Origin of the sequence: Paenibacillus sp. FSL M7-0420, assembly GCF_038002345.1 — a bacterium.
Taxonomy (GTDB): Bacteria; Bacillota; Bacilli; order Paenibacillales; family Paenibacillaceae; genus Paenibacillus_AQ.
Genome location: NZ_JBBOCJ010000001.1, coordinates 3,459,680 through 3,575,022 on the forward strand (window position 1 = coordinate 3,459,680; position 115,343 = coordinate 3,575,022).

Annotated in this window: 82 protein-coding genes (2 of these 82 running past the window's edge); 69 read left to right on the top strand and 13 right to left on the bottom strand. The window is 53.5% G+C overall.

Features of this window, described 5'->3' with window-relative positions; translation table 11 throughout:
- The 8 genes from aldA to MKX51_RS14715 all read left to right on the top strand — a co-directional run.
- Positions 1-317, top strand: the 3' end of a protein-coding gene (gene aldA / locus MKX51_RS14680) for an aldehyde dehydrogenase (protein WP_340992890.1). 1,129 nt of this gene lie to the left of the window's left edge; 317 of the gene's 1,446 nt are visible here — the last part of the coding sequence; its start codon lies off the left edge, out of view; it ends in the stop codon at positions 315-317.
- A 277-nt stretch (positions 318-594) separates the two neighbouring features.
- Positions 595-3,240: a glycoside hydrolase family 2 protein gene (locus tag MKX51_RS14685; protein ID WP_340992891.1), complete on the top strand. Its 2,646-nt coding sequence runs from the start codon at positions 595-597 to the stop codon at positions 3,238-3,240.
- A complete protein-coding gene (locus tag MKX51_RS14690) occupies positions 3,233-5,338 on the top strand; it encodes an alpha/beta hydrolase family protein (protein ID WP_340992892.1) in 2,106 nt (701 codons plus the stop codon). Before MKX51_RS14685 ends, MKX51_RS14690 begins: the two co-directional genes overlap by 8 nt.
- A 141-nt stretch (positions 5,339-5,479) precedes the next feature.
- Positions 5,480-6,412, top strand: a complete 933-nt coding sequence (locus MKX51_RS14695; protein WP_340940803.1) for a carbohydrate ABC transporter permease — start codon at positions 5,480-5,482, stop codon at positions 6,410-6,412.
- Positions 6,413-6,417: 5 nt separating this feature from the next.
- Complete coding sequence (locus tag MKX51_RS14700) at positions 6,418-7,302, top strand: carbohydrate ABC transporter permease (RefSeq protein WP_340992893.1); 885 nt, start codon at positions 6,418-6,420, stop codon at positions 7,300-7,302.
- Positions 7,303-7,441: 139 nt separating this feature from the next.
- Positions 7,442-8,869, top strand: coding sequence for an ABC transporter substrate-binding protein (locus MKX51_RS14705; RefSeq protein ID WP_340992894.1), 1,428 nt, complete (start codon positions 7,442-7,444; stop codon positions 8,867-8,869).
- A 79-nt stretch (positions 8,870-8,948) separates the two neighbouring features.
- Positions 8,949-11,411 carry a family 78 glycoside hydrolase catalytic domain gene (locus MKX51_RS14710; protein ID WP_340992895.1) on the top strand — a complete coding sequence of 821 codons (2,463 nt, stop codon included), beginning with the start codon at positions 8,949-8,951 and terminating at the stop codon, positions 11,409-11,411.
- A 50-nt stretch (positions 11,412-11,461) separates the two neighbouring features.
- Positions 11,462-12,457 carry a cache domain-containing protein gene (locus MKX51_RS14715; RefSeq protein ID WP_340992896.1) on the top strand — a complete coding sequence of 332 codons (996 nt, stop codon included), beginning with the start codon at positions 11,462-11,464 and terminating at the stop codon, positions 12,455-12,457.
- Between the two features lie 78 nt (positions 12,458-12,535).
- On the opposite strand, the gene MKX51_RS14720 is transcribed toward MKX51_RS14715, so the two are convergent.
- Both MKX51_RS14720 and MKX51_RS14725 read right to left on the bottom strand, forming a co-directional pair.
- On the bottom strand, positions 12,536-14,275 hold the full coding sequence (locus MKX51_RS14720) for a cache domain-containing sensor histidine kinase (RefSeq protein WP_340992897.1): 1,740 nt from the start codon (positions 14,273-14,275) through the stop codon (positions 12,536-12,538).
- A 19-nt stretch (positions 14,276-14,294) separates the two neighbouring features.
- The gene (locus tag MKX51_RS14725; protein ID WP_340992898.1) at positions 14,295-15,539 is read right to left on the bottom strand and encodes a response regulator; all 1,245 of its coding nucleotides are present in this window, start codon (positions 15,537-15,539) and stop codon (positions 14,295-14,297) included.
- A gap of 310 nt (positions 15,540-15,849) precedes the next feature.
- Between MKX51_RS14725 and MKX51_RS14730 the strand changes: the two genes are divergently transcribed.
- From MKX51_RS14730 to MKX51_RS14755, 6 genes are all read left to right on the top strand, one after another.
- Entirely contained in the window at positions 15,850-18,030 is a 2,181-nt protein-coding gene (locus MKX51_RS14730) for a beta-galactosidase (protein WP_340992899.1), read from the top strand.
- A 69-nt stretch (positions 18,031-18,099) separates the two neighbouring features.
- Positions 18,100-20,265, top strand: a complete 2,166-nt coding sequence (locus tag MKX51_RS14735) for a GH92 family glycosyl hydrolase (RefSeq protein WP_340992900.1) — start codon at positions 18,100-18,102, stop codon at positions 20,263-20,265.
- A gap of 63 nt (positions 20,266-20,328) precedes the next feature.
- Entirely contained in the window at positions 20,329-21,435 is a 1,107-nt protein-coding gene (locus MKX51_RS14740; RefSeq protein ID WP_340992901.1) for a peptidylprolyl isomerase, read from the top strand.
- A 25-nt stretch (positions 21,436-21,460) separates the two neighbouring features.
- Positions 21,461-26,416 (top strand): S-layer homology domain-containing protein, encoded by a 4,956-nt coding sequence (locus MKX51_RS14745; protein ID WP_340992902.1) that lies wholly within the window; start codon positions 21,461-21,463, stop codon positions 26,414-26,416.
- A 184-nt stretch (positions 26,417-26,600) separates the two neighbouring features.
- Positions 26,601-26,975, top strand: a complete 375-nt coding sequence (locus tag MKX51_RS14750; RefSeq protein WP_340992903.1) for a BlaI/MecI/CopY family transcriptional regulator — start codon at positions 26,601-26,603, stop codon at positions 26,973-26,975.
- A gap of 9 nt (positions 26,976-26,984) precedes the next feature.
- Positions 26,985-28,415, top strand: a complete 1,431-nt coding sequence (locus tag MKX51_RS14755) for a M56 family metallopeptidase (protein ID WP_340992904.1) — start codon at positions 26,985-26,987, stop codon at positions 28,413-28,415.
- 89 nt (positions 28,416-28,504) lie between these two features.
- Here MKX51_RS14755 and MKX51_RS14760 read toward each other — a convergent pair whose 3' ends face one another.
- Complete coding sequence (locus tag MKX51_RS14760; RefSeq protein WP_340992905.1) at positions 28,505-29,653, bottom strand: epoxide hydrolase family protein; 1,149 nt, start codon at positions 29,651-29,653, stop codon at positions 28,505-28,507.
- A gap of 511 nt (positions 29,654-30,164) precedes the next feature.
- Here MKX51_RS14760 and MKX51_RS14765 point away from each other — a divergent pair.
- The 7 genes from MKX51_RS14765 to MKX51_RS14795 all read left to right on the top strand — a co-directional run bounded on the left by MKX51_RS14765 (position 30,165) and on the right by MKX51_RS14795 (position 36,812).
- The gene (locus MKX51_RS14765; RefSeq protein WP_340992906.1) at positions 30,165-31,403 is read left to right on the top strand and encodes an FprA family A-type flavoprotein; all 1,239 of its coding nucleotides are present in this window, start codon (positions 30,165-30,167) and stop codon (positions 31,401-31,403) included.
- Between the two features lie 16 nt (positions 31,404-31,419).
- Positions 31,420-32,631, top strand: coding sequence for an NAD(P)/FAD-dependent oxidoreductase (locus MKX51_RS14770; protein ID WP_340992907.1), 1,212 nt, complete (start codon positions 31,420-31,422; stop codon positions 32,629-32,631).
- Positions 32,632-32,662: 31 nt separating this feature from the next.
- Positions 32,663-32,845 carry a rubredoxin gene (gene rd, locus MKX51_RS14775; protein ID WP_076075525.1) on the top strand — a complete coding sequence of 61 codons (183 nt, stop codon included), beginning with the start codon at positions 32,663-32,665 and terminating at the stop codon, positions 32,843-32,845.
- A 40-nt stretch (positions 32,846-32,885) separates the two neighbouring features.
- Positions 32,886-33,596, top strand: coding sequence for a Crp/Fnr family transcriptional regulator (locus MKX51_RS14780; RefSeq protein ID WP_340940782.1), 711 nt, complete (start codon positions 32,886-32,888; stop codon positions 33,594-33,596).
- Positions 33,597-33,759: 163 nt separating this feature from the next.
- Complete coding sequence (locus MKX51_RS14785) at positions 33,760-34,851, top strand: PRK06851 family protein (RefSeq protein ID WP_340992908.1); 1,092 nt, start codon at positions 33,760-33,762, stop codon at positions 34,849-34,851.
- 234 nt (positions 34,852-35,085) lie between these two features.
- On the top strand, positions 35,086-35,856 hold the full coding sequence (locus tag MKX51_RS14790; RefSeq protein ID WP_340992909.1) for an endonuclease/exonuclease/phosphatase family protein: 771 nt from the start codon (positions 35,086-35,088) through the stop codon (positions 35,854-35,856).
- 44 nt (positions 35,857-35,900) lie between these two features.
- Positions 35,901-36,812, top strand: a complete 912-nt coding sequence (locus MKX51_RS14795) for a glycerophosphodiester phosphodiesterase (RefSeq protein ID WP_340992910.1) — start codon at positions 35,901-35,903, stop codon at positions 36,810-36,812.
- A 204-nt stretch (positions 36,813-37,016) separates the two neighbouring features.
- Here the strand turns inward: MKX51_RS14795 and MKX51_RS14800 are convergent, their stop codons facing one another.
- Positions 37,017-38,192, bottom strand: coding sequence for a serine hydrolase domain-containing protein (locus MKX51_RS14800; protein WP_340992911.1), 1,176 nt, complete (start codon positions 38,190-38,192; stop codon positions 37,017-37,019).
- Between the two features lie 209 nt (positions 38,193-38,401).
- Here MKX51_RS14800 and MKX51_RS14805 point away from each other — a divergent pair, with 209 nt between their 5' ends.
- Positions 38,402-41,950 (top strand): glycosyl hydrolase 53 family protein, encoded by a 3,549-nt coding sequence (locus MKX51_RS14805; RefSeq protein WP_340992912.1) that lies wholly within the window; start codon positions 38,402-38,404, stop codon positions 41,948-41,950.
- Positions 41,951-42,211: 261 nt separating this feature from the next.
- Here MKX51_RS14805 and MKX51_RS14810 read toward each other — a convergent pair whose 3' ends face one another.
- On the bottom strand, positions 42,212-43,174 hold the full coding sequence (locus MKX51_RS14810) for a helix-turn-helix transcriptional regulator (protein WP_340992913.1): 963 nt from the start codon (positions 43,172-43,174) through the stop codon (positions 42,212-42,214).
- Between the two features lie 97 nt (positions 43,175-43,271).
- On the opposite strand from MKX51_RS14810, the gene MKX51_RS14815 reads away from it, so the two are divergent.
- Positions 43,272-43,757, top strand: a complete 486-nt coding sequence (locus MKX51_RS14815; protein WP_340940774.1) for a GyrI-like domain-containing protein — start codon at positions 43,272-43,274, stop codon at positions 43,755-43,757.
- A gap of 26 nt (positions 43,758-43,783) precedes the next feature.
- Positions 43,784-44,248, top strand: coding sequence for a phage tail protein (locus tag MKX51_RS14820; RefSeq protein ID WP_340940773.1), 465 nt, complete (start codon positions 43,784-43,786; stop codon positions 44,246-44,248).
- Between the two features lie 116 nt (positions 44,249-44,364).
- On the opposite strand, the gene MKX51_RS14825 is transcribed toward MKX51_RS14820, so the two are convergent.
- Both MKX51_RS14825 and MKX51_RS14830 read right to left on the bottom strand, forming a co-directional pair.
- A complete protein-coding gene (locus tag MKX51_RS14825; RefSeq protein ID WP_340992914.1) occupies positions 44,365-45,615 on the bottom strand; it encodes an MFS transporter in 1,251 nt (416 codons plus the stop codon).
- Positions 45,612-46,448 carry a TrmB family transcriptional regulator gene (locus tag MKX51_RS14830; RefSeq protein ID WP_340992915.1) on the bottom strand — a complete coding sequence of 279 codons (837 nt, stop codon included), beginning with the start codon at positions 46,446-46,448 and terminating at the stop codon, positions 45,612-45,614. Before MKX51_RS14830 ends, MKX51_RS14825 begins: the two co-directional genes overlap by 4 nt.
- A 234-nt stretch (positions 46,449-46,682) precedes the next feature.
- Here MKX51_RS14830 and MKX51_RS14835 point away from each other — a divergent pair, with 234 nt between their 5' ends.
- Positions 46,683-47,306: a lysozyme inhibitor LprI family protein gene (locus tag MKX51_RS14835; protein WP_340992916.1), complete on the top strand. Its 624-nt coding sequence runs from the start codon at positions 46,683-46,685 to the stop codon at positions 47,304-47,306.
- A 285-nt stretch (positions 47,307-47,591) separates the two neighbouring features.
- Here the strand turns inward: MKX51_RS14835 and MKX51_RS14840 are convergent, their stop codons facing one another.
- Positions 47,592-48,491 (bottom strand): DUF1835 domain-containing protein, encoded by a 900-nt coding sequence (locus tag MKX51_RS14840; protein ID WP_340992917.1) that lies wholly within the window; start codon positions 48,489-48,491, stop codon positions 47,592-47,594.
- Between the two features lie 260 nt (positions 48,492-48,751).
- Between MKX51_RS14840 and MKX51_RS14845 the strand changes: the two genes are divergently transcribed.
- The 4 genes from MKX51_RS14845 to MKX51_RS14860 all read left to right on the top strand — a co-directional run bounded on the left by MKX51_RS14845 (position 48,752) and on the right by MKX51_RS14860 (position 58,617).
- Positions 48,752-54,391, top strand: a complete 5,640-nt coding sequence (locus tag MKX51_RS14845) for a rhamnogalacturonan lyase family protein (protein WP_340992918.1) — start codon at positions 48,752-48,754, stop codon at positions 54,389-54,391.
- A 628-nt stretch (positions 54,392-55,019) separates the two neighbouring features.
- Entirely contained in the window at positions 55,020-56,291 is a 1,272-nt protein-coding gene (locus MKX51_RS14850) for a BNR-4 repeat-containing protein (protein WP_340992919.1), read from the top strand.
- Positions 56,292-56,497: 206 nt separating this feature from the next.
- Positions 56,498-57,271 carry an ABC transporter ATP-binding protein gene (locus tag MKX51_RS14855; RefSeq protein ID WP_076075457.1) on the top strand — a complete coding sequence of 258 codons (774 nt, stop codon included), beginning with the start codon at positions 56,498-56,500 and terminating at the stop codon, positions 57,269-57,271.
- Positions 57,272-57,402: 131 nt separating this feature from the next.
- On the top strand, positions 57,403-58,617 hold the full coding sequence (locus MKX51_RS14860) for a peptidase G2 autoproteolytic cleavage domain-containing protein (protein WP_340992920.1): 1,215 nt from the start codon (positions 57,403-57,405) through the stop codon (positions 58,615-58,617).
- Between the two features lie 107 nt (positions 58,618-58,724).
- Here MKX51_RS14860 and MKX51_RS14865 read toward each other — a convergent pair whose 3' ends face one another.
- Positions 58,725-60,023 carry an alpha-glucosidase/alpha-galactosidase gene (locus MKX51_RS14865; protein WP_340753643.1) on the bottom strand — a complete coding sequence of 433 codons (1,299 nt, stop codon included), beginning with the start codon at positions 60,021-60,023 and terminating at the stop codon, positions 58,725-58,727.
- Positions 60,024-60,203: 180 nt separating this feature from the next.
- Between MKX51_RS14865 and MKX51_RS14870 the strand changes: the two genes are divergently transcribed.
- The 14 genes from MKX51_RS14870 to MKX51_RS14935 all read left to right on the top strand — a co-directional run bounded on the left by MKX51_RS14870 (position 60,204) and on the right by MKX51_RS14935 (position 80,458).
- Positions 60,204-61,100 (top strand): helix-turn-helix domain-containing protein, encoded by an 897-nt coding sequence (locus MKX51_RS14870; protein ID WP_340992921.1) that lies wholly within the window; start codon positions 60,204-60,206, stop codon positions 61,098-61,100.
- Entirely contained in the window at positions 61,097-61,846 is a 750-nt protein-coding gene (locus MKX51_RS14875; RefSeq protein WP_340992922.1) for an AIR synthase related protein, read from the top strand. The genes MKX51_RS14870 and MKX51_RS14875 overlap by 4 nt, the downstream gene beginning before the upstream one ends.
- Positions 61,847-63,192: 1,346 nt before the next feature.
- On the top strand, positions 63,193-64,155 hold the full coding sequence (locus MKX51_RS14880) for an NAD(P)/FAD-dependent oxidoreductase (RefSeq protein WP_340992923.1): 963 nt from the start codon (positions 63,193-63,195) through the stop codon (positions 64,153-64,155).
- A 74-nt stretch (positions 64,156-64,229) separates the two neighbouring features.
- Positions 64,230-65,654, top strand: a complete 1,425-nt coding sequence (locus tag MKX51_RS14885) for a spore germination protein (RefSeq protein ID WP_340992924.1) — start codon at positions 64,230-64,232, stop codon at positions 65,652-65,654.
- 34 nt (positions 65,655-65,688) lie between these two features.
- On the top strand, positions 65,689-66,792 hold the full coding sequence (locus MKX51_RS14890) for a GerAB/ArcD/ProY family transporter (RefSeq protein ID WP_340992925.1): 1,104 nt from the start codon (positions 65,689-65,691) through the stop codon (positions 66,790-66,792).
- An 18-nt stretch (positions 66,793-66,810) separates the two neighbouring features.
- Positions 66,811-67,989, top strand: coding sequence for a Ger(x)C family spore germination protein (locus MKX51_RS14895; protein WP_340992926.1), 1,179 nt, complete (start codon positions 66,811-66,813; stop codon positions 67,987-67,989).
- A 46-nt stretch (positions 67,990-68,035) separates the two neighbouring features.
- A complete protein-coding gene (locus tag MKX51_RS14900) occupies positions 68,036-68,254 on the top strand; it encodes a hypothetical protein (protein ID WP_340940752.1) in 219 nt (72 codons plus the stop codon).
- A gap of 137 nt (positions 68,255-68,391) precedes the next feature.
- Entirely contained in the window at positions 68,392-69,342 is a 951-nt protein-coding gene (locus MKX51_RS14905) for an ABC transporter permease (RefSeq protein ID WP_340940751.1), read from the top strand.
- Positions 69,336-70,241, top strand: a complete 906-nt coding sequence (locus tag MKX51_RS14910) for a carbohydrate ABC transporter permease (RefSeq protein WP_340992927.1) — start codon at positions 69,336-69,338, stop codon at positions 70,239-70,241. Before MKX51_RS14905 ends, MKX51_RS14910 begins: the two co-directional genes overlap by 7 nt.
- 115 nt (positions 70,242-70,356) lie before the next feature.
- On the top strand, positions 70,357-71,961 hold the full coding sequence (locus MKX51_RS14915; RefSeq protein ID WP_340992928.1) for an extracellular solute-binding protein: 1,605 nt from the start codon (positions 70,357-70,359) through the stop codon (positions 71,959-71,961).
- Between the two features lie 102 nt (positions 71,962-72,063).
- A complete protein-coding gene (locus MKX51_RS14920; protein ID WP_340992929.1) occupies positions 72,064-73,530 on the top strand; it encodes a response regulator transcription factor in 1,467 nt (488 codons plus the stop codon).
- On the top strand, positions 73,527-75,338 hold the full coding sequence (locus tag MKX51_RS14925) for a sensor histidine kinase (protein WP_340992930.1): 1,812 nt from the start codon (positions 73,527-73,529) through the stop codon (positions 75,336-75,338). The genes MKX51_RS14920 and MKX51_RS14925 overlap by 4 nt, the downstream gene beginning before the upstream one ends.
- Positions 75,339-75,602: 264 nt before the next feature.
- Positions 75,603-78,725, top strand: a complete 3,123-nt coding sequence (locus MKX51_RS14930) for a family 43 glycosylhydrolase (protein WP_340992931.1) — start codon at positions 75,603-75,605, stop codon at positions 78,723-78,725.
- Between the two features lie 20 nt (positions 78,726-78,745).
- Complete coding sequence (locus MKX51_RS14935) at positions 78,746-80,458, top strand: hypothetical protein (protein WP_340992932.1); 1,713 nt, start codon at positions 78,746-78,748, stop codon at positions 80,456-80,458.
- A 93-nt stretch (positions 80,459-80,551) separates the two neighbouring features.
- On the opposite strand, the gene MKX51_RS14940 is transcribed toward MKX51_RS14935, so the two are convergent.
- The 3 genes from MKX51_RS14940 to MKX51_RS14950 all read right to left on the bottom strand — a co-directional run bounded on the left by MKX51_RS14940 (position 80,552) and on the right by MKX51_RS14950 (position 83,492).
- On the bottom strand, positions 80,552-81,694 hold the full coding sequence (locus tag MKX51_RS14940) for an alpha/beta hydrolase (RefSeq protein WP_340995612.1): 1,143 nt from the start codon (positions 81,692-81,694) through the stop codon (positions 80,552-80,554).
- An 18-nt stretch (positions 81,695-81,712) separates the two neighbouring features.
- Positions 81,713-82,372: a TetR/AcrR family transcriptional regulator gene (locus tag MKX51_RS14945; RefSeq protein ID WP_340940741.1), complete on the bottom strand. Its 660-nt coding sequence runs from the start codon at positions 82,370-82,372 to the stop codon at positions 81,713-81,715.
- A gap of 142 nt (positions 82,373-82,514) precedes the next feature.
- Positions 82,515-83,492: a biotin--[acetyl-CoA-carboxylase] ligase gene (locus MKX51_RS14950; protein WP_340992933.1), complete on the bottom strand. Its 978-nt coding sequence runs from the start codon at positions 83,490-83,492 to the stop codon at positions 82,515-82,517.
- 226 nt (positions 83,493-83,718) lie between these two features.
- On the opposite strand from MKX51_RS14950, the gene MKX51_RS14955 reads away from it, so the two are divergent.
- The 24 genes from MKX51_RS14955 to MKX51_RS15070 all read left to right on the top strand — a co-directional run bounded on the left by MKX51_RS14955 (position 83,719) and on the right by MKX51_RS15070 (position 111,187).
- Positions 83,719-84,270, top strand: coding sequence for a biotin transporter BioY (locus MKX51_RS14955; protein ID WP_340992934.1), 552 nt, complete (start codon positions 83,719-83,721; stop codon positions 84,268-84,270).
- Positions 84,271-84,277: 7 nt separating this feature from the next.
- Positions 84,278-85,768: a class I adenylate-forming enzyme family protein gene (locus tag MKX51_RS14960; protein WP_340992935.1), complete on the top strand. Its 1,491-nt coding sequence runs from the start codon at positions 84,278-84,280 to the stop codon at positions 85,766-85,768.
- Entirely contained in the window at positions 85,765-86,607 is an 843-nt protein-coding gene (locus MKX51_RS14965; RefSeq protein ID WP_340992936.1) for an ATP-binding cassette domain-containing protein, read from the top strand. Before MKX51_RS14960 ends, MKX51_RS14965 begins: the two co-directional genes overlap by 4 nt.
- Positions 86,583-87,437 carry an ATP-binding cassette domain-containing protein gene (locus tag MKX51_RS14970; protein ID WP_340992937.1) on the top strand — a complete coding sequence of 285 codons (855 nt, stop codon included), beginning with the start codon at positions 86,583-86,585 and terminating at the stop codon, positions 87,435-87,437. The genes MKX51_RS14965 and MKX51_RS14970 overlap by 25 nt, the downstream gene beginning before the upstream one ends.
- Entirely contained in the window at positions 87,434-88,186 is a 753-nt protein-coding gene (locus MKX51_RS14975) for an energy-coupling factor transporter transmembrane component T family protein (RefSeq protein WP_340992938.1), read from the top strand. The genes MKX51_RS14970 and MKX51_RS14975 overlap by 4 nt, the downstream gene beginning before the upstream one ends.
- A gap of 11 nt (positions 88,187-88,197) precedes the next feature.
- The gene (locus MKX51_RS14980; protein WP_340992939.1) at positions 88,198-89,397 is read left to right on the top strand and encodes a phosphoenolpyruvate hydrolase family protein; all 1,200 of its coding nucleotides are present in this window, start codon (positions 88,198-88,200) and stop codon (positions 89,395-89,397) included.
- A gap of 74 nt (positions 89,398-89,471) precedes the next feature.
- Positions 89,472-90,689, top strand: a complete 1,218-nt coding sequence (locus MKX51_RS14985) for a Tm-1-like ATP-binding domain-containing protein (RefSeq protein WP_340992940.1) — start codon at positions 89,472-89,474, stop codon at positions 90,687-90,689.
- A 25-nt stretch (positions 90,690-90,714) separates the two neighbouring features.
- The gene (locus tag MKX51_RS14990) at positions 90,715-91,545 is read left to right on the top strand and encodes a phosphoenolpyruvate hydrolase family protein (RefSeq protein ID WP_209990660.1); all 831 of its coding nucleotides are present in this window, start codon (positions 90,715-90,717) and stop codon (positions 91,543-91,545) included.
- 219 nt (positions 91,546-91,764) lie between these two features.
- Positions 91,765-93,132, top strand: a complete 1,368-nt coding sequence (locus tag MKX51_RS14995) for a NosD domain-containing protein (protein WP_340992941.1) — start codon at positions 91,765-91,767, stop codon at positions 93,130-93,132.
- Positions 93,129-93,677 carry a nitrous oxide reductase accessory protein NosL gene (locus tag MKX51_RS15000; protein WP_340992942.1) on the top strand — a complete coding sequence of 183 codons (549 nt, stop codon included), beginning with the start codon at positions 93,129-93,131 and terminating at the stop codon, positions 93,675-93,677. The genes MKX51_RS14995 and MKX51_RS15000 overlap by 4 nt, the downstream gene beginning before the upstream one ends.
- A gap of 2 nt (positions 93,678-93,679) precedes the next feature.
- Positions 93,680-94,501: an ABC transporter permease gene (locus MKX51_RS15005; protein ID WP_340995613.1), complete on the top strand. Its 822-nt coding sequence runs from the start codon at positions 93,680-93,682 to the stop codon at positions 94,499-94,501.
- Complete coding sequence (locus MKX51_RS15010) at positions 94,494-95,213, top strand: ABC transporter ATP-binding protein (RefSeq protein WP_340992943.1); 720 nt, start codon at positions 94,494-94,496, stop codon at positions 95,211-95,213. Before MKX51_RS15005 ends, MKX51_RS15010 begins: the two co-directional genes overlap by 8 nt.
- Positions 95,210-95,734, top strand: a complete 525-nt coding sequence (locus tag MKX51_RS15015; protein WP_340992944.1) for a TlpA family protein disulfide reductase — start codon at positions 95,210-95,212, stop codon at positions 95,732-95,734. The genes MKX51_RS15010 and MKX51_RS15015 overlap by 4 nt, the downstream gene beginning before the upstream one ends.
- 248 nt (positions 95,735-95,982) lie before the next feature.
- A complete protein-coding gene (locus MKX51_RS15020) occupies positions 95,983-97,305 on the top strand; it encodes an ABC transporter substrate-binding protein (RefSeq protein WP_340992945.1) in 1,323 nt (440 codons plus the stop codon).
- Between the two features lie 85 nt (positions 97,306-97,390).
- Positions 97,391-98,272 carry a carbohydrate ABC transporter permease gene (locus MKX51_RS15025; protein WP_076075377.1) on the top strand — a complete coding sequence of 294 codons (882 nt, stop codon included), beginning with the start codon at positions 97,391-97,393 and terminating at the stop codon, positions 98,270-98,272.
- On the top strand, positions 98,272-99,090 hold the full coding sequence (locus tag MKX51_RS15030) for a carbohydrate ABC transporter permease (protein WP_081751222.1): 819 nt from the start codon (positions 98,272-98,274) through the stop codon (positions 99,088-99,090). Before MKX51_RS15025 ends, MKX51_RS15030 begins: the two co-directional genes overlap by 1 nt.
- 18 nt (positions 99,091-99,108) lie before the next feature.
- Positions 99,109-100,821, top strand: a complete 1,713-nt coding sequence (locus tag MKX51_RS15035; protein ID WP_340992946.1) for a beta-N-acetylhexosaminidase family protein — start codon at positions 99,109-99,111, stop codon at positions 100,819-100,821.
- On the top strand, positions 100,814-102,343 hold the full coding sequence (locus MKX51_RS15040) for a DUF4127 family protein (RefSeq protein WP_340992947.1): 1,530 nt from the start codon (positions 100,814-100,816) through the stop codon (positions 102,341-102,343). The genes MKX51_RS15035 and MKX51_RS15040 overlap by 8 nt, the downstream gene beginning before the upstream one ends.
- A 379-nt stretch (positions 102,344-102,722) precedes the next feature.
- Positions 102,723-103,430, top strand: a complete 708-nt coding sequence (locus MKX51_RS15045; protein WP_340944543.1) for an N-acetylmannosamine-6-phosphate 2-epimerase — start codon at positions 102,723-102,725, stop codon at positions 103,428-103,430.
- Positions 103,417-104,250 carry a MurR/RpiR family transcriptional regulator gene (locus MKX51_RS15050; protein ID WP_340992948.1) on the top strand — a complete coding sequence of 278 codons (834 nt, stop codon included), beginning with the start codon at positions 103,417-103,419 and terminating at the stop codon, positions 104,248-104,250. Before MKX51_RS15045 ends, MKX51_RS15050 begins: the two co-directional genes overlap by 14 nt.
- A 906-nt stretch (positions 104,251-105,156) precedes the next feature.
- Complete coding sequence (locus tag MKX51_RS15055) at positions 105,157-106,074, top strand: ROK family protein (protein WP_340992949.1); 918 nt, start codon at positions 105,157-105,159, stop codon at positions 106,072-106,074.
- 27 nt (positions 106,075-106,101) lie between these two features.
- Entirely contained in the window at positions 106,102-107,688 is a 1,587-nt protein-coding gene (locus MKX51_RS15060) for an FAD-dependent oxidoreductase (RefSeq protein ID WP_340992950.1), read from the top strand.
- A gap of 227 nt (positions 107,689-107,915) precedes the next feature.
- Positions 107,916-109,463 (top strand): stalk domain-containing protein, encoded by a 1,548-nt coding sequence (locus MKX51_RS15065; protein ID WP_340995614.1) that lies wholly within the window; start codon positions 107,916-107,918, stop codon positions 109,461-109,463.
- 191 nt (positions 109,464-109,654) lie between these two features.
- Positions 109,655-111,187, top strand: coding sequence for a methyl-accepting chemotaxis protein (locus tag MKX51_RS15070; RefSeq protein WP_340992951.1), 1,533 nt, complete (start codon positions 109,655-109,657; stop codon positions 111,185-111,187).
- A gap of 54 nt (positions 111,188-111,241) precedes the next feature.
- On the opposite strand, the gene MKX51_RS15075 is transcribed toward MKX51_RS15070, so the two are convergent.
- Entirely contained in the window at positions 111,242-112,105 is an 864-nt protein-coding gene (locus tag MKX51_RS15075; protein ID WP_340992952.1) for an AraC family transcriptional regulator, read from the bottom strand.
- Positions 112,106-112,270: 165 nt separating this feature from the next.
- On the opposite strand from MKX51_RS15075, the gene MKX51_RS15080 reads away from it, so the two are divergent.
- Complete coding sequence (locus MKX51_RS15080) at positions 112,271-114,523, top strand: GH92 family glycosyl hydrolase (RefSeq protein ID WP_340992953.1); 2,253 nt, start codon at positions 112,271-112,273, stop codon at positions 114,521-114,523.
- A gap of 157 nt (positions 114,524-114,680) precedes the next feature.
- Positions 114,681-115,343: the beginning of a polysaccharide lyase family 8 super-sandwich domain-containing protein gene (locus tag MKX51_RS15085; protein WP_340992954.1), read on the top strand. The gene runs 3,990 nt beyond the window's last position; 663 of the gene's 4,653 nt are visible here — the first part of the coding sequence; it begins with the start codon at positions 114,681-114,683; its stop codon lies off the right edge, out of view.

A 115,343-nucleotide genomic window follows, 5' to 3' on the forward strand; every position in this document is an offset into this window, starting at 1 on the left:
TGCAGGATGAGATTTTCGGTCCGGTCATCCCCGTCATTTCATTCTCTACCCTGGATGAGGCGATTGCCCTCGCGAATGACAGTGAGTTCGGCTTAACCTCATCGCTATATACGCAGAATCTGAATGTTGCCATGAAAGTCATCAAGCGGCTGAAATACGGGGAGACGTACATCAACCGCGAGAATTTCGAAGCGATGCAGGGCTTCCATGCAGGCTGGAGAAAATCGGGCATCGGCGGCGCTGACGGCAAGCACGGCTTGAACGAGTACCTCCAGACGCATGTCGTCTACCTGCAGTATGATAAGTCGGTTAACTGAGTGACTTCATAATTAACGCATATAAGAGAAATGCTCCCATGCAGTTTGGGAGCATTTTTTTGTGTGAAGGTAAGAAGTTATAGGTTTGTCCGCAATTGAGCAGATTCACAAACGATTTCACAGATTTGGGGGCCTTCGGATTCGGGAACCCGGTGCTATCATTGGTAATGAAACGGTGAGCATTGTGGATTGTAAGCGCATTAACGGGCTGGTGCCAGAGCCGTTCTTGGTTATACACAGCGCCACATTATCAGGGTTTGGGGGGACGGGAGAAGCTATGAAGGAAATTCTGCTGAATGAAATGAACTGGGAAGTCAAAGGATACTGGCCTTGGGTGCCGCTGAAGGGTACAAGTATGGAGCTTGGCCAGGAATTAATGGGGGTCACCGGCTGGATGCCGGCAACGGTGCCGGGGGGAGTTCATTACGATCTCTACAGACAGGGCTTGATTGCCAATCCCTATGAAGACTTGAACAGCTTGAGCTGCGAATGGGTAGAGAATCGCTGGTGGGTGTACCGTACGACCTTGCAGCAACCAGAGTTGAAGGGGGCCAGAGTGGAGCTGGTCTTCCAGGGACTCGATTATGAAGCAGCGGTATACGCTGATCATATCCTTCTTGGGGAGCATACGGGAATGTTTGAGCCGGCTGTGTTTGATGTCACAGAGCTGCTCTCCGTTCGGGAGAACCTTGAAATTTCCGTGCTTCTGAAGCAGGCGCCCGATGAAATGGGACAAATCGGCAAAACCTCGGCCACCTTCACGCAGAAGAGCCGGTTCAATTATAAGTGGGATTTCTCTACCCGGCTGGTTAACGTTGGAATCTGGGATGATGTGTTGCTAAGGATACATGAGGATTACTCGTGGGGCGAAATGTCCATCACAACCGATGCTGAGTTTGAAGAGGACGGCAGCACTCAGGTGACTGGCAGGATTGAAATACAGGCAGCCGTCCCATCCTTGGCTGGAGTTGAATCTGCCCGGAAACTGACGGCGAATATCTCCTGCTCTGATCCCGGAGGTAATCTGCTGCTGATGCAGACGCATCCCGTCTGTGCTGGAGCGATGCTCAAGACCGCGCTGGGTATCCCTGAACCGGAGCTATGGTATCCGAACGGTTACGGAGCGCAGCCGCTCTACAGCCTTGAACTGAAGCTGCTGGATGAAGCCGGGGAGGAGCTGGATACGCGGGTTATAAGAACCGGAATCCGCAAGCTTGATTATATCCGCAATGTTGACAGTCCTGACAATGCTCTGCCCTACACGGTGGTCATCAACGGCCGCAGGATCTACATGAAAGGGGTGAATATGACCCCTCTGGACCATCTCTACGGAAATGTATCCGTTGAACAGTATCAGCTGATGGTCCGTCTAATGAAAGCGGCTCATGTTAATCTTGTCCGGGTATGGGGCGGCGGGATCATTGAGAAGAAGGTCTTCTATGACCTATGCGATGCGAACGGCATTATGGTCTGGCAGGAATTCATCCAGTCGAGCTCGGGAATTGACAATATTCCTTCCAAGCAGCCGGAATTCCTTGAACTGCTGCGCGGGTCTGCCCGCTCAGCACTCTGCGCGAAGCGCAATCATGTCGCCATGACGATATGGAGCGGCGGCAATGAGTTAATGAGCGAGCCGAATAAGCCTTCGGACTTAAGCGATTCCAATCTGGCGATGCTGAAGGAACTGGTCGAGCAGTATGATCCGCAGCGGCTGTTCCTTCCAACCTCGGCTTCGGGTCCGGTGGAGTATATTACCGAGACCAAGGGCCAGGGACATGATGTTCATGGTCACTGGAAGTACATGGGTAACCCGTATCACTACGAGTTATACGGCAGCAACGACAATCTGCTGCACAGTGAATTCGGGGCAGACGGGCTGAGCTCACTCAAGAGTCTGGAGAAATTCCTGGGAGCAGACAGCAGACAGCCGGTCTCCATGGAGAATAGTGCAGTCTGGAGACATCACGGGGAGTGGTGGGATACGCTGAGCCGGGATGAAAAAATATTCGGCAGCCTGACGGATCTGGCACAATTCTCCGCCTGCAGCCAGTGGATTCAGGCGGAGGGCATCCGCTTCGTGCTGGAGGCCAACCGGCGGCGCAAGTTCCGGAACAGCGGAAGTATTGTCTGGCAGCTCAACGAACCCTGGCCGAACGTGTCCTGTACCAATCTGGTCGATTATTATGGTGAACCGAAGATGGCCTACCACTGGATGAAGATAGCCTTCCGTCCACTGCATGTATCGCTGGACTACCGGAGTCTGCTGCTTACACCCGGTACCGGTTTCCATGGAGATGTATATGTACATGGCTGGGAAGGGGACAGGTTTGAAGCGGATGCGGAGGTCTTGGATGCTGCGGGCCGGAGCTTGCACCGGCAACGATTCGTAATCCGAGGAGACAGAGACCGGGCAGTCTGCGCCGGGAGCCTGAATTTCACAGTACCTGAGCAGGAGGACCGGTTATATTTCGTCAGATTGTCCTTCGTGAACTGTGAAGAAGAACCGCAGCAGAATGTATATGTATTCTCTACCGCCAGGCAGCATCTGTACGCATCAGCGTTAACGCTTACAGGCGGCAATCTTCAGGTACGCCAGGAGAATAGATGGCTGCCCGCTGTTACTGGAGAGCCGAATCTGCAAGCCAGCTTCACGGTAGCTAATACAGGCAGTGAAGCGTTGCTGCATGTACATGCTGAAGAGGAGGGGAACCGCTACTGGCTGGAAGCAGACAAGCAGTTCCTGACCTTGTTCCCGGGTGAGGCAAGAACGGTGACGGTGACCTGTACGCCGAAGCAGGCGGGAGGATTCCTGGCAGGGGAGAATCACAGCATCTCCGATGACCTGCCGGATATTCAATTCAAATCGTTCCTGAGTGCCCAGGGCACAAGCAAACCGGATGGAGGACAGGAGAATCATGAGTAAACCATTGTGTTTTGTACCAGGGCCATTCGTACCGCTAAGCCGGTACGTTCAAGCCGGCGGGCATGAGCCCGTCACCATTCCGGTAAGCCGGGCAGTGGCGGAGTATTTAAGACGGCATCACTCCATTCTGAAGCTGGCCTGTCAGCGCAGTGGCGAGGTGACCTACCTTAACGCAAAGTGGTCCACACTGTATGAAGATACCGTTGAAGTTGAAGCTGAATCAGCAGGGAACAGCAATACAGCAGAAGGCGTGTTCGTACTTGTCAGCCCGCTGCTTACTAATATGTTTCCAGTCGTATCGCACTGGGATAACCATTCAGCAGAGGGAGGAGGCAGGTTCCGCTATGGAGGAACAGACGGCATTGGAACGCTGCGCATGGACGAAGCGGGGGAGCAGGTTATTTCCGAGCATCTAAGGCTCTATAACAGTGACGCGGACAGCCCTTATGTATATAACACTGAAGATTATGAGCTGTTTGGGGAAGGTGAAGCGGAGAAAACACTGAAAACTCCCCAATTCGAGCATTACATCGGGGACCGCTACAGTCTCTATGCAGTCGATGATTTGGTTGCCGTATCCTTGAGTGACCGTATGCTCAAGACTTACGGATATCCTGTGGTCTTCATTAATGAATCCAGAGAAGAAGGGGCACTGGTAGATGATGCACCTGTATTCCAGCTGATCAGCAACAGTCTGCTGGTTTCGGAGAACCGCCATAGCCTGGCTTCCTATCTTCTCCCGCCTTATTGGAATCGGGCGAACGCCAAGAGGTATCCGCTGCTGTTCAATGGTTATTACGACGCCAATGAGAACACCTTCAGTACCGTGGGACCTTCCTTTCTGGAGATCATAGGTAAGACGCTGGCCAGCACGGGCCAGGGAGTGGTTGGCATTCTCTGGAACGGGGGAGGCTACATCGGAAGCCGTTCCCTGCAAGGCTCAATCTATGGAGGGATCGGGGCGGCAATTGCCAGAGCCCGGGACCACTATGGCGGTGATGCAGACCAGGTAGTGGCAGTAGGAGGTTCGCGCGGCGGATTGACAGCACTGCTGGCCGGAGGCAACCCGCACCGGCTGCCTTACCGGGTACGTTACACACTATGCTATGCACCGCCGCTGATTCTTAACGGACTTACCCGTGAGTATGCGGAAGGCGCCTGCCCGCTGATCTGGCATGTAGCAGAGGTGGACACCGGTTACCGCGATATCTGGAAGGATAACTGGAGGCATCCGGAGACCGGCAGTACCGCAATTGAGACTCTTCTGTGGACACTTACAGGCGAAAGTGACCCCGGCCGTCTGAAGGAAACTGCCGGACTGGAATCCGAGTTCTTCCTGTCGGGGCTGAAGGCGGGCGGTACGAAGCTGCTGATCAACCACGGGACACATGATGCCTTCACTCTGAGCCGGTTCAGCTTTGCTTTTGCCGCACAGGTCCGAAGCTATGGCATTCCGCTGCGTCATGAGATTGGCTACCGTTTCGGCCATAACAACTGTACGGATCTTTACGAACAGGCAGCCCAATGCCTGAAGGCTCTGCTGCAGGATCAGGAGCTTGACTTCACCGGGACGGTGCATTACCGCAGACGCAGTCCGGCTGCAGGGGAATGGGAACAGGCTGAACGGTTCAGTCCGGCCCATCAGCCGGTTTTTCTGGAGGCACCGAAGTTAGTACCCGCAGGCAGTCCGGTAGCTTGGACACTGTATGGAGAGCAAGGCATGGAATATCGGCTGGAGCTGGAGAGCCTGGATCAGCAGGCATGGGAACAGAACAAGCAAGTGATCATAAACAAGCGCATCACCCTTGCGTCCGGGGTATTGCCGGACAAGCGGCATCCCCTTGAAGTCTGCTCATGGCAGGAGGGGATAAGCCCATCCGCTGACGGATTAAGTGCAGGTTATTATCTGTACGGGCTAACCTACAGGCTGAGGGGCGAACTGGACTGGACCGAAGTCTCACCTTCTCGGGTGCCGCAGCCGGGTGTAGAGCCGCAGTCGCTTCTCCGCATTCTGGAGGAACAGCCTAATCCGGCTAGCGAGGCCTTCCGCGCGGAAGCGGCTGTGCTGTGCATCAGCTCCGGGCTGTCTGAAGCCTGAGTAATACGTAGCTTTACAAACGCTTTCGCAGGGTTACCGGATTTCAGGTTTCAGGAGGAAGCGCTATCATTTAGGTATAACACCGATACAACGCCTGACCCGAGTGAATCAATAGCTTCGGGAGGAAGGAAGGACAGGAGCATGATTGGAAGAATCACTGAACCACAGCCTTTTATGGCTAAGAAGAAGAACGGGAATCCTGTGCGGCGTCTGCTCAGAGATTGGTCATCCTGGATACTGATAGTGCCAACAGTGTTTGTCTTTTTCTTTTTTTCCTGGCAACCGCTCGTCAAAGGGATTGTGCTCTCTTTTTTCAACACCGAGGGTTATAATGCCGTTAGTTTTGCCGGACTGCAGAACTACAAGGATGTGATTCAGAATTCGGCATTTCAGCAGACGCTGACCAATTCATTTATGTATGTGATCTGGTCGCTGCTGATCGGCTTTGCCGTCCCGATTGTAGTCGCTGTTGTGATTAATGAACTCAGACACGGGAAGTCATTTTTCCGTTTTTCCGTCTTTTTTCCAAGTATGGTTCCCGGTATTGCCGCTTCAATGTTATGGATGTTCCTGTTTGAGCCCGGAGAAGGCGGTCTGCTGAATAGTATGCTCAGTGCCTTGGGCTTCCCGGTACAGCAGTGGCTCCAGGACCCGAAGATGACCATTATGCTGATTATATTCACAATCACCTGGCGGAATTTCGGAGGGACGGTGCTGCTCTATCTGGCAAGCCTTCAGAGCATCAATCATGATCTGTATGAAGCAGCTTCGATCGACGGGGCCAATGTATGGCGGCGCTTCAGAAGCATTACCCTTCCGCAAATCTCCAGCATGATCGGACTGATGATGATTCTGCAGATCAGCGGGGTATTTCAGATCTTCAATGAACCGCTGGTCATGACTGAGGGCGGACCGAATAATGCCTCAATGACGTTGATGCTCCAAAGCTATTATTATGCGTTCCGGAGTTTTGAAGCAGGCCATTCTATGGCGCTGGGGGTTATTACTTTTCTTATCCTGATGGTGCTTACCGTTATTTATTTCAGGCTGGATAAGAAATTGAACAGGGAGTAGAAGCCATGAAAACAAATGAAGCTTACGGCATTATCGGCAATATTGAATACAGATCACCCTGGGTGCGCCTGCTCTACTGGGGCTTGTTCCTTCTGATGCTTGCGCTCGCCGCCGTCTGTATCCTGCCTCCCGTCTGGATTATGGTCTCAAGCCTGAAGGACATTAAGGAGTTCTACGCGATTCCGCCTACCTTGATTCCCCGCACCTTTGATATCAGCAAGCTGTGGGAGACCTGGCAGGAGTTCAATTTTCTCAGTTACTATTTGAATACCGCTTACCTGGCTGCCGGTTCTGTACTGTTCTGTCTTACCTTTAACGGGCTGGCCGGGTATTTCTTCTCCAAGCTGAAGCCGCGCGGGAGCGCGCTCTTGTTCGTGCTGATTGTATGGACGATGATGGTTCCGAATACGGTGGGAATGGTGCCGCTGTTCAAGAACCTGATTGATTTTCCGCTGCTGCATGTGAATCTGACCAATACCTTCTGGCCGATGTGGTTCATGGCTGCTGTGAATCCGGTGGTGATTCTGATCTTCAAGAACTTCTTCGACTCTATTCCCCAGGCACTGCTGGAAGCGGCCAAGATAGACGGGGCGAGCACCATCGGCATCTTTATCCGGGTGATCCTTCCGCTCAGCGGCCCGGTCATGGCTACGATTACGATACTTACGATGAATAGTGTATGGCAGGATTTCTTTTGGCCCTTCATGGTACTGAAGGATAAATCGACCTGGTCGGTCATTGTGGCCATCTATAATTTGAAAGCGACATTACCGCAGGACATTCAGTTTATTGCCCTGACGTTTGCCATCCTGCCGCCGATTCTGCTGTTTATTTTTTTCCAAAGGTACATTATGAACGGGCAAGCCTTCGGCGGCAGCATCAAAGGTTAATGTCACCCGATCACAAACCATTTCACAGTTTTGCCCCGTAGGGCGCTCTAAAGGGCGCATGGTAAGATGATTTCAGAATTAAAGAAAGCGCTTTACAAAATGCAGAATTGCTATAAGAATAATTCTAGGGGGAATTACATTGAGAATGGCACACACCAAGAAACTAACCGCAACACTGGCGCTCACACTGCTGCTTACTGCCGGACTGGCCGGCTGCGGCGGCTCCAATGAAGGGAAAACAGGCGGGAGCGGAAATGCAGCAGCCAGCAAACAGGTTACGATTAAGGTCAGTAACTGGCCGAAGCCGAATGAGGAAGCCAAGATCGCCCAGTATGAACAGCTCATGGCGAAGATGAAAACTAATTATCCGAACATTACAGTGGATAAGGATGAATGGGGCTACGACGTCAGCTCGTTCCTGCCCAAAGCTGCGAGCGGGCAGCTTCCAACGGTATATGAGACCTTTTTCACCGAAACAAGCAAAATCATCAAAGCTAATTACGCAGCGGATATCACGGACATGATGAAGAAGTATGGATATGACAAGGCCATTAACCCGGATCTTCTAAAAATGGTGACCAAGGACGGCAAGTATTACGGGATTCCGAAGGACGGCTATGTCATCGGCATGCTCTACAATGTGAATCTCTTCAAGGAAGCGGGCCTTCTGGATGATAAGGGGATTCCGAAGTTCCCCAAAACATATGAGGAGCTGGCGGAAACTGCGCAGATCATCAAGCAAAAGACCGGCAAAGCCGGAATGTTCCTGCCAACGAAGAGCGGCCAGGGCGGCTGGATGTTCATGAATATTGCCTGGGCTTACGGTGCGGAATTCGAGAAGCAGGTTGACGGTAAATGGAAGGCTGTATTCAATTCTCCCGAGGCGGCTGCAGCTCTGCAATATGTGAAGGATTTGAAATGGAAATACAATGTGCTGCCGGATAACAATCTGGTGGATGTGACCAATGACATGTTCCGTATGCTCGGCACCGATCAGGTTGCCATGAGCTTCGGCACCAACGACTGGCCTCCGGTCATCCAGCAGCAGACCAAGATGTCCAAGGACAATATTGCCATGTCAGCACTGCCTGTAGGACCGATTGGACAACCTGTTACCCTGCTGGGGGGCGGCCTGTATATGTTCTCGCCGAATGTAACACCAGAGCAGATTGATGCCGGATTCAAATGGCTGAAGACCTACGGGTTCACACCAGAATCATCAGAGGAGGCTCTGACCGGCTGGGATATCGAGAAGAAGACACTCAGCGATCAGGGGCTGATCGTCGGCCCTTACGGGCTGCGGATCTGGACCGATGAGAAGCGTATAGGTGAGGAACAGAAAATTCTCGACAAATACAACAACGTGAATCTGGACATGTTCCGTGATTATATGGACAACGGCAGCAAGGGGATGCGGGCGGAGGAACCCGTCAATGCCCAGGAATTGTATCAGAAGCTGGATGTCGTGCTGCAATCCGTGCTAACAGACAAGAATGCAGATCCGCAGAAGATCCTGGACAAGGCGGCTGAAGAATTCCAGCGGGATTATCTCGATAAGGTAAAATAAAACGCAGTCAAACACCGGCGCCGTCCTTCTGAAGGGCGGCGATGCCGTTTATATGAAGGTGAAGGGAGATAGGGATAACATGGCAGCAAAAGAATGGGGAGACTGGAGCGCCCGCTGGATCTGGCTGCAGGAAGAGCAAGAAACTACGGATAGGGAAGCGCGGCATGAGCGGGTATATTTCCGCAGAGTGTTTGAGCTGCCAGCCGGTACCGGAAAGGCTTACAGTATGAATGTGGCCATTACCGCAGACAGCCGCTACAGGCTGTTCGTCAATGGGCAGCGTCAATGGGCCGGTCCTTGCAAGGGGCATGAACATGTACACTATTATGAGGAATACAGCGTGGAGGGCGTCCTGCAGCCGGGAATCAATGTGATTGCTGTTACTGTGGTTCATTATGCCGGGACCGCTCCCTTTGAAATGGGGGAAGACGGTCCTTTATCGGTATGGCGTTCAGAGCAAGGCGGTCTGCTTGTAGAAGCGGAGATTACAGCGGACGGGCAGCTTGTGCAGGAACTGCCTACAGATACCTCCTGGAAATGTATCCGGGATCACGGCTACCGGCTCCGCCCGTTTCCGATGATGCGCTGGATGGGCGGATTGGAGGAGACCGCAGGGGACACAGCACTCCGGGACTGGATGCTGCCGGAATATGATGACAGTGCCTGGAGTGCTGCCCGGGTGGTGCAGCCGGTAAGGGATGAATACGGTCAATTAACCCCCTGGCAGCTGGCCCGGCGTCCGGTTCCGCTGCTCTATGAGCAGGAACAATGCTTCCTGAAGCTGATGCGCAGCAGCTGCGGGGAGGGGGATGCCCTCTTCACGGCCGGGCATAGCCTGGAGCTGAAGAATGGAGCCGGATGCACTTCCTCTTCTATTGTAGTGCCTGCTCAAGGTGTACTTGTCCAGGCGGGAGAGCAGCTCTGGCTGGAGCTGGATGCAGGCGAGCTGACGACAGGTTATCCGCAGCTTAAGCTCCAGGGTGGCGGAGGCAGCCTCATTACACTCCAGTACGCCGAATGCTACGAAGAAGAGACAGGGAATGAGGAAATCCGCCGCAAAGCCGTCCGCGATGAGATGAGGGAACAGGTATTGCGGGGCGGTCACGACAGCTACCAGCCGGCCGGTTACGGTACAGAAGTCCAGCCCGAAGTATATGAGCCTTTCTGGTTCCGTACCTTCCGTTATGTGAGGCTGGAGGTTCATGCCGGACACGAACCGCTGAGGATAACCGGACTCAGCTACAGGGAGACCGGATATCCGCTCCAGCTGCAAGGAAGCTTTCACTGCTCGGATGAACGGTATAACCGCCTCTGGGAGCTGTGTGTGCGGACGCTCAGGCGCTGTATGCACGAGACCTATGAGGACACTCCCTATTATGAACAGCTGCAATACACTATGGATACCAAGCTGATGATGGAATTTACGTACCTGCTGTCAGGAGACGACAGGCTGGCCCGCAGGGCTATGGAGGATTACAGAGCATCACAGCTGCCAAGCGGAATGCTGCAAAGCCGCTACCCCTCAGTGCTGCCGCAAGTCATTCCTTCCTTCTCCCTGTACTGGATCGGAATGATACATGATCACTACAGGTCCTTCAGGGATGTGGCTCTGGTGAAGCATTACCGGCCAGCCATACTCTCAGTGCTGGACTGGTTCGATCAGCGGCTGACTCCGCAAGGACTGGTCGACCGGACTCCGCGCCAATACTGGAATTATTACGACTGGGTAGAAGAATGGCCGCTCGGCGCACCGGATTGCACGAATCAGGCACCTGCCACTCTTATGAGTCTAATGTATGCCTATACGCTGGGGCAAGCGGCTGAGCTGCTGGAAGCCAGCGGCTGGACACAGATTGCCGCTGAACTGGGCCAGCGCAAGGCCGCAGTCAACGCTGCGGTATTGGATAACTGCCGCCAAGCGGACGGTCCGTTCTTCCGCGACAGCCCGGAGGCAGGACCAGAGATACAGCTTAGCCAGCACACGCAGCTCTGGGCGGTGCTTGCCGGTACTGTGTCTGCTGCGGAAGGAGAGACTCTGCTGCAAACGGTACTGACCCATACGCCGATGGCTAAGCTCTCGCTGCCGATGAGCTATTATCTGTTCCGCGCGCTGGAGCTTTGCGGGATGTATGACCGGTCTTTCGGGCTATGGGCACGCTGGTTGAAGCAGCTGGAGCTGGGTCTGACCACACTTCCCGAGATCGACTCTGCCGACACCAGAAGCGACTGCCATGCCTGGAGCGCACTGCCGATTACTGAATTCACCAGAGGAATATTGGGGGTCCGGCAGGAAAATGATGGCATCGTCTTGCAGCCTCATTGCGGAGAGCTACAATACGCCAGCGGAGCCGTAAGCACAGATCTGGGGCTTATAACCGTGAGCTGGGAGATCACTACCGAAGAAGAGATTGAAGTGTTCCACTTGGAAGCCGTCTGGACAGCCGGCTCAGCCATTACTGTTATTCTGCCGAATGGAGAGGTACAGAAGACGGATACCGGTTTGCTTGAAGTAGAGATCGACATTAGCGGCTTTAACTGCTAGTCTTATTTCAGCTCAGTACACTCTAACACCGGAAGGGGATGGGGAAGCCTATGTTCAGATCGTTCGGCCGCAACATCCGCCTCGTCCTGGTGTTGTTCATTACGGTCTATATCTCTGCTTCAAGCTTCATTCTGTTCCGCAATATGGAGCACCGTAGCCTGGATATGCTCAGGCAGTTGTCTGTCCAGTACACCGGCCAGCAGCATAAGAATACACTGCTGTTCATGAACTGGCTGGAAGAGACCTCCAAGCTGATCTCCAATAATCAGGTGGTACAACAAGCGCTGAAGAAACCAGCGTATGACGGGGCCATCTCACCGATACTGGAAGGGATACGTTCTTCCAGCAGTGATATACTCGGCATTTACATTTGGGGGGAAGCAGGCGCAGCTTATTCTTCCAGCAATGTGTCGGGGCTGCTCCCGTTCACCGAGATCAAGAAGGACCCGGGAATGAAGCAATTCCTGGGAGATCGTGAGCAGACCTTACGCTGGACGGTCCTGAACCGGGAACAGCTGATGAATGCGCCTACGGATCTGCGTGACCGTCTGCTGCTTGAAGTGAAAATTCAGGATGCGGGAGGACGGGTCCTTGGTCTGCTCTCCCTTGAAGTGGAGATTGGCAAGCTGTACAGCTTCTACCTGTCAGACAAGAATTCGATCTACGGGGAGAATGAGGTCTACCTGCTGAAGGGTAACGGGGAGCTGCTGAAGGCAGCGGATATGCCCCTGGTGCGTCTTAAGGAAATCGGAGCAGCGCTGGCCACACCGGGGAAAAGCAGCCTGAATGAAACGGGCTTAAAGGAGCGCGAAACAGCAGACGGCCTAATTCTGCTCTATCCGCTGCCCGACTCAGAGGATCAGATTGTCACCTATATCTCTGCTGACGGCATGAACGCAGAGCTGCGGGCGTTCAAATATATCATGCTGGCATTGAACACCGCAGTATTCCTATTGTTCTGGCTGCTGATTTCTATGCTGAGCGGAAGTATTGTCAATCCGTTGAACCAGCTATACCTGAAGATCAATTCAACAATGAAAGAGTAAGCCCTTTGTTTTTGAGCAGGATTCAACTTAAGCGCGCTTGGGTGGATGTTGATCCTGCTTAAACACACTGCCCTGATCTCATCTGGACAATTCCTTCTTCAAGCTGATGGTCACGGTGGTGCCTTGCCCGGGAGTGCTGGAGATACTAAGCCCATATTGGGGACCATATTCCAGCTTAATGCGTTCGTCCACATTACGCAGTCCGTAGCCGCTCTGGAACAGCACATCCTCTTTGGCCTGGCTGAGTGTTGCCCCATTTGCGAATCCGACTCCATCATCCGTCACGGTGAACCGGATCTCTTCCCCCCGAAGCTCCCCCTTAATCCAGATTCGGCCTGCGCCGCGCTTCTCGCTGATGCCATGTTTGATCGCATTCTCTGCAATAGGCTGGAGAATCAGCTTCAATATGCGGACGCCTTGCAAGGATTCATCTATCTCATATTCCACTCCGAACTTATCCGGGAACCGCATTTGTTCGACCGTCACGAAGCTCTGCACCAGACGGATTTCCTCTTCGACCGTGACGAACTTATCCCCTTTATGCAGGCTGATCCGAAAAAAAGTGGCCAATGAGGAAATCAGCCGCTCAATGTCCGGCTGCTTCTTCAGCCGGGCAATCCAGGCAATCGCATCCAAGGTGTTGTATAGGAAATGGGGGTTAATCTGCGATTGCAGCGCAGTTAGTTCGGCCTTGCGCTGCTTTTCCTTCTCCTCATCCTTTTCCAGCATCAGTTGGCTGATCCGTTCCACCATTTGGTAATAGCTGTTCTCCAGTTGGCTAATCTCATCTACTTGTCCTCGTTGGTCATAGACAGCAGCCAGATCTTTTTTGCCGAAGAGCCCCAGCTTCTTCTTCAATTTCAGCAGCGGACGGGTAATTTGCGCTGCCAGATAGAAGGACAGCAGGAGCAGCACGATGAAGGTTACGCTGGCGAACAGGAGCGCATTGCGGTTGCCCTTGACGATTCCCGCGAACAGCTTGTGGCTGGAGATCACGCTGGTGAATTCCCAGCTAACCCCAAGGGACTCCAGCCGGGGATTCAGCGGATAGGTCGCAATGATATAAGTGTTGCCATTCTCCGACCAAGTACGGTAGCCTTCTTCCTTACCCGGACGAAGCGGTGCGCTCTCCTCCAGGAAATTGCCCAGAAGCCGTTTGTCAGGGTGGGAAATAATCCGGTTGCCGGACGTCAGGAAGGAGTAGCCGATGCCTGTGAAGCTGGAGGAATACAGTGCCGCCAAGGCGGACTCTCTGACATAAATAATCACGACACCGATATTCTGCCCCGTATTGAAGTTGCGGAACTGCTGTCCGAAGGGAATGTAGGCATTGCCTTCGCCATCCCGTTTGATCTCACCAACCACAGGCATACTGCTCTCTTGAATACGCTTGATGAACAGGGCTTCAGGAACCTCCAGCATCTGCTGCTTGGTCTGATAAGAATAGAGTACATTGTCATTGGTCTGGATGATAACATTGCCTGCCAAGAAGTTATCGGCCAGCATATCGTCAATAATGGCTCCGATTCGCGATTCCTTGTCTGCAGCCGGGAGGTGGTCATTATTGATGATCTGATAGATGTCACTGTTCACCAGAAACCGCAGGAACAGCATCTGGATGTCATCGGCCATCAGCTCCACGCTCAGTCCAATCTGGCGCTGCGTCTGAACGACATGACGGTACAAGTCTTTTTGCAGATAGGTATAAGAGTAGAAATTGAAAATAACCAGCATCAGCACCAGATGCAGAGACAAGCCCGCTAACAGGACAATTACAATCCGGCCCTTGATCTTGAACCGCCGCAGCCGGGAATTCATCCATTTCTCCAAATGTAGCTTAACCATAGGTTTTCGCATATTCACTTGGCGGGATACCGGTCATTTTCTTGAAGATCTGACTGAAATACTTGGAATCGGTAAAGCCGACCTGATTACCCACCTCATAGACCCGGTACATCGGATTACGCAGCATACGCTTGGCTTCCTCGATGCGGTATTCCGTCAGACACTCGTAGAAGGTCTTATTCAGATCCTTGCGGAACAGATGCATCAGATGGGTCGGACTCACGAATACCGCCGAAGCGACCCGCTCAACGGTAATATTCCCGGCATAATGCTCCCGGATAAAAGCGAGTGCTTCCCTGATTTCACGCCGGCAGCGCGCTCCGGCTTCTTCCCCGGCATACAGCACACGTTCAACACCTGTCAAAGCCCGCTGTGCGGCAAGAACAGCTTGCCGGTATGAGTCTGCGATCCTGTACCAATCTTCTGTAGGCTTGCCTATACCTATACTGAGCGGCTGCCCGAAGTGCTGCTGGCTCCATTCGGACAGCTGTTTGCCCAAGCTGCGGGCATAGTCAATGGCATGTGTTAATTCTCTGGTCCGAATTACCATAACCCACTCCAGATGGCTGTCCCGGAAGAGGCAGAGCTGCTCCAAAGAATGCGCTTCCATCAAGGCTGCTGCGGCATCCTCCAATGCTCTCGTTCCCTCCGCACTGCTCTCTAGGCCATTGTCGGGAGGGAAGGCGAGAGATAGAGGAAGGATAGCCTCTCCGGGTTCGAGCTGAAGACTCAACAGCTTTAACTTACCGGCTACAAATTCCTCATCATCCAATTGCCCATGCAGCAAATCCTGCCAGAATTGCTTGGAGATCGAAGCGATTTCCCCGTTAAGCTGTGAGTACCGCTTCGAATGCAGCTTCTTCTCCAGAATTTCATCGCCGACACAGCGCACCGTATCTGCAAGTTCTTCTATATTAATGGGCTTCAGTAAATAGGTCGAAGCGCCATAACGCAGAGCTGCCTGCGCATATTGAAATTCATCATAACCGCTAAGAACGACAATGCCCACCAGCATGTCCTGTTCGCGGATTTTCTCTATAAGCTCCAGACCATTCATGAACGGCATGCGGATATCGGTGATAATCACATCCGGACGGTGCTGCAGGGCGAGCGCCAGGCCTTCTTCGCCATTGCTGGCTTCTCCAATGATCTCAACGCCGTATTCTGCCCAATCAATAGTTTGTGTGATGCCCATGCGTACCAGGTATTCGTCATCGACTACAAGCGCTTTCAACATTAGCTTCACCCCGTAGTAGTTTTCTGTGTCTTACAGTCATTATAAACGTGAATTGTCTTTTAGAGGAGCAGTAAATAATCAGGTGGTCAGGATCACAAACGATATCGCAGCATCTTACCCCCACGGGTCTGCCTATCAACGTCCGTATAGCGGCGACTGGTTCCATTTCAACAGGTTCGCAAACCGTTTCATAGGATTCTATCCTAACTTTCGTAAAATACACTGTGATAGACTTTAAGCGTGAATAAGCAGTAAGCGCTTTTATAAGTGGAAGATCATCGAAATTGAACGCTGTAGGAGGAGTTTCTTCATGCAAGATCCATTTATTCCATTCGGTTTTCAATATTACCGTTCCCCAACCCCCTTCCGGGATCAATGGGAGCAAGACCTCGGCAATATTGCCGGGCAGGGGTTCAATTGTGTGAAGTATTGGGTCCAGTGGCGCTCCAGTGTCTCCATGGAAGGGACATTCGTGTTCGATGATATTCAGGAGCTGATGGATATAGCTCACCGGAATGGGCTTAAGGTCATTTTGAATGTAATTTTCGACGTAGCTCCGGCCTGGTTCTATAGAAAATATCCGGATTCCAAAATGGTCACGGCCGACGGTTCCATTCTGGAGCCAAGAGCGATTAACTGCCGCCAGATTGGCGGAGCGCCCGGACCTTGCTATCATCATGCTCCAGCCGCTGCGGAGAAGGCACGCTTTCTGGAGGAGACCGTCAAGGCGTTCAAGGATCATCCGGCGCTCTGGGTCTGGGATTTGTGGAATGAGCCGGAGCTGACTACGGGGATTAAGCGTAAGCTGTCTTTTGACAACCAGGTCTGTTATTGCAGGCATTCGCTGCCCGCATTTCATGACTGGCTGATCCACAAATATGGTTCTCTGGAAGCGCTCAACGAATCGTGGCAGCGGACTTACGGGGACTGGGAGGAAGTGGAGGCACCGCGGGGCCAAGGCATCTTCAACGATCTGGTAGACTGGCGGCTGTTCATGTCGGACACCCTGACAGCGGAGCTGCGGAGCCGGGTACAAATAGTGAAGTCGCTGGATGTGCAGCATCCGGTTATGGCTCATACGGTACCTGCGCCAATCTTCAATATGATTACGGCTGGTTCGGATGATTTCAAGCTGGCAGAGCCCTGTGATCTGACAGGCAACAGCCTGGGGTCTTCGGCGTGGTCGGCTGATCTGCTGATCTCGGCGGCCAAAGGCAAACCGATTATTAACTCGGAAATTCACGCGCTGCCGGGCAATACAGCGATGAAGCCGCGCCAGCCGGACCTTCTGGAAATGAAACGGCATATTCTGACCCCGCTTGCCCGCGGCATCACCGGATATCTGTTCTGGCAATACAGGCCAGAGATATTGGGTCAGGAAGCTCCGGCCTGGGGCAGTGTCTATCTGGACAGCAGCGCTACGCCCTGGTACAAGGACATGGCACAGCTTAACAAGCTGCTACAGAGCAACAAGCGGGAGCTGATGCTGGCCAAACGCCGCGGGGACGGGATTGCCATTCTGTTCAGCCCGGAGAATCAGATTGCCAACTTCGCAGCGCATGATCATCTGGATACCTACAACGACTCCATACAAGGCGCCCATAAGCTGCTGCATGAGCTTAATTATAAAGTAGAGTTCCTGCATGACTCTGAGGTTACAGAGGAGTCACTGAAGCCATACCGCTGCCTGTGGATGCCTTATCCGCTCTACCTGAGCCGCAACTTGTGCGCCATCCTGCGTGTGTGGGTGGAGAAGGGCGGAATTCTGATCTCGGAATGCTCCTTCGGTGCTCTTCAGGCAGAGAATGGCTGTCACAGCTATAACGTTCCGGGATATGGATTCGATGAAGTGTTCGGCGTCCGCGAGACCTGGATTCACTCCGCCGAGAATCTGGATCACAGCTATCATCAGGTGGCCTTCGAATCCCGGACGGCGATCCCGCTGCGGAATGTGATGGGGCATAGCGGGGAAGAGGAGCCTGCCGCAGGCGGTCTGGCTCATGGTTCCTACTACAAATCAGATATTGAGCTGGAAGGACATGTGAAGGTACTGGCCCAATTTACCGAAGACCTCATGCCTGCCTTAACCTGTGCTGATTACGGCAGCGGACGGGCTGTATGGTTAGGCACCTTGCTTGCAGCTGCCTATTGGAAGGATGAACATCCCGGTACGCTTCAACTGGTACGGGAGCTACTGCAGCAGGAGCTGAAGCTGGAGACTTATGTGCAGGCCAGCGGTAAAGTCCGTGCCGATCTGTCTGAATGGGGCGAAGGTGAAGGAACAGACCGGGGTGCGTTTCTATATGTGCATAATGAAGGGAAAGAGGACATCGCGACTGAAATTAAGCTGTGTGCTGTGTATACCTCAGCCGAACCCTGGTTTACCGGCGGACACGCCGATATTCGGCCGGCGGATCAGAAGGAGCCTTCAACAACCCGTCTGAGTGTACGGATACAGGCCGGGGATGTTCAGGTATTCCGCTTAGCTTAAGACGGCAGAGCGTATTGCCGGATATTATAGAGCCGGCCGGTGAGATCCGGCCGAAGGGAGTGTATTGGTGTGAAGTTGGTAGATTATGTTAATCCCATGCAGGGAACAGAATCGGATTTCCGGTATTCCAACGGCAACACGCTGCCGCTTACAGCGATGCCGTTCGGTATGGCAGCCTGGTGTCCGCAAACCCATGAAGCGGGCGGCACCTGGTTCTTCCATCCCCGTCACCGCCACCTGGAGGGCATCCGCCTGACCCATCAGCCCAGTCCCTGGATCGGGGACTATGGACATCTGACGCTGTTGCCGCAGAGCGGGCCGCTGCTGCTCAGCCCCGGCGCACGCTCCTCCTCCTTCAAACCGGGGGAGATGCAGGTCTCCCCCCACTATTTCAGTGTACACTTGCAGCGTTCCCGGACCCGGCTGGAGCTGACGCCCACCGAACGCTGTGCAGCGCTGAGAATAACTTATGATGAGCCGCACCAGAACAGGCTGATTATAGCGCCGCTGAAGGGGGAGTCACATTTTGTCTTCCAGCCGGAGATGCGCAGAATTACCGGCTATACCAGAGGCCATACCGCCGGGGTACCCGATAACTTCGCCATGTATTTCGTCTTCCAGTTCGATACAGACCTGATCATGGAGGAGTCGGGCATCTTCAATGGAGATTATCAGCCGTTAGGGACGTATGAGGGAACCGGAGAACGGCTCGGTGCCTATGCAGGATTAGCCCTGCCGGAATCCGGCGTTGCAGGGGTCAAGTGCGGCACCTCCTTCATCAGCGGGGAGCAGGCTCTGCTGAATCTGGAACGGGAGATTGGTGAATGCAGCTTCGGGGAGATCTTAAGCACAGCAGAGGCAAGCTGGGAAGAGCGGCTCAGCCGGATTACGGCAGAAAGCGCAGATGAAGAGAATCTCCGCACCTTTTACAGCTGCATGTACAGGGTCTGCCTGTTCCCCAGAACATGGCATGAATACAACGTGCAGGACGAACAGATCCACTACAGCCCTTTTAACGGCAGCATTTGCCAAGGTCCAATGTATTCAGATATCGGTCTGTGGGACGTATACCGGACCAGCCTGCCGCTGTACAGCCTTCTGTTCCCAACTCTACTGGGCGAGATTATGCAGGCGTGGACGCTGGCTTATGAAGAGAACGGCTGGCTGCCGAAGTGGCTGTCTCCGGGTGAACGCAGTGCGATGCCCGGGACACTGATTGATGCGGCAGCTGCGGATGCCATCGTCAAGGGAATCGGAGGCTTCAATGCGGAGCTGCTATATGAGGGCCTGCTGAAGCACGCGGACCATCCGGCTGCGGATGAGAGACTGGGCAGACGCGGACTTGAATTATATTTGCAGCATGGCTATCTGCCGCATGACCGGTTCCATGAAAGTGTGAGCAATACACTGGATTATGTATACGGGGATTTCTGTATTGCCCAGATTGCCAGAATACTTGGCAAGATGGATGACTATGAGCGCTTTATGAGCCGTGCGCAGAATTACAAGCGGTTATTTGATCCGGAAGTCGGATTCATGAGAGGCCGTAACGAGGACGGCACCTGGCAAGAGGCCTTTGATCCGCTGCAATGGGGCGATCCCTTCTGTGAAGGCGGTGCCTGGCAGGGGAGCTGGGCGGTCCCCCATGACTTCCCGGGGCTGGCCGGACTGATGGGAGGAGAGCAGGCATTCGTCCGCAAGCTGGACCAGCTAATGGCTGAAGAACCGGTATTCAAAGTAGGCTCCTATGGACAGGAAATTCATGAAATGTCGGAGATGGCTTCGGCCGGACTCGGGCAATTTGCCATCAGCAATCAGCCCAGCTTCCACATCCCTTATCTATTCTCCAGACTCGGGGCGTTGCCCACAACACAGTACTGGGTTCGCAAAACGATGGCCGGACAGTTCAGCAGCAGGATGGACGGGTTGCCCGGCGATGAGGATAACGGCAGCATGGGGGCCTGGTATATTTGGAGTGCCCTCGGCCTGTATCCGTTAAGTCCCGGAATTCCTGAGTACGTACTCGGCAGCCCCCTGTTTGACAAGGTTACCATCCAGCTTGACAACGGGCGGCAATGGGTCATTGAAGCGGAGAATAATAGTCCCGCCAATGTATATAGTGCATCGGTTCACTGGAACGGTAAGCCATGGGAGCATCACTCCTTGCCGCATGACGAGATTATGAGCGGCGGAGTGTTAATCTTCAATATGGTTCCGGGGCCTGCCCCGCTATAAGAACCAGGCGAGGCAGTCGGTGTTGAAAGCGCTTAACAGTAATGCGGAGAGGAGAGATTAACAATGGCTCAAAGGTTTCATTCCAAATGGAAAACGCTTGCCGCTATGCTGGCTGCATTGACCGCCGGAAGTCTGATAATGATTGGAGCAATGAGCATGAATACACCCGGGGAAGCACCTCCGCTTCTTATCGTCAATGGTCAGGAGACTTCAACCGCTGAATTCAACTGGCATCTTCAGTTGAACAGGGCGCTTACTGCCGATTACTTCATGCAGACTTATCATGCCGGTTATTCGGAGGACTTCTGGTTGACCGATTATTCCGGCGAGATTCCGTTGCAACGATGGATCAGGGACGCTCAGACTCAGCTATTGACCAAGCAAGCAGAGCTGCAGCTTGCAGAGGAAGCTGGAGTGATATCAGACATCAGCTTTGAGGCATTCCTGATTGGAATGGAGCGCGAGAATATACGGCGGAGTCAGGCGGAAGTGAACAAGGAGGTGGTGTATGGTCCTAAGCATCTGGATGGACAAGCTTACTACAGCTATTACATGAGCAATCTTGAGGATGCAACGATTGATGCGATGCGCCGCAATGGCTCTATCGTCATCACTGCTGAACAGGAGAGGCTGGAATACGAAGCCAATCTGGCCGCGAAATATTCCAAGCAGGGAACTACCCGTGTGGAATGGGTGACGCTGCCTTACGGACCGGAATCAGAGTACAAAGATCAGAGCGGGGCCATGGACAGAATGAAAGAGCTCCTGGCAGCAGTAACAGCGGGAAGGGAATCTACCGGAACAGAGCTTACTGGAACAACCCTCCGTGAACAGGCAGAAGAGTTGGGAGTATATACCCGCGAGCTAACAGTTACCAGCACCTCACGGCGGACAGCAGCTCTGGAGAATCCGTTGGTATTACTTGCTGCGGAACAGCTTGCACAGGGACAGATGAGCAGCTTGATTGTGGAGAATGGGGCTGTCCACCTCCTGTACTGCCTGTCCGAAGCTGACCCGGAAGCTCTGCCGCTCGATCAAGTCAAGGATCGGATTGCACAGGAGCTGGCACAGCAGAAGTTCCGAGCTCTTGTGGATCACAAGCGGTCCGAAGCCGTTGTGGAATGGAATAACCAGATGGCTGAGGATCTGGCACGGCAGGCGATTCAATAACAATTCGAGGAGGAATTACGCAATAATGTTGAAAAAACTGACAATAACCATACTTGCGCTGGTGATGATCTGCACGGCGATGCTCCCCACAATGGGCGTTTCTGCCCATACCGAAGAGACGGTGACCGATGAGTTCTCGACCCTTCCGGCAGGCGAGTTGCGCTCGGAGAATTGGGTGATTGACAGCAGCAATCCTCAGTTTTTCAGCGGAGATGCTGACAGGATGGTCAGAACCTCCACCGATACCGGATATGCAGTCTATCAGATGACAGGCATCCAGTCGTTCTCGCTTCAAACGTATTATTTCTCCGGCTCAACCGCCGTAGTGAAGTTCTATGGATCAGCGGATGCGGCAGACTGGACGGAGCTTCCGGCCGTCAATGACAGTCCGGCAGCGACCGCCTCGGGCTGGTACGGAACCATGTATACACCATCAGGTGCATTGCCGGATAGTGTAAATTACCTGAAGATTGAAGTCAGCGGCGATCTCGATACCTGGATGACGCAGCTCGGAAGCCTTAAGCTCTCCAATGTATCCATAGCTCCGCTAACGGTGAGCGATGAGCTGGACGATGTCTCACAGCTCTCTGCATACAGCGATAACTGGACCATGGATACAAGCAATCCCGATTATTTTGGCGGAGATGCTTCCCGGGCGGTAAGAACGGCAGAATCCGCTGAATTTATCGTATACCATCTGCATAACCTGCAGTCCTTCAAAGCCCGCCTGCATTCCTTTGCCGGCTCCAGCGGAAGCATCAAGTTCTACGGTTCGGCGGATGCCTCGGCCTGGGCGGAGCTGCCCGCTGTTCAAGATGCTCCCCAGTCCACGGGTGATGGAGCTTGGACAGGGAGCAATTATACGCCTGCAGAGGTTATTCCACCTGGTATTCATTATCTGAAAATCGAACTAAGCGGTGATTCCGCCCCCTGGCAAATGCAGCTAGGCTCGGTCTCCTTATCCAATAGAACACAGGGAGGCGGCGGTAGCAGCGGTGGAGACGGGGATTATTACGTCGATGCCCTTACAGGCAGCGACAGTAATGACGGGCGGACACCGGAGACGGCGTGGAAGACATTTAGCGTGGTCAATCAGACTACCTTTGAGGCCGGTGACCGGATCTTGCTGAAGAAGGGCGGCATCTGGAACGAACAATTATATCCCAAAGGCAGCGGAACGGACGAGAAATTGATCACTATCGGTGCATATGGCACCGGAAGCAAGCCGGTTATTAATGGCGGAGGTATGGCCGGCGGGGCCGTGTATTTACGCAATGCCTCGAATTGGATGATCCGGGATCTGGAGGTTACCAACTATGCCTCCGAGAGGGGGACGGTCTACCGTGAAGGTATTATGGTAGAGAATGCCAATGGAGGGATCTTAAGAAATATACACATTAAGGATAACTATGTGCATGATGTATCCAGCAGCTTCCGCTATCCTACCGTATCCGGGGCTGAAGGTGGCCCACATGCATTCGGTGGCATCTCCGTATATGTAGGAGGAACAACGGGTACAGACAAGTTCGACGGAGTATGGATCGAAGGCAACACGGTGGAACGGATCGGTCGTACCGGGATTGTGGTATGGGATCAGCGGTTCAACGGAACGGACTATGCTACGGTCAATGTCACCATCCGCGGGAATTATGTCAAGCAGGCGGACAGCGACGGCATTCTCACTTTTGGTGTGAATGGAGGGTTGATTGAACATAACATTGCAGAGGAGGGGGGGAACTATTCCGAGGAGGGTGAATTTAACGGCTCCGCCGCGATATGGCCGACCCGGGGCCGGAATAACGTTGTACAGTTCAATGAGTCCTTCAATACGAACAAGCCGGAGGGCGACGGGCAGGGCTTCAATCTGGATATTGATACCATAGACAGTGTGGTTCAATACAATTACAGCCATGGCAACAAAGGCGGATTCATGCTTTTCGTTGATGCGCGCTTGACTCCGGGGGTGCTGACAGGCTCCTCTAATAATGTGGTACGCTACAACATCAGCCAAAATGATCTGACGCATACCTTTAACTTCGCAGGCGGGGTTACGCCGGATACACAAATCTATAATAATACGATCTATATCGGAGCAGGGCAGAACACCAGAATTATCGACCATGAATGGGATGACGGCGGCAATATCAACGCTCCCTATTCCTTCAAGAATAATCTGGTCTACAACCTTGGACAGGGAGGGTATAATCTGCCGGGAGTGAATGGCACCTTCGATCATAATCTGCTGTATGGCAATCACCCTGCAAGCGAGCCGGAGAACGCTAATTCCATCACAGCGAATCCGCTGCTTGTTGCCCAAGGCAGCGGCGGCACCGGCTGGAATACGGTGGACGGCTACAAGCTGAGAGACAACTCGCCTGCACTCGGAGCGGGAGCTGTTATTGCAGACAATGGCGGACTGGATTACTGGGGCAATGCCGTGTCAGCGGAGGCTCCGCCGAATATCGGAGCATATAACGGCCCCGGACTTGATCCGGCAACGCTGCCTGAAGCACCCATAGATGATCTGCGGCTGTATTATGAAGGCCTGAAGATTGTACCGCATATTAAGGATGGAAGCAGCGGTGATCTATCGCTTCAGCTTCAATTCACGAATAGTTCCACCTCAGATCCTCTGGTCATTAAGAAGATTACCTGGACTGTAGGTGAAGGCAAGGATCAGATTAGCGGCAGCGAATCGCAGTTATCCGGGATCGCACCGGGCAACAAATTCCCTTATTCCATTCCACTGCCGGGATTCGCTGAAGGCGTTAAGTATCCGCTGGAGCTGACGGTTGATCTGGAGGGTTACGAGGATGTTCACATTAAGCGGAATATAGATATTAACCGGATGCCGAATCAGTCGGATACAAGCAGTCCGGCGCTGATTGATCTTGCGGACGGAACGCCTCTACTGACGGGTTACATTGGTGTTGATGATCTCAGTGGAACTGCGCAGCTGCGCTGGGATAAAGATCAGTTATATTTGACAGCCGATATCCGTGATGATGTATTCACTCATAAGGCTTCCGGGATTAATATCTGGCAGAATGACAGCATCCAGTTCAGCCTTGCTCCCGGTGTGCCGGGAGACAGCCAGTCCTGGTATGAATATGGGATCTCTCAGACGCCGGAGGGGCCGCAAATTTACCGCTGGTTGTCCATGAAGGGGGCAGCCACCGGAGTGTTGACCACAGGCACGCTCAAGGTGACCAGAGATGAGCAGAATAAGGTAACCTCATATGCCCTGGCACTGCCCTGGAGCGAAGTGAGCCCCGTCCGGCCAGCGGCGGGTGAAGTCTTAAGCTTCTCGATGCTGGTCAATGACAATGACGGAGCAGGCCGCAAGGGTTATATCGAATGGGGCTCAGGCATTGGCGGTGTGAAGGACCCGACTCTCTTCCGCACCTTTCAGCTGATGAATACCGGCAAGGGCGAAGAGCCGGAGCTGAGCAGCAATGCCGCTTTGAGCCGGTTGAGTATTGACGGTACAGATATTTCAGGGTTCGGGCAGGATAAACTGGATTACACCATCAACCTTCCTTTTTCCAAGACTGAGGTGATTGTAACAGGGACACCTGCTCATGCCGGGGCGACAGTGACAGTAACAGGCGGGAGCGGGCTTAAGGTAGGAGACAACAGGATTGATGTCAAAGTTACTGCTGCCGATGGAACTACTTCCAAGACTTACACTGTACATGTGGTTCGGAGCGGTGATAACGCGGGGACGGATACGCCTGAACCTACGCCCGGCAGCAATAACGGCAACAATAACAATAATAATAATAATAACAGTGGCGGCAGTGAAGGTACTCCCGGCACAGTAGGTGGTGAGATCATTACTCATTCACCGGGACTCCTTCAGTTACAAGCTGAACCGGGAGCCGATGGAATCAGTCACGCACAGCTTCGGGACGGAGAGATCCGGCAAGCTATGGATGGTGTGCAGAGCGGAGCACTGGTGCTTAAGCTGGCAGCGGAGAATGCTATGTTCAAAGGAAGTGCTTTTCAACTACCGGTTAAAGAGCTCAAGGATCATGTAACCTCGCTTACAGTACAAGCTGGCGGAGTGACCCTAACGATTCCCGTGGCTTCTCTGATGGATAGTATTCCGGAGGATTCCCGGCAGCTGGAGCTTTCCGTTCATATTGCAGATGCTTCACAGCAGCCTGCGGCCATGAATAAGAAATGGACAACATATTCCATGCACCGGATCTCTCTGGCCGTGGACGGACAGCAAATTGAAAGGTTAAGTCGCTCTGCATCCATGAAGGTATCCATTGCACACAACTTGAAGCCGGGAGAAGCGCAGCATCAAGCTATCGCCTATTCCATCACTGGTGGAGGGCAAACCGAAGTGGTTAAGAATTCTAAATATGTATCAGGAGCAGGCAGCGTTACGTTTACAACACAGAACTTTGGCCTCTATGGCACTGCAAATGCAGGTGTTCACTTCTCCGATACGGATTCAAGTAACTCCATCATTCTGGAGGCATTGGCTGCCCGTGACCTGGTTCGCGGTACAGGAGAGGGCAAATATGAACCTGATCGGCAAATCACCAGGGCAGAATTCATTCAGCTGCTGGTGTCCGCTCTGGAGCTTCAAGGCGGGAATAATCAAGGGATTTTCAAGGATGTCACTCCAGGGGCCTGGTATTACCAAGCAGTTATGACGGCTCAGGCCGCAGGTGTTGTTAATGGGCGCAGTGAGAGCTTCTTCGGTGCAATGGAGCCGGTTACCCGCCAGGAGATCGCTGTTATGCTGTTCCGCGCTATGCGTCTGAACGGACCGCAGCCGGAGACTTCTGGCCCTGCCGCAGCCTTTACGGATCACAAGCAAATCGGAGCGTACGCTCTGGAGGCGGTTAACTATCTGCGGCAGACCGGTATCATCAATGGTTATGATGACGGTACTTACAAACCGCAGGGTTTGACCACGCGTGAAGAGGCTGCAGCGGTAATATACAGAATCATGGGGTTGTGATTTCATTCTAGGGAGGCTGCCGGGATTTCCCGGCGGTCTTTTACTGCTTCAGTTCAATTTGATAAGCTCTAGACGGATTGCAGCTATACATTTGACTAACCACTACATTATGTAGTAGATTATAACTACTACGTAGTGTAGTAATAATGTTATGGACGCATAACGAAATGAAGAGGTGTTCACGGTGAGCAAGATTCACAAGCTATCGGATACAGAATTAGAGCTAATGGAATCCATTTGGGCGAGTACGCCGCCAGTAACTTCAACGGAGCTGCTGAACCAGTTTGCGCACAAGGGACGTGACTGGAAGGCGCAGACGATCTCCACCTTTCTGTCACGGTTAGTGGATAAAGGGTTTCTGACTGCCACCAGGCATGGCCGGTTAAACAAATATACCCCGGTGATTTCGCCTGAAGAGTATAAGCTGGTCGAAACTCAGCATGTCCTGGACGGGCTGTATCAGGGCTCTGTCAAGAATCTGATCTCAGCCATGTACGATGGCGACAAGCTGTCGGACCAGGATATTGATGAGCTGAAGCACTGGTTCTCGGAAAAGTAGGTGATGACGATGAAGACCTTACTCGATATTCTAATCCCGCTAACCGTTGCCGGAAGCGTAGTTACACTCAGCATTCAGGCACTGGGGAGGTTCTCGACCGGACATTTCCCGGCCCGATGGCGTTACGGACTCATTAAGCTGTCCTTAGTCTTTTATTTGATCCCTATAGCTCTGATCCTGCCGTGGTTATCCCAACACCTAAGCGCGCCGCGCGTAGCCACAAGTGTACAGAATCCCCAGAGTGGGAGGCTAACCGGGTATGTAGCGGAATCTCTGCAGCCTGCTCTAGCCCTTTCCGCAAGTACCGCATATATCCTGTTAGGGATCTGGGCAGCGGGAGCCATCATTTTTGCCGCCTGGCAAGGATATGCGTACCGCAGGTTTACCAGAGTACTTAAGCGTAACCGTACCATGGTACCGGAGAATAGTGAGCCAGCCAGCATGCTAAAGAGCATCAAGGAGGAGCTTGGCCTCACATGTAGCGTGAAGCTCGCGTACAGTTCTGTCGCACGCAGTCCTTTTCTGGCCGGTCTATGGAGACCGTCGATCTATTTGCCTATACAGAGTCATCCCAATCTGGATATGGAGATGGTCCTGCGCCATGAATTGGTTCATCTGAAGCGGAAGGATCTGTGGATCAAGGCTGCACTGCTTGCAGTCCGTACATTACATTGGTACAACCCGCTAGTTCACACCGTTCGTCATGAGCTTCATACCTGGAGTGAGCTGACCTGTGACCAGGAAGTGGTGCAAGAGATGTCTCATGCCGACCGCAAACGTTACGGCGGGACAATTCTGAATGTCATGGCAGGGCCCACCAGTCAACCCGGAGCTTTCTACGCCTTATTATCCGGTGACGGCAAACAATTACAAAGGAGATTAACCCATATGCTTAACGTAAAAAAACTAAACAGACAGACCCTCTTCCTATCGGTCACCGCAGCCCTATTAATTGCAGGGATCGGCACCTCTACGGCGGCATTGGCCTCCAAGATGACACCGCAAGTAGTCGCCGACTCGGAGTATACTTCTTCTGATAATGCCGCTTCCGAAATTGCGGCTTCTACAGTGCCTGAAGGTAAAATAACCGAGCCAGCCAAAGGTTCTGGAACCCAGCCTGCCGAGAGCAGCACCATCCCCGCCCAGGAGTATAAAGCAGGACAACTTGTTGCTGGGCCATCTGAATCTGCTGGTTCTGTAACGGTTCCCGCTAAGCAGTCTCCAGGATCTGCTCAAGCAGAAATAATTGCCCAGCCGCTGCCTGAGCTTGTAGCAGCCCCTGAGGAGAGTGCTCCTGTAACAGTACCGAAAGCAAGCGCAGCCCAATCGGATTCCGGGCTTGCCCCTGCGCCGGTCCCTGCCCAGGAAGAGGCCATCGCAGAGGCGCTTCCGGAGCTAGTGCCGGCTCCGGCAGAGAGCGTTCCAGCACCAGCAAAGTAAACATCCTGCATTCAATCTGCCGGTATATAATCACAGTCAGGGGCAGCTTCCCAAGCGGAGGCTGCCCCTGTTTTTTTCACAAACACGTTCTAATCCCTGAAAGGTCTGAAGAATTCACGGATGTCATCCGCCAGCGGTCCCGGATCTTCCATAGCTGTGAAATGTCCACCGCGGGGCATCGTGGTCCACCGTGTAATATTCAGATTGCGTTCAGCCCAGGCTCTGGGCGGCAGACAGACATCCCCAGGGTATAGCGCTACCGCTGTAGGCACCTTAATCGCCCCCAAAGGCGGCAAAGTATGTGTATTCTCATAATACAAATTCGCGGACGAGCCTGCCGTATTTGTAATCCAATAAATCATAATATTCGTAAGTAACTCATCCTCGCTGAAGCTTTGCCGCAGATCGCCCTTACAATCACTCCATGCCCGGAATTTCTCAATGATCCAAGCCGCCAGACCCACAGGGGAATCGGTCAGCCCGTAAGCAATCGTCTGCGGCTTCGTCGACTGAATCTGCATATATCCGCCTTCCTCGGCGATCCATTGTGAGGTGTTTCGGATATACAATTGCTCCTCTTCCGTCAGGTCAGACTTATCCTGCACCGCCAGCAGATTTTTGATCAGGCCGATGTCGGTTAGATGAATTCCGCTTAGCAGCTCAGGATGGTTGAAGGCCAGATACCGGGTCACACCGGAGCCGATATCTCCGCCTGCCGCAGCGAATTTGCTGTAACCCAGGTGTTCGGTCATTAATGTGGCCCATAGCCCGGCGATATGGGAATTGCTGATGCCCGTGCGCTTCAGTCCGTTCGAGAAGCCGAATCCGGGTACGGAAGGCACGATCACATCGAAGGCATCTTCAGGATTTCCGCCGTAGCTCGCCGGATCTGTAAGCATGGGAATAATCTTTTCGTAACGCAAGAAGCTGTCCGGCCATCCGTGAGTGAGGATCAGCGGGTGGGGATTAGGGCCTTGGCCGCGTTCATGCACGAAATGTATATCCAGCCCGTCCACCTTGCAGCGGTAATGTGCCAGCTTGTTCAGCTCCGATTCACGGGTCCGCCAATCGAATTGATCCCGCCAATAGGCAATAAGGGATTTCAGATACGCCTGATCTGTCCCCCGGTCCCATCCAGATTCTTCGAACATACCAGGCCAGCGGACATGCTCCAGTCTGTATTTCAGATCCTCCAGGACTTCATCGGCAACATGGATTTGATAACGTTCAACCGTCATTACGATCGCTCCTTATGTGTGATAAGTTCAGCACCATCGATAATACAACTATACTTGATAAGTATGAGAGTAAGGTATTTAATGTATAAGACGTTTTAGAGAAATTAACAAAAAGCAAAAAGAAGCGGAGGGGAAATTTGGAACTGGAGGAGCGTTGGCGACCGCCTTTGTATTTGGATTTCTACCGCGATTAGCGGTTTAATCAAGAAATCTGGGGACAACAGCGGCCGGAGGGCCAAACATTCTCTGGAGTCACGGCTGTACCCATAAACGAAAACCTACAAGTACGAACTAGATAGCAGTTGCTTAAATCCACTTAAATTAGATTTCCACCCCCGTCTGTGACCACACGCACCACAACTTCCGTGAAGTAGGCTACATTTAGAGTATACCTAACGAAAGGTTTCACAAACTTCCGAAATTTGATTTGAATCCTCCTTTTGCAGCGGCTGGCGTAATAGAATGAGGTTGCTGATAAGGATTATCAATCAAATATTGGAGGCTAACACTAATGAGTACACAAACCAGACAAATCGCCGAGGGCATCCACTGGGTAGGCAAAATAGACGACCGTCAAGTTCCGTTCCACCGCCTGATTCTCGCCAAGGGAACAACCTATAACTCCTATCTCCTCAAGACCGGCAAGCCAACCGTAATTGATACGGTAGATATGGAATTCGGCCGCGAATATGCCGAGTGTCTTGGCGGAATGATCGACCTGATGGATATTCATTACATCGTCATTAACCATACCGAGCCTGACCACTCCGGCGGACTGGCGGCACTGGCGGCACAGGCTCTGAATGCTACGATTGTCTGCACCGAGATCGCTGTGCCGGAGCTGCAGGAGATGTATAAGCTGCACAGCCGCAACTTCCTGGTGGTGAAGGACGGAGACACTCTGGATATCGGCGGCAAAACCCTGCTGTTCAAAGAAACGCCGTACCTCCACACCGCAGAGACGATGATTACGTACTGTGTGGAAGACAAGATCCTGTTCCCTTGCGATATTTTCAGTACACATGTAGCTGCTGAGCATCTGTTCAGCGATGAAGCAGGCTTCGATATCACTGAAGATTACAAAGGCTATTATGCAGCCATTATCCATCCGCACAGAAGATATGTAAGAACGCTGCTGGAAGCGGTGAAGGATCTGGAGATCCGCATGATTGCACCCTCCCACGGATTCCTGATCCGCGAGGACATTCCTAAGTTCATCGGGCTGTATGCCACCATGAGCCGGGAGACTACCCAGGGCAAGAAGGCTGTCATTGTCTACACCACCATCAAGAACAGCACGAAGAAGATGGCCGCGATCATTGAGAATTGCCTGAAGGAGAACAATATTGAGACCGAAGTCTGGAACGCAGATAAAAGCAGCACCGCAGACATCCTCCACAGCATCGAATCGGCAGACGCCGTCTTCATCGGCAGCTCCACGAAGTATGCAGATATGATCGGGAACCTGGAGGAAGTGCTGAAGGGCATGCAGGAGATGAACCTGGAAGGTAAGCTTGCCACGGCGTTTGGCTCCTACGGCTGGAGCGGAGAAGCGATCGAGGTGATTCAGGATTACCTGAACGGAACGAACATGATTGTACAGAGCACCTCTGAGGTGATCAAAACCACCGGCATGACCCATGTGGAGTTCCCCGTCCGGGTGAGATTCTCTCCAAGAGAGCCTGAGAAGGTCCAGAAGATTAAGCATGCAACCGAATTTGTCTCGGATCTGCTGCTCAGTTCAATCTAGGGAGGAGGAAGCGAACATGACGAAGCATTACGTAATTGTTGGCGGCGGTGTAACCGCCGTCCATGCCGCCAAAGCGATCCGCGATCAGGACACGGACTCGGAAATCTCCATTCTCGGGGAAGAGAGCGGCCTGCCGTACAACCGGATCAAGCTGACCAAGGGCCTGTTCACCGATCTGCATAGCGAGAAGGTTCTGATCAAGAAGGAGAAATGGTACCGCGATAACCGCATTACTGTGCAGTCGTCCACCCGCATCGTATCCATCCACCCGGAGCGCCAGACGGTAGAGACAGAGAGCGGCCAATGTGTGGAATACCATAAGCTGCTGCTCTGCATGGGGGCGAAGAACCGCGCATTAACCATCCAGGGTGCCGGACTTGCCAACGTACACAGCATCCGGGAGCTGGCTGACGCAGACCGGCTGAAGGACAGTCTTAAGGAAGGCAGCCGCGTAACCGTCATCGGCGGAGGGGTGCAGGGGATTGAGACCGCTTGGGCGCTTCACGAAGCTGGGTATACGGTAACTGTGGTTGAATACGCACCTGCCCTGATGGGCAGACAGCTCGACAGCTACTCTTCCAAGCATCTGCAAGAAACCCTTGAACAATCCGGGGTGAAGGTGATTCTTCAAGCGGGTGTGGCTTCCATAGAGGGGACAGAGGTTGTCACTGGGGTTACGCTGAATGACGGCACGAGCTTCCCGTGTGACCATGTGGTCTACTCCATTGGGATTGTTCCGAATACTGCTCTGGTTGACGGCTCGAAGATTGAGGTCCGCAGCGGCATTATTGTGGATGAATATCTGCAGACGAGTGCTCCGGATATCTATGCAGCGGGTGACGTTGCCGAGTTCGGCGGGCTGGTGGAAGGCCTGTGGGGCGGAGCGATGGAACAGGGCAGAATTGCAGGGAGCAATATGGCCGAAGCCCGGAGTGTATACCGCAGAGCGGTTCCGGTGACCTTGTTCAATGCGTTCGGGGTGTCGTTGTTCTCCATCGGCAACACCGATGAGCGGAATTGCGATGAGTCGGTATGCGGTGAAGAGAACGGGGCGTATACACGGATTTTTGTGAAGGATCATGTCATTGTCGGGGCGTTGTCCTGGCAGGGCGCTGCGGCTTCGCTGGCTTACAAGGCGGCTGTTGAGCAGGGCATCCGGCTGAGCGGGAGTGCTGACGGCAAGAGCATCGAAGACATTATAGCGGAAGCACAGTCTGTTCTGAACTGATTAACTACTAAGAATATAGGAGATGAGTATGATGAAAAAGTATATCTGTACCCCTTGCGGCTACATCTACAACCCGGCGGTAGGCGATCCCGATGAGGATGTAGCTGCCGGAACAGCGTTCGAGGATCTGCCGGAAGATTGGGTCTGTCCGGTCTGCGGTGAGGACACCAGCCATTTCGTACCCGTTGAGGAAAAGAACACAATTGCGCATTAGTGGATTAAGGCTTCACATTTCACATTACAGGGGGAACGGTATGAAAGAGCATTCCTGCCAGCACGCCGCAGAACCTTGTACACGCAAGGTACCGATTTTTGCCGCGCTGACCGATGAGGATCTTACCCGGATCAGCGCGATGATTAAGCACCGCAAATTCACCAAGGGACAGCCGCTAATTCTCGAAGGCGCGCCGTCCGATACGCTGTACATTATTCAGCAGGGACATGTGAAGTTATCCAAGATTACGCCCGAAGGAAAGGAACAGATTCTGCATATCCTGACAAACGGGGATTTCTTCGGGGAACTCAGTATCTTCAACAGCGACGAGCTTAGCAACTTCAGTGCGTATGCGCTGAAAGACACCAATATCTGCCTGCTGACCCGCAGCGATATGGAGCAGTTAATGACCGAGAATCCTGACATCTCCCTGCGCTTGCTCAAAAGCTTAACCAAACGGCTCGCCCACACCGAGAATCTGGCGCAGAGTCTGGCGACCAAAGACCCGGAAATCCGGATCGCGTATATGATCATGGAGCTGAGCGAGAAATACGGCAAGCCGCGCGGCGGACGCGTACATATCGACCTCCCGCTGTCCCGGGAAGAGCTGGCCAGTTATGTCGGAGTGACCCGCGAGACCATCAGCCGGAAGTTCTCCCGCTTCGAGGACTCCGGTCTGATCAAGCTGATCGGCAACAAGCAGATGGTGGTCATGGACCCGGCGGGTGTGGAGCGGTTCATGGGAATTTAAGGGGATTGAAATATAGAATAAGCGGCATTTCTGTCATTTGATGATGGGGATGCCGCTTTCACGTGGACTGGACGTAATTCCCGCGCCAGGCACCTTACAAATACCTGACGCATATTGTATGGTTATAAGCCTACCAGGCGACAACGGGAAAGGAAGTGGGTGTATGGCTGCGGGGATTTTAAGATATTTTGCAGACGGCAATACGGCTCTCGGCTACTACAGTTTGTTCGAATCGAATCTTCAAGGGCTCCGGCGGATATTCATACTGAAAGGCGGTCCCGGTACCGGGAAATCCTCCCTGATGAGAGCAATCGGTACGGAATGGGCGGAGCGGGGATACGATATTGAGCTGATCCATTGTTCATCCGATAAGGATTCCATTGACGGGGTCATTATTCCGGCGCTTGGCGCGGGTATTGTTGACGGGACTGCGCCCCATGTGATCGAACCCAAGGCTCCCGGAGCGGCTCTGGAATACGTGAACCTGGGCGAAGCGTGGGACTCGGCAGCACTTACCAGCCAAAGGGAGAGCATTGAGGAGATCAATCAGAAGGTTGCTGGTGCCTATGCGGCGGCGTACAGCAGATTTGCGGAGGCCCTGAGCATTCATGACGAATGGGAAAAGATTTACTTCGGGCATATGGACTTCGGTAAAGCGGATCAATTAACGGCCCTGATGCTGGAACAGCTGTTTGGTGAAGCTCATCTTCAGAGAAGCGCTGACGTCAAGCACCGGTTTCTGGGCGCAGCAACGCCGGCAGGAGCAGTTGACTTTGTCCCTAATCTGACCGAAGGGCTGTCCAGACGCTTCTTCCTCAAAGGCCGGGCCGGAACAGGCAAATCAACGATACTCCGCAAAATCGCCGCCGAAGCGGAGAAGAGGGGCTTTGATACGGAAATCTATCATTGCGGATTTGATCCCCACAGTCTGGATATGGTCATTGTGCGTGAGCTTGACTTTGCCATCTTTGACAGCACCAGCCCGCATGAATATGACCCGGAGCGGGAAGGAGACTTAATCATCGATACGTATGAAGCCATTGTTGCACCGGGAACAGATGAACGCCTCGCCGGGCCGCTAGAGGAAGTAAGCGCACAATATAAAGCCACAATGAAAACGGCGATAGCTGCATTGGCAGAGGCCAAGGTGCACCGGGATGAATTAAAGAAAATTTATATCGCCGCGATGGATTTTAGCGTGGTGGATGCCGCCAGAAACCGGATATCTGCTGAACTGGATAACATACAGGCTTAGCGGTTAATAGGATCTGAGCCAGTCTCGGGGCTTATCCTGCGGAGGTATTTGCTATCCGCAGGGTAAGGCCTTTTTCGGCTTAACCGGATTCTTTAACAAACGGATATGGCTGCGGGCCCGTGTGGTGCGCTCCTACCGGTTGACGCGTTCTTCATCAAGGTATAAACTTATAACCTTAAATATGTAACCAGAGATCATTAAAAACGTTTACATTCCAAAGGGGAGAGAATATCAATGACTACTTACGAAGTGGCTTCCTTCAATATCCGCCTTGACAATCCGGCAGACGGAGAGAACCGCTGGGCGTTACGCAAGGAGCATATGCTGCGCCTGATCAGGCATTACCGCTGGGACGTCTTCGGACTGCAGGAGGCGCGGGGCAATCAGCTGAAATACCTGGCGTCACTTGAGGATTATGAGGTGGAAGGCATCAGCCGTGATCATGATCCTGATAGTGAGCACTGCCCGGTCTTTTATAACAAGTCGGTATTCACCAAAGAAGACGGAGGCACGTTCTGGCTGTCGGAAACGCCGGAGGTACCTTCCAAGTCCTGGGACTCAGCTTACAACCGGATCTGCACCTGGGTGAGGCTGCAGGACACAAGAAACGGGAACCGGATTCACTTTGTGAACACCCATCTGGACCATATCAGCGAGGAAGCCAGATACCGCGGCGCGCTGATGATTCTGGACTGGGTCCGTAATCTAGGCGGAAATCTCCCGGTTGTGATCACAGGGGATTTCAATGCTTTACCGGACGAACGATGCTACCGGGAGATTACAGCGCAGCTGACTGATACCCGCAGGGCGGCTGAGGCACATTATGGCCCTTGGGGTACATTCACCGATTTTCGCTACGATATTCCATGGGATGAGCTGATGGAGATCGATTATATTTTTACGGACAAGCAGGTGAAAGTACTGAAGACTCGGACAGTAACCGACAGCTTCGACCGGAAATACCCTTCGGATCATTATCCTGTTACAGCAACTTTGGAAATCTGACGGGCGAAGCCCGGATATAATCACTCACAAATGGGGACAACGGCATGATGAGGATATTCAGACATAAGGGTTATTTTATCGGAGTGCATATTGTATTGTGTATATCCCTGTTCTCCACACTGTATGCGTACTCTCCGGTCATCCGGGTGAAGGTGAAGGAGATCATCGAACCGGCAGACAAAGTCTATACGATTGCCCACCGCGGCGCGTCCGGTTATGCTCCTGAGAATACGATACCGGCCTTCGAGCTGGCGCGTGAGATGAATGCCGACTCGATTGAGCTCGATATCCATCTGACCAAGGATCTGATTCCGGTTGTGATTCATGACGAGACGGTTAACCGTACTACAAGCGGCAAAGGCTTCGTGAAGAATATGACCCTGGAGCAGATCAAACAGCTCGATGCAGGCACCTGGTTCAATCAGGACTACCCGATGTTCGCCAGAGATCTCTATATTGGGCTTACCGTCCCCACGCTTGAAGAAGTATTCGAGAGGTTCGGCAAGGACATGAACTATGTGATCGAGATCAAGGAGCCTGCCCCGAAGTTCGGGATAGAAGCGATCCTGAATGAAACGATATTGAAATATGATCTCGCCAAAAGGGTGTCCGTGCACTCCTTCAGCGCAGCCAGTCTGCGGGAGCTTCATGCGATCAACCCGGATATTCCGCTATATCAGCTGGTATGGAATGATTATGCGGCTACGAGGGTGACTCAGTCCTATCTCGATACTGTGAAGACCTATGCCGTAGGCATCAGTCCGAATTTCCAGGGAATCAGCGCGGCTTATGTAGCTCAGGTGAAGAGAGCCGGGCTCAAGATCATCCCGTACACGGTGAACTACCAGCTTAATATGGATAAAGCCTATTCTTGGGGAGTAGACGGAGTGCATACGAATTATCCCGACCGCTTCCTTGAAGTGATTGCCGCCAACAGGGCAAATGCCAAATGGTAGGAGTGGAGGCTGGGGGGACAGACCGCTCATTTACTATAAAAGGCCAGAAGAAGGGTCCAGTTCTTGTCCGATACCCGGACATGAACTGGACCCTTAGCGAAATATAAGAATTTATAGGTTGCACACGATAAATGATCCTTCTATTTCTCGCTGAAACGGTACCGTCCTTTAAAAGGACGGCAATGCCGTTTTCACTTGTTGTGCTTAAAATGCGCTTAACACGATATTCCGCAGCTTGCGCGTAATGGGCAGGGTACCGGCATCCTTCTTCTGGATCATGAACAGGATGGTCAGGCGTTCCTGCGGGCAATTGGCAAAATAAGCGCCCAGCCAGCCGTCCCAGCCGTATTCTCCCAGGCTGCCGAGCCCACCGGCTTGACCGGGATCGGTCAGGATGCGCATCTGATTGCCATAGCTGTAGCCTTGCAGCGAATGCCAGGGATTGAAGCCTTGCTGCTGCAAGCTGGTCAAGCTGGCCGAGGTCATATACTGAACGGTGCGGGGCTTCAGCAGCTCCACTCCGTTCAAGCTGCCCTGATTGATCAGCATGGTGGTGAATTTGGCGGCATCCTCAATGGTCGAGACCAGCCCGGCTCCGCCTGCTTCATAAGCCGCCTCCCGGTCCATATGATGGTTAACGCCCAGGTGACTCGCTGAATACCGGGTCAAGCCGCCTTCGCCGTCATCCTGGTAGATGCAGGCCAGCCGGTCTCGCTTGTCTTCGGGCAGCCAGAAGCCGGTATCCTTCATCTGCAGCGGACCGAAGATCTCCTGCTGCAGGAATTCGCCGTACCGCATGCCGCTGACGACTTCAACTAATGCACCGAGGACATCCGCAGAGGTGCCATACTGCCAGGATGATCCCGGCTCGAAGGACAGCGGGCCTTCGCCCAGCCGATTGGCGAATTCCTGTGTGCTCATCGGATTATCGCCCTGCAGACGGCTGTCGAGTTCCCGGAACAATGCATCCGTATACTGACCCGCCAGGTCTTCTCCGCCGTAGACCAGGCCAGAGGTCATGTTCAGCAGGTCATTAATATCAACCTCCCGGCTCACGGGCTCAAGCTCGCCGTTCTTCTCTACCTTCTGATTTTTGAATCCGGGTATGTACTGGCTGACCGGATCGAACAGGTCGATCTCCCCGCGCTCCAGGAGCAGCATAACGGCTGCGGCGGTAACCGGCTTTGTCATCGAGTATAGCCGGAAGATCGAATCCCTGGACATCTTGCGTCCAGCTTCAATATCGGCATAGCCGTCTTCGTGATACCAGCTTTCTTGTCCATCCTGAAGCACCATGAAGTTCGCACCGGCGATTTCCTTATTGGCAATGCTTGCGCTTAGCGCTTTGGTAATTAGGCGGGTTGTGTTTGAATCCAGCATCTCTAGGTCTCCTTTGATATGAACCGTTATCTATATTCCAGGGGGAATAGCATTTCGCATAGAGAATATTATACGTCTTTCAGAGTGGAATGTAAGCGCATTTCAGTGAAAAAATTGAATAAGTATAGGTTTTCGTTGCTTCGCTTAATTCAATGTTACCTTTCTGGTCGTCTATACTAACGGAGAGACTATCACAGGGAGGTAATATTTTGAAACAAAGAACAAGATGGCTTGCGGCGGTTCTTACTTTTACAATGCTAATCATGTCGCTGACTACACTTGGATTACCGGCACAAGCTGGAGCGGTTCCTATTCCGCAATCCTTCGCCAAGGGCGCAGATGTCAGCTGGCTGCCGCAAATGGAAGCTGAGGGCTACAAATTCTATAACGATCAGGGAGACGAAGCGGACCTGCTCCAGATTCTGAAGGATCACGGAATCGATTCGATCCGTCTCCGGGCTTTCGTCCATCCATCCGATGATCCGATCAACGGGCATAACAGCACCGAAGAGATGGTTATGCTGGCCTCCCGTGTAAGCGCTCTCGGATTCAGGGTAATGGTCGATCTGCACTACAGTGATTCCTGGGCCGATCCCGGGAAGCAGGTTACTCCGGCCGCCTGGGCCAGTGATAATCTGGAGCAGCTCAAAGCACATGTCTCAGAGTACACCACAGAGGTGATGCAGGCGCTGAAGGACGCGGGGGTAACCCCCGAATGGGTGCAGATTGGCAATGAGATTAATAACGGGATGATGCACCCGCTGGGCAGCTATAGCAATACGGCGAATCTGGTGGAATTGATCCAGGCTGGCTCACATGCGGCCAAGGATGTTTTTCCTGAGACCAAAATCATTATTCACAGAGCCAACGGGGCAGACACCGGTGTAGATCCGTTCTATGCAGGTCTGGTCGAAGCGGGGCTTAAGGACAGCGATTATGACATCATCGGGTTATCGTATTACCCGGATTCGATCTTCACTTCTTCGATTAATGAATTGTCCTCCAATATGAACCTTTTGGCTGCAAAATACGGAAAAGAGGTCATGGTCGTCGAGGTCGGCGGCGATGTGAGCAAGAATGTGGATAATGTATACAACATGCTAGTTGCTGTGCAGGATGGCGTGAAGGCTGTACCTGGAGGCCAGGGAACAGGTGTGTTCTATTGGGCACCCGAGGGCGTCTACTTCGGTTATGGGCTGTCTGCCTGGAACCCGGACGGAAAGCCTTCCTTCGCGATGGATGCTTTTATCGACGGTGCTTCTGCAATCAACCGGGTGCCGGTTCAGTCGGTAAAAGTGGAGAAGCAGACCGAAATCCTTGAAGTAGGCGGAACCGGCAGCGTCAAGGCAACAATCAGCCCGGGGAATGCAACCTATAAGGGGTTGACCTTCACCAGCTCTGATGAAGCCATCGTCAAGGTAGACAAGTATAAAGGAACGATCTCCGGGCTATCTGCGGGCACCTCTACAGTAACAGCGGTTACGTATGACGGCGGATTTACAGATTCAACGGAGATTACAGTCTCGCCAAGCACAAGCTTCATTCAGAATCCCGGCTTCGAGGACGGGCTGAACGGCTGGACCGTAAGCGGCGACAGCGCGGCGGTCAATGTGGAGTCGGATGCCCATTCCGGTTCGGCTGCACTGCACTACTGGAGCTCAGGGGCTGCGGAATTCCAAATCTCCCAGACGGTCACAGGACTAGAGAATGGAACCTATCAGTTATCCGCTTGGGTCTCGGGCGGGGGCGGGGAAGAGACGGCTGAGATTTTTGCGGGCAATCAGAAGCAGCAGTTTGTCAACACAGGCTGGCAGCAATGGAGTAATCCAACCATCGATACCGTTGAGGTTACAGATGGAACGCTGACACTAGGCGCTAATCTGAAATCTGCGGGAGACAAGTGGGGGAATATTGATGACTTCAAGCTGGTCAAAAAAGCCGGAGCCGTCAGCACCGATCATCTAACGGTCAACGGCGCTAAGTCCGACTGGTATCTGAGCGGTTCCAAGCCTGCTACCTTCGGTGACAGCAATGCTTCAGGCGGCTTCGATTACGGGGATGACAAGCCGATTAACTTCAATCTTACTCATGAAATGACCGGACTTGCGCCCGGAACCTATACCCTCCAGGCCAAAATCTTCGGGGACAAGGGTGAACCTTCTCCCGGTTCGGTAATGTATGTGATCTCCGAGGGACAGACGTATTCGGTGCCTGTTACCTATTCAGGCAGCGCCTGGCTGAAGCCCCGGACTCTGACGCTAAAGCATGTGCACATCGGGGAAGACGGAAGTGCATCGCTGGGCTTCAAGGTCATCACGGACTCGGATAATCATTACGGCTATCTGCAAGAGGTGACCTTCGTGCGCAATAGCACAACTACACCTGAGGTTCCTGGTGAACCAAGTGAACCCAATGAACCGAGTGAACCGAGTGAACCAGTGACACCTCCGGTCACAGAGCCGGTGACACCTCCGGTAACGGAGCCGGTGACACCTCCGGTAACGGAACCGGTAACTAGCCCGGAAGAGAATCCTGTACCAAGTCCGGCAGCCAGTCCTGTGCCAAGCCCGGCTACGGCAACAGGAACGGACTCCGGTTCAGGCTGGACAGCACCGCTGGCAACAGCTCAAGCGTCAGCTACACCGCCAGCCACGCCGCAGCCGGAGATTCTGACTGTAACTGAGCCGAAGGTGAATGCACAGAACCAGATTGTGATCCCACTGGCTGAGGGTCAGAGCGAAGTAAGAATACCCGCTGACGCCGCGGCTCTTAAGGGAATAGCCGGCCTGAAGGTGGAAGGCAAGACGGTAGCTGTAGAGATTCCAGGCCAGGTTGTGCAGCAGCTTCAAGGCTTAGCCGGGCAGCAGCAGAAGGGCTCGATGATCTCTGTCGTGCTTGAGCCATGGTCCCCAGAGCAGAAGACGGCCTGGACACTTCAGGCCAATACCAAGAGTGAGGCTGAACTGAGAACAGCCGGAGAAATGTTCAATCTCAGGCTGTCTGTGCTGAATCAGCAGGGAGTGAAGACTCCGCTGGTCTCGTTCGCGGAACCTGTTACGCTTCGCTTGAAGGTTCAGGAGAACGGGAACCCGATGCTTGCAGGTGTCTATGCGGCCGCAGACGATGGAACGCTTGAATATGCAGGCGGAACCTGGGAACAGTCCGTATTGACTGCACAGGTACGGCAATCCGGCAATTATGCTGTACTGGAGTATGACAAGAGCTTTGCAGATGTGAGTCCGGCGGATTGGGCCTACTCAGTGATTAAAGAGATGGCTACCAAGCATATTATCGAGGGCGACCGGGAAGGACGCTTCGCACCGAAGAGAGAAGTGACCCGTGCCGAATTCGTTACGATGCTTGTCCGTGCCCTTGGGCTGAAGGCGGAAGGCCTGAGTTCGTTCGCTGACGTAGACAGCAGCAAGTGGTATGCGGGCGATGTCGCGGCTGCTTTTGCAGCCGGAATCGTGAAGGGCGATGCGGCCGGCCGGTTCGCAGCAGAAGCGCCGGTCACGCGCCAAGAGATGGCAGCGCTGCTTGTGAGAGCCTACGAGCTGCGCTCTGGAAGCAAGGCTCCGGCAGGTTCCCTGCCAGTTTTTGCCGATGCCGCCAAGATTGACAGCTGGGCTAAGGAGGCCGTGAGTGCCGCCGGTTCACTAGGCATCATTACAGGGACTCCGGACGGATTCCTCAAGCCCCAGGCCAATGCGACACGTGCAGAGTGTGCGAAGGTATTGAGTTTGCTGCTTAATCTGTAAGCAAGAGGATAAGAGTATATGTAGAAGTAGAGCAGCGATCTTCCTGTAATGGGGGCGCTGCTCTTTTTACTGGCATGGGATAGTATGGTTGAGAAGGAGCTGGGCGCAGTATAATCGGAAAACCGATCACAATGGGCAGCAAGAAGGCAAACGGGCGCAGTGTAATCGGAAAACCGATCACATTGGGCAGCTGGAAGGCGAACGGGCGAAATGTAATCGGAAAACCGATCACATTTGGCAGCTGGAAGGCGAGTCTGCTTCCTAAGGGTGAAACTGGCCAGTTCGTGCTTGCAGTTCCGCTCTGACTTCCTCCGGAACTTCCTTCATAGTAAGGTCGTCGCCTAGGAATAGCAGCCAATTCGTGACTTCCTTCAGCTCCTCCGTGCGGTTCACCTCGACTTCCATTTTCAGAATAGCGGTAGTTTGGTAGGGGTTAGTATAGGAAAGCGCCACCCTAAACGGGTGATATTTCCGGTATTGGGCAATGGCCCGGGGACCGAGCTCCAGGACAAGGTTGTTCTTCACCTGCTGCTTGCTCAGCTTCTCCTTGATTTTTTTCGCGCTCAGTCGTTTGGATTCCGGGTAGGGGATGACATCAGTAAGCAGGTCAACCGGGATGATCCGTTTTCTGGACTCGTCCAGGTCGAAGCACTCGATGAGCCACAGGCTTTTCTCCTGATAGAGACGCAGTAGATACACAGAATAGGACTTGTTCGTCTGTTCTTCCTGACAGGTAATTTGCAGATAACGGTCCGCCAGCAGGAGCCGGATCAGCTTGTCCAGCATAGGGTGGGGGAGATCGGACAGGTCCAGCAGATCAGGATTGCCCGGGTGGGTGCCCTCAAACAGCAGGATCTGATTGAGTAGAACAAGCTCCTCCTGCTGATTCTCCGAGATGAGCGCCAGCAATTTCTCCGTCAGCGACTGGCGGCTCCTGAGATAAGGAAGCTGGCCGTTTCTGGTCGCCATGAATGCAATGAACAGCGCTTTGACCTCGTTATCCGTGAACCGGACCACCGGAAGGATAGAGTTGCGCATAACGGAATACCCGCCATCCCGGCCCACCTCAGCGACCAGCGGCATTCCGAGCGCCTCAATCTCCCGGATATCCCGCTGAGCGGTTGAACGCGAAATATTGAATTCCCGCATGATTTCCGTCAGCGTAAAATGGGCACGATTGTTAATGTACCGCATGATGATGTTGATCCGTTCTACTTTTTTCATGGCGGCTCCTAAACAGGTTCATTTTTTGACATGATTCAAGGTTATCATATACATAGCAGGTGAGGAACACAAATAGGAATAAAGGCGGGATATAACAATGGCAGGGTATACTATTGCAGAGAAAGACAGCTTTACGGTGATCGGGCTGGGGGTCGAGCTGAAGAGTGATTACACGGATTATGCCGGGATTTATAAGGAGAAAGCGGATTTTTGGCAGGCGGTCAGTGAAGATGGCAGGCTCGGCTTGTTAAAAGGGATTGCGGCGAATAACTATGTGTTTGTGGTGAACGAAGCGGTGAACGGCAAGATGATGCATTACGCCGGGGTGATGGCAGCCGCAGGTGCACAGATTCCGCAGGAAGCCCGGGTGATTCAATTCCCTAAGGGGGAATACCTCGTAGTGGCAGGCGAAGGAGCGACAACGGAGGAATTAAGCAATACCGTGACGGGCGTGGCCTTCGGACAAGCCTTGCCGCAAGCAGAAGGATACGCGTACGTAGGAGGGCCGAATGCGGCTGTGGAGATGGGCAGCCGGGATCGCTCGCTGTATGGTGAAATGTGGATTCCTGTCGTCAGAAACTAAAGTAATGTAATGGAGGATAACTAACTATGGCATATACAGTTGATTTCAAAGAGGTGTCTGTGCAAGGTCTGGAGTCGTCGCCTGTTGCTGAGGCGCTGGCAGGACTGCGTGCGAATGAAGCGCGTTATTTCATGAACAAGTATAAGCATGAATTCACAGTCGTTCCGGCCAGTGAAAGCCAGGAGACGCTGGATTACGTGAACGGGATTCTGAGCAAGGAGCGGGGCCTTGAGTTTGCTGCCAAGCCACTCCAAACGTCGCAGTTCCAGGTGGAGAATATCCGGTTCGCCTACGTTTTCTATGAGGATGGTCTTGCGCTTAACGTGATGTACACAGTGGATGATCCCAAGAAGCGGGCAGTCGGATTCAAGCTCTCGGAGGGGATGGAGATTCCGAAGGAGCTGGAGGACAAGTTCAAGTTCGCGCGGCAGAAGTCGAAGCTGGCCGGTACGATCCGGGGATCATTTTTTGTGATTAAGGGAGAGTACTAATAAAAATCCCCACAAAGTGAAGTTTAAGCTTCGGAGTTTACTCGGGTACTTTGCTGGACCGCAAAACATATAAGTACTTAAAGAGGGGCTGCCAACTGGCAGCCCCTTATGGCCGTTCAGATCTCCTCCGCTGTATACGTCTTTTGGGTGCGGAGGACCGGGAAGAACCGGTACATCCAGAGCACGGTAATAATCAGGGTGCCAACTCCGCCGATCACTGTTGCGGGCACGGCCCCGACCAGCCCGGCCATGGTGCCAGACTCGAATTCGCCAAGCTGGTTCGAGGTGCCGATGAATAACGAATTCACTGCGTTCACCCGGCCCTGCATCTCCTGCGGCGTGTTGACCTGCACCAGTGTCGAGCGGATAACGACACTCACGACATCCGAGCCGCCGATCAGAACGAGCGCGAACAGGGACAGCCAGAAGCTGTGGGAGATGCCGAACAGCATCGTGGCCAAAGCGAACACGACCAGTGAGGCGAACAGCATCCGGCCGATGGCGCGTTCTACCGAGTAGCGGGTCAGGATCAGCGAGACGATGATCGCGCCCACCGCCGGGGCGGAACGCAGCAGGCCAAGACCGAGCGAGCCGGTCTTCAGAATATCCTCGGCGAAGATCGGCAGCAGTGCCGTGGCCCCGCCAAGCAAGACAGCGAACAGGTCCAGCGAGATTGTACCCAGGATAATCTTGCGGGCGAAGACAAACCGCAGGCCGCTGAGGAAGGTGTCCATGCTGACTGCGTCCAGCTTTTTGACGAAATGAACAGTCTTGACGAAGAAAATCAGCACTGTCGATACCAGCAGCGCGGCAAGCGAGGCGATATAAGCGGCAGCCGTACCCCAGACCACGAGAACACCCCCGAGGGACGGGCCGACGATCATCGCCGTCTGCATCGCAGACGCGGACCAGGCCGCTGCCTTAGGTAACTGCTCGCGGTCCACGATATCGGGGACCAGCGCCGCCGAGGCCGGACTCTCGAAGGTACGGCACGCGCCAAGGACTGCTGCGGCTGCCAGCAGGTGGACTGCGCTGAGCCAGCCTTCGATGCTGCCGAGGACGAGCAGCAGCACGATGAGGCACTCTGTAAGCTGGCACAGGAACACAATGGTTCGGCGGTCATAGCGGTCTGCCGTCTGTCCGGCAGGCAATGTCAGCAGCAGCATGGGCAGGAATTGGGCCAGCCCGACCAGTCCAAGCTGGTAGGCGCTGCCGGTCAGCGCATACATCTGCCAGCCAATCGCTACCGACAGCATCTGGAAGGCACTGGTGGAGAAGATCCGCGCGATCCATAAGCGCAGGAACGAGCGGTTATGCAATACAGACGAGCGTGGAGTATTCCTATCCGGTGTATTCAAAGTATTCAAAGGGTGTCATCCTCCAAGCGATCAGAATCGGGTTCAGATGCAGGCTCCGGCTTTCGCCCGCGCATCTCAGGGTGTTCCTGGAATATTAAGGAGTAATTCTTGCCGTAACGCGCCTCCAGCTCCTGGGCGAAATCCTGCTCTATGCGCATCATCACAACATCGTGATAATAAGACGTCTGAAGCACATCCAGCACAGCCGGATGGTTGCTCTCCAGCGCCGAAGCCTGCGAATGGCGGGTGAAGCTGCCCAGAAGCGAGGTCTCCTTATCCAGCAGGATCGAGAAGTTCCGGGCGGCCTTCGGCCCGCCTGCCGGTACGCTATGCACAATGACATGCGACAGCGCTGTAGTTATGTTACCTATCACCATCAGGTGGACGGCAATGCCACGTTCTTCGGCGGCAAGCAGTGTGTCTTCTATCTGGTGCAAATCCTCAGCCCAAATATCTACCAGAATCTCCGTGCTGGCATTGGCAGCAAGCCGCTTAACCGCCAGATCGACCTGCGCGTCTCCCTTCCAGTTGCTGAAGAAGGGCGGTGCGGCGGGCAGGTGGGTCAGCTCGTTCTCCAGTAGGCGGGCGGTGCGCTCAAATTCCGCCTGAAGCAGCTTAACGACCTGCCGGACCGGAATTGCAGCGAAGGTAACCGGCTCGCCTTCGACTGTCCGGCAGACTCCTTTATCTACCAGACTGCGCAGCGCGGCATATACATTGGACCGGGACACGGACACCTGCTTGGCTACCTCATAGCCCGAGGAGGGCGGCTGGCCGTGCAGCGCCAGGTAGCAGCGGGCTTCCAGATCGGATAAGCCGAGCTTGCGTAATGCTTCAATCATGGGTGAACCGCCTTTCTGTGAGAGTAAGTAATGCTTCGTTGTATGTAGAAGTATTTCAAAATACTACTCCGATCCTAAAGTACTGTCAAGCAGCAATATCCGGCCATCCGCAGCACCGAGCGTCTCACAAAAATGATTACAGTCGGGTGAAATCAGGTAATAACTCTCAAGACGGCTTAAAAAGCCGATATGCAAGAGAGTCTCGACTATAAACCAATGACAGGATGAGGACTTATGCGAAAAGCAATTCTGACTACCATGCTCATCTCCAGTCTGTTAATGGCTGGCTGCGGCAATAACGAGGCGGGAAATGGCGGTACAGCGGCTACTCCAGAGACCGGACAAGCAGCGACGGCAAGCCCGGAGGTTACACCCGAGGTCACGCCGGAACCGGCAGCTGAGGCTACCGCAGAGCCCGCACCGGAAGCTACAGCACAGGCACCAGCGCAGACGACCGCACCGGAAGCCACGCCGAAGGCCAGCGGGGCGGCGGGGGAATCGCAGCGGCAGACGTATTTTGACAAGCTGGATAAGATTGAAGAGGGCCTTGGCGATCTGAAGGCAATGTCAGACAGCGGGGTCATGACTGATATGAAGGAGGCCGCCTCCAAGGAGCATGAGCGATGGGACAAGGCGCTGAATGAAATCTACCAGGAGCTTAAAGTGCAGCTTCCCGAAGCTGATATGGCAAAACTGAAAGATGAGCAGCTAAGCTGGATTAAGGAACGCGATAAAGCAGCAGAGGAAGCTGCTGCCAAGTATAAAGGCGGAACGATGGAGGGGCTGGAATACGCGGCTACCTTGGCCTCAGTGACGAAGGAACGTTGTTATAAGCTGGTTGAGCTGTATATGAAGTAATCAAAGAGCGTAGTGACTCTCGTAAGGAGGGCCGCTGGGCTCTTTTTTTGACCATTTGTATGACTGAAGAATTGATAAGTGTATTCTGTACAATTAAAAACCGCAAAAAGGAGGGATTTCGTCTTCTAACTGTAGTCTGTACAACTAAATCTGCCCGAATAGAGGGAACTCAGGGAAAATAGGAAATTTAATTGTACGGAATGCAGTTAAGCGGATATTAGGCGGTAAATTAGACGGTTTAGTTGTACGTAATACATCTAAGCCCACTAATTTAAATCTATTCACTTAATCTGCAGATGCCCGCCTAAGCGAGAATTGATTCAAATCTTCTGAATCTCCGTGGGACAACAAGACTCCCCGGTTAATCATCTCCCTCATTCTATTTACTATAAATGAAGTGTCCACTAGCTGCCGTGAGACTTCTAACACCCGGATGAAGACACTCCCTGCGCTGACGTATCCCTTCCTGGCCTGATTCCGTTCTTGCTCCTGTTCCAGTTCAATAACGGACCTGAGAATCACCTCATCCATAGCGCTTTCATCACAGCTAATAATGGCGGCATCTTTCCATAGACGCAGCATTTGATTTTCCTCCGCCAGCCTGAGCCAATCCAATTCATATCTCCTTCTCTGATCAGATTGAAGAGGGAGGCCTTGACCATGGCTTTTTACGATATATAAGTAATCCTCACGATCGGTTCCGCCTATAAAATGGGGTGTGACCCCTTCTTTGCTATGAATCCCTGCTGAATGATAAAGCTCAGTCACATCAACCATACGCACCGGCTGTATGCGATCCCGCAACAGATGTAATACGAAACGCAGACCAGTCTGGTCATGCGCATTATCCGCCACCCAAATGACGATGATCTTATGGGGCGGGATGCTTTTCACTGTCTGTGACATGCGGACAAGCTGGTTCTCTTGGTGGCAATGCTGGCTGATGCTGTAATTCTCATCACGTTCCCCCACCCATTGATGCCTGTTCTGCATTCCCGTTAATGTGTCCAAGCCTGATAAGGGCCCAATTGAGAACAATTCATTAAAAGCAAGCACTTGGCTTGTCTCACGTTTACCGAGGGCACTGAACGCCACTTTTAGGGAACCTGCATCTGACATGCCAGAAATAATATGTACATATTCTTGTTCCATTCGTTCATTTGAAACTCCATGTGCCTTAGCCATAAACACACTCCTAACCTAACATATCCCTTATAATACCACTTGTTGGCCCCCAGCGTGCCCGTTATAACAGTCGATTCTAGGCTGAAAGTGCTTTTTTTTGAGCAGAACGGAGCCCTATTATTTGTTACGCTCCATATGAATGCTACCAGGAAAGGAGGCGGGGGCGCTCAAGCTCAAGCTGGAAGACAACTAGGAGAGCATCTGCAGAAGTTTCCCCTGATTTCTAAATTGATTTTAGAATACTAGGAGGAGTTAAGCCCATGGGTAGAAAAAAGAGGTCTGTAAAGAAATCATTGCTCACATTCTTATTATCCTGTCTGCTGGTCTTACCGCTTGCTCTCCCGCCCGCACCGGCACAAGCAGCTTCTACCGGAAATCTTCCCGCCCGTCAGGCAGAATATCTGGACCGTGGGTTGGTCGCGGTTCTGACGGATGGCGGTGTGTTTGTGAGCTGGAGGTACTTGAATACGGATTCAGATGAAATCGCTTACAATGTCTATAAGAACGGGATGAAGGTGAACGCGGCACCCATTGTAAACTCCACGAATTATGTGGACACATCGGGTGCGGACAGCTCGCAATATCAGATTTCTACGATTGTTGCCGGGAAGGAGGAAATGCAGCCGGAGCGGGCGGCAGTGTGGCATAACTCTTATCTGCCGATTCCGCTGGATAAGCCTGCCGATGGCCGGACCAAAGACGGAGGGACGTATTCCTATTACGCCGGAGATGCCTCTGTTGGGGATCTGGACGGGGACGGGGAATATGAGATCGTTTTCTTGTGGAGTCCCAGCAATTCTAAGGATAATTCACAAGCCGGTTATACCGGGAACGTCTACATCGACGCGGTCAAAATGGACGGCACCAAGCTCTGGCGCATTGACCTTGGCGTGAACATCCGGGCCGGGGCGCACTATACGCAGCTTATGGTGTATGACCTGGACGGCAACGGCAAAGCCGAGGTGGTGGTCAAAACGGCAGACGGCACCAAAGACGGGCAGGGTACGGTCATCGGTGACGGCACCAAGGATTACCGCAATGACGGAGGTTATATCCTCAGCGGGCCGGAATATCTGACGCTGTTCGACGGACTCACAGGCGCTGCTGTATCCACCGTGGACTATGATCCGCCAAGAGGCAATGTAAGCGCGTGGGGAGACGGATATGGCAACCGTGTAGACCGGTTCCTGGCCGGGATTGCTTACTTGGACGGCGCGAAGCCAAGCGTTGTGATGGCCCGTGGCTATTATACAAGAACAACGCTTACCGCATACGATTACACGAATGGCGCATTGGTGAAGCGCTGGAACTTCGACACGAACGAAGCTGGCGCACAATATGAAGCACAGGGTAATCACAACCTGAGTGTGTTGGATGCAGACGGTGACGGCCGGGATGAGATCATGTATGGTGCGCTGGCGATTGACGATGACGGCACACTGCTCTACAGCACCGGACTTGGACATGGAGATGCGATGCACGCAGGGAAGCTTAATCCGAACCGGGAAGGGTACCAGGTCGTCAGTGTGCATGAGCATAAAGATGCTGCTTACGGGCTGGAGATGCGCGATGCGGCAACAGGTGAGATTCTCTGGGGGCAATTTACCGGAAAAGACACCGGGCGGGGAATGTCCGCAGATATCGATCCGGAGCATCCCGGCTACGAGTCTTGGGCGTCCACGATTGTGAACGGGCAGATGGACCCGTTATCCCGCGGCTACGCAGCTGACGGACAAGTGATCTATGAGCAGAATGAAGTGCCGCGAAGCGCGAATTTCGCCATCTGGTGGGATGGGGATCTCCAGCGGGAGCTGTTTGACCACGACTGGAACAACACTACAGCACAAGGCATTCCGCTGATTTATAAGTGGGATTACCGGAATAAGCAGCTGAAGGAGATTTTTCGGGCGGCGGGTACACTGACCAATAATCATACCAAAGGCAATCCGGCCCTTCAGGCAGATCTGCTGGGCGATTGGCGCGAGGAGCTGCTGCTGCGCAGTGAAGATAGCACGGAGTACAGACTCTATACCACTACGATTCCTACAACCTACAGAATTCCGACACTTATGCAAGATCCGGTGTACCGGCTGGGGATCGCCTGGCAGAATGTGGCATACAACCAGCCGCCGCATACGGGCTTCTATCTGGGAACGGAGGCCACCGCTTTTCCCAAAGCCAATCTGACACTGACCGGTGCGCCGCAACCGCTGGAGCAGGTCTACCACTTCGGGTTCGGTACAGAGCCACCAGCCGGAACAACTTCTGTGCAGGCTACGCCTTACACGGAGGGAACAGGATATGGTTTCGAGAGCATAAGCGGAATCACCTTGGGCGCGGGCCACGCTTCTCTGCCGGAGAACACCAAGTTTGCGGTGGACCTGCCGAATGCCAATTACAAAGTGACTCTTAAGCTGGGCAGCGAAGCCAGAGACTCAGAAGTAGGGGTCAAATCCGAATTTGTACAAAAGCTGGCGCAAACCCAAATCCATGCCGGCACACCACTGCTCTATTCCTATGACATTGCGGTGGTGGACGGCCAGTTAGAGTTTATTTTCTCCGGCACGGCAGCCGATGTGCAGGAGATCAAGATTGAGAAGTACCCGCAGAAGGTCCCGGGAAGCGGAACAACCATCTATATGGCTGGCGACTCGACGATGCAGTCCTACAGCGGAATGCAAGCTCCGCAGGAAGGCTGGGGCCAGCAATTCAATAAATACTTCAGCAGCGGAATAACGATCCAGAATGATGCCATCGGCGGCAGAAGCAGCAAGTCGTTCATGGTGGATAGCCGTCTGGATAGTATCCTGCAGCGGATCAGACCGGGAGATTATTTCTTCATCTCCTTCGGGCACAACGATGCCAGCGCGGGTATTCCTGACCGTTATGCCTCTCCGGCAGATTATGCAGCGTACTTGACCCGCTACGTGAACGGAGCGAAGCAGCGCGGGGCCACTCCGGTTCTGTTAACGCCAGTAGGACGCAGGGACTTCAATACGGTCACTCAGGAATTCAACGTAAGCTTTCCGGAATATGTGAAGGCGGCAAAAGAAACAGCGGCTGCGCTGAACGTGCCGCTGATCGATCTGAGCCAGCTCAGCATTGCGGAGTATAACCTTGTCGGGTTGGCGGCTACGGAGAAGCTTTTCCTCTATGCTAATCCAGGGGAGTATCCGAAGTACCCGAACGGGGTCAGCGATAATACCCATTTCAGCTCCTACGGCGCGCAGGTCATTGCCAGTCTGGTAGCGGGCGCAGTGAAGGAGATGAATCTCAGCATATCCCCGTTCGTGATTGATCCCGGTATTACCGGGCCGGAGCCAGAGCCGGAGGTGCAGCAATATGCGGAGGACTTCGAGGGTGATCCGGCCGCAGCACAATATTCGATGGTGAATGCTACGGGCACTGCCGGAACTATGGCGGGCACGGTGACAGAAGAGAACGGGAACAAGGTATTGTCTGTGACGGGCTCCGGCTCCGGCAACCGCGCCAAGGTATTCCGCCTCTTCGATGCGGTGAACGGCGATATTGTGAATGTCGATTTCAACTGGCATTCCGGCAATGTGGGCGCTGTCCCGTCGGAGGGACATCTGACTCTTCAGGATGCGAATGAGAACCAGATTTTCACTCTGTTCACCAAGACTGGAGCGGCAAGCCCGAATACGAACATTCATTATTTCACCGGCCCGTACACACCAGACTATGGTACTGGCACCACTGCCATTCCAGGGGGCGGAACCGCTACGACTATTCCTAAGAATCAGTGGGTGAATGTCAAGCTGAAGATTGATTTTACCGGAAAAACCCTTGATCTCACCTTGACCAGTCTCGCTAACCCGAGTGTCACCCAGACGATCACGGATATTCCGCTGAGTCCTGGCGTCTATGCGAATAACGTTAGGGGCTTGAGGTTCCTGGGTACGCGAAAAGGAGGAGGAGGCACGCTGAACTGGACCACCCAGATCGACAACGTGAAAATGGAAGGCACCAAGCTGCCGGTGGCAGCAGGCGATATGGCGGCGTTGATTGCGCTGCATCAGGAGGTGAAGGCGATTGATCTGGCACCGTATACGGAGGCTTCTGCAGCAGTGGTGCATAGAGCCTTGAGCGCTGCCGAGGCGCTGATCGGGACAACAGCCTCGCAGGCGCAAATCGATCATGCGGTGAATATGCTGACTGTTGCACGCGATTCACTGACCAGCGAGGTTGCGGGCGATATTAGCACATATGCCTTCGATTTTGGCTCCGGCAGTGCAGCAGAAGGTTATACGAAGGTGGATGCCAAACGGGCCTACGTGGAAGGGAATGCCTACGGGTTCGCCGACACCGCGCTGGTCCAGGACGAGAACCGGGGAACCGGCAACCCGCTGACAGAGGACTTCACCCGTGTAAACGGGACCTCTTTCGTAGTGGAGATGAAGCCGGCGAATTACCGTGTAACGATGACCATCGGGGATACGCAAGAAGTGACCCAGACGGGTGTTACGGTGGAGCAAATGAACAAGCTGCCGGCCACCACCATCCCCGCAGGGGAATTCAAGGAAGTGACGTATGATATCGCCCTGATCGATGGTGTATTTAACTTCAGCTTCTCCGGCAGTACACCGAAGATCAATGCGCTGAGAATTGAGCGCCTGCCGGAGCAGGGAGCGGCTGATAAGCCAACTCTCTATCTGGCGAGCGATTCCACAGTGGCCAATTATGCGGAGAGCTACCGTCCGCAGGCCGGGTGGGGCGAGACGTTGGGCCGTTATTTTGACACAGAGAAGATCCTTATTGATAACCGGGCAGTCGGCGGACTAAGCAGCAAAACCTTTCTGAACAGCGGATATCTCAATGATATTCTGCTTGGTATTCATGAAGGGGATTATCTGTTCATGCAGTGGTCGCATAATGATTCCACGCCGTCCCGGCCGGAACGTTATCTTACCCCGGAGCAGTTCAAGGTGTACTTGAAGGATTACATTAACGGTGCTGTGCAGAGAGGTGCGATTCCAGTACTGGTTACACCTGTGAACCGGCGGGATTTCAACGGTGAGGTGCTGAACAAGAGCTTCCCGGCATATGTGCAGGCGATGAAGGAAACGGCGCAGGAGACGGGTACTCTGCTGATCGATCTGAATCAGGCAAGCTGGGAGTATTTTCAGGAGCTGGGTACAGAGGGGACCAAGTCCATCTTCATGTGGACGGGTACCACTGAGGATAATACACATCTGCAGATGAACGGTGCCATTAAGGTCTCAGAGCTGGTGGCGGGGCTGGTGAAGGAGCTGAACATTCCGCTGTCGGCATGGGTCACCTTGGGCATACCGCTGGCGGACGGCGCTCCAGGCATGCCGGTGCTGTCCGATAATAACGGGCATGATACGGGGCTGTGGGATGGTGATTATACAATTACGATGAATCTCTGGTGGGGGAATAACGGTACCCGCTTCAAGCTCTTCGAGAACGGCGAAATGATTGAAGAAGGCGCTCTGACAGACCAGTCACCGTCCGCCCAGTCCGTGCAGATCGATATTGCCGGCAGACACAATGGAGCTTATGTCTATACGCTGGAACTCAGCAATCCGCACGGTTCGGTGACAAGTGCACCCTTAACAGTAACGGTCACCGATGCCTCCCCGGGTCAGGCAGTGTTATCGGCCGATAACTGGGACGAAGACGGCAGCTATGCGGTTACGATGAATATGTGGTGGGGGACGAATGCGGCGGAATACCAGCTGTACGAGAATGGTGTATTGGTCGATACTCAGACTCTACAGACGCATACCCCGGATGCCCAGTCCGCAGTCACGGCAATCTCCGGCAAAACCCCCGGAACCTATGAATACGAAGCGGTCCTGCGCAACGCGGCAGGCGAGTCCAGATCGGCGAAGATGACAGTAACGGTGAGCAAGTGAGCGGCTGGCTGAAGACCGGATGATGCGCTTGTTCGGGTGAAATTTAGTGGAAAAGCCCGGGAAACCGGGCTTTTTGTGCTGAAAGAGATACATTACATAGCTCGAGCAGAATGTGGCTGGAGGGGAGCTGTGAAGTGTATTAATACCCCTGAATTTACCGAATATGAGCCAAATGAGCCAATGGAGTGCATTAATACCCTTGAATTGAGCGAAAGTAGGCGGCGAGCGTAAATGAAGTGCATTAGTACCTCTGAATCCAGTGAATGCGGGTCAGACGGGCAACTGTAGTGCACTAGTGCACCTGAGCTACAGCAATCTTGCAATTGTACAGTAACATTCCTCTTGGCAGCGTGCTATTCTTGGGCCAGTAATACTAGCACCTAGCGCACAGTAGCACATATCACACTAGTTCCGAACCTAGCACACGGCAGTAACCAGCTCACTAATATCAGTACATTTGTTCAAAAGGGAGGCGGGGCTGAAGAAAAATGTATGCGTTTACACTCAAGCGAGTTTGGATTCAATTGTTATTCGCTTAAGCTCCATTCAGCAGGCAGGTGATACGTTCACATTGCTACCCTGTATCTATTTATGCGCGTAAGGTCATGAGATAAAGGAGGCTTAATAAATGAAGCAGATCAAACATTGGATGCTGGCTCTAATTATGACGCTGCTGCTGACTGTAGTGCCTGCGGGGGCGGGGAGCGCGGCGGCTATGCTGGAGGAGGTGCCTTTTCCGATGGATTCCAGCAATCAGGCAGGTTGGTGGTCCCCTATTGCCACTTATGGGCTTGGCTATGAATATGCCTATATGGCCTATAACGCCCCAGGGTCGATACCCGGTAAGCATACAGTAGCTATTGCAAGAAGAGACAACGACGGGCTATGGAGCAAGCTTCCGCTCATGGATGGGACAACCCCTGCGGAATATCTGGACGATCTCGGGCATAACCAGCCTTCTATGGCGAGAGACGGAAGCGGGCGGTTCCACGTATTTGCTTCTATGCACAGCAATGCCTGGCGCTATTACCGCTCAGATACCGTGGGCGGGATTCCGCAGAATCACTCGGACGAGCTGCCCGCAGGCATGACGGTAACCTATCCGGTTGTGACGACTGCTCCGAATGGAGATCTGTATTTGCTGGTGCGCGTGGACAAAGACCCGGCTGGTAAAAGAGAGGCTGTACTGTTCCGCTGGAACAACGCCGATTCCGTGTGGACTCAGGTAAAGACCATTGCGGCGCACCTCAACCGGTCTGTCTATCCCGATGACCTAGTCTTTGATGCAAACGGTGATCTGCATATCTTGTTCGAGTGGGCGTACTTCGCGGCCAGCCCGCTGCGCCATCAGTTGTCCTATCTGAAGTACAGCCCGTCCACGGGTGTATTCAGCAAAGCCGACGGAACTCCGGTCACAGCACCGGTCTCCCTGACTACTGCGGACATCGTGCAGCCAATGGCTCCAAGCGAAGCCTATGTGCAGAGCGGCAGTGACCCCGGCGGTCCGGGCGTACAGAGCGCTAAGATGACGCTTGACTCTGCGGGTCGTCCCGTAATCGCTTACCGTTACCGTGAGGAGGGCAGCACAAGCTTTGCGGTGAAGCAGGCCACATACGGTGCAGGCGGCTGGAACTTACAGACCGTCTATAACGCTGCTCCCACGAATGCGGCGATCGATGTGACCTGGACCGGTACAACATCCAGAATCTATTATGTCCGAAGCAGCGGTACTGACCGTGCGTTCATGGCAGTGAATACCGGCGGAGGCTGGACAGAGAGCTCCCTTGCACCGGGTATCCCGGTGGAAAGGCTGGCGGTAGACCGCAGCCCGAAGGGCATTGACATCTTGTACTTGGTAGATGTAACGAACCTGAAGCTTTACTATGGGCGAAATAACTAGGCTGGCCAAATTGATCACCGCACAACTATACTATCCACTTAATGAAAGGCCCGGACATTCGCCCGGGTTCTTTCATTTGCAGTTTGCCCGGAATGGGCATCATTTCCAGGATGTAAGTCCGGGCAGGTCTCACAAGCGCAGAATACATTGAGCTGCTATAATGTTTCATTAGAAGATTATTACGAAGCAAGGGGGAGCACCGGAACATGATTATATCGCTTGAACAGGTGTCATGGCGGCGTGAGCAGACGATGATTCTGCATGAGATGAATTGGCAGGTGGAGAAGGGGCAGCACTGGTGCATAGTCGGTCTGAACGGATCAGGCAAGACGACGATGCTGAACGTTGTAAACGGCTATATCTGGCCGACGCAAGGCCAGGTGGAAGTGCTGGGCCACCGCTTCGGCGATGTGGACCTGCGGGAGCTGCGCAAGCGGATCGGCTGGGTCAGCACCTCTTTACAGCAGAAGCTGTACGGCCATCAGACGGCGCTGAACATCATTCTGAGCGGCAAGTTCGCCACGATCGGGCTATATGACAAGACGGAAGAAGAGGACCTGAAGCAGGCAGCGGAGCTGCTGGAATTCCTGGATTGCTCGGCCCTGGCATCGCGCACTTATGATACCTTGTCACAGGGACAACGCCAGAAGATTCTTATCGCTCGGGCTCTCATTGCAAACCCTGATCTGCTCATCTTGGACGAGCCTTGTACTGGACTTGATATTTTTGCGCGGGAGCAGCTGCTGCAGATGATCGAGAAGATCACGAAGCAGGAAGGCGGCCCCACCTTGCTCTATGTGACCCATCATATCGAGGAAATTACACCATGCTTCACCCATACCCTGCTGGTTAAGAAGGGGGAAATCTATAAAGCTGACGAGACGGCGGAGTGCCTGAAGTCAGAGGTGCTCAGCGATTTCTTCGATACCCCGGTTGAGGTGCAGGAGCATCATAACCGGAGATGGCTTACGTTGGGTTGAATAAGAGGCGTTGCAGGCATCCATGACAAATAGTGTTTTGTACCCGGGAGACATGCCGTGTCCATTCCATCAAGTCCGCAATATTGTGTAGTGTAGGACCATAAAAACCACAATATTAGGAGGAATGGCTTATGGCAGATGAAGGATGCAATCAGACCGCTTCCGGATCTTGCTCACATGCAGAGGGGAACTCTACTACCGCAAGCGGGTTTGCTTCCCATGCTGAGGGGTATGAGACCACAGCCAGCGCTTCTGCGGCTCATGCTGAAGGGTACCAGACGCTTGCAGTATTGGATACGTCCCATGCCGAAGGGAGTGGGACGCTTGCATCAGGACCGGCCGCACATGCGGAAGGCTACAGGACCTTTGCAGTCAATGATGCTGCCCACGCTGAGGGAGGTTTAACTACTGCTTCCGGAACGCAATCACACGCTGAGGGTGCTCAAACGACTGCTTCGGGTGTAGCTTCACACGCGGAAGGGCAATATAGCGCCGCGAGTGGTGATTTTTCCCATGCAGAGGGCGGCGGGACCTTAGCTACTGCATCTGCTGCTCATGCAGAAGGTTTCCTCACTCAGGCAAATGGACTCTTCTCACATGCTGAAGGTTTATCCACCATTGCTAATGCGTTATCCTCTCATGCTGAAGGTGATACTACGGTCGTTCTTCCAGAACACACTAGTTCTCACATCATGGGTTCGAATGGTCAGACGCTTTATCCCGGTTCTTGGCATTTAGCCAATGGGGATGCTTCCACCCCCGGCTTGGCCGCTATTCTTCAAGGGTCTACCGGAAATTTATACCTTCAAGGTACTGTAATCTCTCCTGGGGCAGACTATGCCGAAATGTTTGAGACGGTGGATGGATTGCCGATAGAACCGGGTTATTTCGTGACCACAGAGGGTGAACGGGTCAGAAAGGCTACGCCAGCAGATAAATATATCTTGGGCGTTATCAGTGCAAGACCTTCTATCCTGGGAGATGCAAGTCATTTACACTGGAAAGGCAAATACGAAGTTGATGAATGGGGCCGGATCATCTATGCAGATCGGGAAGTGGAGGCTGTTACAGACATGAAGGGCAATGTTCTAACTCCTGCACATTCTGTGAGCGCGGCCGTTCTCAATCCTCAATATAAGCCGTCTCAAGCCTATGTGCCACGGGTTGATCGTCCGGAATGGGTGGCTGTAGGAACCATGGGCAAGCTTCTGGTCCGGGATAATGGAACCTGTCAGGTGAACGGATATTGTATGCCTGATGAGAACGGAGTGGCGACTGCTTCTGCCGAAGGGTACCGCGTTCTTGCGAGAACCGCACCGGATCAGATTAGAATTTATGTGAAATAAATGGTTCTGCAAGCGGGCGCAGCTCAAAAATATAAAGCAGCGATTCTCCTGTTAACGGAGGATCGCTGCTTTTGTTATGGAGGTATGCCTAAAATATAGCCTGGAATTTATTGATACTTCGGCAGCCAGTCACCATGAGCCGCGATCAGATCGTCGCACATGCTGACAATGTCGTCCATCGACAGCTCGGCGGCGGTGTGCGGGTCCAGCATGGCGGCGTGGTAGATATGATCCTTTTTGCGAGTCATAGCGGCTTCTATGGTCAGGAGCTGGGTGTTGATGTTGGTCCGGTTAAGCGCTGCGCATTGCGGAGGCAGGTCACCGACGAAGGTTGGCGTTACGCCGCTTCTGTCCACGAGGCAAGGCACCTCGACGCAGGCTTCACGCGGCAGATTGGTGATCAGGCCGGTATTCATCACATTGCCGCCAATTTTGAACGGCACATCCGTCTCCATGGCTTCCAGGATGTAAGAGGCATATTCGTGGGAACGCTCATGCGTCAGATCCTGGTTGTTCACCAGCTCCCCGCGCATCTGCTCCCACTGCTTGATCTGTTCCACGCAGCGGCGCGGATATTCGTCCAGCGGAATCTGGAAGCGTTCGATCAGCTCCGGGTAGTTCCGCTTGATGAAGTACGGATGATACTCGGCGTTATGTTCAGAGGATTCCGTAATATAGTAGCCGAATTTCAGCATCATCTCATAGCGGACCATATCGTAGTGTGGTTCAAGCTGCTTCTCCGCTGCACGCCGTTTGATTTCCGGGTACAGGTCCTCGCCGTCTCTGGTAACTTCAAGCAGCCAGGCCATGTGATTGATGCCGGCGATTTTGGCTTGAACCCCTGTCTTGTCGATGCCGAGGTGGTCGAATAATCCAGGAATACACTGCTGAACGCTGTGGCAGAGTCCAATGGTATTCACCCCGCCGTAAGTGTTCATGACATTCGTCAGAACTGCCATCGGGTTCGTATAGTTCAGGAACAGCGCATCCGGACAGACTTCGCGGATATCCGCTGCAAAATCCAGCATTACCGGAATGGTCCGCAGGTTGCGGAAGATGCCGCCGATCCCTACCGTGTCCGCAATCGTCTGGCGCAGGCCGTATTTCTTGGGAATCTCAAAATCCGTAATCGTACAAGGATCGTACCCGCCGACCTGAATGGCGTTCACCACATATTTGGCACCGCGCAGCGCTTCCTTGCGGTCAGTATACGTATTGACAGTACAAGTGCTGCCGCTGCTTTTCTTCAGATTCTGGAGCATGCTCGCCGAGTCGTTCAAGCGCTGAAGATCGATATCATATAGGGCAAGCTCGAAGCCCTGCAGAGCGGGCGTAGCCATGATATCTCCGAGGACATTCTTCGCGAAGACAGTACTTCCGGCACCGATAAATGTAACTTTAGACATAAGAGTCTAACCTCCTGTGGGTTGCTGAAAATGCTTCTGTCCTTCAATGATTAGAAGGATCGTCTGGCAGAAATATGAGGTTTCAGAAGCTTTTTTCGCTTGTTTCTTCTATAATCACTATAGAATAGAACCGAAGACCCGCCTATGGAGAAAGACAAGATAGATATGGAGGAATGTTGCATGAATCCGGATCATTACGAGTTCACTCTGGCCATTAACCTCACACCGGAGGAGCAGGATTTGTCAGTGCTGTTCAGCGGTGAGGGGAGGCCGCTTCCCGGTCATACGATTGGACCGTCCGTACATGATTTCTACTTAATACATACCGTTCTGGAGGGCGGAGGCCTGTTCGAGTGCGGGACGTTCGCGGCGGAGTGCCGGGCGGGAGACACCTTCGTAATTATCCCCGGGTCATTGTTCAGCTATAAGGCCGACCTGGACACTCCATGGCATTATGCGTGGGTTGCATTGCAGGGCATTGGGGTACTGGATCTCCTCAGAGCTGTCGGCATCACCAAGGATCAGCCCTTTATCCGTTCCGGCGAAGGTAACGCCGCTGAGCTGCATAGCTTGTATGAACGTATCCGGCAGGCGTTCAAGCAATCTGCCTATCCGCGGCTGGAGAGTCTGGAGGCGTCGGGCTGGGCAAGGCTGCTGCTGCATCAGTTAGGGCGGAATAATCTTGCAGCCTTGCCGCCGAATCCGTCCGGGATGCCGGAGATGATCGACCGGCAGATCGACCAGGCGATCCGCTGGATTACGCTGCAATTTCACCAGCAGCTCAGCATTGATCACATCGCGTCCTCGCTCGGCTACCACCGGGTTCATTTATCCAAGGCGTTCAAGCAGCGGACCGGAATGTCACCGAAGCAGTATCTGCTCAAAGTCAGGATGGACAAGGCCAAGGAACTGCTCGCAAGCCCGCTGACCATTGAACAGGTGGCCTCTTCCGTCGGCTTCAATGACGCCTTGTATTTCTCCAAGCAATTCCGCAAAGCTACCGGCATGCCGCCGAGCGAGTACCGGGCAGGACTCAGGAACGGGAATGAAAAAGATACAGGGGGATCAAACATATGAAACCGCAAGTTCAGCGAATCCGGGATCTGACCATAGTACGAAGAGAGGGAGGGCGCTTGCTGGTCATCGGCTGCGATTCCAGCGCCAGCATCGGGAATAAGCCGATGGATGCGGTGAAGACACCCCCTGCTGTTGCAGGCTATTATGCTGCCAGAGTTGCAGTAATGGAGGTGCTGTCTGTGGGGGCGGAGATCTTAACGGTCATCGATACCTTAGCGGTAGAGAAGGAGCCTACAGGGAATGAGATTATAAGGGGCATCCGCAAGCTGCTTCAGGAAGCCGGACTGACTGCCGCCCATGTGAACGGCAGCACCGAGGATAATTTCGTGACCTGTCAGACCGGTATCGGAATCACTGTGATTGGTGAGGCGGATGAGACGCATTTGAAGGTAGGGTGTTCACAGAGCGGAGACTGTATTGTGATGCTGGGCGAACCGCTGGTCGGAAGCGCTGTTCTGGAGCAGGAAGCAAGCCAGTGTACCCTCCGTCAGCTCCAGCTTCTGGCCGCTGCTCCTGAAGTCCATGACATTCACCCGGTCGGCTCGAAGGGAGCAGGGTATGAAGCGGAGCTGCTCGCGGAGTTGAACGGCTGCGGCTTCCAGCCGGTGCCTGGAATAGCGGATAAGCTACAGTCATCCGGTGGGCCGGCGACAGCGGTGATTTTTGCGGCTGAGGAACGTAGCCTCAGAGAGCTTCAGTCCAGAATAGGCGGAAGGAGGGAATTGATCGGTTATTTGCAGGATTGAACAGCCTGCGGAAGGTGAATACAGCGCTAACAAAACGGCTTTGATTGAGCCAGATATGGCTTGCCGGTGAACAAATGAAACGTATCTTAATTTCCCGCTTTCTGCGGGATTAAGTGCAAAAACAGGCCCATACGTTCCACAGTAAGTGGAGGAAATCAACTAGTAGAGCATCAGGTTTAAATTAGTGAAAACCGTTTTTTGCAGCGCCCCGACTACCGTACCCACACATAGGCGATAGGCTTAATTGTATTTTGTACAACTAAAACGCCTGGTTTGCTCCCCAGTATACGTTTAGCTGTATTTCGTACACTTGAAATCCCCGCTTTCCCGAGTTTCCACCCGTTGGGGCAGATTTAGTTGTACAGATTACAGCTATAGGGGACAAGCCTTCTTTTTCACTGTTTTTAAGTGTACATTCTGCAACTATCCCTGAATGTCTACTTGGAACTACACGCCATAAAGCACTGCATGGTTGAACTGCATTAAAACTGTAGGAATGAGTCTCTGAGTTCTCCCCCTGACTAAAAGCAACTACATTCCAGGAGGTGCACGCATTAGTTGGAGCTCTCCCGCCAACCCAATGTTCTGTTGCACCAAATAACCAACTGATTGTATTTCCTGCAATGGAAACCTCATATTTTGCTGTGAAATGGGATTCTACTGTATTTCGTACAGCAGAAAGTAGCATTTCAGGGGAAAAATAGCCATTGCTCGAGATTCAACTGTACAGAATACAATAGAGCCTAGGTGATAGCCGTTTTTAGAGAATTCTATGGTACAAAATGCATTTGCTATTGTTCTAGCTAGTACAGCATCAGATGTTTAGCTACAAGAATGAAGCCTTCGCGTGATAAGGTCTGATCATTGTCATATTCTCAAGATTAGCTCTGATGATGTACTAGCTTCGCTCCCGCAATGCACACATCTCGGGCTCATCCGCTATCCTAGCGCCAAGAAGCGGCGGAATTGACATCTTTCAAATTCAAAGTTATTATAGACACACATAGTCCTTAATTAGGACGATGCAGATGTGTATTACAGATTGTTGATGCAGATTGGACGATGTATATGTGCAATACAGATTAGCGATGCAGATTAGCGATAGAACTGAGCGATGGAGAAGAGGAGGAAGTGTTTAATTTTTTGAAATATAAGAATTTATATGTTGCACACGATAACTTATCCTTCTATTTCTCGCTGAAACGGTACCGTCCTTTAAAAGGACGGCAAAGCCGTTTCCACTTGCGGCAATAAAAGACTACAGAAGTCTCTAATATCCGCAAACAACCCCGTCGTCACCCGCCTATACCGAACTCACCACAACCACACACAAGGAGGATTTACAAATGAAGAACCTGGAAAACACTGATGCCGCAAATGAACTTAATGCTGATGCCGCAAATGCAGATGTAATAATTATCGGAGGAGGGCCTGCCGGGCTTAATGCTGCGCTGATGCTGGGCCGTGCACGCAAACGGACGATTGTTATAGATGCCGGGCAGCCGCGCAATGCGGTCACCCGGGAAGCGCATGGCTTCCTGACCCGGGACGGGATCGCTCCGTTCGAACTCCGGCGGATTGCCATAGAACAGCTTGGTGCTTATCCATCCGTTTCACACGTTGAAGATACAGTAGTGTCCATTTTTGGGGAGGATGGGGCCTTCCTGCTGGAGACCGCTTCAGGGCTTAAGCTGACCAGCAAGAAGCTGCTGTTCGCTGCAGGCATGAAGGACCGCAGGCTGGATATTCTGGGACTTGCCGAGGTCTACGGGAAGAGCGCTTTTGTCTGCCCGTATTGCGATGGCTGGGAATTAAGAGATCAGCCGCTGGTAGTCATCAGCAGAGGGGCTGCGCTCATGCATCTGGCTCCGTTGTTATATGGGTGGACTAAGCAATTTGCGGTCTGCACGAATGGACCCGATGAGCTGACAGAAGCAGAACGCGAAGAATTGCGTGCCCATGCTATTCCGTTATTCGATACTCCTATTCGCGAGATTGCATCAGATGAAGGCATGGTTAACCATGTGAAGCTTATGGATGGAACAGAAATTCCGTGTACCGGCATCTTCTTCAAGCCGGAACTGGTTCCGGGAACGGATCTGCCGCATTCCCTGGGCTGCCGGATATCCGAGCAGGGTATTCTTGAAGTCGGCGAGTCCGGTCAGACCAGCGTGCCCGGGATCTACGCCGCAGGGGATGCCGCCTCCATGATGCATCAATCCATCGCTGCTGCCGCATCAGGCGCGCTGGCCGCTGCTGCGGTGAATGGTGAATTGAACCGGGAAGCCTGGAAGGCTGGGCTTGCATAATTCTTCCCCCGGTAGCAAAGGATAACATTACTATGAATATGAAATTCAAAGGGTAGAGCAGGGAGGGAGTACAGATGAATACTGCAACGGAAGCAGAACCGGAGACCCAGCTGACCCGGCGGCTGGCAGAGAATGAACAGGTGCTGCGCGGAGTGTTTGCGGGCTGTGAGGATGTGGTGTTCCATCCGTTCCAGACGGTTCATCGTACTTCCGCGCTCTGTGTGTATTGTACAGGATTATGCGATACGGAACGGCTGGAGCAGCAATTGCTGGCACCTCTGGAGCAGACCGGCCTTGCAGTTGAACCGGCTGTGGAAGGATCTGCTGAGGTTCCGGTCGCCTCGATTCACCAGATTATGACCGCTGAACAAGCCGTTGCAGCGATCCTGGACGGCGAAGCTGTGCTGTTGATGGACGGCCTGGCTTCGGGTAAAGGCTATCCGCTATACAAGGTGCCCACCCGGACCCCCGAAGAACCGGCGGCTGAATCCACTGTCCGCGGTGCCCGTGACGGATTCACGGAAGCTCTGGCTATGAATCAGTCTTTATTGCGTATGCGGCTTAAGACGCCGGCGCTGAAGCTGCACTCCAAGACTATTGGCGAGTATAGCCATACGAAGGTCACCCTCGCTTATGTGGAAGGAATTATTCAGCCGGGACTGGTCACTGAAGTCAATAAACGGCTAAGCCGCCTGAATATCAAGGATGTGCTGGAGAGCCAGTATATTGAGCAGGGCATCATTGACCAGCCCTATTCGCCGTTTCCGCAGATGATTGCCACGGAGCGCCCGGATGTGGTGGTCTCCAATCTGCTGGAGGGCCGGTTTGCGCTGCTGATTGACGGGACTCCCTTCAGTCTGATTGCCCCGGTCAATATGTTCTCCATGCTGCAATCCCCCGAGGATTACTACGAGAACATTTACATGAGTATTTTTGTCCGCTGGCTCAGATACATCTTCTATGCTCTGTCGCTCCTGCTCCCCTCGGCTTACGTCGCCATTACCACCTTCCATCAGGAGATGATCCCCACCGTGCTGCTGCTGAGTATTGCGCGGGCGAGAGAGGAGATTCCTTTTCCGGCCCTGGTGGAAGCGCTCATTATGGAGATAGCCTTCGAGGCGCTGCGGGAGGCAGGCGTCCGGCTGCCGAAGCAGATAGGTTCCGCCGTCAGTATCGTGGGCGCGCTGATTATAGGCCAGGCTGCTACCACTGCGGGAATTGTCTCTGCACCGATGATCATTATCGTGGCCATCACAGGCATCGCTTCCTTCATGGTTCCGCGTTATTCCGCCAGTATCGCAACCCGTCTGCTGCGCTTCCCCATGATGATTCTGGCAGGCACGCTGGGGCTGATCGGCGTCATGCTCGGCATCATCCTGGTGGTCATTCATCTCAGCAGTCTGCGTTCGTTCGGCAGGCCCTATCTGTCACCGGCAGCTCCGACGTTCAGCAAGGGCTTGAAGGATGTATTGTGGATCTCGCAGCCGCGGAGCAAATGACGGCAGCCGGAGTTCACCAGAGAAGAGGATTCTTATGTTGACTGACAAAGGGAAAATATCTGTTACCCAGCTGGCCTTTCTTGTTTTCCCCTCGATTCTTGCCACCGCTATCCTGTCTGTTCCCGGGATCACCATGCATTATGCAGGACATGATATGTGGTTATCGCCCATCCTGGGCTCGCTGATTGGAGTAACGGTTATAGGGATCTCGCTTGGACTGAACCGTCTTTATCCCGGCAAGACCATTATGCAGTCCAGTCTGCTGATCGCCGGGTGGCTGCCGGGCAAGGTGATCGGGCTGGGTTTTCTGCTCTTTCTGCCCCATTTGAACGGCCTGATTATTCTGGAATACGGCGAGTTCATTGTGAATAATGCACTTCCCAGAACGCCCCTGCTTGTCATTATGGGGTCTATGGTTGCAGTCTGCGCAATTAATGTGAGACTGGGCATTGAGGTGGTCAGCCGGACTGCACAGGTGTTCGTTACGCTGCTGGTGGTGATGCTCTGCCTGATCTTTGTGCTTCTGATCCGGGAGCTCCGGCCTGGCGAGCTGCTTCCGTTCATGGAGAATGGGCTGGTGCCTCCCATTAAGGGCGCGGTGGCCCCGGCGGCATGGTTCAGCGAATATATTGTGCTGGCCTTCCTGCTGCCCTACGTCAACAGCAAGAAACATCTGGGCCGGACGATGCTCGTCTCGCTGGTCGCAACAACACTGGCCATGACCGTGACCAATCTGTTCTGCCTGCTGCTGATGGGAGATCTGACGGACAGCTTTGCTTTTCCGGTGATGATTGCTGCACGTTACATTACGATTGCCGATTTCTTGCAGCATATTGAGGCTCTCATTATTGCGATCTGGATCTTCGGGATCTTTGTCAAAATCTCTGTCTTTCTCTACATCTTCGCCACCTCAGCCGCCGAATGGTTCGGGCTGGACGATTATAGACCGCTGGTGATTCCGCTCGCCTTCGTAAGCATGGTGTTCTCTTACTGGGTAGTGACCGGCGCTGCGGGTGTGGCTGCGCTTATCAGCGCTTCGGCTAACATATACACAATGATGTTCCTGGTGGGGCTTCCCGCCGCAATCTATGGACTGGCCCTGCTGAAGAAGGGGCTGAAGCGTCTGAGCAGAGGATGATTATAAGGAGGGAGGGCAATGCGGGGCTTCAGAGCCATGATTATGCTTCTGCTGAGCAGTATACTGCTCAGCGGATGCTGGGACCGGACGGAGATTAATGACCTGGCGATCGTGCTCGCCACCGGTGTGGATTATAAGGACGGCCAGGCGCAATTGACGGCCCAGATCTTCATTCCGCGTAAAGGAGGCGGCGGCTCAGAGAGCGGCGGGGCAGGCGAAGGCGCAAGCGGAGTCACCATGGCCCGCACAGCTGAAGGAGTGAACATTGCGGAAGCCTTGAACCGGCTGCAGCGGAAGGTCGCCCGCCATATGTTCTGGGGCCAATGTGAGGTGATTGTAATCAGTGAAGAGGCAGGGAAGCAGGGGCTGCGCGAATTTGTTGATTTCTTCCTTCGTTATCCGCAGTTCCGCGAACACGCGTATATCTTCTCCAGCAAGGATTCCGCCAAGAATATTCTTGCCCTGCTGGACCCGCTGGAGCGCAGCTCCTCCGAATCCCTCCGGGAAATGGCAAATATGAATCTCGGCACGCGTGTGACCCTGCTGGAATTGTCCCAATCCCTCCAAGGGGCCAGCGGTTCGGCCATCCTAACCCGTATCCTGATTGCTCCCCCGGAACCGAATGATGGTCCGAATGCGACGACTCCCTCACTCAAAGGGTTAAGCCTGTATAAGCAGGGCCGTTATACACTTACTGTCAAAGAACCGGTAAGCCTTGGAGTACTGCTCATGATTAATGAGCTTAATAATGTTATTATGCCGGTAGCTCTGGAGGGGGAGGAGGGCTCCTTCTCGATTCTGTCTAAACAAATCACCACCATGCTGACTCCAAGCATCGTCAACGGGGAATGGATGATGAAGATCCGGATTGTGGCGAGTGGAGAGGTGGTCCTGAATACAACCGATGCCAACCTGACTGATCCGTCGAAGGTGATGGCGCTGAAGAAGGCGTGGGAGAAGAGGCTCAAGGAGGCTGCTTATCAGGCACTCCACATGTCGCAACAGGAGCAGAAGACCGACTTTTTCAGATTCGCCGATACCTTCCGCAGACATTACCCGCAGCAGTGGAAGGCGAAGAAGGAGCAGTGGGAGGCTATGTACCCCGGGCTGCAGGTGGAGGTCTCCGTCAAGACGAGCATTACCGGGAACGGAAGAGCAACCGGACCCCAAGGCATACCGGAGCAATCGGCCAACTGACGGAGGGTATGCCTGAATTCCAGCAACCATACAAGGATGTGGTAGCATGAAAATGGCAATGATCCTAACGATTCTGCTGCTGTCTGCCGGGATCATTATTTTTGAATTCCGGGGCAGTAAGGACAAGAAAGCCAGAAAGGTTATAGCAGGCATTACGTTTGCGGCGGCGGGGCTTACCATTCTTCTTTTATTTCAACCAGGCCTGCCGGGTCCTACAGAACTGGTGAAGCTGTTGTTCGGCAGAATCGATCTGATTATGAAATGAAGCTTAAGGCAGCTCCTCCGGGGGCTGTCTTTTAAGTTTTTACCAAATTCATTTAAGCGATTACATTTTCTTATCTCCCCGGCTGACTATAATGAAAAACAGGAGAGCTCCTTAATACAGCCGGAGGGATGGGAGAAATGAAAGCGGTTTTAGACAATCAGCAAGATCAGATCGGATTAGTCCGAAGACATACCTTTTGGCTCAGAATCAGGAGGGACGCCCTGCTTTATGTCCTGTTGCTGCTGCCTTTGCTGTACATTGCCATTTTTAAATATGCACCGATTTACGGCTTGATTATGGCCTTTCAGGATTACAATATTTTTAAGGGCACGAGCGGAAGCGAGTGGGTCGGTCTCGATGTGTTCCGCTTTATTTTTCAGCAAGACAGCTTCTATCGTGCCCTCAAAAATACGCTGGTCCTCAATGTGCTGGATCTGGTGGCAGGCTTCCCGGCCCCGATTATCCTGGCGATTCTGCTTAACGAGGTACGCATGGCCCGGTTCAAAAAATTAACGCAGACGATTCTCTATCTGCCGCACTTCATGTCCTGGGTAATTATCGGCGGGATTGTCTACCTGATGTTCTCGAACAGCGGGATGGTTAATCTTTTCCTGGATAGTCTGGGCCTGGCGAAGATTGAATTCCTGTCACAGAAGGCCCCATGGCTGGCTACTTATATTACTGTAGGGGTATGGCAGAATATCGGTTGGGGCACGATTATTTATCTGGCGGCCATCACCGGAATTAACAAGGAGCTGTATGAAGCGTCCGATATGGACGGCTGCAGCAGACTCCGCAAAATGTGGCATATTACACTGCCGGGCATTAAATCTACGATCAATATTCTGCTGATCCTCCAGATTGGCCGAATGGTATCGATCGGGTTCGACCGCCCGTTTGTGATGGGGAATTCACTGGTCAGCGAATATTCCGATGTCATCAGTACCTTTGTGTACAGAGTGGGCATCAGCTCGGGAGACTTCTCCCAGGCAACAGCCGTTGGACTGTTCCAGTCTGTAGTAGGGCTGACTCTGCTGATTGGTGCCAACTATATTGCGAAGAAATTGGGTGAGGATGGGATATGGTGAAAGCGTCAGGGATTATACGAACAAGACGGATTGGCCGGAAAACAAGTGTGGCAGATATCGCGATTATCGTCTTTATTGTGGCCTTGTCGTTCACCTGCATTGTTCCGTTCTTATATATGATAGCGCTATCATTGAGCTCCAACGAAGCGATTATCTCGCAAAAGGTAGCGTTATGGCCGGTTGACTTCACGCTTGAGACGTATAAGACGATTTTGAGCGATGTCGACATGCTGTACACGCTTGGCTACAGTATTGTGCTTACGATTTTTTACACGGCGGTGTGTATGTTCCTGACCATCTGCGCAGCTTATCCGTTAACGAAGAGACGGCTGTGGGGCAGAAACTTTATTCTGTCGGCCCTCGTCTTCACCATGTATTTCAGCGGAGGTCTGATTCCCTCCTACATTCTGGTCAAGAACCTGGGGATGATGGATACGATATGGAGTCTGGTGCTGCCGGGCGCAATGAGTGTATTTAATCTGATTATCCTGAAAACCTTCTTCAGCTCCCTTCCCGAGAGTCTGGAGGAATCGGCGTCCATTGACGGGTGCTCGGATCTGGGAATTCTTCTCCGGATTGTCCTGCCCCTCTCGCTGCCTTCGATTGCCACCTTAAGCCTCTTCTATGCCGTAGACCGGTGGAACGGATTTCAGGATGCCTTATTCTATATTACCAAAAAAGAGCTCTATCCCATGCAGCTTAAGCTGTACCAAATCATCTCAGCCAACCAGCAGCTGGACAGCCAGCAGGGCGGCGAAGGCAGCATCGGCTCATTCATTGTGCCGGAGTCGCTGAAGGCTGCAAGCGTCATGTTCACCACCATTCCGATTCTGCTGATCTATCCCAAACTGCAGAAGTATTTCGTTGACGGTGTAATGACGGGCGCGATCAAGGGCTAAAGCGGGTATACTCCGGGGAAAGGAGGGGGGCCGGCTGGCGAAAGTTGAAGCGGCCGGGGCAAGGAAGCTATAATCTGGATTACTATCATGATAAGGTATGAAAGGGTGGTATACCGTGAAGACAGGCATCAAGAAAATATCGGCCGTTCTGTTCAGCACCGTGCTGCTGACAGGTGTTGCAGCAGGCTGCGGAGGCAATGACAAAGAGAGTAAAGAGTCCGCTGCGCCGGAGTCGTCAAATGCAGCAAAGTCCCCTTCTGATCCTCCTGCCAAACTGACGGTAGAGGTGTTCGACAGAGGGGTTCAGGGCCAGCCGGATTTGAATAATAATACCTGGACGAAATACGTCAATGAGCACTTCGGCAAGCCCAATAACGCCATTGTTGAATATGTACCGGTTCCCCGGTCCCAGGAGGTTGATAAGCTGAACGTATTAATGGCTGCGGGCCAGGCTCCGGACATCTCGTTCACCTATGACGGGGCGCTGGTCACCCGCTTTGCCAAAAGCGATGGCCTCCACACGCTCGACGAGCTGCTTGAGAGCCAAGGCCAGCAATTGAAGGCATATCTCGGAGAGAACGTTCTGTCTTACGGCCAATATAACGGCAAGCAGGTATCGATCCCGGGCAAGCGCACCCTGCTCGCCTGGAACGGGATGTTCATCCGTAAGGATTGGCTCGACAAGCTGGGAATGCCGCTCCCGACCAATAGGGATGAGCTCTACAATACGCTGGTGGCCTTCCGCGACAAGAACCCGGGCAATGTGAACGGCGTCATTCCCTGGGCAACGGCGGCAGCCGGCATGAACTATACCTTCGGCAACCTGGTTCAATCCTTCTGGGGTCAGATGTCCGAGGAGGAATTCGTCACCACGCCGAACTGGCTGAAGCCGGGCAACAAGGACGCCTACAAGTGGCTGAATAAGCTGTATAATGAGAAGCTGATCAGCCCGGATTTTGCCCTGGACAAAACCACCAAGCAGGCGGATGCCGATGTCACCAACGGCAAGGTAGGCTTCTATGCCGCCAACTGGGATTATCCGATGACCCAGAAAATCCGTGAACCGCTGAAGCAAAATGCGCCGGACGCCAACTATATTCCGATTGATACCTTCAAAAATGCCGAAGGCAAATACATCAAAGAGGTATATAATGAGAATGGAATATTCTCCTTCATCCCTAAAAGCAGCAAGAACGCAGAGCTGGCTATAAAATATCTGAACTGGATGGCGGACCCGGAAGTGATGTTCTTCCTGCAGTTCGGTGAAGAAGGCGTTAACCATACGCTGAAAGACGGCATCCCGCAAGGGATTTCACAGACCGGCGAGAATATGATGACGAGTAATTTGAATATGGACTATACCGTGATTGTGAACGGCGCTGAGCTGGGCGATACGGAGAAGAACGTCAAAACCTATGCCGCAGCCCTGGCCTCCGGGGATAAGCAGTATGAGGCCCTCGCTATGGAATCCTACAAAATCAACACGACAGACGGCTATTCATCCTTCTATTACGGGGTGCCAAACGAAGCTAATATCAAATACGGCAAGACGCTGGGCGATATGAACAAGCAGATGATTGACCGGCTGGTGGTGGCCAAGGAGGCCGAGTTCGACGCCTTATACGAGAAGCTGGTGAAGGAATATATGGATGCCGGCGGTAAAGCGGTTCAAGATGAGAATGTGAAGAACTACAGGGAAGTTAAAGCGAATACCAAATAAGTCTTGAAATACGGATAAACCACGAGGATGATTATAAGTGGTTTATCCGCATTTCGTTTACGGGGTAAGCCCAGATGAATTCACAGGTTCAGGAGGATATCCATGTACAAGGTCATTATTGTAGATGATGAGTCGTGGGCGATTAGAGGGATCAGCAATGCCTTTGACTGGGAGCAGTATGGCTTTGAAATCTCGGGACAGTTCACAAGTGCGTACAAGGCGTGGGAGGCCATCGCCTCGCAGGAGCCGGATTTGGTAGTTACGGATATCCGGATGCCGGAGATTTCCGGACTCGATCTGATGAAGCGGGCCAAAGCACATGGAATAGATACTGAATTCGTCATTATCAGCGGGTATGCGGAATTTGAATACGCCCAGGAAGCGCTGCGCTTCGGGGCACTCGATTATTTCCTGAAGCCGCTTGATGTGGATATGGCCGATACGTTCCTGGAGAAGCTCGCCTTGCACTTCTCCCGGCGAAGTGCTGCGCGCAACCACCTCTTGCTGGATGCGCTTACCTCGGCAGATGAAGAAGAGATCAGGCGCTACCTTCCTGCCGGCTCGAATGCCGGGTGCTGCCGGGTGCTTGCCTTTCACTATGAGGAAGACAGGCCGAAGCCCGCCGGACTGCTGAAGCTGGACGGGCTGCCGGTTCAGTTGCTGGAAGTGGAGACTGGAACGAGCACCCTGCTGGCTGTTCTGATAACAGAACAAAAGAGTGAGCTGGAAGGAATCACGGAGGAATGGCCAGCTGGCGCCAGCAGTCCGGCGCTTCCTGTTGTGGGGATCAGCAGCATCGGCAGCGGGCTTAAGCAGATCAGCAAGCTGATCAAGGAAGCGGATCTCGCGGCCTCCAGAGTATTTGTGGATGAGGTTTCCGGCGCCGTTCACTATAGTCCGAAGCTTCATCTGGTGAAGCCCTGTATAGATGAGCTGCAGACTATAGTTCATGGGAATCAATATGACAGCATCGAGACATACACTCTTGGTGTGCAGGAATACTTCAGGCTTCATGAGCTGGGAATGAGCGAGGTTGTCTACTTATGGAATCAGGCTGTCGGACTTCTGATCAGCGCCTATCCGGAGGAACTCAGGGACATGGAGCTGGAATTCCTGAATTATGCCGAGCTGAAGGAGCGGTTCGAGGACCTGGAGTCGCTGTGCAGCTTCCTGCATGACGTTCTTACCGTGCTCCGGCAAGGGAATAGCCGTGCTTTGCAGGAAGGGGATATTCTATCCTGCTTCAACCGGATGGTCGCCTATATTGACCGTAATTATGAGCAGAAGCTGTATCTGAAGGAGCTGTCGGTCCAATTTTTCATCAATCAGGTGTATTGCTGTCAACTGTTCAAGAAGAATCTGGGCAAAACCTTCTCTGAATACGTGGCTGAGCTGAGGATCAGGAAAGCCCGCGGGCTTTTGAAGCAGACAGATCTGTCCATTGAGAACATTGCCATCCAGTCCGGGTATGTAGATTACTATTATTTCAATAAAGTGTTCAAGAAGCACTGCGGGATGACGCCCGCCAAATTCAGAAAAAGGGAAGCCGAACGGAGCAGCAGGCCATGAAGACCCGCAAGGTGAAATTGAAGCATCAGCTATGGCTATTCTTCTGTTGCTCTATTGTTATATTCACGATTATGGAATTTTACTTTTTTTATAGTTTCTCTAATCTTACGCAAAAGAGAGCTGTTACTTACAGCAACCAGATGATAGAGCAGACCCGCCGCAAAATTGATTCGGTGTTCAATGATATCCGGGTCAGCACCGGCTTTGCGGTCAACAACAAGCTGATTCAGGAATTCACTCTAGCGAATGATGATTACAAAAGAGCGTTCGACAGCGCACCCTATGCACTGGATCTGATGGAATATATGCGGTCCTTCAATTCGTATGTGAACGGAATCATGGTCAATGACCTCCAGGGTAGACGGCTCTCCAGCGAGGATTCTGCAAGCGGCGATATTTTTTATATTAATCCGTATGAGACCTTTATCCGCCCGTACAAGAACGATCCTGCGCTCCGGCAAAAGGGGAAGTTCACTGCCATTCTGAGAGATGACCGGACAGGGACAGAACAGTTCTTCTATATCGCACCCATTGTGGAGTCCATCGGAGGCGTCCACTTCTCACAGATTACGGGTTACTGCATGGTGATGGTCAATATGGACAAAATGCAGGGGCTGGTGGCGAATACGGAATTAACGCAGAACTCCACCTTGTATATTCTGAATAACCGGGATGAGGTGGTGGCATCCACCAATTCCTATGCGCGGGGCAATGTGATCAAAGATGTGCTGTCCATGGATAAGAACCAATTGCTTAACGGGGTAAAAGCAACGATCGGCGGCCAGGAGGTTCTCGTCCAGGTGAAGGGGCTGGAGCAGGCTGACGGATGGCGTGTGGTCAGTATGATCCCGGTGCAGGAGCTGACTGCCGACATGATCCCCATGCGGAAGGTTAGCATTATCGTGGGGATTGGCATTATTGTCAGCATGATACTAACCGGCAGTTTTTTCATGAGTAATCTGATGCGTCCCCTGATGGGACTGGTCATGGACATGAAGAAGGTGGCAGGGCGGGATAGGGGCTTCCGGATTAAAGTCCGGTTCACGAACGAGGTAGGCCTGCTGGCCCAGGATATTAACCGGATGATGGACGAGATGGACGAAATGACCCGCGAGATGTTCAATACCCAGGCCAGACTATACGAATCCGAGCTGAGCCAGAAGCAGGCGGAGTTCTCTGCCCTGCAGAGCCAGATTAATCCACACTTCCTGTATAATACGCTGAATTGTATCAGCAGCATCGGACTGGAGTACGGAAGCCGGGAGATTGCGCAGATTACGTACTGCATGTCCAAGATCTTCCGCTACAGCATCAAGAAGGATGATCTTGTGCAGATCCGGGAAGAGGTGGACTGCATTCAGGCTTATATGAAAATCATCCTGATCCGTTACGAGAATAAATTCTCTCTGGCGCTTGATGTGGAGGAGGGCTTGCTGGAGCTGCAGACGCCCAAGATGATCCTCCAGCCCATCGTGGAGAATTCGGTCTATCACGGGCTGGAGCGGATGGATCAGGGCGGACAGCTTCAGATTACAGGGAGCTTGGATGAGCGCGGGGATGTATGCTTCTGTATTACGGATACCGGCAGGGGAATGGAGCCGGAGGAGCTGGCCGCCCTTCAGGCCAAGCTTGGACTGGAGCATAAGGAGCTGGCCCTGACCGGGCAGTCGGCGCAGGGCATCGGGCTGCTGAATATTCATAACCGGCTCCGCCATCTGTTCGGAGAAGGCTACGGACTGACCGTTGACAGCCGGCTGGGCTATGGGACTACCGTGAACGTGAAGATTCCGAAGCTGCCAGGGGGCTGAAATAGCAAGTGAGTGTGAGTAAAGAGGGGCATTAGTGCCCCTCTTTGGCGTACGCTCTCCCTGGGGGCAGGCGGAAGGGGATACAGTTGGATTTAGTCCACCTGCTGATGGAGAAAAGGCCCGCTTGTCGTCAAGCTGTAAGTATTTACAACTAAAACGGTTACAAAAACATTTTAAGATAGTACATTTTTTTAATGCGTCCCGGAAGGTATTATGAGTACGCTAGCCGGAGTCACCATTCAAGCGAAAAGGAGATGAGAAAAAATGAAAGCGGTTAAATTCGCCGGGGAAGAAGTGCAATTGTCCAAGAAAGGCTTCAAAGCTCTGCTGCTAAGTCTCGTAGTACTGCTCATGCTGCCGCAGTGGGGAGGGAGCGCTGCTGCGGAAGAGCCGGAGCCGGTCCAGCCGGAACCGGTAGTGGCTGTACAAGGAGGGAAGAACGTGAATGACTTCTACAATGTCATCATGCAGACCGGGGCCGATCCCTGGGTATACAAGCACACGGACGGCTATTATTACAACACCTTTGTTAATGCCAGCGGAGTGATGATCCGCAGGTCGAATACCATCACCGGCATTGAAGCAGGCGAACGGAGTCTGGCTTGGTCGCCGGTTAAGGGAACCATGTACAGCTCCAATGTGTGGGCGCCGGAGATGCATTACCTCAAAGATACCGACGGCCAGTACAAATGGTATATCTACGTTGCAGCCGATAACGGAACCAATGCTAACCACCGTATGTATGTGATGGAGAATACCAGTGCCGATCCGATGACCGGAAGCTGGACCTTCAAGGGCAAAATTACCGATGCCACGGACCGCTGGGCCATTGACGGCACTGTGCTGACGATCGGTAACCAGCACTACTTCATCTGGTCCGGCTGGGAGGACACTGATGGCAGCTTTCAGAATCTGTACATCGCCAGAATGAGCAATCCGTGGACGATCAGCTCGCAGCGCGTGCTCCTGTCTACACCGGAGTATGACTGGGAGACCTCCCCCGGCCGGATTAATGAAGGCCCGCAGATTACGATCAAAGGGAACAAAATCAATCTGGTCTACTCCGCCAACGGAAGCTGGACAGACAGCTATAGTCTCGGCTTGATCACCGCCAGCACCAGCGCCGATCTGATGAATCCCGCTTCCTGGACTAAGCGTGATCAGCCGCTCTTCTCCAGCGCGAACGGTGTCTATGGCCCGGGCCATCACAGTATCGTGACTTCACCGGACGGGACCGAGGACTGGATCATCTACCATTCCGCCCGCTGGCCGGGCTCAGGCTGGACCCGCAATGTACGCGCGCAGAAGTTCTCCTGGAACACAGACAACACGCCGAACCTGGGAGAGCCCGTTAATCCGAACAATCCGATAGCAATCCCATCAGGCGAGCCGGCCCGAATTCGTTATGAAGCCGAACAAGCTCTGCTTGTAAAAGATCCGGCGGGCGCTTCATCCCCGGCGGTCCGGCGCGAAAGCTCTGCCTCCGGCGGGATGAAGATTACCAACCTCGCGAACGCCAGCGACTATGCCCAGTTCAGTGTCGATGTGCCGCAGGCGGGCTTCTATGTCCTGTCCGTGCGCAACAGCAACGGCTCAGCGAATGCGGGGGAAGCCTCCCATATCCTGTCGGTCAACGGCGGGCCGGGAGCGTCGATGAACATTGTCTATTCCGGCGCGAACCGCTGGGGAGCCTCCACGGCGAAGATCTATCTTCAGCAGGGAGACAATGTTCTCCGCTTCACCAAGGGGAACAATCTGGCCGACATCGACAGCCTGGATCTATCCCGGTTGAATAGCTCGGAGCTGCTGTTCGGGACTCCCGGATATACGCTTGCTCTTAACGAGATCCGTAGCCTGCCCCTCTATACAGTAACAGGCACTACTTATTCTGCTGTCGCGGCAGGCGTGGTCCTGAGCTCGTCCGATACGAACGTAGCCATGATTCAAGCAGGGAATCAGGTGAAAGCCGCCGGGGCAGGAAGTGCAACAATTACTGCCGCCTACAACGGCCGGACTGCTACCGTGGCAGTTAACGTCAAGGCAGATCCCAGAACGGTACAGTCCTTGGCACTCACCGGACCGGAGGCTGTGCTGAACAGTGGACAGACCAGCTCCGCGCTGCGGACAACAGCCCATTACAACAATTATGAGGTTCAGGATGTAACCGGGAGTGCGCAGTACACCAGCAGTAATCCAGGAGTAGCGGCCATCGACCCGGCCACCCATACAGTAAGTGCTGTTCAACCGGGCACGGCGCTAATTACTGCGTTATACGGGGGCAAGCAAGCCACCTACCGCGTAACGGTTATTGCCGCTTCAGATGCCGTTCAGGTCACTACAACACTGAAGACGCCTTCAGGAGTGGTTCCCGCGCTTCCGGGCGTGGTGAATGCTGTCTACCATAACCAGCCGGTGCAGGCCGAGGTTGTCGGCGGTGAGCTCGCAGGGCTGGACTTCAGTACCATTGGCACGGTTCAGGTACCGGTGACCCTCAAGATGGGCGGCCAGGAGTTCTCTTCCACGATTTCTGTAGAGGTTGTGCCGGGTTATGGCCTGGATGAGCTCGTGAATCAGCTTCGCAGCAAGCTGGATAATTTCTCCTATCCGCTTGGAAGCGGGGCAGGCAATTATAGCGCAGCCAAGTATGCTGACTTCGTTGCCGCCGTGGAGCAGGCGGAAGCGCTGGCGGGCAATGCGGAGCTGACGGAGGCGCAGTTCAATGCAGCGCTGACTGCACTCGCAGAGGCGGAAACCGCTCTGCTGAATTCACTGAATACCACACAGAACGGTATAACCTATAAGGCATACCGGGATTTCTCCGGCGATACGGCCGGCAAATATCCTTATGGCATTACTACCCAAGATTTGACGAATGGTGCTACTGCTGTGGTCCGGGAGGAAGGCGGCAACAAATTCCTGCGGCTGACCACGACCGCGGTATCAGGCAAAGCCAACCTTTTCCTGCCTTATCTTGGGGAGGTTAGTGCTGAGGGGAATCAGCGCATTGTCATCGAATACCGTGTCCGGTTAAACAGTAACTTCCAGTATGCCAACGGCGCCATGGTAAGAAATGATAGCGGTACAAGCAACTATTCGATGGTGACGGCGTTTGATTCGGGTAAAATCCTGGTGCAAAACGGCGGCTCCAACAAGGTCAAGGTGAGAGACTTCACGCTGGGCACATGGTATACGATCAAAATGGTCGCGAACTGGGATGCCAAGACGTACAGCGTCTATATCAACAATGAATCTGTTCCGGCCGCTACAGATTTCGCCTTCCGCCATACCGGCGGCAGCACACTGACCGGACAGCTGTTCGGCGTTGACGGCTATGCGAACGCGTCTATCGACTTCGATGATTTCAAGGTCAGTGTTACCGGAGAATAAGCAGCGGAGGGAAAGACAACATGTCAAGTCAAGCTTACGAAAAGTTCACACCGTTACACAATGCCAAGCTCGTTCTTGGTTATCTGACCTCTATGGTGGATGAGCAGGAAGACAATCTTCCATATTGGCTTGTATTGCCGCATAAGAAGCCAGCCGAAGCTGCTCATTGCCGGGTGGATGATGCGGAGCTGGTCGGCTCCTGGTATGAGGCGATAGACGCGGTGCGCAAAATGCTGAAGACAGAGGAAGGCGCTGCGGTACAGCAATCCTTTTACCGCCATCTCATGAAGTCCTGGGGGGAGCACGGCTTGCGGTTTCATGAGCCTTATCCGTGGACGCATACGAACCATAGTTCTTTTCACGAAATGGGCTATATTCTTCCTGCGCTGAACCGGATGCTGGAGAACAATCCCGGGGATGAAGAGGCGGAGAAGAGGGCGGCCGGGCTGGTGAGGGGAATGCGCTCCCTGGTAATTGAGCGGAAGGTCCGGACGTTCTGGTCGGGGGATTATGAAGAGCAGGAACCCCTGTACGAATTCCCCAATGATGTGTACCTGAAGGACGGCGGCTTCGATCTGTCCAGACATACCGGGCGGGGGGAGCAGGCGATCCGCAATGCCATTATCCTGCATTCTCTGGTGCGCAGATATGAAATTGCCGGAGATGAGGCCGCGCTTGATCTGGCAACGGGCATCGCCAATCATCTGCTTGGACCTTCGCGCTATTTCAATTACAGGATGGAATTCTTCGGCCATGTCCATTCCGCAGGCTGGGTAGCTTCCGGTCTGGTGCGGTTGGGCCGGGTAACAGGCAAGGAGCGGTATGTTACCGCAGGTAAAGGAATCTATGATTATATCCGCAGCCTGTCCTCCTCCTTCGGTTGGGTACCTGAGTATGCCCAGTGGCATCCGCCGCATGAGGAGCATTGTGAGACCTGCTGCATTAAGGATATGATTGAATGCGCGAATGAGCTGATTCTGGCCGGGTATGAGGAATATTGGGAGGATATGACCCTGTTTGCGCGGAACCAGCTGGTGGAGAATCAGCTTAAGGTGTCTTCCTACGTAGTCACAGACAACACCCGGCCTGACGAAGCAGGCATAACCTACAGGGAGATTGATACAAGAATGATCGGGGGCTTCACCGGTGGCTCGCTCGTGAATTCCATGTCGCTATCCAAGTTCCGTTCCATTGCGGGCTGCTGCGTCGGCATGGCTCCGGTGGCCCTGGAGATCGTATGGAACCGGGCGGTGGAATTCCATGACGGAACGGTAATCGTCAATATGCCGGTGGATAAGGAGACCGAGGAGGCGACCGTCACCATGAGCTATCCCGACCGGGGCTATATGTCCATTACAGCCAAGCAGCCATGCGATGTTGCAGTACGGGTCTATGACTGGATGGCTCAGAACCTCAGCATGAAGATTAACGGAGCCTTGTGCACACCCGAGAGGGAAGGAAATCTGCTTGTTATCCGTAGTATAGGAGCAGGGGACACTGTAGAGCTGGAGCATCAGCTGGAGACGCTGACTGTGAAGGAGACAGTGCGCGGTGAGGAATACAAGGTATACTGGAGAGGCTGTGATGTCGTGGATATCTCTCCCAGAGGAGAGCACTTGCGGCTGTATCAGCGGGATTTGTGCATTCCGAAAGTGTATCCCACGCCGGAAGATGTTCATTTCACCGGAGCGGCGAATTACGGGCCTACCCAGCAAGCGCAGGGGAGTAAGTGATTTCAGCACTGGAGCATTAAGCCGCAATTGAAAAACCGCACCCCGCAGGCGTTTGCTTGCGGGGTGCGGTCTATTGGCGCGTATTTGCAGGGCTCACTTGTTCCTGGTCTTCTTGACCAAGTCCACGCCATCATATGCCAGACTGTTTACACTTGCCGCCTTCTGCCGGAGGTAATAATCAAAAAAGGTCTTCGTATAATCTGTAACCATATTTCGAATCTCCATCGCATCCCGTTCGCCTCTGAGTACTTCATTAGCATTGGTGAAAACAATGTCGCAGTAATCTAAATGCGCAACCCGGTCAACAGAGAAATAATAGGTTTCCCTGCTATTGTTAGCACCAATGACCGCATTCATGTTGTAGTTGGGTTCACGATACAGCAGGAGGAAGGGCTTCTTAAGGTCGCTGTCCAGAAGACCGAACGCACCGCTATCCAAGCCAATTCCGCAGGTGAACCGGTCGTCATCCCGGCAGACCATCGCCGTCGTAAGCCCTCCATAAGAATGCCCGACGATACCCATCCCGGTGTCAAAGAGCAGTCTGCCATTAAAGATAGAATCCAGCTCTCCAGCGTCCAGTTTATACAGATGATCGGCTACAAACCGTATATCTTCCGCCTGTAATTCACTATACTCTGTTACCTTGGCAATTACCGGGAGTGCAAGCACGTTACGGCACATCTGAACGGCTGTATCATCGTCAGGCCGCATTTCCATTTTACCAGCCAGCGCCTGCATCTCCGGATCTTCAGACAACGCTATGATAGCCTCCGAAAAACCCTTGGATACATTATACAGACGTCCGTCTTTACGCTTATACATTGTACTATTTGGATGGCCGATGCTTACCACAACATATCCCAGGCTGGCCAAGTCTGTACAGAGCACTGTGCCCCATTCCGGTGAACCGCCCCCGCCGCAAACATAGAATAACACCGGATAGCGCTTGTCCTTTGCGGAGAGAGCAAGATCGTCGTAACACCGGGTCTTGAACTCTATAGAGAAATAACCCCCTGTAAGATACCCGGTAACCAGTGGCTGATCCTTTAACATCTCGTAGACTTCAGGAAACATGTATGCTGATGTAGCTTTATCTTCGCTGCTGTCGGACGGATAGTACACGAACACCGTCAGTTCTCTTGTGGAATGATCCGATGCTGTGTACTCCAAATCCATCTGGGTACGACCAACGGTATAGCTGCCAACAGGTGCTGGAAAAACCTCATAAGTCTTCATATGCTTGTTCATACACTTCTACTCCTTTGCTTTTTTAATATCGCTAACCAGCTCGGAATATTTATGATCTTCAAGCAGACCATGACCCATAAAGTCAGCAAAGTATTTGCTAAGTTTATGCTGCATCTGAGAATCCTTAATACCGAATTCCCTGTAAAACATGACTAAATTAAACTGCATAGATTCGAACATAAATGAAATCAGGTCGTCGTCAATATCAGGCCGGAGATATCCGTCAACCCTCAGCCGCCGTATAATGTCCTTGATCAAGGGGAAGGACTCGCCCTTTAGCACGTTCAGATATACTTTCAGCAGTATGTCCTCGGGAATGTGTAAAAAAGTTTCAGTAAGCTTGATCTCCAGCTCATTCAGCGGCTCGGCCGCAGTGCCATTCACGTTACCAAATAAGCCGGTAAGGAAAGAGCGGAAAAGGGAATCCTCAGTACTGTTACTAAAATACGCAGCTCTTTTCCGGGTCACATTACGGATTAAGTGACAATACAGGTCATCTTTGTCTTCAAAATAACGGTAGAAGGTTCCGGGGTGCATGGACAAGCTATCCAGAACCATCTTCATCGATATATCCTCATAAAGATGATCCACAAAAAGCTGCATAGCCCTGTCCGATATTTCCTCGCGCCTTGCTTCATCCAATCGAAAGAACGTATTTTTCGGCATCGCTTCCTCCTTTAATACGGGGTGTGAACTCATTCACACTATATCGATAATTGATTCACATGTCAAATATCAGGGCTGAAACAACGGCATATTAAAAAACCACAACCCGCATGTAACTCTTGCGAATTGTGGCTTCTAAGCGTTAGAGCAGAATACGAACTTCGCCGCTGGACAGATATTCCTCATCACCATTCGGATACCGGATCTTCAAGCGGCAGTCATCGTCGATACCGACAGCGGTGGCCTCCTGCTGCTGATTCTCCTTAATGACCATGACCGTCTTGCCCAGGGACATCATGCGCTGCCGGTAGTCCGGCAGGAACAGCCGGTCCTTGAGCTGATCATAAAAGCCTAAGAAACGGTTCAGCACTTCAGCGGCAAGCCGGTTGCGCAGATCGCCAGGAGGCTTGTCCTCCTTGTATACAGAGGTTGCAATCTCAGACAGACCGGCGGGGAAGCCCGCTGCGGGCAGCGCCACATTGATCCCAATCCCGAGTACGGCATAATCCAGCCACTCATTCTCCAGGGACAGGGAAGCCTCGGTGAGGATTCCGCACACCTTTTTACCGTTCATGAAGACGTCATTCACCCATTTGATCTGCGTGCTGAGGCCGGACACACTCTCGATAGCCAGAGCGACCGCAACGGCAGCAGAGGTAGTCAGAAGCGTAGCATCCGCCGCCGACAGACGGGGACGCAGCAGAATGCTCATATAGATGCCCGTCCCCGCAGGGGAAAAGAAAGGCCGGCCTTTCCGGCCCCGCCCGGCGGTCTGCTCTTCCGAGAGGATGACTTTGCCCTCCGCTTCTCCGCCGGAAGCCAGCACCTTCACCAGCTCGTTCGTGGAAGCCACGCTCTTGAAAACTTCAAGCCGCAGCGTTTGCCCCCTGGCATTTAGGTATTTGGCGACTGCGGCGGCGGACAGAATGTCCGTCTGGGGGGAGAGGGAGTATCCCTTATTGGTGACGGCCTGAATGGAATAGCCGTCACTCTGCAGCGCTTTGATGGCCTTCCACACTGCGCTGCGCGTCACGGATAACCGCCCGGCGATGTCCTCGCCGGAGAAGTATTCACCCTTATTGCTATCCAGTAAAGCCAGGATATGTTCTTTGACTGTCATGCCTATAACCCTCCACAAGTATAACGTTCCGATCTCATCTCTATAAGTATATTAACATGCTTAGGATCATTAGAAAAATCAGGCATACTCACATCTTAATTGTGAACCAGAAAATAATTAGTGGTTTACAATGGAGTCATCCTCCACTATAATTCAGCTTGTTGGCCGGACTCCCTGACCGGAAGGCCGCCCAATTCCTGTATCTTATCTTGTGGAGGTTATTGAATTGAGAATCAAAGAGTTGGTCTATGCGGCCTTATTCGCCGCGCTTATCGCGGTGCTGGGCTTGATTCCGCCCGTATCGCTAGGCATTATTCCTGTACCTGTCACTGCCCAGACGCTTGGTGTCATGCTGGCCGGCTGTTTTCTGGGCTGGCGGACAGGCGCACTCAGCCTGATTATTTTCCTTATCCTTATCGCGTTAGGCTTGCCGGTATTACCAGGCGGACGCGGCGGGCTGGCCATTCTCGTCGGACCGACAGCAGGCTATCTGTTCAGCTGGCCGCTGGCCGCCGGGCTGATCGGCTGGTTCACTGAAGCGGTCTGGCCGAAGCTCCGGACCTGGAAGCTGTTCGCCGTTAATCTGATTTTTGGCGTTCTGCTGGTGAATCTGATCGGTGCTTCTGCCATGGTCTGGATCACGAATACTCCGGTCTGGACCGGACTTGTCGGGTCTGCAGCTTTTCTGCCCGGAGATCTGATCAAGGCTCTGCTGGCCGCCGTCATCACCATGCAGCTCCGGGCGTTCAGTCCGGTTGAGGAGAAGAGGGGAGCGTGAGATTCCGATGAATCTGGCAGAACACATTCTGGAACGTGCCGCACTCGTCCCTCACCGCATCGCAATTTCAGATGGACACGAAGAACGTACCTATAAGCAGCTCACGAAGCGGGTTCAGCAGGTTGCCAGCAGTCTGCGGCATGACGGACACACAAATCAGACCGTTGCGCTTCTGTCCGCTAACCGGATGGAATTCGCCGAATTTGTCCTGGGTGCTATCTATGCAGGCTGCACTCCCGTGCTGCTGGACCCGAAATGGTCTCCAGCAGAGCTGGAGCAGGTCATCCGGCAATGCGCTCCCGGGCTGATTGTCAGTGAAGCATGCTTCGCAGCTGATCTGACTGGTCGTTACAGCGGAATTCCCCAGATCTATTTCGGCAGGGGACAGGTCTCCGGCAGCTATGAGGCTTGGGCGGCAGGTTTCGGGCCGGAGGCTGAAGCAGCGAGTAGCCCTGAACTGCTGTTCATCGGGTATACCTCTGGCACTACAGGTATCCCGAAGGGGTATATGCGGACCCATGAGTCGTGGTTCAGCAGCTTGGAGGCTACAGAGAAGGCGTTCAGTCTGAACCGGATGCAGCATGTGCTTGCGCCCGGACCGTTCGTGCATTCGCTGTCGCTGTTCGCCCTGCTGCAATCCCTGTACAGCAGAGCCACGTTCCATCTCTTTCCGGAATTTGATGCAGAGCGCGTACTCAACCTGTGCTCCCGTGTACCGGATATGATTCTGTTCGTTGTGCCCGCTATGACCGAAGCGTTATTGCGTCAAGCGGAGTCTAGCAACGCCGGGGTGTCCATCCAGGCCTTGATTAGCTCCGGCGGCAAATGGCCTGTGTCTTCTATACCTAAGTGCCGTGAGAGGTTCAACGGGGTTAGGCTCTATGAGTATTACGGCTCATCTGAAGCCAGCTACATCAGCTATCTGGAGCTTACCGGAGCGGAACCGCAGGACTCTCTGGGCCAGCCGTTCAGCGGTGTAGAGCTATTGATCTGCGATGAACAGTTCCGCGAGGTTCCTCAAGGCACGGTGGGGGAGCTATACATCCGCAGCGATATGATCTTCTCCGGGTATCATCTCCTGCCGGAAGAGACGGCGCGGGTATTCCGGGACGGCTGGCTGCGCACAGGGGATTACGTATATCAGGACCGGCAGATGCATCTGCGCCTGGCCGGACGCGCGGGCAGCATGATCAAGAGCGGGGGGCTCAAGGTGTTCCCGGAAGAAGTGGAGGCAGTGCTGCTTCGCCATCCGGATATCCGGGAAGCGATGGTATTCGGCATACCGGATGAACGCTGGGGAGAGCAGGTAACGTTACTGATACAGTGGCAGGGCCGGGAACGGCTTACACTTGATGAGCTCAGGAAGTATTGCCGGCCCTATCTGGCCAGCTATAAGCTGCCTAAGAAGTTGATTAACGTAGAGGAATTCAGCTACACCGGTTCCGGCAAAATCGCCCGCCAGCTCATGAAGAGCCGCGCGGTAGAGGGGTTGACATGATGAAGGCCGTGCAGGAAGAAGCTTCGCCCATGCTCGTTTTTGACAAGGTAGATTTCGCTTACCGGAGAGGGCAACCGGTGCTCCGTCAGCTCAGCTTTGACATTCGCCAAGGCGAATTCGTTGCCATCATCGGCGCGAATGGCAGCGGTAAATCCACCATCGCCAAGCTAATGAACGGATTGCTGCTGCCAAGAGCCGGAGAGGTGAGGCTGGGAGCGCTGAGTACCTCGAACCGCCAGAATCTCATAAGCATCCGTGAGCAGGCCGGACTGGTCTTCCAGAATCCTGACGATCAGTTCATTACGGCTTCCGTGCTGGATGAGGTGGTCTTCGGGCTGGAGAATCTGCGTGTCCCGAGAACCGCAATGCTCAGCCGGGCAACCCGTGCACTGCAAGCCGTTCATATGGAAGACTATATGGACGCCGCTCCGCATCAGCTGTCGGGCGGGCAGAAGCAGCGGGTTGCCGTGGCAGCTGTTCTGGCAATGGAGCCCTCCATCCTCATCCTGGATGAAGCCACCTCCATGCTTGATCCGCAGGCCAGGCAAGACCTTCTCCAGGTGATGCGCACGCTTCACCGGCAAGGGCTGACGATCATCCACATTACCCATCATATGGATGAGGTACTGCCTTCTGGCCGCGTGCTGTTGCTCAGCCAGGGAGAGCTGGCTTTTGACGGGACGCCCTCCGGCTTGTTCAGCAGAGTAAGCATGACGGAGCATCAGCTTGCGCCACCTTTTGCCGTGAGATTATTTCAGGCCCTCGGGCTGAACGCCCCGCTGCACGCAGAATGGAAGGAGACGGTCAGAAGCATATGGTCTACGCATTGCAGGATGTAAGTGTGAGAATGAACGGGCGGGACATTCTTGAATCCGTAAGCTGCACGCTCCAGGAGGGCAAATGGATTTCGGTGATCGGTCAATCCGGAGCCGGCAAATCCACCCTTGCCAAAGTATTCAAGGGTCTGCTGCCCATCTCAAAAGGCGAATATACGTATCGTCAGCAGCCATTGCCAAGAGATCCGCAAGGCAGGCTGAAGGCTGTTCCGCACATCGGTTATGTTTTTCAGTATCCTGAACAGCAGCTATTTGCGGCAACGGTGAATCAGGAGCTGGCTTTTGCGCTTACCAGGAAGGGGGAATCCCGGGCGAACGTGGAGCAGGCGATAAGTCAGATTATGGAACAGATGGGCTTACCCGCAGCTCTGCTTCAGCAGCATCCCTTGCAGCTCAGCGGAGGGCTGAAGCGGCTTGTGGCTATCGCTTCTGTGCTGATGGCGGGGCCGGAGCTGCTTATTCTGGATGAACCGACCGCAGGACTTGATCCCGGGAACAAGAACGACTTGCTCAGGAGGCTAAAAAGATGGCAGGAGGAGAACAGACGGACCGTGCTGTTCCTGTCGCATCAGCTGGAGGATGTTGCCGAATACTCGGATGAGGTGATGATTATGGGGCAGGGCCGCTTGTTAGGACATTGGGAGGTAAACGAACTGTTCCTGAAGCATGCGGAGCGCATGGAGCAAGCCGGTCTGCCAGTACCGGAGCCGATTCAGCTCTTGAGAATCATCGGGGAATGTTCTGGAGCGAAGCCCCAGCCTGCAAGCTGCAGGGAAGCGGAGATTTTTCGAATGGTGAGTGCTATCTGGCAGGCAAGAGGTCCTGAGCGATGACGGATACAATTATACTCGGGCAGTATGTCCCCTCAGACTCTGTCATCCACCGGCTTGATCCGCGAACGAAGCTGCTCCTCCTTGTTGCCTTCACAATGGGCAGTATGCACCTCCAGGCACCCTCCGGGTATATTGCAGCGACACTCCTCACCGGGGGGCAGGTCCTATTATCAAGAATCCCTCTTCGTATGCTCTTCCGGGCATTGCGGCCGATTCTGTTCATCCTGCTGCTGCCAATGCTCTATCATCTCCTGTTCAACCAGGAAGGACTCAGGAATGAGCTCTTCGCCCTCTGGCGGATTCTGCTCCTGGTCTCGCTTGCTCTCATTCTGACATTAACAACGAAACCGCTCGATCTGGCCAAAGGTCTGGAACAGCTCTGCAAGCCGTTAACCCGTCTGGGCGTTCCGGTAGAAGCGCTGGCCTTGACGGTCATGCTGGCTATTCGTTTTATCCCTACTATTACCCAGGAGCTGGACCGCATTCTTGTGGCACAGCAGGCCAGAGGGTATGATATCAAGGATACCAAAGGCCTTAACCGGGTACAGGCGTACATCCAATTAGTGATTCCGCTGCTCGTTACCACCCTTGCGCGGGCGGAGCAGCTGGCTATGACGATTGAGGCAAGGGCTTACGGGAACGGGAAGGGACGGACTTCCTATAGGGTGCTGAAATATGCACGGATGGATTATGCAGCCGGCGGGATTATGCTTGCGTATGTTCTGCTGGGAATTCTGCTAGAGAGATGAGGAGATAGAGCTTGAACAGAACAGCCATACTGGAGCGGCTTCAGTCAGAGCTGCACGAAGGCAACCACATTATCGGTGTCTCGACAGGCACGGGAATTACAGCCAAGGTTGCCGCTGACAGCGGAGCTGACTTCATTCTAATGCTGAACTCCGGCAAGTTCCGGCAGATGGGGAGAAGCTCTCTGGCGGGGTTCCTGCCCTTCTGCAACAGCAATGAGATGGTAATGGATTTTGCCTCGAAGGAGATTGTGCCGCTGGTGAGAGACACTCCGGTGCTGTTCGGGCTGAATGCGAATGATCCAACGAGAGAGATGTCCCTTTATATAGAAGAGATCAAGAACAGAGGCTTCACGGGAGTGAATAATTATCCGACAGTCGGCTTGATCGACGGGGCGTTCAGAGAGGCATTGGAGGAAGACGGCATCAGCTATGACAGGGAGGTGGAGGCTATACGTCTGGCTCATCAGCAGGAGCTGTTCACGGTGGCCTTCGTCTTCGACGAGTCCCAGGCGGTTCAGATGGCTGAAGCGGGGGCGGATGTGATCTGTGTGCATCTCGGCCTGACCGTAGGCGGATTGCTGGGGGCGCGGAAGGTGGTCTCTCTGGAAGCTGCCAAGGCGAAGGCGCTGCGCATTCTCACTGCCTGCGGTGAGGTTAAGCCTGAAGTCATTAAGATGATCTACGGCGGCCCGGTCAAGACTCCGGTTGATGTCCAGTATATGTACAGCAATACTACGCAGATTATGGGCTACATTGGCGGCTCTGCCTTTGAACGGATTCCCTCCGAGCAGTCGATTACGGCCATTACCCGCGATTTCAAGCGCCTGGGCAAGCTGGATGAGGATGATCTCATGGTCAAGATGCTCAGCGGCATCACCCGGCATTACGATTACGTAGAATTCGTCAAAGAGTATGTCGCCCAGAATTACAGCGAGGAAGTAGTGTTCGCGGATCTGGCTAAGGTGGCGCATGTATCGCGCAGTTATTTGAGCAGCTTGTTTAAAAAGGAAGTAGGGTGCAGCTTCCAGAACTATCTGGTCGGCTTCCGTATGCAAAAGGCTGCCATACTGCTCCAGGCCCCGCACCTGCAATTATCCGAGGTGTCCGCAATGGTCGGCTACCCCGACTACGCCCAGTTCAGCAGAATGTTCAAAAAGCTCATGGGCTGCTCGCCCAAGCAGTACAAATCTAACCTAAACACAAAAACATAGGACATAAAAGCGTTTTCATCCATAAACATGCCCGGTATGATGAATCTATGATTCGTATACGAGGAGGCCACAGAATGAAGACGATCGCCATAGCTGGAACGTTTGATACGAAGGGTGAGGAGTACCTGTACATCAAGAAGCTTGCAGAGGAGCTGGGCCTCAGAGCCCTGATGATCCATACCGGTGTATTCGAGCCGGCCTTCCAACCCGATGTGTCTAACCGGGAGGTCGCAGCCGCCGCAGGGATAGAGCTGGACGAGCTTGCCGCGAAGAAGGACCGGGCGTTAGCTACAGAAGTGTTGTCCAAAGGACTGGAGCAGCTCGTTCCCCGGTTATACCAGGAGGGGAAATTTGACGGCATCATTTCCTTCGGGGGTACCGGCGGAACTTCACTGGTTGCCCCTGCGATGAGAGCCTTGCCAATTGGCGTACCGAAAGTGCTGGTATCGACAGTAGCATCAGGAAATACGGCTCCCTATGTCGGGACCAGCGATATTATGATGATTCCGTCTGTGGTGGATGTCTCAGGCCTCAATTCGATCTCGACGAGAATATTCAGCAATGCGATGTTTGCCATCGCGGGCATGCTCCTGTTCGAAGCAGACTATGAACCGGAGAAAAAGCCGCTGGTCGCAGCCACCATGTTCGGAGTAACCACGCCGTGTGTGACCGAAGCGCGCAAATACCTGGAGGAGCGCGGCTACGAGGTGCTGGTATTCCATGCTACCGGAATCGGCGGACAATCGATGGAGGCGCTGATCGAAGCGGGCTTCATTGAAGGGGTGCTGGACTTAACCACCACCGAATGGGCAGATGAACTGATCGGCGGCGTCTTGAACGCAGGACCGCACCGCCTGGAGGCCGCAGGCCGCAACCGCATTCCGCAGGTCGTCTCGGTGGGCGCCCTGGACATGTGCAACTTCGGCCCCGCAGATACTGTACCGGAGAAGTTCAAGGATCGCAAATTCTATCATCATAATCCTACAGTCACTCTGATGCGGACGACCGTGGAAGAGAATGAACAGCTTGGCAGGAAGCTGGCCGAGAAGCTCAATATGGCTACGGAGAGTACGGTGCTTATGCTGCCGCTTGGCGGTATTTCGGCGATTGATGTGGAGGGTCAGCCCTTCTACGGCCCTGAAGAGGACCGGATGCTGTTCGATACTCTGCGCCGGCAGGTGGACCGCTCAAGAGTTGAACTGATTGAAATGGACGAGGCGATCAACGATCCGGCCTTTGCCGGGGCAGCAGCCCAGAAGCTGATTGACCTCATGCAGGCCGCGAAGGCCTGAACCCCACACTAAGGAGGAGCTACTAATGAATAAGCAGACCAGAGCTGAGATTATGGATAGATTCAAGCAAGAGGTGAAGGCGGGCAAGATTCTTCTCGGTGTCGGGGCAGGCACGGGGATTACCGCCAAGAGCAGTGAGGCAGGCGGAGCGGATATGCTGATTGTCTACAATTCCGGCCGTTACAGAATGGCGGGACGCGGTTCGCTGGCAGGCTTGCTGTCTTATGGAGACGCCAATCAGATTGTGGTGGAGATGGGCTCGGAGGTGCTGCCTGTCGTCAAGGATACGCCCGTTCTGGCAGGGGTATGCGGCACCGACCCGTTCCGGGTGATGGAGGTATTCCTGAAGCAGCTGAAGGAGCAGGGCTTCAGCGGTGTACAGAATTTCCCAACAGTGGGTCTGATCGATGGCGTCTTCCGCCAGAATCTGGAGGAGACAGGGATGGGCTACGGCCTTGAGGTCGAAATGATCCGTATCGCCCATGAGCTGGATATGCTGACCACCCCGTATGTGTTCGACCCTGAACAGGCACGGGCCATGGCAGAGGCGGGCGCCGATATTCTGGTCGCCCACATGGGCCTCACCACCAAGGGCACCATCGGCGCAGTAACCGCGTTGACCCTGGACGATTGTGTAGAGCGAATCGAGGCGATTATCGAAGCCGGACGGGCGGTCAACCCGGAGATTATGATTATCTGCCACGGCGGCCCGATTGCCGAACCTGAGGATGCGGCTTATGTCATTCAGCGGACGAAGGGCATCCACGGATTCTTCGGCGCATCAAGCATCGAGCGCTTCGCCGCGGAGCAGGGAATTACGCGGCAGACCGAGTCGTTCAAAGCAATTCAGCAATAAGCAAGCAGGTAACGGCTTCTATATTAGCGGGAAATGGGCACTCTTTAATTAAAGAGTGTCTTTTTTAATGTTCACAGAAGAGAGAGGATATGATATAAATCACAGAATGGTCACAGACTCTAGCTGGTATAGCCAGTTTGGGCTATAGGCACTTCAATTCCTTTTATTTACACTTAATTCGGGTTTGCACAAGAAACCATCCTACAGTGGGGGTGAACAATGCTTGTAGTGAAAAGGTATGAATGCTCCATCAGCATCAGGGTTCTCGTCTTCATGATTCTAAGCATGTTAATCTGCTCCTTCAATCATGGCACCATTGTAAGCGCAGACACCAGCACCGGAGTCCTTCCGCTCCAGCCCATCATCGATTCAGCCCGTGAGGGAGATCTTATCACCCTGGCTCCGGGAGCCTATTCGGGTCCGGTCCGGCTGGATAAGCGAGTGACGATTAACGGTAACGGCGAGGCGATTCTGCTGCATACGGCAAAGGACGAGCAGGCGGTGGTGCTGATCACGGCAGACGGTGTAAGGCTTGAGAATCTGAAGATTCAGCAGAATAACGACGGGGAAGCGGCGGCTGTACGCGTTGAAGCGGACAGGGTCACCCTGAAGGGGCTGGTCATTCATTCGGCAGGGTACGGAATACTCCTGCGTGAAGCCGATGGCGGGGTGATCTCGGATAATACAATAAGCTGGTTCATTCCCAAGGGAGAAGCACCGGGAACGAGAGGCAACGGGATCGATCTCTATAACTCTCACGGCGCTGTGATCCGGGGCAACGACATCGCTTATCTGCGGGATGGCATCTATCTGGAGAACAGCCGCAATACGGTGGTGGACCAGAACAAGCTTGCTTATCTGCGGTACGGGGTCCACTGCATGTATATCAATGGCTCGAAGGTCACTAACAACACCGGTGAATACAACATTACCGGCGCGATGGTGATGGGTGTTACGGGTGTGGTGGTGTCGGGGAACTCCTTCCGCAAGCAGAGCCGGAATGTGCATTCACAGGGGATTCTGCTCTACGATGTACGAAATTCCGCGATTATGAACAACCGGGTGGAAGGCAACCGGGTGGGGATTTACATGCAGCAGTCCTCGGATAACAAGCTGCAGCAGAATCTGGTGCTCCGCAACTATATCGGTGTGCAGTTCGAGAATGCAGAGGGCAACCGCTTTGAGCGTAACGGGTTTGTGGCAAACGTCATTGAGGCCCAGGCCACAGGCAGTAGGGACAATGAGATGAACGGGAATTACTGGGATGCCTTTGGCGGACTGGATCTCACGGGGGATGGGGTCAGCGACCTGAAATATGCGATCAACCCCTTCTATCAGCAATTGGTTGCGGGGAATGCAGCGTATCAGCTGTTTTTCCAGTCACCGGGGATGACGTTCCTGAGCGATATGTACACCGGCGGTTCGGCAGGGTGGTCCACCGATTCAGCGCCGCTCATGCAGCTTGAGGCAGGTACAGTTAGCCCGGATCAGGCGGCAGGCGGACAAGGCACGGTCATGGTAGCGGGCTGGCTGCTGCTGTTCCTATCCGTAATTACAATCATATACTTGGGGGTACTGCGATTATGAAACGATGGAGTCTGGTCTTGATGGTAGCAATGAGTCTGGTGATCCTCGCGGCCTGCGGACAGAAGAAATACGAGCCGGTAGCGATTAATGAAGACGTCGATATCTGTGTGGTCTGCAATATGCAGGTCAAGGATGATGCTTACGCCACTCAGCTAACGACCAAGGACGGCAAGAATTACAAGTTCGATGATATCGGCTGTATGAATGAGTGGAAGAAAAGCAACGGCACGGAGCAGATCGGCATGGATTATGTCCGCGACTATAACGACAAGAGCTGGGTTGAATTCAGCAAGGCGAGCTATGTGTATGACGCTTCTCTGCGTACACCGATGGCTTATGGAGTGATCAGCTTCAAGGACAAGGCGGCAGCAGAAGCATTCGTGAAGGAGCAGGCGCTAGGCACTGTGCTGACCGCCGGAGAGCTGGCCTCCCATGAATGGAAGCAGAACAAGGATATGATGAACATGGACATGCAGAGCGGGGAAGGTCATATGGAGGAGCATAGCTCAGAGGAAGGCACGCATTCCGAAGAGACGGATATGTGAGTATGGCTGACATTCTGCATATCGCCCGCAGAGAGCTTAAGATGGGCTTTCGCAACCCGTGGGCCTATTCCTTCCTGGCCCTATTCTGTACCTTCAGTCTCGGGCTGCTGCTGATCCATGCGAATAACGCGGTGGAAGGCTATACGGCTGTTACGGGCTCCATGCTGAGCCTGATTCTGTATCTTTTGCCGCTGATGACGTTATTTCTGGGCTCCTTCTCACTGACCTCGGAACGGGAAGACGGAAGCTGGCAGCTCTTATCCACCTATCCCATTGGAACCTTATCCTTCGTTCTGGGAAAATACACCGGGCTAGCCGCTGTCCTGCTGACGATTGTAGCGTTTGGTTACGGGCTGATGGGGCTGCTCAGCGGTCTGCTCGGGATGGCTTTTGCGGCGGACACTTACTTCCTGTTCCTGGCCTTCTCGGCAGGTCTGGTCTTGCTGTTCCTGACCCTCGCCCTCTTCATAGGCTCGTTATCCCGCAACCGCTGGCAGGCCTTGACAATCTCTGTAGCGGTCTGGTTCTTCGCGGTGATCGGCTGGCCGACATTCCTGATCGCAGGCCTAGGGCTGCTCCCGTATCTCTGGATCAAGCCAGCGCTGATTGTGCTGACGATGCTTAATCCGGCTGAACTGGTGCGCCTGTTCGTGGTGGTGAAGCTGGGCGGAGGGTCGGTCCTGGGGCCGGAATATTATCAGTGGGTGGAATGGATTAGCCGCCCGGGCGGCAGCCTGCTGTTCCTCGGGGTCTGCGCTGCCTGGGTGCTGCTGTCCATCTTAGCGGTATATTGGATCTGGGAGAGGGGGCGTTCCCGTGGATAATCCGTTAGTGCAGGTGAAAGAGATTACCAAGGTCATCGGGCGGCAAACACTGGTCGAAGAGATCAGCTTCCAGGTTCCAGGCGGCAGCATACTTGCCCTGTGCGGCGGGAATGGAGCCGGCAAAAGCACGGTGCTGCGGATGGTAGCTGGCATTCTACAGCCGACTTCAGGCGAAATTACGGTAAACGGGCTGAAGTGGAAGCAATCCCGCAAGAGCTTTTCCATGCAGATCGGCTATATGCCGGATGATTATCAGTTCAGCCACGGGCTGTCTGCGGAAGAGCTGCTGAATTTCTGGGCGGCGCTGCGCCGGATTCCCAGACGCAAACAGCGGGTAGAGGAGGTGCTGGCTCTAGTCGGACTTGCAGATAAGCGCAACAGCCTGGTGACCACCTTCTCCAAGGGGATGCGCCAGCGTGTGCTGTTCGCGCAAGCGCTGCTGGCGAAGCCGCCGCTCCTGATTATGGATGAGCCGACTAACGGGCTGGACCCGTTCTGGATGAACGAATTCGTGACGCTGCTGCAGGGCATCCGGGAAGAGGGGCATTCGGTCCTCTTTTCCACTCATCAGCTGGAGATTGCGGATCGGGTAGCCGATCAGATTGTCTTCTTGAATCAGGGCAAGCATGTGGGGTCAGGCACTACGGCAGAGATCCGTACAGAGTTCGGTTCGCTGTATGCGGCCTTTCACCATAGTCTGGGGCTGGGATGAAGCTGCGCCGGATCGTTACTCTGCTGATTATTGCCGCTGCCTTTGCTGCCGGAACCGGGGTATATCTTCAGCAGTCCAGCCAACCTCCGGCCGGGAGAATAACCGCAGGTGCTTCGGCTCCGGCGTTCGAAGCGGTAACCTTGCAGGGGGAGAAGGTGCGCCTCAGCGAATACAAGGGCCGGGTCGTACTGCTTAACTTCTGGGCGACCTGGTGCAAGCCCTGTATGCGGGAAATGCCTCTGTTAAATGAACTAAGCCAATCCGCAGAGCTTCCAGTCGAGACCTTGCTCGTGAACGCAGGAGAATCCAAGGGGACGGTATTAGAGTATATGGCGGAGCAGCAATTCTCTTTTCCCGTCATTATCGATGTTACCGGAAGGATATCTGCCTCGTATAGCGTCAATGCACTGCCGTCAACTTATATCATCAATAAGGCGGGCGAGATAAGCAGAGTCGTGGTCGGAGAGATCGGGGATCCCGATACGCTCAAGCAATGGCTGGCTGAGGCCGGAGCTGAATGAAGGGGATATTCTATTCTATTCTATTATATTTTATGCACAGCCTCCGCTTGCCGGGAAGATGCTTCCGGTATTGGCGGAGGCTGTTTTGCGAAAAAAAGAAAAATTATTTCTTTTTTTAATTTATTTTAGGAAAAATACTTCATTTAATTAAAATTTCTGATATACTCATTGCAAAGAGGGAGCAATAAGTCAGAAACCTGACGCGGGAAGGGCGCTCGCCTTACACTTAATCTGAGGGGGAATGTGGTGTGGGAACTAACAGAAAGGGCTTCACAGTATCGCTGCTACTGACCATGTCTATGCTGCTTGCGGCTTGCGGAGGAAATGGCAATACGAAGGGGACACCGGATGCCGGAAGCACCGGAGAACCCGGCACGGGCGCTGAAGCTACGGCTGCGGCGGAGCCGGTGAAGCTTGAATTCTGGACGATTGCACTTCAGCCAACGTTCAATGATTACTTCAATAATCTGATCACCCAGTATGAGGACAGCCACCCCGGAGTAACGGTGGAGTGGAAGGACTATCCCTATGATGCCATCTCGCAGCGGCTGTTGACCAGCACGGCCAGCGGCAAGAGCCCGGATGTCGTGAATCTGAACACCGAGTTCGCCAGCCAGCTAGGCAGCAAGGGAGCGCTGCTGAATCTGAGCGAGTATCTGACGGATGAGCAGGCGAAGAGTTATTTCGAGGGAATTTATAATTCCACTGTATTCGATGGCAAGGCTTATGCACTTCCCTGGTACACTGGCACAGAAGTGCTGTTCATGAACAAGAAGCTGGTGGAGAAGGCGGGCCTCGACCCGGCGAACCCGCCGCAGACCCGCGAGGAGCTGGTGGAGTGGGCGCGTCAGGTTCATGAGAAGACCGGAGCAGCCGGGTATGCCCAGCAGCTGGTCTCCAAGCTGTTCCCCATCGACGGCATCTCAATCCTGAATGAGGACAAGACAGCCGCCGCCTTCAATACGCCGGAAGCAGAGGCGATGATTACCCAGATGCGCGACCTGATGAAGGAAGGGGTAGTGCTCAAGGAGGACGCGGATTTCAGCAAGCAGATTCAGTATTTCTCCGGTGAGCAGGTAGCCTTCCAATTGTCCGGTCCAACGTTCATCAACTTCATTAAGACCTCTGCGCCGGATGTCTACAAGAATACCATTGCTGTCCCGCTGCCGACAGGCAAGGCGAACCTGCGTCTCTCCAATTCGATGAATCTGGTCGTGCCGCAGAAGTCGAAGAACCCGCAGCAGGCGGTGGAATTCGCTGCCTTCCTTACGAATGCCGAGAACCAGACAGCCTTCTCCAAGGCCGCCAACACGCTGCCATCGAGCAAGGCGTCCATTCAGGATCCGTTCTTCACCGAGTCTGACGGCTCTCTGGAAGCTGAAGCGAAGGTGGCTTCCTCGCAGAGTCTGGATAAGGCTACCGATTACATGGTCGGCGTTCCAAGCGCCGCAGATATCAACTCTGCGCTGGCGCGGGGATTGCAGGAGATTCTGATGAACGGCGCGGATATCAAGGAGACGCTGAACAAGGTGGAGAAGGAAGTCAATACTATTATCAGTCAGGGTTCCTAAGCTGCTGAAGCATAGCCGATAAGGGGGAGTTTCTCCCCCGATGGATATATTTTGAGGGTATTTGAAGGAGTGGGAGGTGTAGAGGGTGTACAAGGGGTTTCGGTCTGAATCTTTTACCGCATGGGCGTTTATGGCGCCGGGCCTGCTGTTTCTGGCGGTGTTTACCTTTTGGCCGATTATTTACGGCATACCGCTCTCGTTGACAGATTATTCTGTCATTACAGAGACGAATTATGTAGGTCTGGATAACTTCACCCGGGCCTTCCAGGATCATAATTTCCTGATTTCACTGTGGAATTCACTGGTATATGTGCTGATTGTGCCGGTGATCCAGATCATTTCGATCTTAATGGCGATTCTGGTCAACAGCCGGATTCCTGGAGTCAAAATGTTCCGGGCCGCCTACTATATACCGGTCGTCACTTCGATGGTTGCGGTGGCGCTGATCTGGAGCTGGCTGCTCGGCAATAATGGAGTTGTCAATTACCTGCTGCTGAAGGCAGGGATTATCAGTGAGCAGGTCTCCTGGCTATCGACGAGCAGCACAGCGCTGTATGTTCTAATGTTCATTACGATGTGGAAGGGCCTCGGCTATTACATGATGCTCTATCTGGCCGGGCTTCAAGGCATTCCTGCAGATCTGTATGAGGCCGCAAGAGTGGATGGTGCAGGGCCGCTCCGGCTGATTGTACATGTGACGCTGCCGCTGTTGCGCCCGCATATTCTGTTCTGCACGCTGATCTCGGTGATGGGTGCAATCCGGGTGTTCGATGAGGTCTACATTCTGACCAAGGGCGGGCCGGGGACGTCCACATTAACTTCAAGCGTCTATATTTTCCAAAAAGGGCTGGAGCAGTTCAACTTCGGCTATGCCTCGGCGCTCGGGCTGATCGTCAGTGTGATGGTGGGAGCGCTTAGTGTACTTGTATTCAGACTGAACCGGAAAGGCGGGGTGAATTCCTATTGATGCCGCGTAGCTTGCGTGTTCTAATCACTTATCTGCTGCTGATCCTGCTTGCCCTGTTCATGATGGGGCCGTTCCTGTGGCTGCTCAGTGTCTCGCTGATGCCGGGGCGCAACGTGTTTGCGAACCCGCCGGCCATTCTGCCCACCTTCATTGCGTTCGATAACTATGTGCAGGTGTGGAACTTCATGAATTTTCCGCGATACATTCTGAATACGGTCATCATCACGCTGCTGGGAGTCGTGTTCAACATTATTCTATCCTGTCTGACGGCTTATCCGCTGGCGGCCTTCCGGTTCAAGGGCCGGAACCTGGTCTTCACGCTGCTGATCTCGACCATGATTATTCCGTCGGCCACCGCTATGATTGTGCATTATCTGACGATTCAGGCTTTTCAGCTGGGCAATACGTTCTTCGGCGTTGTTCTTCCGGCAGCGGTGTCCGTGTTCAATATCTTCCTGATGCGGCAGACGTTCCTGGGTATTCCGGCAGATATCCGGGATTCGGGTAAAATGGACGGAGCCTCAGAGCTGCGCATCTTCATTCAACTGGTCATGCCGCTCGTCAAGCCGGGGATTGCGGTGATTGGATTACTGGAGGTCATGGCGTTCTGGAACAACTTCCTGTGGCCGATTGTCGTCCTGGAGGACCCGGAGAAGTATCCGCTCGCTGCGGCGCTTACGTATCTGAACGGGCAATTCTCCTATAACTTCGGCTGGATTGCCGCCGGAACCATGATCTCGGTGCTGCCGATCATCCTCGTGTTCCTGTTCACGCAGAAGTATTATATGGAAGGGATTGCCGGCGCGATAAAAGGCTAACTAAGGAGGCATAACTCAATGGGAATTTCGTTACGGGACTGCCAATATCTGTTCCGCGACTATTATACGCAAGGGAAAGAGCTGGTTGTGGAGGGCCCGCAGCTGCGCTGTGAGCTGGCCTCACGGTATGCCATGAATCAGGATGTAAACGGGCTACTTGCTGAAGGCGGAGACATCGTAATTCTGGAACCGGCCGGACCGGGTGTAGCCACCGCTGATAAAGGCAATGCACAGCTGATGCTGGAGTATGACGGCGGGCTTGCTGCGGATGGATACCGGCTGGTGATTGGAGAGGATGCGAAGCTTGTTGTCGCTGCGTCTAACCGGCGGGGACTGAAGTACGGGCTGGATGCGCTGAAAATGCTCCTGACCGTGGAGGAGGATTGCTGCCGCCTACCGGTGGTTACGGTGGAGGATGAGCCTTCTTTTCCGGTGCGGGGCATTATTGAAGGCTTCTATGGCGTGCCATGGAGCTTCGCGGACCGGATGGATTCGGTCAGATATATGAGCGGGCACCGGATGAACGCCTTCATGTACGCGCCGAAGGATGATCCTTATCACCGGAAGCTATGGCGTGAGCCGTACCCGGACGATGTGTTCACCAGGATTCATGAGCTGAAGCAGGAATGCGACAAGCATCTGGTGGATTTCTACTATTGTATTAGCCCGGGCAATGATCTGGAATTCCGCAGCCAAGGCGACTTCGCGAAGCTTGAGGAGAAGCTTGGGGCCATGATCGCGATTGGAGTGCGGCATTTCGCCCTGCTGATGGATGATATAGATTATGTGCTCCAAGGCGACAACAAGCAGTTCCTGGAGCGCTCCGGGACCGCCCATGCCTATGTGACGAACCGGGTCTATGAATACTTAGCCGGATGTCTGCCGCACTTCACCCTGGCGATGTGTCCTTCGGAATACTGGTCGTATTGGAATACGGAGTACAAGAAGGATATCCGGGAGCAGCTTCATCCCGCTGTCAAAGTGTTCTGGACCGGCTATTTCGTCTTCGCCCCGGAGATCGGCCGGGGGCATGCGGAGGATAACCATGGCTATTACGGGCATGAGCTGTGGCTGTGGGACAATATTCCGGTGAATGACTGCGATAAGGACCGGCTGTTCCTCGATCCGGTGCGCGGGCGCAGCTCCCGGCTCGGCAATTACGGGCATACAGCGGTCGTTGCCAATCCGATGAATCAGTGGGAATGCTCCAAGATCACGCTTAACACGATGGCCCATTATATGTGGAACAGCGAGCGTTACATGCCGGAGCTATCCTGGGAGCTGTCCGTGCGTGAATTCGCCGGGGAGCTTGCGGAGGACATGATGTTCTTCTGCCGCCAAAATCTGAACAGCCGCCTGTATTCCGGCGGCTACCCGGAGCTGGACGATGCGCTGGAGGAGCGCGATCTGGAGCGGCTGGATGCTTATTTCAGCCGGCTGGAGCAGGCTGCCGTGCGGCTTGGCGGATTAGAGAATGCCAAGTTTATTGAAGAAGCTGGGCCTTGGCTGCGCCGGGGTATCGGGGATGCAGCGCTGTGGCGGGCAGTGCGCAGGCAACTGGAGAATACGCAGGAGCCGCTGGCTGGGAAAGATGTGCTTAAGTGCCTGGAGCGCTGCCGCAGTTATGGTGTACGGCTCGGCAGTGATCCGGCCGTGCGTGCGGCTGAGGCGCTGGGGATCGGGCTGCCTGAGATGGAGAAGGAGACAAAGGAGGAGGACCAGCATGTCTAAGCACCATAAGCTGATTCTGGTTCCGCTCGATGAGCGGCCCTGCAATTATGAATTCCCTTATCTGCTGGCTCAGGGGACAGATTATACGGTAGAACGTCCGCCCGCCGGGATTATGGGCCTGAAGAAGCGCCCGGGTGATGTTGAACAGCTGTGGTCCTGGTTCGAGGCTGCCTGCGAAGGGGCGGACGGTGCAGTGGTCGCGCTGGATACGCTGCTCTACGGCGGCATCATTCCCTCGCGGCTGCACCAGCTGGAGCTTGAAGTACTGGCTGCGCGTCTGGAGCGGCTGCGGGAGATCCGGCGGCGTTATCCGCAGCTTAAGCTGTATGCGTTCCAGCTGATTATGCGCTGTCCGCAGTATTCTCTATCAGACGAGGAACCGGATTATTATGCCGACTGGGGCCGGGAGATTTTCCGTAAGGGCTTCATCGGCCACCGGCTGGAGCTGGGCATCGCCACCGATGAGGAGATCCGTGAGCTGGCGGATATTGATCACCGGCTTCCAGCTGAGGTGCTGCAGGATTATCTCGGCCGCCGGGCGATTAATATTGAAGCGAACAAGCAGGCGCTGGAGCTGGTCCGGGACGGGGTGATTGACTTCATGATTGTACCGCAGGATGATTCGGCGCCGTATGGTCATACCGCCAAGGATCAGGAGAAGGTGCGGGCGAGGATTAGTGTGCTTGATCTGGAGCTTAAGGTCTATATGTATCCGGGAGCGGATGAGGTAGGCTGCACGCTGCTCGCCCGGATGCTGAACAAGGCCGAAGGGCGGAGGCCGATGATCTACCCGCGTTTGTCGGCTGTGCAGGGGGCATTCGTGACGCCGCTGTTCGAGGACCGCTTTTTCTATGAGACGCTGAAGTATCAGATCCTGGCCGCCGGGGGGCTGATCGCATCCAGTGCTGCCGAGGCAGACCTGGTTCTGCTGGTCAGTACGCCGGGTGAGACGATGGAGGAGGCGGTGTCGCAGAAGCATGCTTTTCACAGTTATGACGTATACCGGAACCTGATGGAACTTGTAGAGTACGGGGAGTATCTGCTTCTTGACCGGAAGATACCGGTGGCTGTAGCAGATGTGGGGTATGCCAATGGCGGTGACCAGAAGCTGGTTAAGATGCTGCGGCAGAAGAACCTCCTGTTCGATCTGGCCGGATATGCCGCCTGGAATACCAGCTCCAATTCGCTTGGAACCGTAATCTCGCAGGCGATGATCTATCTGATCTACGGACGTACACAAGGACATCTGGATTTCCTGGCGCTCCGCTATGCCGAGGATGTATGCTATTGTTCAGTAGTGCGCGGAGAGCTCAGTGAAGGACCCGTGCAGGAGATGGGGTATGGCAAATATGAGCTGGACGGACCGCGCGGCCGTGTGGCTGCCCGTGTACAGGAACGGCTGAGTGAGGAGCTGGCCGTGCGGATTGACAGCCCATCGGGAAGCGTTAAGATTACCGACTGCTATATGCCATGGAACCGGATGTTCGAGGTGGGCTTAACTGTGCAGTATGTGCCATCCTGAGGGCAGGGCTGGCTCTATCCATTGAATGGTTCATTTTTAATTGAAGCGAACATTCAGAGATAGGTGTATTCTGTGCAATTAAAAACAATGAAATGGAAGAATTTACTCCTCTAAATGTAGTCTGTACAACTAAATTTCCCAAATGAGCCAAAACACAGGCACTGCAGGCATTTTAAATGTACAAAATACAGCTAAACGGATCATAGGCCGAACATCAGATGATTTAATTGTACAGAATGCACTTAAGCATATCGCGTGTACCTTACACGAGGCATCACAAGCCCTTGGCATGCGGCTGGTTACAGTAATTCTTACTAGTTGAATTCTGATGTTGTACTTGTTCAATGGATATAGAATATAAGGAGAGAGGGTGGGGACCCTGAGCAAAAATATACTGGAAAAACTGCATCTGGGGCTGATTGTATCCTGCCAGGCGCTGCCTGACGAGCCGCTGCACGGGCCGGAGATTATGGCCCGGATGGCGGTGGCGGCAGCGGAAGGCGGGGCCATCGCCATCCGGGCGAACGGGGCGGCAGATGTGCGGGCGATCAAGCAGGCAGTTGCGCTGCCGGTGATCGGTATCGTGAAGCGCAATTACCCGGATTCGGACGTCTATATTACCCCTACGCTTAGAGAGACTGAGGAGTTGCTCGAAGCGGGGGCGGATATTATAGCTTTTGACGGGACCCGGCAGACCCGGCCGGGGAATTGTACGCTGGAGCAGATCATAGACCTGCTCACGGCAAGCCCGGCGGCTTCCATGGCGGATATCTCCACTCTGGAGGAAGCGCTATACGCTGAGTCACTTGGAGTCAGCTGCGTCTCAACCACCTTGTCGGGATATACACCGTATTCCCGCCAGCAGGAAGGGCCGAATCTGGAGCTGCTGGAGCAGGCTGCACAGCAGCTTAAGATTCCGGTGATTGCCGAAGGCCGGATCAGCCAGCCCGCCCAAGTGGAGGCAGCACTGGACCTGGGGGCCTATGCGGTGGTGGTAGGCTCCGCAATTACCCGGCCGCAGCTGATCACCCGGCCGTTCGCAGCAGCGGCGAGAAAAGTGAGGATGAACCGTAATGGAAATGAATGACCGGATCAACACGTATTACCCGTCCATGACCAAGTCTGAGCAAAAGGTAGCCCGGTGTGTGCTTGAGCATCCGGATAATCTGATCTATCTGTCTGTGACTGAGCTGGCGGATTTTGCCGGAACGGGCGAGACCACGGTGATGCGCTTCTGCCGCAAAATCGGCTTCAAGGGCTATCAGGATTTCAAGCTGATGCTGGCCCAGGGCCTGCCCAAGCGGCAGACTCTGGCGGATGGCGAGCAGGGGGCAGGCGGAGGGGATTACGCCGACCACCTGTATGACTTAATGGTTGGTGTATTGCAATCCAGTCTCGGGATGCTGGACCGGGAGCAGCTGCAGCAGGCGGTAGACGCTCTGGATCAGGCCCGGTATGTCCAATTCTTCGGCGTAGGCTCTTCCGGGATCACGGCACTGGACGCCAAGAACCGCTTCCTGCGGATCGGGCGGCGTGTCGAAGCCAATTCCGACAGCCATATTCAGTCGATGATGGCAGTGACGATGGGGGCGGGCGATGTGGCATTTGGCATCAGTGTATCAGGCAGCACACTGGATACGAATGACATGCTGATGAAGGCCAAGCAGAACGGGGCCAAAGTCATTGCCATGACTAACTATGCCAAGTCCCCGATTGCTTCCATTGCCGACATTGTGCTGCTGACGGCCGGGAAGGAATCTCCGCTGGAAGGCGGCTCTGTAGGGGCTAAGATCTCCCAGCTGTTCATTATCGACCTGCTCTGCCAGGGACTGGAGCAGCTCCATGCCGAAGAGACCAAGCGGATGAAGGAGGTGACCGCCCGGGCGGTCATTGACCGGATTTACTAGGGTGCGGGGGAAATGAAGCGGTAGGGAGAAATGAAACGACTGGGAGAAATGAAGGGATAGTGAATTATGCATTACATTCCGGTTAAGGGAACAGCGTGGGTGATATAGGGGGCGTTGAGTTCGTCTGTCGAGGTAGGGGTATGAGAAAGAGGCGTGCAGGCGGAAAACCGAACACATTGGAGCCTGGGGCGGCGTGTTGGTCGAATGTAATCGGAAAACCGATTACAATGCACTCGTGAGAGGGCGGACGGCGGAATGTAATCGAAAAACCGATTACAATGCGCTCGCGAGAGGGCGGACGGCCAGATGTAATCGGAAAACCGATTACAATGCGCTCGCGAGAGGGCAGACGGCCAGATGTAATCGGAAAACCGATTACAATGCGCTCGCGAGAGGGCGGACGGCGGAATGTAATCGGAAAACCGATTACAATGCGCTCGCGAGAGGGCGGACGGACAGATGTAATCGGAAAACCGATTACAATGCGCTCGCGAGAGGGCGGACGGCGGAATGTAATCGAAAAACCGATTACAATGCACTCGTGAGAGGGCGGACGGTCAGATGTAATCTGAAAACCGATTACAATGCACTCGTGAGAGGGCGGACGGCCAGATGTAATCGGAAAACCGATTACAATGCGCTCGCGAGAGGGCAGACGGCCAGATGTAATCGGAAAACCGATTACAATGCGCTCGCGAGAGGGCGGACGGTCAGATGTAATCTGAAAACCGATTATAAGTGTATTGTTACTCAGAGATTATGCTCTATGCCGTCAGATAGCAGGCGAATGGAGATATATGAGGTGTCACTTATGAGCTGAAACTTAAGCCCTAAAACGGTACCTATCCTACAAGGATGGCAGCGCCGTTTCCGTGTGGTACAGACGCAGTAGTGGAGGTGGTGCGAATGCGGCAAGTCATAGGTGTGGACATCGGGGGGACAGGCATCAAGGGGCTTGTGACCGATGAAGCGGGAACGATTCTGGCGGAAGCCGGGCGAGACACGGAGGCCCGGCTGGGCCGGGAGGTTATTCTCGGCCAGCTCCACAGCCTGGTGGAGGAACTGCTGGCTGGCCATCCTGCGGTGGAAGCGCTGGGGATTGGCTCGGCGGGCAGGGTGAATGCGGATACGGGCGAGGTGGTCTACGCCACCGATAATCTGCCCGGCTGGCAGGGGATGCAGCTTACGCAATGGGCAACGGCTGCGTTCGGACGGCCTGCGGCGGCCGATAACGATGCCAACGCGGCGCTGCTGGGCGAGGCCTGGCTGGGCGCGGGACGCGGCAGGGCGAGCCTGGTCATGCTGACCCTGGGCACCGGGGTCGGCGGGGCTAATCTGGCGGAAGGCCGGCTGCTGCGCGGAGCCGCCTGGAGCGGTGGCGACTGGGGGCACAGCGTGCTGGTGCCGGGAGGTCGCCCCTGTAATTGCGGCAAGCGCGGCTGCGCGGAGCAATATGTGTCCGGCCAGGCGCTGCTGCGGCTGGCACGGGAGGAGATCGGCCGGGCGTATGCGCACGGGCGGGAGATTATGGCGGCGGCGGAGCAGCGCGACGCGTCAGCGCTGGCGGTGCTGGAGCGCTTCACAGCGGATCTTGCGCTGGTGACAGCTAACATCGGGGCGGCGGTAGACCCCGAGCTGATTATTATCGGCGGCGGGGTCATTCAGAGCCGCGCGGTCTGGTGGCCGCTGCTGGCCGGGCAGGCGGGCGGCAGTTTGGCCGCCCGGATCGTGCCAGCGGAGCTGGGCAACCGGGCAGGGTGCTTCGGCGCGGCCCGGCTGGCTCTGGAACGGCTGCGCCGAGACGAAGGCGAAAGACAGATCTAACTGCTGAGGCAGGGAGGAGATGGAGAGATGGCTGGCGAACAGGAGAAGCGTTCGGATGTAGTAATTATCGGCGGCGGACTTGGAGGAACGGCTGCGGCGCTGGCCGCAGCCAAAGCCGGGCTGCGGGTGCTTATGACAGAGGAGACGGACTGGCTGGGCGGGCAATTGACCTCCCAGGCCGTGCCGCCGGATGAGCATCGCTGGATTGAGGAATCGGGCAGTACCGCGTCTTACCGGGAGTTCCGCACCAGAGTCAGGGAGTATTACAGGCGGAATTATCCGCTTACAGAAGATTCCAGGAGAAATCCTATACTGAATCCCGGCAACGGTTGGGTCAGCCGGCTGGCACATGAGCCGAAGGTAGCACTGGCTGTTCTGCAGGAGATGCTTGCCCCGTATGTGAATACCGGGCGGATCGAGGTGCTCTATCATACGGTGCCAGTCGCGGCCGATACCGAAGGGGATTATGTTACTGGAGTCACCGTTCGGCAGGGAACAGGCAGTGACCTGATCAGGCTGCGGGGTGCCTACTATCTGGATGCCACGGAGTGTGGCGATCTGCTGCCGCTGGCTGGAGTGGAGCATGTCAGCGGAGCTGAAGCCCGCAGTGAGACAGGGGAGCCGCACGCCCTGGAGGCCGCAGACCCGCTCGACATGCAGTCGATTACCCACGTGGCGGCGGTGGACTATGTGCCGGGTGGAGACTATACAATCCCGCGTCCAAGAGATTATGATTACTGGCGCGAATATGTCCCATCGTTCTCGCAGTATCCGATCTTAAGCTGGTTCGCTTCGGATGCAGACGATACTAGCAAGCTGAAGCAGTTCACGATGTTCCCGAATGAGCAAGGGATTGTCTCCCTGTGGGATTACCGGCGGATCGTAGACCCGGCCATCTGGACAGAGCCACTGAATGACGGCGAAGTCACCCTGCTGAACTGGGCACTGAACGATTACTATGCCGGGTCAATTATCGGCGTATCCCCGGAGGAACGGGAGCGGCACCTGGAGGGGGCGAGACAGCTTACCCTCTCACTCGTGTATTGGCTCCAGACCGAAGCGCCCCGCCTTGACGGCGGGCAGGGCTACCCGGGCGTGCGCCTGCGCGGAGATGTGCTCGGCACAGAAGACGGGCTGGCCAAGGCCCCCTATATCCGGGAATCCCGGCGCATCCGCGGATTGTACACGATAGCAGAGCAGGATGTGAGCAAGGAGCTGCGCGGACCAGCTGGGCCCAAGCGTTATGAGGATAGCGTAGGGGTAGGCAGCTATCATCTGGACCTTCATCCCACAACCGTAAGCCAGCGGACCTTCTATATCCCGAATCATCCTTACGAGATTCCTCTCGGATCATTGATCCCGGTACGGGTCAAGAACCTGCTCCCGGCTTGCAAGAACATATCCATGACCCAGATTGCGAACGGCTGCTACCGCCTGCATCCCACAGAATGGAATATCGGTGAAGCGGCGGGCACCCTCGCGGCCTATGCCATCAGGCAGCAGGTCGAACCATCGGCAGTCAGGGAATCAGCGGAACATCTAAGGGCCTATCAGCAGCAATTGATGGCGCTCGGTGTTCAGCTGCACTGGACCCCGGAGGAGCTGGAGGCTTAAGCGCACCTTCTCCGGTAATTCAGTCTATCTCAATAGTCTATAATCTCACATTCAAGGTAAGGTGCCTCGTCAGCGGGGTGCCTTTTTTGGTGTGGTCTTCTTAGTAGATGATACCTGTCAAAGGATACTTTGTAGAGTAATCCCTTATGCTTCATTAAAGGAAATGGTAGACAAATGTCGAATCAAGTCACTATGACATTTCAAGGAGTGAATTTATTTTGTGTAAGATGATCAAACTTGTATCCACCACTGTACTTGCTTTTCTGCTATGCTTCGTATCTATTCCATCCGTATTTGCAGAAGCCGCACTAATCTCAGACAAGAATCTGGAACAGGCAATTCGTGCCGAGCTTAAGAAGCCGGCCGCTCCCCTTACCAAAGAAGATCTGCAGACTCTAACCTCCCTCTATCCTAGTGATCCTGAGCAGAAAATTAACAGTCTTAGCGGACTGGAGCACGCTGTTAATATAAAAAGCTTAATGCTCCCAGGGCTGGGCATTACCAACATTGTGCCCCTTCAAAATCTACATAAAATCACCTTCCTGGCTCTGAACGACAATCAGATCACTGGGCTGGAGCCGCTGCAAGCACTATCCCAACTGAAACAGCTTAATCTCGATGCAAACAACATAGAGAAGCTTGATGCACTAGCAGGGTTAACTAATTTGACAGACTTGTTAGTCAGCAACAACCAACTGAAGGACCTGTCGCCCATACAATCGTTGGTCAAGCTGAACTGGTTAATCATAAGCGATAACCAAATCCAGTCGCTTAAACCGCTAAGAAATCACCCGGAACTGGAGCATCTGTACTTTGATAATAATCTGGTCGAGGACATTAGCGTCTTAACCACTCTTCCGAAGCTTAAGGAGGTTTCAATCAGCAATAATCCTCTGAATGCAGGAGCAAAGAAAATTCTGACCGAGCTCGCTGCCAAAGGCGTCGAAGTGCTTGATGAAGATACCCAAGAAGCCACACCGCCTGCAAATCCTGACGAAATCATGGTGCAGTTAAATGGCGAGAGTATTAAATTCCAAGCTCCACCCATCCGGCAAAATGGATCTGTAATGGTTCCGTTCCGCACTATTTTTGAAAAATTGGGACTGAAGGTTGAATGGGATTCCACAACGCAAACAATCAGAGGAAGCAAACCCGGTACGCTGATCAAGCTTAAGCTGGGTTCAACTACTGCTGAGATTAATGGCAATCAGAAAAAACTGACCGTAGCTCCTGCTAACATCAAAGGCAGCACTTACGTTCCATTGCGTTTCATCGGCGAAGCCGTGGATGCGAAGGTGAACTGGCTCGCGGAGATTCAAACCGCCATAATATCTACGAAGCAGCCTTTTACAACGAAGGATAAAAAAATCCAAGTCACAGGCTACAGTGATTGGAGTGACGTAACTTCTTCTGGAGAGAATGCAGTAGATCACCAGTTGCTCTTAATCTCACCCGAGAAGAGTATGCTGGTTATTAGCCATTATAGTAAGAGTGCATTAGATATGAACTTCGAACAATATATTAGCTTTGTCAAAAAAGATATAACGGACAAGAATGCATCGAAAATCACGGAACAGTCCGTAAAGGCAGGAAAAATCAATGCGAAGCAGTTAACCTATACTTTGAGCGATGCAGATGAAAAACTCATTTTTCAAATGATTCTATTCGAGAAAAACAATGAAATCTATACCCTCCTATTAGCTTTTCCAGCAAAGATTAGTCAACAAGCCAAGGCGGAATTCAATGAAATATTGAAAAGCATACAAGTGAACTAACTCATTAGAAAACCACTATACGTTAGTCAAATAACAGCGGCAGTCTGAGGCTTTTTGTCAAGTCTTATTCTGCCGCTGTTTTATATTAAATTTTAAATATAAATTTATATATTAAATCTCATACGTGTTATATACTCATTCTAGTCTTCCCGATGCAGTTGACACCACTAGATGAGGAGAAATGAAATTATATGTCCATTCTGAACAAATTCAAAGGAATTACCCCCGCAGGTGCGCCCCCCCAAACAGACCATCAGCTGATCGGACTATTAAAAAACTATGTGGAGCGGGCTGAACGCGGGGAAGAAGAGTTATCCGATACATCTTATGATGCAGCCGCAGGTGAACTGCAAGCATTGTTAACGCGACTAACGTCCGTGATACATAAGCGTGAGGACTATTACAAGGTTCGGTTGGAGATGATCACTGAAGCGATTGAGATCTCCCTGTGGGAAATGGATGTGTATGAGGGGGATCCGGTGAATCCGCTCAATGAGTTCAGGTGGACCGATGAGCTGCGCCGGATGATCGGCTATACGGATGAGCATGATTTCCCCAATGTGCTGGAGAGCTGGTCCAATTGCCTTCATCCCGAGGATAAAGAGGGCGTACTGCAGCTGTTCGCAGATCATATGCTGGACCGGACGGGCACGATCAAATACGACATTGAATACCGGCTCAAGACGAAAGCAGGCGAGTACAAATGGTTCCAGGCGACGGGCACAACCGTACGTGCCGCTGACGGATCACCTATTATGGTAGCCGGAGCTTTGCTGGATATTCATGATAAAAAAATCAAGCAGGACGAGCTGGGCGCACTGGTGGTCCGCTATGATCTGGTGAACCGCGCCCTGGTGGAAGCACCTTGGGATATGGTGGTTATCGCAGGCGATCCGGTCAACCCGGATAATGAGTTCTGGTGGTCGGAGCAATTCCGCAGAACGATTGGTTTTGAAGGCGAGCATGATTTCCCGAACCTGTTAAGCAGCTGGAGCAACCAGCTACACCCCGAGGATCTTCAGCCCACGCTGGACGCCTTCGCCAATCATCTGAATGATTACACCGGGCAGACGGACTATACAGTGAACTACCGCTTGCGCTCCAAAAATGGCGAGTATCGCTGGTATCACGCAGGCGGTGAAACGATCCGGGACGAGCAGGGTATCCCTCTGCGGGTAGCAGGAACGATTCGTGATATTACGCAGGAAATCAATAAAGAGGATACAATTAGGCGGGTAAACCTGCAGATGGAAGGCTTGCTGACTGCGATTAACGAGATTGTTCATGGGATTGTATCGGTAACAGAGCAGGCCCAGGATATCGCCGAAGTCCAGGAGCAATCCTACAAGGCTGCAGTTGATGTGAAAGAAAAAACGAATGAAACCAAAGAAATCACCAAATTCATCAGCGAGGTCTCGAATCAGACCAGTCTGCTCGGACTGAACGCTTCCATTGAAGCTGCTCATGCGGGGGAGTATGGCCGGGGCTTCTCTATTGTGGCCAGTGAGGTGCGCAAGCTCGCAGACCACAGCAAGATGGCTTCGAATAATATTGAGAAAACTACGCAGGAGATGAATGACCGGATCGATCATATTATCAGCACCATTAACGGCATGTCTAGTTTGACCGAAGCACAGGCTGCACTGACGCAAGAGGTTAATGCTTCTGTCGAGGAAGTAAGCAGGATGTCGGAGGAGCTGTTAAATATTCTGCGTACTTTATAAAGGTTAACTAAAATTGGCATCTAACCACCTTGTGTTTAAAATCCGGGGTGGTTTTCAATTTATCCGATTAATCTTCCTAAAAGCACTAGGCGACATATGCAGACGGGCCTGGAACACCCGGGAGAAGGTGGCGTACGAAGTAAACCCTACCTCGTAACAGATGTCGGTGACGGGTGTATCGCCCAACATCAGCAGGCCGCAGGCATGCGAGATGCGGATGCCTTCCAGGTAGCTGTGGAAATGCTCTCCGATGTAGGCTTTGAAGGATGAGCTGATGTGGGGGACACTCAGGTGGAAACGGTCTGCTAGCAGCTCCAGCTTGATATCCTCCCGGAAATTCTGATAGACGTACAGGATGACTTCGGCCATTATTCCTTTGCCGGTGATGACGGCAGTGGCTGGTTCTGTGCTGTGCCGGTTGAAGCAGGAGCGGTCCAGCAGAACAAAGGCTTCCGTCAGCTTGCACAGGAACAGTAATTGGCTCCACGCTTCACCGCTCTGAATCTCTTCATACATCCGCTCAAGCAGGGGGACCAGCTGCCCCATAATCTCCGGCGTCAGCTGGTATGAGGGTTCCCCTTCCATGCCCGCCCGCATTAACAGACCCTGCAGACTCGCAGCCTCCTGAGAAGCAAACAGCGCTCTTAAGCCAATCGCTCCTACATACAGCTGCAATTCCTCTCCCGGATCAACCTTGATCTGATGGACCTGATGCGGAAGCAGCAGCGTGAAGGTTCCCTCCCGAATAGCCCGTTCCTGCCCGTTAATAATCTCGGTACCGCTGCCTTGAACAGCATAGGTGTACTCCAGGAAATTGTGGGTGTGAGGAGGGACATCGGCGGTAAGCTTATGGATTCGCAAGGTATAAGGGAAGGACTGATGCAGCTCCTGGTCGCCCGGGAGATTGAATGGAAGCATGGGAGGTCACACCTTTGCTATAGGATATAGTTGCTATCATATACGATAATCTGAAAAAATGAGAGGTTTCCCGTAAATTTGATAAGCGGCAGCAATAGCGGGTTCAGTACAATGGGGGTGTTCGGCTGAACAAGAATTCATCTCCGCAAAGGAAGGTTATGACCCATGAATCTGCTGCAATATGTGAATCCGCTACAAGGCACCGCTTCCACCTATGAATATTCGAACGGCAACACACTTCCCCTGGTGGCACGGCCCTTCGGTATGGCCGCCTGGAGTGCCCAGACTCAAGAAGCCGGAGGCGGCTGGTTCTTCCATCCCGCACACCGCCGGTTCGAAGGAATCCGCCTGACTCACCAGCCCAGTCCCTGGATCGGGGACTATGGCCATTTGACCCTTCTCCCGCAGACCGGTCCGCTCACGACAGGTGCACCGCAGCGTTCCTCCTCCTTCCGCCCCGAAGACATGCAGGTGAAGCCCGATTATTTCAGCATCCGGCTCCGGCGCTATGAGACTTTACTGGAGCTAACCCCCACAGAGCGATGTGCCAGCATCCGCACGACATATGGGGAGGAGGCTTCAGCGCGGATGATCCTCGCACCCTTTGCCGGAGAGTCTTCATTCCATATAGACCCGGCAGCCGGAAGACTGACAGGCTATACCCGGGCTAACAGCGGGGGAGTTCCCGGCAATTTCGCAATGTATTTCGTAATGGAATGGGATTGCGATACAGATGCAGCGAACTGCGGCCTCTTCTATCCTCAGGATGAGCCGTCCTCCATGACCGCAAGCCTGTCCGGGACGGCTGAACAGCTCGGAGCCTATATCGCCATCCGGCCTCCAGGGTCGGGGAGAGTCAACTGGAGGATCGGCACCTCTTTCATTAGCATGGAGCTGGCACAGGTGAACCTGGACCGCGAGATTGGCGCAAGCTCCTTCGATGAGGTGCGGGAGGAAGCCACGCAGGCCTGGAACGGCATCTTGAACCGGATTCAGGCGGAGGACCCGGATGAGGAGCGGGTCAGGACCTTCTACACCTGTATGTACCGGGTCTGTCTGTTCCCCAGAATGTGGCATGAGTTCACTGCCGGAGAGCAGATGGTACATTACAGCCCCTATAACGGAAAGGTAGAGACGGGACCGATGTATTGCGATAACGGCTTCTGGGATACTTTCCGTACCTCGTACCCGCTGTTCAGCCTGCTGTTCCCCTCCCGATTGGGGGAGATCTTGCAGGGCTACGTCAATGCTTACCGCGAAGGCGGCTGGATGCCCAAGTGGTCTTCTCCCGGTGAGCGGAGCATGATGCCCGGAACCCTGATTGATGCGGTATTTGCAGACGCATATGTGAAGGAGATCAGAGAATTTGATGCAGAGACCGCCTATGAGGGACTGCTGAAGCATGCCCTGCAAGCTGCCTCTGATCCGCATCTGGGGAGAAAAGGCTTCGCCGCTTATGAGCAATACGGGTTCCTGCCGGCCGATCAATTCCATGAGAGTGTCAGCAACACGCTGGACTATGTATATGGGGACTTCTGCATTGCACAGTTTGCTAAGGCTCTGGGTAAGGAGGAGGAGCACCAGCTGTTGATCAGCCGGGCAGCCCATTACACCAAGCTGCTGGACCCGTCAACGGGCTTCATGCGCGGCAAGCAGGCGGATGGCAGCTGGACGGAGCCCTTTGACCCGGAAGAGTGGGGCGGTGACTACTGCGAAGGCAGTGCCTGGCAGTGCAGCTGGGCGGTTCCGCATGATGTTCTGGGACTGGCAGAGGCCATGGGCGGCAAGGAAGTCTTATTGCAGCGCCTCGATGAGCTAATGACCGCAGAACCGGTCTTCCGCGTGGGCAGCTACGGCTTCGAGATCCACGAGATGTCCGAGATGGCTGCGGTCGATTTCGGCCAATGTGCGATCAGCAACCAGCCGAGCTTCCATATCCCGTATTTGTTCACAGCACTGGGCGCTCCGGAGCGGACAGAGTACTGGACCTCCAGACTGGCCCGGGAGCTGTTCAGCTCCGGGGTGGAAGGGCTGCCGGGAGATGAGGATAACGGCAGCCTGTGTGCCTGGTATATTTTCACATCGCTAGGGATGTATCCTCTATGTCCGGGAGTGCCTGAGTATGTGACCGGCAGCCCTCTGTATCAACGTATTACGATCCAATTGGAGAACGGCAAGCAGATTATTATTGAAGCCGAGGGGGATTCGGAGGCCGGGAACCGGGCGGAGGCCTGCTATGTCAGCAGCGTATGTCTGAATGGACAGCCGCACCGCTCCTTGTTCTTCACGCATCAAGAGCTTATGGCAGGCGCATTGATTCAGTACACAATGTCAGACAGTCCTTGTTCTGCTGCGGCTGAGCATCAATATCTGCCCTATTCTATGTCTGTTCCAAGGCAGCAGGTCCCACTAAGTTAACAAAAGCTCATCATCTTCAGAAATGTTCATATCCTTCTCCACCCGGCGGTGCAATAATAATGCCGGGAAGGAGGACATGGATCAGGGGTAAGCCATCTAATTATGTAAACGCATACATTCCTGCAAGAACAATCTGATCATGAAGGGGATGGGATTAATGAACCACTTAAGGTCCAGAGTAAGCCTGCTGCTGATTGCCGCATTGCTTGTCTCGTTAGTCGGAACATGGGGGGCAACCAGAGTGAGCGCTGCGGACGAGTATGACAGCATGAGAACGAAGTGGAAGCTGGGCTTAACCGGGGGAACGGAGACTGACAACACTGACCCGGATATTGCGTACAAGCTGAACAGTATCAGCCAGACCAGCTGGGGTACCATGGATACCTCCGCTGCCAGAACGTATCTCTGGAGTGACTTGACGAGTATGACCAGTTCCTCTGAGATCACCGGGGCTTATCTGCGGATCAAAGGCATGGCCCTGGCATACAGTACCCCCGGCTCCAGTCTATACGGCAATACCGGGCTGAAGAATGATATCATCGGGGCTTTGGATTGGATGTACACGCACCGCTACAATGAGACCAAGTCCGAATATGACAACTGGTGGGATTGGGAGATTGGAACCCCTCTGCACCTGAACGACATCGTTGTGCTCATGTACTATGATCTGTCGGCCACACAAGAGAAGATTACGAATTACATGAAGGCCGTTGAAGCTTTTTCACCCGATCCGGCAAAAGTGAACAAAGGACAATTTATCCCTACCGGTGCAAATCTCGCCTGGAAAAGCAACGTCGTTGCGCTGCGCGGGGTCATTGTG

Excerpts from the sequence above, each read along its gene's own strand:
- MKX51_RS14875 (WP_340992922.1), top strand. The coding sequence starts at position 61,097 with ATGAAACCGCAAGTTCAGCGAATCCGGGATCTGACCATAGTACGAAGA.
- MKX51_RS14760 (WP_340992905.1), bottom strand. The coding sequence starts at position 29,653 with ATGACGGTTGAACGTTATCAAATCCATGTTGCCGATGAAGTCCTGGAG.
- MKX51_RS14715 (WP_340992896.1), top strand. The coding sequence starts at position 11,462 with ATGTTCAGATCGTTCGGCCGCAACATCCGCCTCGTCCTGGTGTTGTTC.
- MKX51_RS14950 (WP_340992933.1), bottom strand. The coding sequence starts at position 83,492 with ATGACAGTCAAAGAACATATCCTGGCTTTACTGGATAGCAATAAGGGT.
- MKX51_RS14840 (WP_340992917.1), bottom strand. The coding sequence starts at position 48,491 with ATGGCTAAGGCACATGGAGTTTCAAATGAACGAATGGAACAAGAATAT.
- MKX51_RS14815 (WP_340940774.1), top strand. The coding sequence starts at position 43,272 with ATGGCAGGGTATACTATTGCAGAGAAAGACAGCTTTACGGTGATCGGG.
- MKX51_RS15005 (WP_340995613.1), top strand. The coding sequence starts at position 93,680 with ATGGCTGACATTCTGCATATCGCCCGCAGAGAGCTTAAGATGGGCTTT.
- MKX51_RS14940 (WP_340995612.1), bottom strand. The coding sequence starts at position 81,694 with ATGAAGACTTATGAGGTTTTTCCAGCACCTGTTGGCAGCTATACCGTT.
- MKX51_RS14790 (WP_340992909.1), top strand. The coding sequence starts at position 35,086 with ATGACTACTTACGAAGTGGCTTCCTTCAATATCCGCCTTGACAATCCG.
- rd (WP_076075525.1), top strand. The coding sequence starts at position 32,663 with ATGAAAAAGTATATCTGTACCCCTTGCGGCTACATCTACAACCCGGCG.
- MKX51_RS14795 (WP_340992910.1), top strand. The coding sequence starts at position 35,901 with ATGATGAGGATATTCAGACATAAGGGTTATTTTATCGGAGTGCATATT.
- MKX51_RS14885 (WP_340992924.1), top strand. The coding sequence starts at position 64,230 with ATGAATACTGCAACGGAAGCAGAACCGGAGACCCAGCTGACCCGGCGG.
- MKX51_RS15040 (WP_340992947.1), top strand. The coding sequence starts at position 100,814 with ATGTCTAAGCACCATAAGCTGATTCTGGTTCCGCTCGATGAGCGGCCC.
- MKX51_RS14990 (WP_209990660.1), top strand. The coding sequence starts at position 90,715 with ATGAATAAGCAGACCAGAGCTGAGATTATGGATAGATTCAAGCAAGAG.
- MKX51_RS14905 (WP_340940751.1), top strand. The coding sequence starts at position 68,392 with ATGAAAGCGGTTTTAGACAATCAGCAAGATCAGATCGGATTAGTCCGA.
- MKX51_RS14810 (WP_340992913.1), bottom strand. The coding sequence starts at position 43,174 with ATGAAAAAAGTAGAACGGATCAACATCATCATGCGGTACATTAACAAT.
- MKX51_RS14880 (WP_340992923.1), top strand. The coding sequence starts at position 63,193 with ATGAAGAACCTGGAAAACACTGATGCCGCAAATGAACTTAATGCTGAT.
- MKX51_RS14995 (WP_340992941.1), top strand. The coding sequence starts at position 91,765 with ATGCTTGTAGTGAAAAGGTATGAATGCTCCATCAGCATCAGGGTTCTC.
- MKX51_RS14910 (WP_340992927.1), top strand. The coding sequence starts at position 69,336 with ATGGTGAAAGCGTCAGGGATTATACGAACAAGACGGATTGGCCGGAAA.
- MKX51_RS14845 (WP_340992918.1), top strand. The coding sequence starts at position 48,752 with ATGGGTAGAAAAAAGAGGTCTGTAAAGAAATCATTGCTCACATTCTTA.
- MKX51_RS14695 (WP_340940803.1), top strand. The coding sequence starts at position 5,480 with ATGATTGGAAGAATCACTGAACCACAGCCTTTTATGGCTAAGAAGAAG.
- MKX51_RS14780 (WP_340940782.1), top strand. The coding sequence starts at position 32,886 with ATGAAAGAGCATTCCTGCCAGCACGCCGCAGAACCTTGTACACGCAAG.
- MKX51_RS14935 (WP_340992932.1), top strand. The coding sequence starts at position 78,746 with ATGTCAAGTCAAGCTTACGAAAAGTTCACACCGTTACACAATGCCAAG.
- MKX51_RS15030 (WP_081751222.1), top strand. The coding sequence starts at position 98,272 with ATGCCGCGTAGCTTGCGTGTTCTAATCACTTATCTGCTGCTGATCCTG.
- MKX51_RS14835 (WP_340992916.1), top strand. The coding sequence starts at position 46,683 with ATGCGAAAAGCAATTCTGACTACCATGCTCATCTCCAGTCTGTTAATG.
- MKX51_RS15060 (WP_340992950.1), top strand. The coding sequence starts at position 106,102 with ATGGCTGGCGAACAGGAGAAGCGTTCGGATGTAGTAATTATCGGCGGC.
- MKX51_RS14800 (WP_340992911.1), bottom strand. The coding sequence starts at position 38,192 with ATGCTGGATTCAAACACAACCCGCCTAATTACCAAAGCGCTAAGCGCA.
- MKX51_RS14860 (WP_340992920.1), top strand. The coding sequence starts at position 57,403 with ATGGCAGATGAAGGATGCAATCAGACCGCTTCCGGATCTTGCTCACAT.
- MKX51_RS14785 (WP_340992908.1), top strand. The coding sequence starts at position 33,760 with ATGGCTGCGGGGATTTTAAGATATTTTGCAGACGGCAATACGGCTCTC.
- MKX51_RS14925 (WP_340992930.1), top strand. The coding sequence starts at position 73,527 with ATGAAGACCCGCAAGGTGAAATTGAAGCATCAGCTATGGCTATTCTTC.
- MKX51_RS14770 (WP_340992907.1), top strand. The coding sequence starts at position 31,420 with ATGACGAAGCATTACGTAATTGTTGGCGGCGGTGTAACCGCCGTCCAT.
- MKX51_RS14960 (WP_340992935.1), top strand. The coding sequence starts at position 84,278 with ATGAATCTGGCAGAACACATTCTGGAACGTGCCGCACTCGTCCCTCAC.
- MKX51_RS14975 (WP_340992938.1), top strand. The coding sequence starts at position 87,434 with ATGACGGATACAATTATACTCGGGCAGTATGTCCCCTCAGACTCTGTC.
- MKX51_RS14970 (WP_340992937.1), top strand. The coding sequence starts at position 86,583 with ATGGTCTACGCATTGCAGGATGTAAGTGTGAGAATGAACGGGCGGGAC.
- MKX51_RS15070 (WP_340992951.1), top strand. The coding sequence starts at position 109,655 with ATGTCCATTCTGAACAAATTCAAAGGAATTACCCCCGCAGGTGCGCCC.
- MKX51_RS14730 (WP_340992899.1), top strand. The coding sequence starts at position 15,850 with ATGCAAGATCCATTTATTCCATTCGGTTTTCAATATTACCGTTCCCCA.
- MKX51_RS14865 (WP_340753643.1), bottom strand. The coding sequence starts at position 60,023 with ATGTCTAAAGTTACATTTATCGGTGCCGGAAGTACTGTCTTCGCGAAG.
- MKX51_RS14965 (WP_340992936.1), top strand. The coding sequence starts at position 85,765 with ATGATGAAGGCCGTGCAGGAAGAAGCTTCGCCCATGCTCGTTTTTGAC.
- MKX51_RS14740 (WP_340992901.1), top strand. The coding sequence starts at position 20,329 with ATGGCTCAAAGGTTTCATTCCAAATGGAAAACGCTTGCCGCTATGCTG.
- MKX51_RS14690 (WP_340992892.1), top strand. The coding sequence starts at position 3,233 with ATGAGTAAACCATTGTGTTTTGTACCAGGGCCATTCGTACCGCTAAGC.
- MKX51_RS14830 (WP_340992915.1), bottom strand. The coding sequence starts at position 46,448 with ATGATTGAAGCATTACGCAAGCTCGGCTTATCCGATCTGGAAGCCCGC.
- MKX51_RS14765 (WP_340992906.1), top strand. The coding sequence starts at position 30,165 with ATGAGTACACAAACCAGACAAATCGCCGAGGGCATCCACTGGGTAGGC.
- MKX51_RS14720 (WP_340992897.1), bottom strand. The coding sequence starts at position 14,275 with ATGAATTCCCGGCTGCGGCGGTTCAAGATCAAGGGCCGGATTGTAATT.
- MKX51_RS14755 (WP_340992904.1), top strand. The coding sequence starts at position 26,985 with ATGAAGACCTTACTCGATATTCTAATCCCGCTAACCGTTGCCGGAAGC.
- MKX51_RS14985 (WP_340992940.1), top strand. The coding sequence starts at position 89,472 with ATGAAGACGATCGCCATAGCTGGAACGTTTGATACGAAGGGTGAGGAG.
- MKX51_RS14855 (WP_076075457.1), top strand. The coding sequence starts at position 56,498 with ATGATTATATCGCTTGAACAGGTGTCATGGCGGCGTGAGCAGACGATG.
- MKX51_RS14895 (WP_340992926.1), top strand. The coding sequence starts at position 66,811 with ATGCGGGGCTTCAGAGCCATGATTATGCTTCTGCTGAGCAGTATACTG.
- MKX51_RS15080 (WP_340992953.1), top strand. The coding sequence starts at position 112,271 with ATGAATCTGCTGCAATATGTGAATCCGCTACAAGGCACCGCTTCCACC.
- MKX51_RS14890 (WP_340992925.1), top strand. The coding sequence starts at position 65,689 with ATGTTGACTGACAAAGGGAAAATATCTGTTACCCAGCTGGCCTTTCTT.
- MKX51_RS14900 (WP_340940752.1), top strand. The coding sequence starts at position 68,036 with ATGAAAATGGCAATGATCCTAACGATTCTGCTGCTGTCTGCCGGGATC.
- MKX51_RS14745 (WP_340992902.1), top strand. The coding sequence starts at position 21,461 with ATGTTGAAAAAACTGACAATAACCATACTTGCGCTGGTGATGATCTGC.
- MKX51_RS14710 (WP_340992895.1), top strand. The coding sequence starts at position 8,949 with ATGGCAGCAAAAGAATGGGGAGACTGGAGCGCCCGCTGGATCTGGCTG.
- MKX51_RS14700 (WP_340992893.1), top strand. The coding sequence starts at position 6,418 with ATGAAAACAAATGAAGCTTACGGCATTATCGGCAATATTGAATACAGA.
- MKX51_RS15015 (WP_340992944.1), top strand. The coding sequence starts at position 95,210 with ATGAAGCTGCGCCGGATCGTTACTCTGCTGATTATTGCCGCTGCCTTT.
- MKX51_RS14945 (WP_340940741.1), bottom strand. The coding sequence starts at position 82,372 with ATGCCGAAAAATACGTTCTTTCGATTGGATGAAGCAAGGCGCGAGGAA.
- MKX51_RS15065 (WP_340995614.1), top strand. The coding sequence starts at position 107,916 with ATGATCAAACTTGTATCCACCACTGTACTTGCTTTTCTGCTATGCTTC.
- MKX51_RS14725 (WP_340992898.1), bottom strand. The coding sequence starts at position 15,539 with ATGTTGAAAGCGCTTGTAGTCGATGACGAATACCTGGTACGCATGGGC.
- MKX51_RS14820 (WP_340940773.1), top strand. The coding sequence starts at position 43,784 with ATGGCATATACAGTTGATTTCAAAGAGGTGTCTGTGCAAGGTCTGGAG.
- MKX51_RS15000 (WP_340992942.1), top strand. The coding sequence starts at position 93,129 with ATGAAACGATGGAGTCTGGTCTTGATGGTAGCAATGAGTCTGGTGATC.
- MKX51_RS14870 (WP_340992921.1), top strand. The coding sequence starts at position 60,204 with ATGAATCCGGATCATTACGAGTTCACTCTGGCCATTAACCTCACACCG.
- MKX51_RS15055 (WP_340992949.1), top strand. The coding sequence starts at position 105,157 with ATGCGGCAAGTCATAGGTGTGGACATCGGGGGGACAGGCATCAAGGGG.
- MKX51_RS15075 (WP_340992952.1), bottom strand. The coding sequence starts at position 112,105 with ATGCTTCCATTCAATCTCCCGGGCGACCAGGAGCTGCATCAGTCCTTC.
- MKX51_RS14930 (WP_340992931.1), top strand. The coding sequence starts at position 75,603 with ATGAAAGCGGTTAAATTCGCCGGGGAAGAAGTGCAATTGTCCAAGAAA.
- MKX51_RS14685 (WP_340992891.1), top strand. The coding sequence starts at position 595 with ATGAAGGAAATTCTGCTGAATGAAATGAACTGGGAAGTCAAAGGATAC.
- MKX51_RS15035 (WP_340992946.1), top strand. The coding sequence starts at position 99,109 with ATGGGAATTTCGTTACGGGACTGCCAATATCTGTTCCGCGACTATTAT.
- MKX51_RS14920 (WP_340992929.1), top strand. The coding sequence starts at position 72,064 with ATGTACAAGGTCATTATTGTAGATGATGAGTCGTGGGCGATTAGAGGG.
- MKX51_RS15050 (WP_340992948.1), top strand. The coding sequence starts at position 103,417 with ATGGAAATGAATGACCGGATCAACACGTATTACCCGTCCATGACCAAG.
- MKX51_RS14850 (WP_340992919.1), top strand. The coding sequence starts at position 55,020 with ATGAAGCAGATCAAACATTGGATGCTGGCTCTAATTATGACGCTGCTG.